The following is a 115,343-nucleotide window of genomic DNA, read 5'->3' as shown; positions in this document are numbered from 1 at the left end:
CGGTTTTAAGATGTGATGACTGCGTAAAATACCACTTAGAATCTAGTCATAAAGAGGGAATCACCCGTGAAGAGATCATGGAAACCTTAAGTATTGGGACTCTTATTGGAGGTACGATCGTTATACCTCACTTGAGAAGAGCATTTGAATATTGGGAAGCATTAGAGGAAAGCAACCAATAAATTCGGTATAATTTCTGCTGAACCAGAAATACAAAAATAGATTATGAAATTACGTGCTGAAAAACTTATAAAAACATACAAAGGCAGAGATGTTGTTAAAGGCATTTCAGTAGAAGTAAATCAAGGAGAGATCGTGGGATTGCTAGGGCCAAATGGAGCTGGTAAAACCACGTCTTTCTATATGATCGTAGGTTTAATAAAACCTAACAGCGGTGATATTATTCTTGATAAACAGAATATCACCAAATTCCCAATGTATAAGAGAGCCCAATACGGAATTGGATATCTAGCGCAGGAGGCTTCTGTTTTCAGAAAATTAAGTATTGAGGATAATATCATGAGCGTTCTCGAGCTTACAGATCTTTCTAAAAAAGAAAGAGTAATGAAAATGGAATCCCTCATCGAAGAATTTGGTTTGGGTCATATTCGAAAAAACCGTGGAGATCTACTTAGTGGTGGAGAACGACGAAGAACGGAGATTGCCAGAGCTTTGGCTACAGATCCCAATTTTATTCTTTTAGACGAACCTTTTGCCGGTGTTGACCCAGTGGCTGTGGAAGATATACAACGAATTGTAGCGCAATTAAAAGATAAAAACATCGGAATCCTTATCACCGATCACAACGTACAGGAAACACTTGCTATTACTGATAGAACTTACCTTATGTTTGAAGGTAGTATTTTAAAGCACGGAATCCCTGAAGAGCTAGCCGAAGATGAAATGGTTAGAAAAGTGTATTTGGGTCAGAACTTTGAGCTAAGAAAGAAAAAGCTTTTTAGTTAAACCGCTTCACTCCGATTCGAAATTACAGATAGTAGTACGTATAATAGCAATATCACTGGTATTGCGATAAATTTTAGAAAGATTATCAATACGATACAGCTGATAATAAAGAAATAACGAAGCTTATTTTCTTTGAATCCCCAGTCTGAAAATTTCAATGCGAATAAAGGCAATTCCGCATTCAGCAAATAGCAGCTAACTAACGTAAGCCCTACGAGAAACCATTCATTCAATAAAAGTTCGGAAATAAAAGGACCTGGCTGATATGTTAGAATTAATGGCAAGCTAAGAATCAGCAAAGCATTTGCCGGTGTAGGTAAACCAATAAAAGAATCGGTCTGACGTTCGTCCACATTGAATTTTGCCAATCTATAAGCTGATGCCAGAATTATTAAAATTCCTATGAGAGCAAAAGGTTTTAACTGAATATCGAATACAGAAGAATTCCAATCTGAACCTAAACCTCCACTCGCTGGAAGTGCCTTCGTAAGTAATTGATACATCACTATACCAGGAACAACTCCGCTGGTTACAACATCTGCCAGAGAGTCTAATTGAAGGCCGACTTCACTTTTAACATCCAGAACTCGTGCTGCCAGTCCATCAAAAAAATCGAAAAATATTCCGGCGGCTACAAAAATTGCAGCTAATACTAGATTTCCCTTTACCGCAAAAATCACGGCAACACTTCCACTGAATAGATTCAGAAGAGTAATTAAATTAGGGATATGTCGTTTAATTCCCATTGATTGGTTTTAGTTAGAGAACACTAAACTACTATTTTGTATTCAAAATCATCCAAAAATAATGTTATTGTAAGCCTTTATACATACTGAAATTGTATTCCTGGCTGAGTTAACAGTTAAGTTTCCTATTTTTGAACAGACTTAATTTTAATGAAGAACTTTATTTACGCTACTTTAAGTGGATTATTATTAGGCATCTCTTGGCCTACTTACGGCTTCCCGATATTTATCTTTTTCGCTTTCATACCATTACTGCTCGCCGAATTTCGAATAAGGAATTATTCAAAGAGCTGGATGAAATTGAAAGTTTTCGGACATGCATATTTAAGTTTCTTTATATGGAATCTCATTACCACTTATTGGGTTTCGTATTCTACACTCTTTGGAGGAGTATTTGCTGTGTTAGCCAATTCCCTCCTGATGTCGATCGTATTTTTATTATATCATATTGTTGCTAAACGGACAGGTTTTAGCGCGGCTTCTGCATTTTTAGTTAGCATCTGGATGGTATTTGAAAAAATTCACCTTAACTGGGATTTCTCCTGGCCCTGGTTAAACCTGGGGAATGTTTTTTCTGAATATATAAGCTGGGTTCAATGGTATGAATTTACGGGTACCTTCGGTGGAACATTATGGATTTGGTTAGCGAACATTGCGTTTTTTAAAGGCATACTTCAGTATCTACAATTCAAGGAAAAAGGAATTATTTACAGAACCATTTTAAAAACCAGTTTGCTAATTATTCTTCCTATTGGTCTATCTCTGGGACTTTATTATACATACGAAGAACCTGAAAAAAACCTGGAAGTACTGATCCTTCAGCCAAATATCAATCCGTATACAGAGAAATACAATACCAATGATACAAAGATCGGCAAGCTTTTATTAGGGCTTAGTAGAGAAGCGATTTCAGATTCAACCGATTTGATAATTGCTCCGGAAACTGTATTTGCTGATGGCACGAGGCTTTCTAATTTTGAAAATTCAGAAGCAGTTTATTTTTCCAGGCAAATTAGTCGGTTAAAGCCTGAAGTAAGCTTTCTTGGTGGCGTAAGTATGTTTGAAAGATTTAATGATCCAGATAAAGTTAGGAAACAAACGAATCAAATCGGGCCCATGGATTGGTATGATGATTATAATTCAGCCTTTCTTGCTAATTCTCGGTCTGACAGCACGCAACTTTATCATAAATCTAAGCTAGTAGTGGGAGTTGAAAATTTCCCTTATCAAAATATCCTTAAACCGATTTTAGGTGATGTCATGATAGATCTTGGTGGAACAGTTGCCATGAAAACCACTCAGGAAGATCGTGAAGTTTTTAATTTGAAAGATAGTGTGAACACTGCACCAATTATTTGTTATGAATCGGTTTACGGAGATTATGTAACGGGTTATATAGAAAACGGGGCAAATTTTTTAAGCATTATTACAAATGATGCCTGGTGGGGAGACACGCAGGGACATAAACAACATCTTAGTTATGCAAAGTTGAGAGCTGTTGAAAATCGCAGGTATGTAGCAAGAAGTGCAAACACTGGCATTTCAGCGATTATTAATGCTCGTGGCGATATTGTTAAAGAATTAAGATATAATGAAAGAGGAGTTATTTCAGGAAAAATTGGAATAAATACTGAAAAAACCTTCTATGTTAGATATGGCGATTTCTTACCAAGAATAGCACAATTTCTAGCACTATTTATCTTCCTTTTCTCAGTCGTGAAATATAGAAAAAACAGACCCTGATTTATAGTTGAACACATCACTGCCCTCTAAAAAAGATAACTGTGCTCAAGGTTTTCAAAAGAATACTAAGATCAAGAAAAATTCCGCGGTGTTTAATATAATAAAGATCGTACTGTAATTTTTCCAGGCTGTCGTCGTAACAATCACCATAATTGGCCATAACTTGAGCCCAGCCAGTTAAACCAGGTTTTATAATATGTCTGGTTTCGTAAAACGGAATTAAACTAGACAAATCCTTAACAAAAATAGGCCTTTCAGGTCTTGGCCCTATAAGACTCATTTCACCCTTCAATACATTATAAAATTGAGGAATCTCATCTATCCTAGCTCTACGCAAAAATCTGCCAAATTTAGTGATCCTATAATCATTCTTCTGAGCATATTGAGGTCCAGCAGCTTCAGCATCTTTATTCATTGTTCTCAACTTCACAATCTTGAATACTTTCCCATTTTTTCCTACCCTTTCCTGTTGATAAAATAATTTACCACGATTGGCTATAAGATTTCCAATAAGAATAAACGGACTAATTAAAACTCCAAAAATGATCCCGATAACTGAAACCAAAACATCGAAAACTCTGAAAATAAGAATATAAAATTTATTCTGATTACTTCGACTAAAAGGGAAATACTTATAGAAATCTTTATCTACATTCTGAACAGGGATTCTTCTTGTTACCTCTTCATAGACCTGTGTATAATCTCTTATAGGAAAACCCTTTTTTAGCAACTCACTTAGTTGATGATACAAAGTAAACATTAAACCTTTTTGGTAAGCACTGGCAACTACAATTTCATTAATATGATTTTGCTTGATCGCTTGCTGTAACTCATCAACTTCAAATTGAATTAGATCATCACGGTCCAGTTCCGTTTTAATTTTCAAATCTGTATTGATATAACCAACCACAAAATAATTTGGATCTGACTTTTGTAAAGACTCAGCGATCAGTTTTATATCAAAGGAATCCCCTACTACTAACACACGTTTATAAAATCTTGGAGATGAAATCAAGCTTATGTATAAAAAACGCCATATTAATAAAGACACGGCAACTGAAAGAAAGAAAAAGAGAATTTGTAGACGATTTTCCGGTAAACTTGGTGTTAGAAAAGGTGTTAGCATGTAAAATAACACCGTTAAACTGGTTGTTAAAAGGACATTCTTCAGGACACTATCAAACTGATCTGCTTTCTGAAGATCATATAGCTCAAAAATATTACCGAAAAGATTTAGGTAAATTATAAATACAATGGTCCAGCTCCAATTATCAGCATTTATACGGAAATAATCAAATTTAAAGATGATTCCAACCACCGATAAAGTGAGAAGAACAGCAATAATGTCAAAAATCCTCAAAAGGATTTTGCGTTCAGAAATCTCGAAATGAAAAAGGGGTTTCTGAGACATTATAGTAGGTTTTCTGTCGGGTTAAATATATAGAATTTTTAGCGTAGCAATTCCATCCAGAGAGCTTTAACCTTTTTCCAGTCAAATTTCTCTACATATTTACGACCATTATAGCTTAAATTTTCAGCCAATCGTCTGTCCTCAATTAATCTTTCGATCCCAGAAGCCATAGCCAAAATATTAGCCGGCTCTACCAGAATTCCGGTTATATTATTTTTAATAAGATAAGGTAAGCCACCAACATTTGTAGAAACCACGGGAAGCCCCAGGGCCAGGGCTTCCATGACGGTAACAGGCGTATTGTCTATATTGGTTGTATTTACAAAAATATCATATTCCTTAGATAATTTTATCCAGTCCTTCTTATCTAGTTTTCCCGTAAAGCTTACCGGCAATCCCTTTTCTTGTGCCAGTTTCTTAGCGGCTTTCAGGCTTCCATCTTTTTCCGGCCCCACCATACATAGTTCTGCCTCTGGATAATTTTTTAGCACTCTCTCTAATACCAGGATTGCCATTTTAGGATTATAGATTTCGGCGAAAGCCCGTACCCAAAGAAGTTTGGGAGTTGGACTTAATCTTTTTAGAAATGGATACTTATTTATATCAATATTATTAGGAATATATTCCAAATTCGGGATGCCATGGGTATGAAACTGTTCATACAAGAATTTAGAAGGAATGATATTTTTATAACTATTTGAGAAAAGGAATTTTGATGTGTTCTTATTATTTCTTAATCGATAACTTAAATTTCCTCCCCTTAGGATAGTTACATAATTTAATCTTAATAGAAAGCATAAAAATCCAGACCAGACCGCTATCCAAAAATTTAAAGTACTATAAGTATCAATTAGCACAAATTTAGATGAAGGCGCATGTTTTAAAATATGACTTGTAATATCCAGGAATCGTAAAACCTTATTTTTCTTTGCTGAAAAAACTAATACATCTAATCCCTCTATTCTAAATAACTCTGGCAATATATCTGCAGAAGTTGGTGACTGTCCGTGCTTTTCAAGCTTATTTCCTATATAGAGAATTTTTTCCATTAGTTAAGAACTCCATTCCATTTTTCCTTCACTATATCCCAGTCAAATTTTTCAACTTTATTTCTGGCATTTAAACATATTTTTTCACCCCTCTCAGGATTTTCAATGATTTCGATTAACTCCTCAGCCATCATTTTATCATCCTCTTCCCGAACCAGAATCCCGTCCTGGCCATCTTCTATAAGAACAGGCATGCCTCCAACATCGGTACTAACTATAGCCAGCCCCAGACTCATCGCTTCTATGACACTTATAGGCGTATTATCAACAGTAGTAGTATTGATAAAAAAATCATAATTCCTGGATAGTTCTGCCCAGTGCTTTTTTCTTAGCTTACCAGTAAAACGCACATCCAGATCATATTTTTTTGCAAACTTTTTGCAACTAGCCATACTACCGTCCTTCTCCGGCCCAACCATACATAAACTGGCAGAAGGATATTTTTCCTTTAGCAAACGTAAGACCTTAATTGCCATAAAAGGATTATACCTTTTTTGAAAACGCCTTACCCATAGGAGCTTTGGGCGAAACTCCTTCCTAAGTTTAAAGGGATAGTTCTCAGATTTAATGGCGTTAGGTATGATCTGGGTATTTTTAAAACCATGATCCTGAAAAATGTCATGAAGAAATTTCGAGGGAGCAATATTTACCTTTGAATTCCCGAAAAGACTCTGACTCAGCTTTTTTGAATTTTCAAGCCTCTCTGGTAAATTTCCTCCATGCAGAATTGGTATATATTCAAGATTGAAAAGTTCGCAAGTCTTTCCGACTAGATAGGCATAATAAAAGTTCATTGCCCCGTAGGTATCGATTAAGACAATATCTGTGGTATCCTTATGCTTCGCTATAAGTCCCAGCATCTCTGCCAGACGCAAAGCCTTATTACTCCTCGTAGAGGCAGTTTTAACTTTATAACCCTCTTTCCTTAGCATCTTGCTAAAAAAGGAAATATAAGTAACCGTAAAACTATTGACCTGCAAGTCGTTTCCTATGTACAGGATTCTTTTTTTCATCTACTATATATAATAATGCAAGTCCATAAATAAATGCAGGTAAGGCGATGCGCATTGCAGAATGATTAATAGTCAAAAACCAGAAGGCCACAAACGCCAGAAAAAAATAATTATTCTGAAATTTAAACCAGAAAACTATGGGAACAAATATAAGAATACATAATGCAAATATTCCCAATAATCCATGCTCGGACAACAAACGGCTTATTTCATTATGGGAAGCAATTTCAATCCCCAAATTTTCCTCTCTATACTCATACCCTTTTCCAACCCCAATACCTATTACCGGATGCTTATAAAACGCATGTAATTCAGTTACGATCAACTCTACCCTTCCGGTAGTAATATCATCTTTTAATTGTCCGGCTGCATCCCTGTTAGTATAACGGTTTCCGATCAAACCAAATGTTTGAATAGAAGAGACCAGCCATATAATAATAAATGAAGATATTACGATAAAGATTTTCTTGTTAATATTTGCCTGCGACTTTAGGTCTTGTTTATAGTAGAAGAAAATAATAAATAGAACAACACATAATATTCCGGTAAAAACTCCTCCTCTTGAGAATGTAATTATAGCACGGTATCCTATTAAACCTAGTAATACTAAGTCTATAATATTGATCAGTTTATCTTTCACCGTGAATAATCGGGTTACTAAAAGAAAAGCTCCCAGACCAAAAACTGTAGAAATCTGGTTAGGGCCATATCCACCAGTAGCTGCATAATTTCCAGAAAGGCTTATAATACCTTCCCTAAGGCTGGGTGTATATAGAAATAGATAAAGCATCTGTGATAACAGGGGTAGCAATAGCATCACTATGACTTTTTCAAAATCTGTTTTTTTTATTTTCTTATAATAGCAGTATAGGGCTGAAATTCCAAGGCATACTGGACCGCTTAGATTAAATGCTACAGCCTTTCTGAAATTTGTATCGTAGCCAATAGTCATAGATCCTATTATGATTCCTGGCACAAGGATCAAAAGATATGTCCAGAAGGGCACAGCTTTAGAAGAAGTTCCTTTAAAAAATAGACCAATTAAAAGGAATAAAATAACCGCATACTTTCCCGTTTCATAAAAAATTAAAGCATCTGTCATCCGCCAGAACACCTCTGCCCCGGCTATATAGGCTGCAGCCATCAGAGCTTCATTATTTCTATTTTGATTTTGAATAACTATGAAAAGAAAATAACCAATAACGGCAAGGGAATAAAAAGTAGCTGCCGGCCTGAATAGGAATATCGCAAAAGCGATCGCTGCGTGCAGTAACAGCAAATTTATATAAGACTTTTTATTTAACGCTTTATTCAATTTATCAGGCTATTATAGAATTGAAGAAGGTCATTACGTATATGTTCAGGATTATATTCTTTTTCAATTTTAAACTTTAGATTATTTGCATCCCGAATCCTTTTTTCCTCGGCTAAATAATAATCTTGGATAGCCTCTACTAAAGCATCTGAATTATTAGGTAATACAAGTTTACCAAAATCCCCAACAACTTCCTCATTCTGCCCCACTTTAGTACAGATCACCGGTATTCCAGAAAGTGCATACTCGAGTATTACAAGTGGCAATCCTTCCGATCGGGAAGCTAAAATGCCTATTTGAGCTTTGGGCATTATCGAACTTATATCTTTCCGGGCTCCGTAATAAAAAATATGTTTTGTGGCTTTCGAGTTTTTTATCCTCTCTAAAACCTGGCTTGAATAGCTAGATTTTGGATTCTCACCAAAAAGATGAAGACTGATATTCGGATTATCAAGCTTCTCTAGGGCCTCTATTAAAACCAGATGATTTTTTTGAAGTCTTAAATTGGCTACACAGATTATTTTAAAACTCTTTTTCTCTCCCTTAAATTCAAAATTATTCTCATTCCCATATCTTGACTGAAAAACAACAAAATTCTTAAGTTGTTTTATATTATTACCTCCGAGATTTTTGTGAACCCATTTTTCAAGACTATGATTAACAACCAGAATTCCAGAAAAATATCTTGAAAAAACTTTTAATACCGGATTATGACGTTTATGAAGATTTTCGCTTTCCCCAAAATGATCATGCCAAACCAGCTTGACCTTGGGATGTATGAATTTCACTAAAGTTGCAAAAAAGAAAGAAGTACTATGCGCATGCACTATATCAATCTGATTTTTTCTAACAAAAGCACTTAAATGCTTTAATGCCTTAAGATCTAAACTGTGTCGTTTTCCTAAACATAGAAAGCCAACATTCGGTTTCAATCGCTCCTGCAGGACACCAGAAGTTCTGGTGCAACACAGATGTGAAGCCTCTATCTGACCTACCAGTAAATTAGCTATATTCACAGCCATATTTTCTGCCCCGCCAGGTCTAAGCGTATCAATTACCTGCAGTACTCTCATAGAAAACTCTTAATATCCTGATCAAATCCTTCCAAAGAAAATTCCTGCGCCCATAAAATAGATTGTCTGGACATTTCTTCAAGTATTTCTGGTCGATCTAGAAGATACTTCATTTTTTTGATTCCTAAATCAGTATTACTTTCTTCATTATCAACTAATAATCCTCTTTCTCCATCTCCTAACATCCAAGGCACACAACTTACTCTTGTTGATATAGAAATAGCTCCATACCACATTCCTTCAGCAAGCGCTTTAGGCCAACCTTCGCTCTTTGACAGTAGAATGATAAAATGAGCTTTCTTATATGCTTCTTGAAGTTCATCGAGAGTTTTCCGCCCCATGACTACTACGGTTTCAGATAAGTTATTCTTTAATATATACTCCTTTACACTTTCTTCCAATATTCCACCTCCATATATCTTCAAAGTACAATTGTAACCTAGCTTTTTGAGTTTCACAACAAAATCTATTGCCTTTAATACTCCTTTTCCTTTAACCAGATTACCAACGTAAATAAATCGGTAAGGAGCAGTGAATTCTTTCTCAATTTGTGTTTTCTCTTTTTCAGAAAAGCTAGCTGTATAAAAGGATTGAATATTCCTGCTTTCATTTTCCCATTTTCCATAAACAAGAACATTCATATTCTTGCTAAGATGTTCATTCTTCAATATCCATTTTTGTAAATTATAACTCCAGGGCTGTTTAGAATTCCGATCCCAGTTACCAGCATACTTAGCAGTTTTATTTTTTTGTGGAAAAAAGATCTGGGCTATACAGGCTATTAATCCAATATTTCCGGGACATCTGATATGCAAATGATCTGCACGTGACATAGCTGATAAGATCTTAAAAAAAACGACAGGTAAAAAAATAAGAGTTTGCAAAGCAGACAGGAAACTTAATAAACTCAGAACAGGTAATGCATTAAATTTAAGATCAGGATGAATATATCTTAAACTTTTATGAGGAGTTTGATTCTTAATTAAAGGAGCAAGCACCTCAACAATTTCAGCGTTATTAATCCACAAATTCATTTCTCTTATATACGGACTATATGCGTAGTAAGAATTATTATATTTAGTATGAATTACATGGGTAAAGATCGCAAACCGCATTTTAAACCTTTTTCCTTTTTTGCATTAATAAACTTACGTGCATACAATTGAATATATAATTATCTGAAATTGCCGATCGCTTCCAATCGTACTCATGCCAGGCTTTTGCCTTAGTAAGTTTTCTTTCAGAAGATATAGGTAAAAGCCCAAAAATTGCGCTCCATTTCGCTTTACCTAAAACAGCCCTTTTGTCAAGGATATTAAATGCTTGCTTGAGTTTATAAAAAGATTTTTTAGAAAAGGGCCATTCCCAGGCTTTATCACTCTGAAATGGACGATAAATCCCTCTTATTATCTTAATAGGCCAGCTCGTTTTAAGCGGATCATGACTAACTATAATTCCTCCATCTGAAAGTTTCTCATCCAGTTTCGTTATTAATTCATCAAGATCCTGAAAATGATGCAATACCCCATATGCATATATAAGATCAAAATCCCTATCCTGGAAATCATCAGAAAGAAAGTCTACAGCTACGGCTCGAGCCGTGGAGAATTTCTCTATACGCTTTTGTAATCTCTCTATACCCTTATCACTAAGGTCAATTCCAATATATTCGCCAGAGTTTTCAGCCAGGTAAATGCTTAGGGAGTTACCAGCATAACAACCAAGATCTAAAACTTTTTTAATCCTTAAATCTCCAAACCAATCTTTATGTAAATTATAGATATCCTGTTCTACACCGGTTTCCTTTTTTATACGATTGAGAGAACCATTTCTGAAATAAGACCAGATTCGAGTAGGTAGATTTTTATTTTTAGTATTATAAAACTCCCGTTGTTTTTCATTTATTTCTTTTCGCTTCTCCTCTTCCATTTTCATTCAGGAGTTTTAAAGAAAAGACTTATCCAGCCTGTTATTCGACCAAGACTTTCAAAAAATGCCTCTTCACTTTGTGAGGTATTTAAAACATTACTCACTCTCACTAAAAGTAACAAAAAAGCTACACTATGCCACTTAAATCTGGCTTGCATGGAAGGCTTAGGGAATTTCACTCTCCACACATACCATCCATTTCTTATAACCATTTTTCCATAGTGATATTTATTGGGTCGGGCGTTCTCGTCATGAAGATGCTGTAATTTAGCATTAGTATTTACATAAAGCTGTCCCAATTCTGAAACACGCAGACAGAAGTCCATATCTTCATAAAGCCCATAACCCTCGAAATATTCTGAAAATTTCAACTTCTCAAATACCTCTCTTTTATAGGAAGCAACGCCCCCCATGAAAAATTCTACGGGATAAGTTCTCCCTGAAGGAGGTAAAAAACTTATTGGATATCCATTCGAAAAACTAGGCATAAACCCAGGTGGACGATCACTTAATAAACCAAATATTTTTCTGAAAGAATATCTACTACCCATGTCTCTTATCCATCCATCAAATTTAAATTCTCTGAATGTGGGCTTTCTTTTTGTTTCCTTCCAATTTACCTGATTTGTAATATAACCTCCTACTCCAATTGTATTTCTGAATTCCTCGTAACTTTCTATTAAATTTTTAAAGTATTCAAGTTCCAGGACTACATCATCGTCAAGAAAACATATAATATCCTTTTTTGCTTTTGAAATGCCAAAGTTTCTCTGTTTGGTGAGACCTCTATCCTTAGGTTCAACATGAAAATATTTTAGATTAAGAAATGACTCAGATTGAAATAAAATCTTAGTGTCATCATCTTTCGATCCATCTACCACTAAAATCTCATCTGGATAAAGACTTTGACCTGTTATCGATCTCATCAATCGATCCATGGCAGCGGGTCTCTGAAATGTGCATATAATAACACTAAAGTTCATTGGCACTTCTCATTTTATTAATGAAAAAAAGATCGGTATTCAAAGCTGCGGCATTCATAATATTCATATTAGCAAAAGGCCAGAACTCCAAAGATTTCCTCTTCTGAGCCTGCGTCTTAATTGCATTAACATAATTCTTACCTAAATAACTAAATTCAAAATAGTCATTCAAAACTTTATTTAGGTCATCTCGCTGGTATGCTTCTACCCAGTTATTCGAATTAAACAATCGGTACCTTGCATTTGCATTCTTTTCTTTCACTAGTTTTTTTATGAAATAATCATCCATAATTTTCCTAAATCCCCAAACCGGGATCCTAAGTAAATGAGGAGCATTCAATGGAATAAGTGGTACCTGACTCGTAGGCACTCTGCTTAGTTTTTTCAGGTCTTCTATGTTTTTAAACAGATTATTAACAAATCCCAGATTCAATCTTTCCTGAGGCGGAATATTACTTGTAAATCGCATAACCTGGACAGATAGAGAGGGACAGTATGAAGAGAATTTCGATCTGTTCAACAATACTTGTTTCCCCATAGGAAACCTTGTATGGGTATACCATGTAAAAAGTTCGTCTACTAATTCTATATATGGAAGTTTATGGGATTCGATTCGCTTAAATAAGAGTGATAAATCTTTAGATAATTTCTCTCGTAATTCATCAACATTTATTTTCAGCTCTAAATTATCAATATTCTTCTGATTATAGTAGCGAATGAACTTCCATGTAATCTTGTCTTTCCATTCTTTAAAAGAATCAGGAGTATTTATTTCAAATTCGTATTCTTTATTAAGCAGGGTATGATTTATGAAATTCTTTTTCTGGTAAGCTTTTGAATTGAATTTTTTTATAGTTCTTCCTGTCGCTGCGGTCGATATATCTCCGATAAGCAGAACCTCGTTATTTCCAGATACATTTTCAAGAATCTCCAGCCAGGAACATAGATGAACACCCTCTGTTTTTAAAGTATATTCTTTTAATGTCTCGACTGATGGAAAGTTAAGATCAGGTTGATGATAATTGTTAAATTCTGCACCTTTGATCCTTGCCAGCTTTTCAGCTATTTTTATCTCGTAATTCTCATTAGCACCATAACTTAAACAATTCAATTCTTTGTCTGCACTTATGGCACCCAGAAGAATTCTACTATCCATACCTCCACTCAGGGCTAAATTAACCTTATTCTTATCTTTAAGGCAATATTCCAGCTCCTGTGTGAGGGTGTTCCAATATCTGCTAATAAGTTCTGGACTAGATTCTTTTTGCGGAATATCCTGATAAAGTGTATCATCAAATTTTCTTTCTAAGACCTTTCCAGAGGAATTGAATTTTATCCATTCTCCTGGTAAAAGTCTGTTACAACCTTCGAGAATAGTTCTACGTCCTAAATTACAGAATTCAGGTCCAAAACTTCTCTGAAATATCCCCGTTTCATCCGTATCTACACTCGTAATAGCTCCTAACCAAATAATACTGTTTGAAATGAAAAAACGACCTTTTCTTTCTAAATAATACAAGGGATAAATCCCAACAGGATCTGTACAGGTAATAACCTTATTCGTATCAAGATTTATAGTGACCAAAGAAAAGGAGCCACTAACATTAGAGGGAACCGGCCAGGATTTTTCAATAATTTGGACACTACTATTCAGGTTGCTTTCCATATCATCGTCCTGTAATGATAGATCTCTCAGATATCCTTCTACGATAGAAAATATAGATCGACCTTTGATACCTTGTATTTGTGATGAATAAAAGCTCCAACCACCCAAATGCATATTGTTAATCACCTCCCCTGATTCCTTTTCAAGAGGATCTAAATTAAGATCTGGAGCACTGGATATAAGAAAATTCATAATTCTTTTTCGGAATTTAAAAATTTCACTTCATCGCTGTTCAATTTGTCTGCCCAGAATTCACTATTCTTCCATTTTTTTTTCATCCCTTTGTAATAAACTACAGGATTTTTTATTTTTTGTCGAAAGTAATATCTAAGAAAAAGCTCAGTTTTAAAACCTCTTAGTTGTTCCAGCGTATAATGTTTTATAGCATAAACCATTATAGTAGGGGAAGGTTTAGGTTTGTCTTTCTCCCAAGGTAATAAATTCGACTCCCTGAATCCGCCTCGGGGAGCTTTTAAGTGTAAAATTTCAATACTTGGATGATAAATAATATCACAGCCAGCATTGCGTAACTTCATTCCGTAGTCTTTATCTTCTCCAAATCCATATTCAAAAACCTCATCGAAGTTTATATTTTTAGCAAACTCACTAGATACTATACTGGTTCCCGATCCAAAACTACCCCATTGCTTAATTTTATGGAAAACGCTATTTTCACCTTTTTGCTTACAATTAATATTAAGACAATCTGCACCAAGTCTTTTCAATTCATCAAGGCTATTACTTAGCAGATCAGTATCAAATCTAATATCATCATCAGCAAAAAAAACCCAATCTGCATTAACCTCATTTAAAGCAATATTCCGGGAATTACAGGCTCCAGTTTCATTAATGAAAAAGTGAAATATATAGAAAGGCCACGTATTAGAATTTAATTCAGGTAAATCGCTTGTTGAAACTGGATCAGGATTCTGCTCTACAATTATTACTTTCCTTGGCTTCAGACTCTGTGCTTTAAGATCTTCCAAAACCTTCAATAAATATTCTTTTCTCCCAAGAGTTGGGATAATCACATCCACGGTAGGACGTCGATTTCCATTTTTTCTAGAGTATAGATCTATATCACTCAAATCAAAATTCTTATTAAAATATTTCTTTTGAAAAAGTGATAGTATTAGAGCTGCTAATGGAAATCTTCCTTCATATCTTATTAAACAAAAGAAAAGTAATAGAATTCGGATGTTCTTATAATGTGAAAAAGTGAATGAAAATAATTCCTTGCTAGATGCTTTTGCTTCTATCCTAATCTTTGGCTGAGCAAATGCCACTGGTGAAGAAATAAATTTATCACCACTATTGGTATTCATTAATTTTGAGTCGACAGAAGATTTTCTTTTTTTGACGAGTTTTGGTGCAGAATAACAAAATAGTCCATTTTGCTGACCTAATTTTGCAATGGAATTTAATAGGAAACCAAAATTTTTAGCTCGTTCAAATAATTCTCGAAAATGAAGTAAAACCTTGCCTTTAATCCCCCCTACATCAGTACTCATTTGCCATGTAGGATATAGTACTTTGTGATTAACATTCACAAAAGGTAGATTGTCAATATAGCCTATAGTTTCTGGTAAATAGGTTGATTTTATTGCATAAGAAGCCATGATAAGATCATGATGAAAAATTTCAGAAAAAACATCAGTGTTCAAATGCTCTTCAAATTCTTTTTCACACCAAATAATTACTTCATTAGGAAACTTCTCCGCCAATTCAAAAAGAGTTTCAGAAATTCCTTTTGTTAAAAGCCCTATTACTTTATTTCCATTGAAAATGCGAGTAATGCTCTTTGCATTGTTATGGATTAGTTTTATCATTAAGCTTTAATAAAAGTATATCTGTTTTCTCCTAATCCAAACTTTTCCTTAGCATAAGGTATTTTATTATGGATATATTCTATACGGTCAAAATCAGCGCCTCTTTTTAATCTTTTAATTGATTTTGCACCATTCTTCTTAAGCTCTTCTTCAATCCGTTCCGGCTCAATTCTTGTATTAATTGGTACCATTACATGATCAAGCATATAAAAAATTCTATTAGTAGGGATGTTCATGGATTTTAAGACCCTTCTGGCAAAGTCTTTATCAACATTTTTCATTAGAGCTCTAAGAATCTCAATTTTATCCCAGAATAGACCGCCAGGTTGCTCAATTAAGTAAAGCCATCCAAATCCACCAGGCTTTAATACTCGCAATTGCTCCTCCACTCCTTTCTGCCAGTTATCTGTATGATGTAATACGCCATTTGAAAACACGATGTCGAAGGAATTATCCTTATATGGTAATTTAAGAACAGATCCCTCATCATAGTTGACATCAGGAATTCCGGCAATCTCCACTCTGGCCCTGGCGTCCTCCAGGCTGATTTCGGAAATATCTATACCCGTACACTCCTTTGCTCCCAAAAATTTCCACGCAACTGTATACCTTCCGCCCCCACAACCCTGATCTAAAACTCTGCAGTTTCCCAGATCTGGGATTTTTAAATCATTTTTGTTTAATCTGGTCTCAAGAAGCGATTTGGCTTCTTCAAAATATGAATAATGGTCAAAGTCTTTGAAAAGATTTCCATAATGTTTTCCAGTACGCAGCTTTACTTCTTCTGAAGGATCTGCAGTAATATTATCCTGACTTTTCAGAAAAAATTTCTCCCAGGTGTTACCTGAAACCAATCGATTACAAAATTCATTTAATTGATCAATTTCTTGAGAAAACCAATCTAGCGGATCTTTTGAACTCAATAAATTCTCTTCAAATACATTGAATAGGTACGGTACAGTTATAGTTCTTATATAGTTATATCTGGAATTATCTGGGAGACTTTCAAAAAACTGGATCAATTTTAATGGAGATTCGCCGTAGACCCCAGTTTTGATACAATTTACAATCTGTGTTATACTATTCAGTTCCTTTATATCACGATTCTCGGTTTCAAGCATTTCTTCTATTTTTCAAATAAAATTAAACCTATTCTTCCAGAATATCTTGCCAATTTAAAAATTCCCATTTACTGATATCTCGATTTAAAATTTTACCGGTAACCTTTTCAAACAATGATGCTGAAATACCATATCCGCTTGGTTTCTTGGACTCCAGATCTTCAAAGGTTAGCTGGTGGCCCGCTGGAAGGTCCTTATTAACAGCAAGAGATTTCTCAAAGATCTTTTTTAGATCTGAAAAATTACTGTTATTCGATTTATCTACCGGACTATTCCTGGATGATTCAATATTTTTAATGGAATCTATCAGATCTTTCACTTCTCTTATTTCAATAGAAGAAGAAGCATCAGGACCAAAGCTCTTTCGATCGAAAACTACATGAAATTCAAGGATCTCAGCTCCAAGTGCAGTTGCCGCAACTAAAGTTTCAAGTTTGGCCGAATGGTCAGAAAAGCCAACCTGAACTTTGTATCTTTCTTTTATTTCCCTAATAACGTTTAATCCATACAATTCAGGATTCGTAGGATATGCCGTGGTACACTGTAAAATGGAAAATTCCATATCTCTTTCCTTTAAAAAATTTACGGTTTCATCCAATTCCTCAAACGAACTCATACCTGATGAAAGAATAATAGGTTTTCCAGTTTTAAATATTCTTTCGAGTAAAAGAAAATTAGAAACTTCACCGGAACCAATTTTGTATCTTTTTACTCCCAGCTTTTCCAGAAGATCCACTGCAGCATTACTGAATGGAGATGCCATGAATTCCACTCCCACCTCATCACATCTATCTTTCAATAACTTCCATTGTTCCGGACTAAATTCCATTCTTTTCCAGTAATCAAAACGAGATTTATCCTGTTTACTGAATTTAACCCTGAATGGTTCAAACTGGCTGCTTTCTGCCTCAGGAATATGAACTTGAAATTTCACAGCATTGACTCCAGTCTCAGCTAAGGCAGCCACATAAGAAAGTGCTAATCCAAGACTTCCTTCATGGGCTTGCCCGACTTCAGCAACAATGAACATAATTTACAATTTAATTGTTATAAAATTTTACCAAGCACAATGATAAAGAAATTGGATATTTTTAGCATTAATTTTAATATGAAATGCTTTCTATGATTTATTCCTTAATTATTATTGCACAAATATCCTACTAGCTTATTCAATGTCACTATACCATCTTATTGAATTACTTCTTATTCTTTTAACTTTCTTAGATTAAAAATAGACTGATTCCTCCATTCATCGTATCCAACTAATTCATAATTATATTTTTCATAAATTATTTCTAATTCATTTTTAGCATAATCACTAAGCCAGCCACTTCTTAAACGGTCATTCTTGCATATATCACTGCAGGCATAGGATAGCACTACATGGTCAATTGACTTGGATATTTGCCTGAAAACCTTGTCCACATCATAGACATATTCTAGAACACCACTAAATATTGCTGTATTATATGGCTCTAAATTAAATTCAATTTGGTGGTTTAAATCACAAATCAACATATCTTCAGATCTTTTACAGATATCTGAAGGGGTATAGGTGCAATTCTCTGGAAGAGAATTTTTTATATCCATATTCCCAGCCCCAAATTCTATTATATTTGATCCTGGATTAATCATTGAAGCTAAAATAGCAGTTCGATTATTCCATTCTATATATAACTCTTCAGGCTGTTTCCATCGATCTAAATCGGATAGTTTAGCTTTTCTAAGCTCAAACGTTTTCTTTGCCTGACGTCTATATTTTTTTGACTCGCGAAACTTTTTTATCTGGTTCAAAAATATATGGTAAATTTTTCTCATCTAACTTTATAACTGGATTTTAAAGATTATAGTCTTCAAATCTTCTGTTATTTCAAAGGAATAATTCGAACTTCTATAATCAAAGATTATTTTCTTTAAAATAACGTTGCTTATTTCTTTTAATGAGATATAGGTTTGTGACTGCATTCCTAAAAGCTTTTTACTTTTAAATTTCACAGAGTTATAATAGGGATCTTCTTTTATCGTCACTTCCAAAATTTGATTTTTTATATCGTAAAGTTCTTCATTGAAAAAGTGGTCTACCTGGGCAAATGTGTTCTCTAAAAGTATTTTTTTAGAAGGAGTTTTTAATAAATTACTTAAAGATTTATCTATTACTTCACCCCAGGAATCCTGTTTTTCAGGAATTGTAATTTTCTCTCTTTGATGGTAAAAGTAGTGTTGTTGATTTATTCTTAAGGCGTTTGTCAATCTTGGAACGACACTCAGCACATTGTCATCTGTTTTTTGATAAGATTCATGCCAAATATGATAAAAATAGGCATCGGTCAACATATTAGACTTATACCCGGCATTTTCCAGTCGAGAAATTAAATCTACATCTTCTGCCCCATAAAAATGAAAAAATTCATCATAGCCCTTTACCTCCCAAAAAGATTTTTTTGAAGTCAGGATCATTCCATTTACTTTACCGTAGCGCTCTGGATTCAAATTTTTGAAATCCAATTTAGAAGAAATCTGGATAGAATCTTTTTTTCCTAGATATCCCATCGTAAAAAGAGTAAAATGATCTAAGGAGGCTTGTTTATGAAAAATATCAATTGAATCTGGGCTAAAGATTATATCTACATCGGCAATAAAAATATAAGGACTATCTGTCTTTTTTATTCCGAAGTTCAAGGCTCTGCTTTTATTCCATAACTGTTGAGCCACTTCCAAATAGTAGTATTTTATAAAACTGTAGCCAGCGAGTAATTTTTCTAAATCCCTGGATATCTCAGGCTTACTGCCATAATTAACAAAGATCACCTCAAAACCCATATTATTCTGATCTTTAAGGGAATCCATAGCGGCTTTAATCCGGCTAATTTCACGATTGCGATAGGCGAAAATTATACTTAATAGCTCCATACTTTCAAATTGCTAGTAGTTTTCTATAAAACTATACTTTTTAAGTACCTCCTGTCTCACAAATTTTCTTTCCAGTTTTGGCTTTACTTCTTTAAAATTAAATTCCACGGCAGCTTCAATAAATGATTTATTATTAATCGCTTTTAGAATAAGCTTTGATATTTCATCAACATTTAAAGGATCTTGTATCAAAAATCCATTTTTTTGATCTTCAATTATTTCTTCGGTAACCCCACCCGGATTAGATTGAATTGGAAATGCTCCCATAATTATTGCCTCCAGTAACGTATTGGGCATTCCATCAGAAATACTATTACCTATAAAAATCAAAGACTTACCCATCAATGTCATTACCTCATTCCTACCAATTTTCTGGTATAATTTAAAGTTTGAGTAATTAACAAGCTCGGAGTTTTCAAAATACTTGATAGCTTCTTTCTCAGCCCCGAAAACAACAATTTCAAAATTATCCAATTGAGATTTTACAGATTGTATCGCCTTAAGAACAGGTATACATTCCCCAAATAGATCTTGGTAACCCTTTATTAATATAACCTGTCTTTCTTCGACCGATTTGATTTCATTTTCAAGCTGAAAATCATAACCGCCACCCCCTGGATATACTCCTAAAAACTTTCCAGTAAATCCATATTTTTTTGCTATTTCATAATCCCTCAAGCAATCTGCAAACATATAATTCACTCTAGGAAGAACTAACCTAATATCTTTTAAATAATCAGGATCATTTTGGAAAAAGTAAAGATCATTTCCCCAGGCCGAATAGACCCATTTCAAATCTGGATATTTATTCATCACCTTTAAAATTGGAGCACAGGCAGAAAAAAGCACAAAACTTTGGACTATATCAGGTTCAATTTCCCTAATTTTTTTTTCAACAATATCTGAGAGTTTTCTTTCATTAAATACCTGTATTCCTTTATAAAGTTTTGGAAACTTCAATTTTAATGTCTGTCTTCCAGGAAAATCTACTCTCCGCTTCCAATTAACACTCTGATGAACCCATCCAATTTTATTTACTTCGGCACCATTATCGAAGACATCGATCCAATATACTTCATGCCCGGAATCCTTTAATTGGTTAGTCCAATTAAAAAAATGATTTGCAAACATAGAAACCATTAATATCTTCATTATGGTTGTGAGCTTTGAATTTTACCCAGGACCTCCCGTAGGTAAGGCGTGGATAAATAATTAATCAGATCAGTGCGGTTTAGACCTTCGGTTCCCTGATAGTTTTTCCAATTAAGATATAGACTCTCAATAATATCTGCGATTTTATCCTCATCATCAATTTCTGACCAATAGCGGTAGTCCTCACCCAATAATCTTTTTGATTCACTTAATTTAGGACCTAACAAAAGGATGGGTTTATCTGCCTGAACACAGTGCGGAAATTTACCTGGAAGAAAGGGACTTATTTCAGATTTGGCCTCAAGAATTATATTTACAGCTGCATTTTGCTGCATCTTACGAACCTTATCAAAAGAAATATAGCTTTCACTTACCTTTAATTCTTTCAAATGCTTTTCATAATCTTCTAACCAGGAAGAAAACACGTTTTTTCCTCCTAAAAAGATCAATTTTGAATGACCTCTAGCATTTGAATTTCTTTTTAAGAATTTTTCAAAAGCTCGAACCAGACTTTTAGGATTTCGAGGATCTAATAGGGTGCCAGCGTGTAATAAATTAAAATTATCGGGATTGAAAAATTCAGGCAATTCAATTCCCTCGGTTTTACTATCAAATAATTGATGTGGAATTATATAACCTGTTTTTAAAAAGTTCGGGAAATAACTTCCCATCCATTCCATTAGAAGTTTACTTGGAAAAGCACTGTAAGCTGCATTTTTAGAAATATCATGGATAAATTTCCATTTTTGGAAATAGCCTGCCTCCACCCAGGCAAAAGGCCTGGGATAAAGATGGGCGGGATAAGGATCGTGAATGTAAGCCAGCCATTTATGATGTAACTCCGGCATTTTTAAAAGTGCGTGATGAGGCCGGAAACTACCTCCTTTACTAAGGGTGATAATCAGGTCTGAATCTAGTTCTTCCGATCCTTTTAATTCATCTATTATACTATTACGATCATTATACAGGGTAAAACTAAATCCGAATAATTTTTCAAGTGGTATGTGAAAGTCTAGTTTTAATTTAAGCCGAAGGAGTCTTTCAAACCTACTTAAATAAAAAAGAAAACTATTACGATTCTCCTTTATTGCTTTACATGGAATTTCTTCTAATTGAATATCTTTTCTGGTATAGTGGAACACTTTAACATTGAACCCAATTTGTTTAAGGTTCTTAATAAGAGCTACACGACCTTTTGTTCCGCTGCTATCTTCAACATCTATTGATTCTGCAACGATTAATATTTTTTTATCCAATGGCGAATCTAATATTTATATCCTTTTCGTAAAACTATCATTTCTCAATTCCCTGTGCAAGACTTAATTTTCTACTTTTCTTAGAAATAAAGGTAATAGGCAAAGAATTATTAATAGTTTTAGCCTTATTGAATTTGTTTCAAAACCAATCTTAAAAAATTCCTTGAAAATATTTAAAATGTATTTAGACCTTATTGCTGGAACAAGACCAAATTTCGTTAAGATAGCTTCTATTATACATGCAATTGATGAATCTGAACTAAATTTCACTTACAGATTAATTCATACTGGTCAGCATTATGATAAAAAGTTAAGTACTAATTTTTTTAAAGACCTGAAATTACCTGAACCAGATCATAATTTAGGGGTAGGAAGCGGAAGTCAGGCTAAACAAACTGCCGAAATAATGACTGCCTATGAAAAATTACTGGAAGATAAGACCCCGGATATTTGTATTGTGGTGGGCGACGTTACATCCAGCATGGCTTGTGCCATAACAGCTAAAAAGATGTTAGTTAAAGTCGCCCATATCGAAGCTGGTCTTCGCTCCTATGATTGGGAGATGCCTGAGGAAATAAACCGGGTTTTAATAGATAGCATTGCCGACTACTTTTTTACAACTACAATCGAAGCCAAGACTTACCTATTAAGTACGGGAAAAGATGCGAACAGTGTTTACCATGTTGGTAATACTATGATTGATACTTTAGTAAGATTCAAACAGCATTTTAGAAAACCCGATATTTGGAATAGACTTGATCTAAAAAAAGATCAATATTTAGTTCTTACCATGCATCGCCCTTCGAATGTGGATGGCTTAAATCACTTAGAGAAGATTCTAAAATCGATCACTTCTTATAGGAAAGATATTCCGATTATTTTCCCAGTTCACCCAAGAACGGAAAACGCAATGAAAAGACTTAAATTTGATTGTTCTAATTTATTTTTGAGCTCAGCATTGGATTATCTTGAATTTAATTTTCTGGTTCAAAATTCGAAAGCTGTGATCACCGATTCGGGAGGCATTACGGAAGAAACAACTGTTCTTGGAATCCCCTGTCTAACCATAAGAGAGAATACGGAGAGACCAGAGACCACAGAAATAGGAACTAACGAAATTGTTGGTACAGATCCAAAAAAAATTGAAGATGCTTTTTCCAGGCTCTTTAATAATAATTGGAGGAAAGGTAGCATTCCAAATCTGTGGGACGGTAATACAGGTTTAAGAATTCTTAGAGTATTAAACCAACTTAATTCATGATCTTCCCTTTCAATTTTAAAATTGGCCTGAGAACTGGATAAAACTCAAATCCAAACTTATACTTAAAAATTTTTGTCCTGTTAAATCTGGAATATTCCAAAATCAGATAAAGAATTTCTTTAGATTTTAGCATAAAGGCCAGTTTAATAAAGTAATCTGTTAGAACTCCATCAATCAATTTCTTTTCACCTAAATTTTTAATGACCAGTTTAGTAGCTTTTATTTTGGATTTTACTCTATTTTGGTTCGAGGAATGGAATTCATAGGTTGTAGAAGAATTATGTTTTCGACCAAAAAATAAATTTACATCAATTGAAATTCCTTTTACCCCTTCAGAAAAAAGTCGGGAATAATATTCCCATTCATCAGCATACACGATCTCTTCATTGAATCTCTCATCTAGAAGATCTCGCTTCCGCCATAAAACATTGCATGTATTAAACTCAAGTTCATTCTTAAGAATTTGTGATAAATTGGATTGCGTAATGACTTTTCTATCATATTTATCAACAGGCTGAATCAAATTATTATTGAAATCCCCAAAAAATAGTTTTCTGCCAAAGCGACAAAAGGATAACCCTGATTTCAAAACCTCTTCCAGACTAATTCTCAGGCACTCTGGGTGAGCTACATCGTCACTATCGAACCAGTGTATAAATTCTCCATTAGATTTTTCAAGACCGAAATTGCGGCAAGAATTAGCTCCTTTATTTTTACTAGAAGGTCTTTTAAAAAGTTTGAATCTATGGTCCTTTTTTATAAAATTTTTAATAACTGCTTCAGTTCTGTCTGTGGAGTGATCATCTACTATTAAACACTCCCAATTCATATAGGTTTGTTTCAAAATTGATTCAAGAGACTCTATAACCAAATTCTCCCGGTTGTATACTGGCATTATGACACTTATCAAATCGCTCACTCTAAAATTTTTCTTCTGATTCTTTTTAAGGGATTTAAAATAAACCTGGCTGGATAAAATTTTATTAACCTTGCGTGCATCCATGCCGCAGGCTTACTAGGTTCCATTACAATTTGCCGTTTAAAAAAAGATTTGTTCTGTTTTAGTATTTCAGGAAATTGTTTACAGTTAAGATACAGCCTTTCTTTAGTCTTCTCAATAAAGTAATTTGAATCCTCACCATAGCGAATATTTAAAATTACCTCTATTAATTTCCAACTTTTTATTAGGTCTGCAATATTATCGTTTCTGGTTCCACTAATGTTATTAGCGGTCTTTTTTCTGTAATAAGCAACGGGCTCATTAGAAAACTCAATTTTTTTGGAGTTTGAAATAACCCTAGCCATAAACTCACCATCTTGATTAACCTTTAGATATTCAAACCAAGGACCGGCCCTCAGCACCAATTCTCGTTTCATCAAATATGAATGGATGGGCATATAGCCTACTGAATCTGCCAAATGGTTTAGATATTCTAAAGACGAATTGAAACTTCGGTAGACCGGCAGGCCATTAAAAACCTCTTTCCTTATATTCTGCCCAAATCGTCCCCATTTGCAAAATCCTAAATCAGCATTACTTTCTACCAGCTTATTGTATTGAATTTCTAGTTTATTTTCGCTTATCACGTCATCTGAATCAAGCCACTGGACATAATTACCAGTACTGTTTTGAAATCCAAAATTTCGACAGGAATTAGCACCTTTTGGATAAGTTGAGGGTCTTTTATAAAGTTTAATTCTATGATCTTTTTTCCTATAATCGTTTACAACCTCTTCTGTATTGTCTTCAGAGCCATCATCCACAACGATGCACTCCCAATCACTAAAGGTTTGACTCAAAACAGATTCAATGGTTTGACCTATTATGGAAGCACGGTTATATGATGGAATTATTACGGAAACCAAAATTTTTAGCCTTTGTATTTTTAAAAAATGAATTTAAATTTTCTATTTATCCGATTAAGTATTTTCTCAATTTTATAAAGGCGAGAAGACTTTAAACGTTTTATCTCATCATCTTTAGATTTTATTTCAAGCAACAGTTGTTCTAAGGTAAAATCTATATCAGTTGCTAAAAGATCTTTATGTTTTTTATAAACATATTTACGAATTTCTGAATAGTGACTCCTGGCGTTCTTATTTCTCGAATTAGGTAAATTTCTATAATGTAGGAGTATTTCAGGAATGACCTTCATTTTCCAGCCTTGTTTACCAATAGCAATCCCAAATTCCCAGTCTTCAAAACCTTTAGCTAATTCTCTATCATACCCTCCAACCTCTTCCCAACATATTTTCCTAAAAAGCATACTTGCAGTTCCATTATTCTTAAAAAGTCCAGATATCGCATTAGCACCTGTAGGCTTAGAAACTCTAGTTAATTTACCAGAACTATCTTCAATAGAGGTCCAGCAAGTTACCATTCCTACGTCCGAATTATTATCCAGGATTCCAACGGCTTTTTTTAAAAATCCGGGTTCAAAATAATCATCGGCATCTAAAGTTAATATATATTCCCCACTTGCCTTTTCTATTCCATTATTACGAGCAATTACAACCCCTTGATTTTCCTGCGTTATCAAGATATTAATTTGATCGCTAAGCTTTGCTAAAACCTTTTTGGTATCGTTATTAGAGCCATCATCTACTACAATAATCTCCTTATCTTTATAAGTTTGATATATAGCAGATTCAATAGCTCCTAATACATATTTTTCGTGATTGTAACAAGGTATTACTACGGAAACCAATTTCATCTATAGATTTCTTTTCTTCAATAATAACAAGTATAATTCAATTCTTATCCCTATAACGAGAGATATTCCTATAGATTTTTAAAATTTACTTTTAGATCCTGTATTACTGCCTGGGTAAATTCCTGAACTCCTATCTGGTTTAAATGTCGTGAATCATAAAAATGAAGACTGTCTGTTAACTTGAGGCTTAAGTTATAATCTTTGAAATCACCCAAATCTGAGATCTTTTCAGCAAAATCATCATTATTTTTAATCGAATTATATGAATGACTCGTAACTGGCGGCCTTACAATCAAAACTTCTATATTATTTTTTCTTAATATCTGCATGATTTCCTGAAATTCTTCAATTTGCTTTTCCTGAACATTGATGGTTCGGAAATTTATTTTATTGACCGGTTCAAAGTAAGTGACAGTTCTTTCAACAAACCCTCCATTTCTTACGTATTCGTCCAAACCTTTTCTGGTTGGTTCGTCATAAAGAGAGAAGTTTGTTTTACTCTGTAACCATGAAAATAATAACGTATTAAAAAGCTTTATTTGAGGGTTATCTGCAAGTAAACTAAATGTTGAGAAATTAATTTCTGGTAGATTGGCAACTATATCTAACGAAGCTTCTAATCCATTTCCTGTAAAGTCATTTGGAGCAACTACATAAATTACCTTATCTGGCTGAATTATATCCAGGTAAATATTTAAAAGTAATTTTGTCTGCATCGGGGTTTGAGCACTGGAACCTAAATTGAATGCTTTTAAGCCATTTCCCGCAAATATCCTGGTATCTAATCCCCTATATGCCAGAGATGATCCTAATATAAGCACATCGTTTTTTTTCTGTTTAGATGCATCCTGAAGACGAGAAAAAGTATGCCCATAGCCTCCTTTTAAATATATTAGGTTTCTTTTGAAATCCTGAGGAGCAAAATTACCAACAATGAAGATTAATCCTGCGTATATTAAACCACAGAACAGAAAAAAATATATCAGTTTTATAAATGATTTTTTCATTAAAATTGAAAATAAATAAAAGCTGTTTCCTCCGTGTACATATACATCCCTATAATAAATATAAGAATCGAATAAAATGACCATCGAGGAAATTGTGGTAATGAATTTTCCAATCCTTCCAATGCATATAATTTTGTTCTTCCCCTCCATTCTATCAATGACATTAGCCCAATAAGGGAAATAAGCATCTTGGTACTAATTAGGGTATCCAGTTGAGGTATGTCATAAATTCCTCTATCAAAGATATATCCTATATATTCAAAAGCGGCAGCTATATTGCGGGCTCTGAAAAATATCCAGGTAAAACAGATAAATATAAATGTTATAATAATTTTGCCTAACTCATTATAACTAGGAAAGATTCTACCTTTTGCTACCACATCGAGATGCAGCCGGTTTCTTTTTCGCAATAATACAGGCAAAAAGAAAATTGCATTCAATCCTCCCCAAAAAAGGAACGTCCAATTGGCGCCATGCCAAAAACCACTTACCAGAAAAATAACAAAAACGTTGCGTATTTGATTTATAAGTGATCCCCTGCTCCCTCCTATAGGTACATAAAGATAATCCCGAAACCAGGAGGAAAGAGAAATATGCCAACGTCGCCAGAATTCGGCAATATCCCTGGAAAAATAAGGAAATGCAAAATTTTGCATTAATCTAAAACCAAATAATCTGGCCGTACCAATGGCAATATCTGAATATCCTGAAAAATCCCCATAAATTTGAAAAGCAAATAAAATAACTGCTAAAACCAGAACACTCCCGCTCTGACCTCCCGGATCATTAAAAACTATATTTACATATTCGGCACAATTATCTGCAATTACCATTTTTTTGAATAAACCCCATAAGATCTGTCTAAGCCCTTCGGAAACATCTGAATGATTGATACTTCTATTCCTTTTGAATTGTGGTAGTAGGCTTGAGGCTCTTTCAATCGGTCCTGCCACCAATTGAGGAAAAAAACTCACATATACTGCAAAATCAATAAAACTTTTGCTAGGCTTCAATTGATTTCTATAGATATCTATAGTATAACTTAATGTTTGAAATGTATAAAAACTGATGCCTACCGGAAGAAGTATGTTTAAGGTATAATCGGGGAAGTGAGCTCCCATTAAGCTAAAAGCATCTTTAAAATTATCTATGAAAAAATTGAAATATTTAAAGAATCCGAGAATTCCGAGATTCAATATAAGGCTACCCCATAATAGAATTTTCCTCTTCAATTGCCTGCTTTCACTTCCCAGTTGTAAGCCAATCAAATAATCTACAAGGGTACTTAAAATTATAATACCTAAAAATCTCCAGTCCCACCAGGCATAGAAAAAATAGCTGGCTAGTAAGAGAATAACATTCTGAATCTTAATGCTTCTCTTAAAAAGCCAGTAGACTATAAAGACTACTGGAAGGAAAAGTGCAAAATCGAAAGTATTAAATAGCAACTAGATATAGCTTTTATTAATAATCTTCTGGGCAATTTCTTAAGATTTTTTGAATGAAATTTATTGGCCAGGCTAAAAATCATTTAATAATCTAAAGAAGGTTTTAGAACCTAAACTTATATTAGGAATATATTTCCTTATTGATTTGACTAATTTTTAAAAAAATCACGGTTAGTAAAACAATCATAGAAAAAATTCACTTATATGATTTACACTAAATTTCAAACGTAATCTCGATTAGGAGGCTTAAAATAAAGACACCATTAGTGTTTAGCTGAACAAACCTCCGTTAAAATCATTTCAAGATCATGTATATATTTTTTACCATCAAACTGCTTTATTTTACTTTGATTGTTTCTGGACATTGATAACCTTAAGCTTTTATTTTCTATTAGTTTCATTAGAGCTAAAAATAAATCTTCTTCATCATTATTAACTAAAAAACCATTGATATCATCTTCTACTAACTGTCTACATCCAGGGTGGTTTGATGCGACTACAGGTAAACCATATAACATATATTCCATAACTGCATTTGGCATTCCTTCAATTTTTGACACGAGAACTCCTATATCTAGGATATTTAATACATCTTGAACCTTTTTATTCGTCAACAATGAAACCCTATTATTACAACTAGATTTTTTTATTATCTTATTTAATTCTTCAAATTTCTTCCTGCTTGTAGCACTTATATCCTTATTACCCAAAAATATAAGATGAACATCATATTGATTAAAATTAATTCTTTCAAAAGCTTTCAATAAAAGTTCATGATATTTATCGTAGCGATATTGAGCTATCATTCCGATTAATATCTTTTTTTCTGAAATTTGGAAGTTGCTTAAGATTCTTTCCCGATTTCCTCGCTCATAATTCAAGCTAACATATTGAGGCAACACATATTTCTTATTTATTCTGTATTGCTGAGAAAAAAGTTCCAAACCAGTAGGAGAGTTTGCAATAACACAAGGTATATGTTTAGCCGCTATTTCCTCGAATATATCTCTACTCCATTTATCCAGGCCTAGTTGATGCCAAAAGGTGATTTTAACAGAAGGCAGAATTTTGTATAAGTAAAAACTAATTTTAGAAGGTGTGTTTAAGAATGGAATTATTATATCATATTGATATTTATTTAGTTCCTTTCGTAATTTCCAGAGATACCCTAGAGACCATTTTAAACGCTTAAAATTACGTAATTCAAACTTCTTTGGTAAATTTAAATAAGCCGGACCAAAATAATGGACTTTTCTTATTTGGCATTCTTTGCTATAAGTCTCAAAATCCTTGTCTAATTTATCAGAAAAAGTCAGCAATAAATCGACCTCACAATTATAATCCTCTACTAGAATTTTTGATAAGCCTAAGCCTTGCCTTTCAGCACCACCTAGTGCTCCATGATGAATAATTAATAAAATATTTTTGTTCTTGAAATTCATCAAATAAATTGATATATCTTAAATTATTCTAAGCTATTGGCCAAAATATTACGATGTCTCCTTAATAATTTATTGTACACAAGAATTAAATTAAGTATTGCATTTAGCTTCCAATATTCTTTTCCTGTAATAACGCCCGAATTTCTACTTACTTTTAAAAGTTTCAACAAATCTACTCGTGTTACTTCAGCATAATGTAAACTAAAAAAATGCTTTAGATAATTTCTCAACAAGGGAATACATTCATGCATATTGTTGTCTTCGAGTTCCTCTGCTATGTCTGGAATAAAAAGCAAGAGAGATTTGATATAATTATCTGCTATTAAAAATCTATCTCTAAAGTTAGGATTATTTACCCTGTAAATACTATCTGGCATTTGATCGTGGGCAAGCGTATAATTGTCGTATTTCAATAATGCTCGAATATGAAGTTCAGGATCATTTAACCTGGGATAATCCACTTTAAATCCATTTAATTTTCTAATAAAATTTACGTCCCACAAAACGCACATAATTCCCCAGGATATATTATTAGTCAGAAATTTTTTTAAATATTCACCTTTATAATCTTCCGGTTTAATCGACATTCTCCGCATAAGATTATTATTTTTCATATACATCGGGAAAATATAAAAATCGCTTCCGGGTGATTTTCTTAAAATATCTAATCTGTTAGAAAGAGCGTACGAAAATAATTGATCATCGGAATCTAAAAACATCAAATACTTACCATTAGCCTTTTCCAAGCCAACATTCCGACAATGAGAAGCTCCTTTTGGATTAGTCCTCCTCACCAGATATTTAATCCTTGAATCCTTTTGAATGTAAAAATCCACTAATTCTTCAGTGTAATCTGTGGAACCATCATCGACTATTAAGCATTCCCAATTCTCATAACTTTGTAATAGCAAAGAATCTACTGCTCCCCCCAATACTTGAGATCTATTATAGGTTGGGATAATAATCGATATTAATGGTTGCATTAAAGAAGACAATTATCTGCAATATAAAAAAACTTGGTAGTAGATATCTATTTGGTAGGAGAATAAAAAAAAGTAAATACGACTTTTTATCCTAAACTTTCAATTATAAAACAAATTGATCAATCTCACTAAAATATCGTATCAGCTACAAGCTGCCAGGAGTATATTGTTTATGCTATTTATATGATCATCTAGGCGGAAGTTTGAGCTGATATTCTTTTTCCCATTTTCACCCATTTCTTTTGCTAAACCAGGATTTGATAAAAGTTCTATCATCCTATCTGACATGAGATCTACCGAATGTTCTTTTACGAGAAAACCATGTTCATTATCAGTAATTACATCTGGAATTCCTCCATGGACAGTTGAGATTACCGGTAAGCCTGCAGCAGAAGCTTCAAGTATAGATAATGGCGTACCCTCCATATCTCCATCCCCTGCAGTAATAGAATGTTGTACAAGAGCAAGAGACTCTGAAAGTAATACCATAAAATTATTTCTCGATATAACTCCTGGAAAGCTTACGTTATTTTCCAGATGGTAGTATTTCACAAGGTTTTTACAGCTATCCCATAATTCACCGTCCCCAGCCATAACCAGTTTTGCTTCCGGAAACTTTTCCAATACTTTTCGAAATGAAAGTATGAGATAATAAGGAGCTTTTTTATCCACAAATCTGCCAATAGAGACAAACTGCATTTTACTGAAGTTTGGAACAATCTTCAGAAATTCTACTCTTGGACCATATACGTTATATACTAATTTTTCTTTAGGGCATCCTAAATCAAGTAAATCCCCGTACATTTTCTTTGAAACAGCAATTACTTTAAAAGCATAATTAAAAAGTTCTCTATAATTTTCATTTAGTTTAATGACTTCATATCTACTGGCATCATATCCATGAAAATGCACGATTAATGGTATAGCAAGTTCTTTACAAATTGAGACCAAACGTGTGCCAACGGGCCCATATTCTGCAAGTACCACATCTATTTTATTGATTTCAAAAGATTTCATCAAGGCCTGTTCGGCTAAGGAAAATTGATTTAATCTGAAGTGTCCTTTAAAAATATCAATAATTCGTCTACGCCGGGAGTTAATAACCACCCCGCCTTCTACCCTTGTAGGCAGCTCCCCATCATAATAGTAAAATATAGTTCCGGTAAGAAATTCTTTGTGGGCCTGTATGAAAGTCTCAGAATAGGCATTCTTATTCGGGGAACATATGGCTATATTCATGATAGTTTTCTATAAATCTTATTAAGGAAAGATTTTGAAGTATCTACTACTCCCTTTTTTTTATTTTTTTTCTTAAAATCATTTTCACTCCTCGATTTTTTAAACCGGCCTTTTTCATAATAATCCTCAATAATATCAATATCTGAATACTTTAAAAGCTGGTCGCGATACTTTTCCAGGTAAGGTTTTAAAAGCTTATCATTCTCATAGAAAATTCCGGTAAGCATGGTATTTGTGAAATGAATAAAAACTATAGGAAACTGATGATTGATTAAAACTTCTCCATCTTTACCGGGAGTTCGTTCACAAATAACCTGGTTCCAGTTCGCTACATTGCAGCCTTTATGCTTAAGCACCTCAACATCTTCAAAAATAACAGGCATAAGATCCAGGTATCGCTGGTCTACATAATAACCATCTTTCCTGTTAACTTCACATTTAAACAAGACCATTTTTGCCCACCACTCCAAAGCCTTTTCAGCACCTCTGGAAGCACCAATAAAACCTGCATTATATAAACCATCTCGAAAATTATGTACAAAATTAGAATACTCCTTATCAGGATTTGCACTACGCCAATGCGGTGTTAAAAGAACATTAGCTTTTTCAAGATTGTCAAATAAAAACTCATAGTCATTAAAAAAATAAAGATCTGAATCCAGATAAATAACCTTGTCGTAAGTTTTCAATAAAAACTCGAGAAACAAAGGCTTCATGCCCCACCGGTATGCATCATGATATTCATGATAATATTTTCCCTTAAGATCCTTAACCAAAGAATTTACAGCGAGATCATCAAAATAATAGGTTTTTATATTTGGCCTCTTTACTAATTCAGACTCTATAGTCTCTGATAAATTTCCCTGACTTATAAAAACTGAAAACTCTATATCTCTATTAAACTGAATCAAAGAGTCATGTAATGCTAATGCATAATGAGCATAATTAGCGGTGATAATTGTGCAAAACATAAATTAAATTAATTACCCTTTAAATTCATTTTTCAGCTTTTGAAAAATTGAACGTTGATCACAGAATTTAAAACCAAAAAATTCTATATCATCAAAATAGATGTTTGCGACCATTTTCTTTTTTTTAGAATTATAAAAGTGAGAGTAATGAACCTTGTTGTTGTAATCTCCAATATTTAGATTATAACTGAAGAATCTAGATTCCAGGGATAAATCCTCACATAATTCTTTGAAGCCCGAATCTAGATTTTCAAAATTTATTTCTTTATCATAATCAATTCTTCGATCATCTAAAAAAAAATAAGGTTTTTGAGAAAAAAGGTGTTCTCCAACATACTGCCTATTTCCCCTTTTGTCTAACATTCCAAAAAAATCACCTTTTTTATTTAGATAATTGAAAAAACTGTCATCTATCCCAAAATGACTTTTTAAATAATGATAATCAGAGAAGGATCGCGACCAAGAGTTTCTATATATTATAAACTTATAGTAATTATTCCAATGGTTTTCGGATATTAAATTATTATCCAATAGTTGTTGAGGGGTAGCATGTTGCAACCACATGCTAAGCTTTTCACTCCAGCCGAATAATTTTTCATAATCTGGTTCATTATATTTTTTTGTATCTATTCCAAATGCATTTTCTACGGTAGTGCCAGCACATTTAGAAATATGAATAAATATACATTTATGCTTATGGGAAATCATCTATTATCTACCTATTTATTTGCTGATATTCTGATTTGAGAAGGAAGGACTGAAAGTGATCTTCCGGATGTATCAACTGAAAGACGGCTATATTATTGATCCTTAGGTGAGGATTATTACTATTTGCCTTAAATACAGTTAAATTAATGCTATAAAAACCTTTTGATAATTGTAAATTTTTATGATTCACTAAAAAATCTAGTCTACCATTTATAATCTCTAATTTACTATCCTTATTATTTGGATTCAGTATGGCTACAGGTCTTTGTTCCTTGTCATAAATTAAAATTCTAAATAAAGGAACCTCTACTTCCTCTTTAAATTTCATTGAGAACTGAATACTTAAATTATCATTCCAGTAAAACCGTGTCGTTTCAATTGAATTTGAAAGTAATCTTACGTTATTAAGTTCCAAAGTCCCATCATCAAAAACAATACTTTCGTTATTATTAATAAATGAGGAATAATATTTATCTATACCCTCTCCTACATCGTTACTATAAAATTTTGACCTTCCATGATCTAACAGTAAAATTTCACTGCAAATTCTGGATACCATAGGCATATTATGTGAAACAAATATAATAGCTGTATTAGGTAGAATATTATCAATAGTTTTAAAGCATTTCAAAATAAATCCCAGGTCCCCTACTGCTAATACTTCATCAATGATCAAGACATCTGGTTTCATCTGTGCGGCAATAGCAAAACCTAACCTCACATTCATCCCACTACTGTAATTCTTAACCGGCATATCTATAAATTCGCGTAACTCAGCAAAATCTATAATTTCTTCGATTTTTTCCTTGATCTCTGCCCTGGTAAATCCCAATACAGCACCATTATTATAAATATTTTCTCTTCCGGTAAGAATAGGGTTAAAACCTGCCCCCAGTTCTATTAGAGCACCTACACGGCCTTTCATTGTGACCTTGCCGGCATCGGGTTTCATGAGTCCGTTTAATATCTTTAAAAGCGTAGATTTCCCGGCCCCGTTATGACCAATAAGGCCAAGGCATTCCCCACGTCGCAGCTCGAAATTTATATCTTTAAGGGCCCAGAATTCCTTTTCCCTTAAATGGCGCTCTTTCCTGTTCCCTCTAAGATTTGAAAAGAGGTCTTTTACACCGTACCAGAGGCTGGTCTTTAGATCTTTACAGAATTTCTTAGAAAGACCTTCAACTTTTACAAGTACTTCGTTATCTGCCATATACCCATTTTATCTTTCTACAATAATTGGAATTGAAATACGGTAAAATACCATTGCGAGTACAAATGCCGGTATGCATATCAATATAATACCTATAAAATAATAAAGATGATTTGGACTCATACCCGTGACCAGATCTCTCGCAGTTAAGATTATTGGGGTTAAAGGATTTAACTCCATTACTGTCTTCATTAAACCACTTGAGGGAACAGGATACACAACTGGAGTGATATACATAAGGAAACTGATACCGAAACTAACAATTTTACCTACATCGCGATATAGCATGCTAACCGGTGTTAAAAACAGCCCTACGGTGGTTCCAAATAGTACAGCTCCTAATATTGAAACCGGCAGTAATAATAAAGTCCAGTGAAAACCCAATCCAAAAAGAAAAACCATTGCTACCAGCAAAAATATCTTTATGAATGAGTTAAACAACAATTTATAGATCCCTGATATAATAAGGGCCTCCTTTGGAAAATTGATCTTAGTTAAAAGTCCTTTAGCGCTATTTGTTGCTTGCGTCGGTGAATTAATAGACTCTGTAAGAATAGACCAGATTAAGGTCCCAGTAAAAGCAAAAACGGGATATGGTACACCCGTATCAGTAACATTTACCGTTCCTGTTAAATTTAAAATTATCCAGACCGCTGCCGTAGCCAAGGGAGTTATAAAAGCCCAAATAATTCCCAGGTAAGACTGGCGGTACTGTGCTTTAATATCTCTTTCAGCCAGTTGCCGCGATAGAAATCTCGAATTCCAAATATCTTTTAGACTTTCTCCAAAGTGTTTGCCTATTCGTTTATTACTTTCCTTTTGATATATTCTGGTTTCCAGGGGCACGAAAATTTGATTGCTTTCTTTCAATCCGAAAAATAAGAATTATAACTTGTATAAAGGCCAGACCATCGAATTATTTACTTTTAAAACACCTAAAACTTCCTGGGAATATTAAGCCTGTAATGAACCCTTCTGGTGCCTATTAAATAAGCCTTTTATAATAAAAGAGCCTTTTCATAAATCTAAAAGTCTCAAAAAACATTCTTTCCTGAAGTAATTTATTAATTACAAGTAAGTAAAAGCTACTTTCGTTAACCTTATTAGCTTTTTTCGCTCCATGCTCAAAATATAAAAGAATTCTACGCTTCTGGTTTCTGTTATAATGGGAAAAGTGATCTTTAATTACGATTTCGAATCCTTGATATCTCGCCATGATCTTTAATTCATCAAGATCTGAATTACCAGAAATACTCTGTTCAGAGATTTGAATATAGGCAATAGATTCGTTAATAGTAAAAATATGTTTACCCTCAGTAAACTCAATCCAGGCAAGAGTATCTACTCCCCAGGCTAAGGGAAGATCTCTAAATCCTTTTTTATCATAAACATCTTTGCTAAAAATATACTCAGACAGTGAGCTTCTTGAAGACTTAAAATACCTGTTATAAAAATGATCAATACTGGATTCTATTTCTGGAAAAGAGTGAATTTTGGATATACCATCCTGAGAAACTATTTTAGAAGCACTCCTCACGACTTTAATGTTCAAGCTTTCAATTTTAGCAAGGTGATTATAAAAGTTTTGAACAAAATTGGGACTCAGGTAATCATCGTCCCCAAGAATAAGAATCCAGTTTTCCGAACCCATTAATTCTATACATCTGTCCCATTGCCTGGTAAGTGAATAACCACCTAAATTATCGGGAAAATATTTATAGGTGATATCCAGAGTATCGCAAAAATTTTCGATGCATTCTGAAGGATCTTCGGGAGAGCCATCGTTTCCAATATAAACCTTAAAATTTTTATTTGTCTGCTCAGCTAATGAAGCTATAGTCCTTTCAAAAAAAAGCATTTTATAATAAGGAATTACTATAGCTAATTCTACCATCTACCAGTTAAAATTTTAAAAGTTGAATAAACTTTCTTCTTAGAACCTGCATTTTATGCGAAATTGAAAGTTCCCAGAAATATTCTTTAATGAGTATATTTATATAAAGATCGAATTCTTTCTTATGTACATTCACTCCTTTTTTGGAAGCCTGCTCTTCATGCAACCTAAAACCAACAAGAGTCTTATTGACAATTATTATCCTGGATTTAATTAGTACCCGATAATAGAATTCAATATCCAAAACAATCTTCAATTCTGTATTAAAAAGTCCAACCTCATTAAAAATGGATTTTTTCAACATAACCGCAGTTGGCTCTCCAATTTTATTAAATGGATCTTTAAAAAACTCTTTCTTTTTAAGAATTGATCTATCTAAAATTTTTTTATCCCAATCATTCTGAAACATTTTTTCCTGAAGATCTCCATATCTGACTATCCATTTTCGTTGCCAGGCACTTTCAGGATTATCTGTTAAAATCTCTCTTTTACATGCGACCAGACCAATATCTTCATATTGATTAAATATCCAAATAAGGTCCTCAACACAATTTGGATACAGAACATCATCTTGAAACAGAAATTTTAAATACTCTCCATTCGATTTAGTCACACAGTTATTCCAGTTTTCTCCTATTCCCATTGTATGGTGATCATAGATTCTAACAGGGTATTTCGAAGTCGTTTTATACTCTAGGCATATATCCATACTTGAATCTTTAGAGCCATTATCGCTTATAATTACTTCGATATTCTGGTAGGATTGGAGCTCTATAGATGACAAAGCTTCATTTAAATATTTCTCACCATTTAGAACAGGAATACATATAGAAACTAGTGGAGTATTCATACGGTTTATTGGTAATTATGATTTATTAAAAACCTAAGAGCATACTTAATAGATTCCATGCCAACACCCATCCGGGCTAAATATTTAAGCTTCAAAATGAATGAAATATCCTCGTTTTTCAAACGCTTGTACCAGAATATTCGAACTTGCTCTTTTTCTTCTTTAGTTGGAATATCGAATTCGTAAGCTCGATTATGAAAATCGAGATTACTTTTAATCCATTCGTCTCCAAAATTACCTAAAGAATGATGAAGCAGTTTAATAGAAGAAATTACATAATTTTGATAATGCCTATCTACCCTTAAGCTGAAGTCAAGGTCATAAAAATGGAAGCCCGCAATATTTTCATTGAATTTAATACTTTTCCATATCTCTTTTCTTGTTGCTAGAAACACACCGTCTAATGTTCGAACTTCTGTTGGTTCTTTATGACCTGCTGCCAATACTTCCGAGGGTAGGTGGGTAACAAAAACTTTTCGATACTTATTAATTCCTGTTTCGCAACCAGTGGGTAAATTGAATTTTTTCTTATTACCAGCAAGTCCAATTATCCCGACAGATTGGTCTTTTAGGTAAGAGATTAAAACTTCTCCCCAGTTCTCAGATAAAATAGTAACATCTTCATGTAAAAAAACGAGATAGGGGAATTTGGCTTTTTCAGCTCCAAGGTTGTAAGCCTTGTTTAAGCTCATTTTTGCAGGATTATAAATTCTAACAACTTCAAAATCTACAGCTCCAATAGATTTATGAATATTGTATTTTAAATTTTCAAAATAGGACTCTCTGTATGAAGAGATTATTATAGAAATCATGATCTCTAATTAGTCAATAAATAATAGTTACTTTTTGTAAAAACTAAATCTCTTTATAAAGTTTCTTATTTGTAATGCTTTAGAGAAAAGGAATGAATTTTTTTTCTCTTTTGGTAAATTTGGAGGTGGAAAATTATCTATTGGAATAATAATATTACCGCGAATTTCAGATTTAGGCGGGGTAATCTTTTTCTTTTCAATTACCAATATACTGTCATAATAATGGAGGCCATAGGCTGAGCTCGTAATAGAGTCCACTTTTAAATCAGGATCCTTTGAATGCCAAGCATGAAGAGAATCAATTAACCCCTTACTAAACTCGATAAATGTGCCCGGCTTTTGATAGCCCCCACCATAAATCTTCCAGTAAGAAGTATGAAGATCTTCACATAAATATATTCCTCCAAATTTTAAATGTGGATATAATTCTTCGAAAGTAATAATCTGTTGTTGCATGGTATGTCCCCCATCATCTACAAGAATATCAATTTCGGGGATCTGCGCCCTAACCTCTCTTAAAAAATCACGATCTTCCTGAGATCCGATAAAAATCTTAGTATTTGGAGATTCAAATTGCTTACAATCAGGATTGATGTCTATAGCATAGATTTTGGCATTTTCTCCAAAATATTCCCTCCACATTTTTAGAGATCCTCCTTGATAAACCCCAATTTCCAGAATTATTATCTGTTTATTTTTATATTTCTTAAACCATAAGTCATAAATATCAAAATAGTGAAGCCATTTGTGAATTGCGTTGTCTTGATTATTTAAAAAATATGTTTGGAGTGAATTCATTTCTTAAAAAAATACTTAATAATAAATACTATTAACTATATATTTCAAAAATAGCTACGTTTTAAAATATAATAACTAGACTTTAAAACTTGAACAGTAATAATAAAGATAAGCTTTAATATCATTTTGAAATACTTTAAAACTTCCTATAGTAGAATTGATAAAGCAAGAGATAATTTGAGACCATTTAAACTTTAGATTATTTATTTTCTGAACTTTTCAATTTTAAGACCTGAATTTACAGTTCGCAGGATTAATTTTAAATAGTTTCGCGGCTTTAATATAATTCTAGCCTACTATTATTTCAATCTATACCTTTTTACCTTATTTTTCATTCAAAAAGAACTTTTTTCTTCCATGCTACCAGCACCAAGACATAAAGGATACGATAATTATTTTCGTTTAATTAAATATAAATAGGTTCGAATAACTTTAAAAGGCGAAACTAATGCTAATTCAGATGCCAACCGAAGAGATTTAAAAAACTTGTTCTCTCGGAAGTAACCTGCCATTAAAGAGAATTGATGCCTCCGGAGGCTTTTCTTAATCAATGTTCTCTGGCAAATAAAATCTGGATCTCTATATAAACAATCTACAATTCCCAGATTAACTTTTATAATTTCACTAGGAATTAATTTTAGCTTTTCTGAAACTCCAATTTCCTTTCGATATACCGCGGTTACATCGCTTAAATATTTTATTTTCTCCCCCGTTCTCGTAACCCATAAATAAATTGGCCAATCTCCATATGGAAACCTGTTGATCCAATTAGGGAAATTTTCTTTATCCTGTGTATTTCTAAAAAGCACTGTAACTGAGGGAATAAAGTTAGAAAAAATCAGGTCATTAAAATTTGAAGTTTCTTTAAGGTCCGGCCAGTTCACATTATGTAAATCACCATTAGGATATAAAAACTTTATGCCGGTAAAAATGATGGAATAATCTCTATTACTTTCTAAAAAATCAACTTGCTTCTGCAATTTTAGAGGGTCTATCCAATAATCATCACCATCACAGATCGCTACATATTTACCATCACATTCTTTAAAAGTTCTTATAAAGTTATTTATAAGGCCCAGGTTTCTTTGTGATGGCAATAATTTTATTTTATCAGGATTTTCACGGGCATATTTCTCGCATATCAATCTTGTATCGTCAGTACTACAATCTTCACCAATAACTAGTTGGTATATAAAACTTGTTTTTTGAGCGAGAATACTCTCTACAGTCTGACTTATAAACTCCTCCTGGTTATAAGTTAGCATAAAAATGCTCACACAAATTTTATTCATTTGTTGGATTTCGCTTTTAAAATTAAGGCTAGATTATTTCCTTTTTAATAAATTATTACATGATATATTTAAAAGTCACAGATAAAATAAAATACTCTTCTTAACTTTTCTTTAAGTAAAAATATATATTTGTTGTAACCCAATCGATGCTAAGTTGAAAAAACTTTCAATTCTTATACCTGCTTTTAACGAAGAAAATACCATTACCTCTATTCTAGAAGTTCTAAAAGACCTTAGCTTGGATTTTTCTTTACAAAAAGAAATTATTGTCGTTAATGATCATTCGACGGATAATACGAAAAAATTAATTGAAAAATTCCAACAGTCTAATCCAGAATTATCCTTAACTCTTTACAATCAAAAGTTAAATAAAGGTAAAGGCGCTGCACTACATAAAGCGATTGAAATTGCCACCGGAGATTTTATTATTATCCAGGATGCCGATTTGGAATATGATCCAAACGAATATAATATTTTACTTAGACCAATGATTTCAGGTATAGCAGACGTAGTTTATGGTTCAAGATTTATGGGTGGAAATCCTCATAGGATTTTATTTTTCTGGCATTCCATCGGCAATAAATTCCTTACATTTCTAAGCAATGCCTTTACCAACCTCAACCTTACAGATATGGAAACCTGTTATAAGCTTTTTAAGGCTGAAGTATTAAAAAGTCTGGACTTAAAAGAGGAGAGATTTGGTTTTGAACCCGAAGTAACTGCAAAAATTTGCAGGATCCCGAAGATTAGAATATATGAAGTGGGAATTTCATATTACGGAAGAACTTATGCGGAAGGTAAAAAGATTAAGTGGACAGATGGAGTAAGAGCATTATGGGTTATTTTAAAATACAACATCATTCATCGATAAAATTCTCAATTATAAATCCATCCTTAAATTCCAGTAAATAATCCTCACCAACCAGCTCTTTTAATTTATGCCCCGAGACCAAATAATTTCTCCAGTTCACTTGCTCAAAGAATACCACCTTCGCTTCAGCTTTTTTGATTTTTTTAATTAGCTTATCTATGGCAATAGGTTCATTTTGACGTGGAAGCATATTAAAATCTTTATTCAGATGTAGTTTCCCTAATTCAATTCCATTCGAAAACACAGGTTTTTTATTAGTGTTTTTCTTCAGATATGATAAAGTTTGTGATTCTACCCATGCTTTATTAGAATATCCACTACCCTCAACGTAATGCCTTTTTAAACTCGGAAAGATTGAAATGCTAAAACTTAATAAAAGAAATAAAGCACTCGTCATAAATAAAAGTTTCTCTTTGTTCTCATTTAATAAATTAAGAAATAAGAAAAAGAGAATTAAAATAAAACTTAGCAAAGGTGAAAGTATCCTATTATTTATTGGGGTATACGAATCAAAAAAAGAAATAGATATCACTAACAGAAGGGGATAAAAAAATAAAAAGAGAAAGATCTGCTGAACCAAATTTTTATTCATTTTATATATTGTTAAAACCTGTGCCATAACAATTTTTCTTTTTAAAAAGCAAAGGATTAATGTAATCGCAAATAATATTATTGCCACTTTACTTCCTAAAAACCAACGAACAATAGTGATTCCAAAATCCTGGATTTTAGAAATTGGGATAATATGCGCAGCTATTTCCCTACCAATCTTAGGCTTTTCAAAATTAGTCTGATATATAAACCAAGGCATAACTCCAAGCACAAATATGCTCACAAATGATAGAGTTGTTTTTGACCTATGTACTAATTTTTCTTTGTTAAAAAAAAAGAGGTATAAACAATAACAACCTATAAATGCAATCCCGGCATACCGCGTGAGAAAAAACAAACTACAAGAGAGAGCACATATTAGTAAATTTTTTGTTCTATGATTGTGCATCCATTTAAGGAAAAAATAAAATGAAATACTTAACAATACTAAAAACAGACCCTCTGATAGAAAATTAATGAAATTAAGGCTTACCGGAGAGAAAATAAGACAAAAGCCAAATATCAGGACTACAAGATTATTCACCTTGAGGAGCCGTAAAATATTCATATTCACTGTCAGGAATAAATAAAATAGAATACTCATTAATATGGTTCCTGATTGAACCTCATCAATATTCAGAATCAAAGAGACAAAACTGATAGACAATGCAAATAATGGCGGCCAGTGATTTACCAAGCCTCCTTCATTGTTCACCACACCGTCCCCCGCTGTAAGGTTCCTGGCCACTTCAAGATAAGAAATCGAATCTGGTGTAAAACCTAAATCATATGGCCAATTAATAATTAGAAGTAAACTAGCACCGAATAAAGCTAGCAAGTGAATTTTTAGAAAGCTTTTTTCCAAATCCCTTTTTTTAGAACTGAAAAATAAATAAAAAAAACAACTAACCAGATTCCTTATATTTGAAAAATAAATCCTCTTATTATCACCTCAAAAAAAGTACTTATCCTGCTACCCGATGGGGTTGGCCTGCGAAATTTCGCCTTCACCTCTTTTGTAGAGATTGGTGAAAAAATGGGTTGGGAGGTGATCTTCTGGAACCACACCCCTTTTGATCTTAATCAATTAGGCTATAAAGAGATAAAACTGCAGGGTAAACCCAGAGCATTTACTGACTTATTGAAACGTGCAAAAATAACTTCAGAACTAGACTACTGGACTCATAAATTTACCGACCCTGTTTATAAGCATTATAAATTTCCTTCTTCCAAAAAGAACCTCAAGGGAAGGGTAAAAAACATTATTGTCAATCAATTTATAAGTTGGACCAATGGAGAAGCAGGCCTGGAGCGACTAAGAAATAAAATGAGAGAATCGGAGAGAAACGGGGCGTTTTATAAGCACTGTAAAACAATCCTTGAAAATGAAAAACCCGCACTTTTATTCTGTACCAACCAACGACCTGTTAATGCGATAGCGCCTATTACGGCAGCACAGGACATGGGAATCCCTACAGCAAGTTTTATTTTCTCTTGGGATAACATCCCAAAAGCTACGATGGTAGTTCAAGCAGATTACTATCTCGTATGGAGTGAGTATATGAAGAAGGAATTACAGAAATATTATCCTTTCATTGCGGAATCACAGATACAGATCACAGGGACTCCTCAGTTTGAACCCCATTTTGAAGAAAGTTTAAAAATCTCAAAACAGGAATTTTACAATAACTACGGTTTGGACAACGAAAAAATATACTTATGCTATTCTGGTGATGATATTACCACTTCTCCTCATGATGAGCTTTACCTGGAACATGTAGCAGAAGCCGTAAGTGAATTAAACAAACATGGAGAAAATATTGGGGTTATTTTCAGAAGAAATCCTGCTGACTTTTCAAAAAGGTATGATCCTATTATAAATAAATATAAAAAATTGATTACTCCCCTGGATCCTTTATGGGAAAGACAGGGAAATGAGTGGAACCAGTTGTTACCCACAAAAGATGATTTAAAACTACAATCTCAGATAATTCAGCATACATTTATGGTTATAAACTTAGGTTCCTCAATGGTATTTGATTACCAGATATACCAAAAGCCTTGTGCTTATTTAAATTATAATCCGAGTGGGGTTAAGATTAAAAAAAATGTTCGGGAAATATACAATTACGTGCATTTTAGATCCATGCTTTCTGAAAAACCAGTATTGTGGATAAACAGTAAAAAAGAAATTAAAGAAAAAATCCAAGAAGTAATTAATGGAGAAACCGCGCAATTATTAAAGGATGCGAACACTTGGTTCAAACGTATAAATTGTCATCCATCTCAAAATGCTTCTAAAAGGATTTGGACTTTTTTAGATAAATTGTCTAGATAAATATAACTTTAAAATGCTTTAAAGCTCATAGAGCCTGGGGAAATAAAATCTTAATTCCCATTCAAGCAACTAAAAATGATAGAATGAGTTATTCGGGTCTAATACCTCTAATGAAAAGAAAAGGATGTACCTTGACTCCTGAAGAATTCCATGAAAAAGTCAATATTGTTTTTCACGATAAGGAATCTTTAATTTATGATGAAATTCATTCCGATCTCAAAAATAGTCTTCAGGAACAAGTTAACCTTTTAATATCCGATCTTTTTAATTACGGGTATTCTATTTCAGAAAAAATCAATATGCTAGATATTGGCTGTGGCACCGGTTTAAGCACAGAATATATACTAAACTCTGACTTAAAACCCTTTATTGAAAATATAACTATGCTGGATAGTTCAGAAAAAATGCTGGATAAGGCCAAAGCCAGAGCTAAAAACTGGAATACCTCTACTAAATTTCAAAAGGGTTATATAACGGAGGTAAATGAAAAATTTGATTTAGTGATAATCTGTTCGGTTCTTCACCATATTCCTGATCTAAAAGATTTTTTAGACCAGTTGGATCAATTAATCAATCCTAATGGAATACTGATACATCTCCAGGATCCCAACGCCGATTATTTAGATGATGAAATTTATAGGCAACGGCTTGCAGTTATTGAAAAAATGCATATCTCAAGAAATCGCAAAAAGAAGCATATTAAGGATTTTATTCCGAAATCTATCAGAAATTCTTTAAGCCGATTAAGAGGCAGAAAAAATTATATAGATTTGATAAATGATCAGTTATTAAAAGAAAAGATAATCACTAAAAGGATGAGCGCAGATGAAATCTGGAGTGTAACAGATATTCATGTTAGAACCAAAGAAAATCCCTTCACAAATGGAATTTCATTGAATTTTCTAAAACACCAATTAAAAAATTTCAAGCTTGTTAAACAGAGGTCTTATGGATTTTATGGTAGTTTGAAAAGTGATCTGGATGATGATTTAAAAAAAGAAGAAGAAAAACTGATTGAATCAAATGAATTTAACGGTAGAAATCTTTCCTGTATCTGGATGAAAAAGATGTAAAAATTTTTAGTTCCTCCCAATACCTAAGAATGTTTCGAAAAGTTTATGGTAACTAATTTCCTAATATGAAAACTGAAGATCAAAAGATCATTTTTTTAAATTCTTATCTCCCAAGAACCGGGCATAATTTTTCTTCTCAGGCTATTAAAGTTTTTTCAGATCATCAGGTTTTATCTCATCCCCATAGTGAGACCCGATTATCAAACATCCTCGCTTCCTATTATAAAATCTTTGATAATACTATAAATCATAAAGTTGATAAAGATTTCATGGATCTCTTGTTTATCAATAAGCTTAGAAATAATATTCTTAAAGAGTCTAAAAAGGAATATGTAATGATCAAGGACACGAGTGTCATCGGTGTAAAAGATTTAAAAAGGACTTTCCCCGATGATATTCACCTAATTTTGATTAGAGATCCTAAAAATGTTTTTAATTCCTTAATTAAAGGAATGAGTCTAAAAAAAAAATCAATAAAAAGTTATTTAAAGAAAGTAGGGAATAAGACAGGACTATATCCCTGGTTTTACAGCAATAAATTAAGCACAAAAGTTTTAAAAGAGATACCAGATTTAAGCCAATATCTTACCATTCGCTATGAGGACCTTGTTCAAAAAGATGAAAAACTTTTATGGAAACTAAAACAGTTGTTCCATTCTAAAAAGAGTTTAGAACAAATAAAAAAGGAAATTGATGAAATAAAAGTTCTCAACTCCAGTTTTTTTGAAGAGGTTGGAGGGGAAAAGATTTGGGACCATAAACTTAAAACAAAAAACTTTGATCCAATAAATCGTAAATCTAACACATGGCTAATTAGAAAAGGTATTGAAATAGGTAGTAGGAAACTAAGAAAAAAGCTTAACTATATTTAATTTCACATGTAAAAAGAAAAAACTTTAAGCTCCACTGTAAATCACTAATCACTGTTCAAAATCTTATGCATCTCGCGTTTCTTACTCCCGAATACCCGCACTCTCAATCTACCCCTTCGGGCGGTTTGGGTACCAGTATAAAAAACCTGGCAGAGCAGTTGGCCAAGAGTAACATTCAGGTTACTATTTTTATATTTGGGCAGGAAAAAGACTTTATCGTAAAGGAGAATAGTATAAACTTATATTTTATTAGAAAAATAAAATATAAGTTTTTTGGCTGGTACCGCTATCGCAAGTATCTGGAATCTTATCTAAACCGAGTTATAAAAAAAGAAAAGATCTCTGCCCTTGAAGCACCAGATTGGACAGGTATAACAGCTTTTATAAGATTAAAGTGTCCATTGATTATAAGAATGCATGGTAGCGATTCCTACTTTTGTCAATTGGAAGGGAGGCCTCAGAAGAAAAAGAACTTTTGGTTTGAAAAAATGGCCTTAAAGCATGCAGATCATCTGATCTCTGTAAGCAATTTCACTGCTCTTAAAACTCGTGAAATTTTTAGATTAAAAAAAGAAATCATGGTGATTCCAAATTTGATAGATATAGATGCATTCAAACCATTTGAGGATGAGCCAACACCTCATACTATCTTATACTTTGGTAGTATAGTTAGAAAAAAAGGGTTGCTAGAGCTAGCTCATACATTTAACATTGTACATAAGTGCAACCCGAAGATACGCCTCATCATGGTAGGCAGGGACGTTATAGATATTAAAACCCAAAGATCCACCAGAATTCTATTTGAAGAAATTTTAACTGAAAAAGCCAGGAATAATGTATTATGGACTGGTAATCTCCCTTATAATGAGGTGAAACAGCAAATCTCTAAAGCCGCAGTGATTGGGCTGCCTAGCTTCGCTGAAGCTCTCCCAATGACCTGGCTAGAAGCTATGGCTATGGAAAAGGCACTTGTGACTTCCAATATCGGTTGGGCAAAAGAGGTAATGCAAAATGGAGAAACAGGATTCATGGTCTATCCAAAAAACCACAGCTTATTTGGAAAGAAAATTTTAGATCTTATGGAGAACAAAGATATGGCATTACGAATGGGAAAAGCTGCCAGAGACCTGGTGATCAAAAAATTTTCTAAAGAAATTGTTTTGGATCAAAATATTCGTTTTTATAAGAAAATTATTGATACAAAATCCAATGAACCAATTTAGAGCTTTTTTTTACATATTATTAATTGACTACGGGTTAATGCTTTATTAATGAATCCAGGAATATATATCTCCGATTTTAAAGCCCATTTTTTAAAAGAGTTTCTATTTTTTCCCCATTTATAAAATCTACTGAAACGCTCTAGTGTACCAACTGGAACTATTGTTACTTCCTCAAAGTATTTACTTCCTGCTTTTTCAAAATGCCTGGAACTAAAACTACGGTCTGGATGAGGATCGTTTTCCCTCCATTCCCGGAATGCTTTTCGGTCTAATTTTGAAGGTCTGCCCTTAACTGGGATAAGCCAGCGAATCTCATCAAGTAATCTAGAGTTAACTGCAGGTTCAAAAAATCGTGCCTCACCCCCTGTTTTTAAAAGCCGATAGGTCTCCTTTAAAAACTTATCCTCAACGGGAATCTCTAGGTGATGCAAAAAAGCTTTTCCTATCACAAAATCAAAACTTTCTGCAGGGAGTTCATTCTTCAAAAAATCTCCTTTTACAAACTTAATTGGATTCTGAAACTCATAGTTTTCATTCAACTTTTTTATAATTTCTCCACTGGAAGTTGCAATATCATTCGCATAAACCTCGGCACCAAGACCAGCCATGATGGCTGCATTTACACAATCACCACAACCCATTTCGAGTACTTTTTTACCTCTTAATCTATTTCGAAAATCATTCAGATACAAAGCAAACCAGCTGGTTTCAGTTGTTGTGGCAGTATTCAGGAAAGAATCTAGGTTTTTCAACCAATAGAGAGTATTATGAATATTATAACGAGAGTAAATTTTGTTATAATGAGCTTTATTTTTTTTCTGGTTTTGATCCCTCATAATTTTACAGAAAAACTTTATTTAAAAGGCCAGACTCTTATCAAATTATCCTGAAGTATTCTCATTTTTTCTATTTCTGGCAGGCAGGAGTTATTTTCAAATAAAAATTGCATTTCTTCAACCTGCAATTTCCGGAAAATTTTTTCGGGCTTATAAAGAGGCAAATCAATTGATTCTAAATAATCTAGGTACTTTACCCCGTTTCCAAAAATTTTATCTGAAAATTCCACCCAAAGACTCGGTATTTGGTAAGCGTGCGAAACAATAAGCCCATGCAAAGAGGAAGATAATGTTTTTTTACAAGTTAGAATTTTATTTGTTACTTCCTCTATATCTAAAGTAAGCAGATCGATTACTAAGATCTCGGGGATATCTTTAAAAAGCTCCATAGCCATAGCGTAATCATGGTAATGTGGAATTATACCTATTTCATATTTTTTTTCGATCTCTGGCATATAATACTTCGGTAAGAGAATAGCGGGATCACCATATACTTCGGGACATTGGTAGCCAAGACTTAAAAGATGTTTCCGAGTTCTTGGGCCGCGTACTGCTTCAAATTTAGCTTTAGCTACAGGCTGCTTGTGATCTATTATACCGCTACCCCATACTATGCTGTTCCTATCTGCATGGTGAATAATACTACCTATAGCCAGTAAACTTTTCTTATCATTTCGGTACCATGGTTGCTTTTTAGGTTGTACAAATTTCACTTTTCTACCACTAATCTGTTCAACGATGTATTTAGAGAGTAGATCACCATAATTCTCCTTTTCTCTATAAATAAACTTTATTTCACTCCAATAAAATAAGGGAATTCTTTTTTTGTCCATTCCTAAGGCTTTAGAACCAAAAATAGACATTTTTAGATGCTGGCGATATATTTTTCATATTTTAGTCTGACAAAATTAAATGATGAGTCGAAGAAAGATCTGCGTTGTCATAACTGCACGCCCCTCCTATAGCAGAATCAAGACTGCATTAAGTGCAATACAGGCCCATCCAGCTTTAGAATTACAATTAGTTATCGCGGGTTCTGCCCTATTGGACAGATACGGAAATGCAGTCGACTTTATTAAAAAAGATGGTTTTGAAATCGCTGCTAAGGTTTTTATGGTTCTGGAAGGTGAGAATCCTACTACCATGGCCAAGACTACCGGTATTGGAGTGATGGAGCTAACCAATGTGTTCTACAACCTTAATCCGGATGCCGTAGTTACCATTGCAGATCGTTTTGAAACTATTGCGACCTCTATTGCCGCGGCCTATCAAAATATACCTTTAGTTCACATTCAAGGAGGTGAGGTTACCGGCAATATCGATGAAAAAGTAAGACATGCAAACTCTAAACTTGCCGATATTCATTTGGTTAGCACTGAAGATGCAAAGCAAAGAGTAATTAAACTGGGAGAGGAACCCGGCAAGGTAATCAATACAGGATGTCCTTCGATCGACCTGGCAAAAGGAGTTCTGGAAAATCCTGAACTTGATTTTGATCCTATTCAGAAATATGGTGGAGTAGGAATGCAAATCGGTTGGAAAGAAGGTTATATAGTGGTGATGCAACATCCGGTTACGACCGAATACCGTCTGGCTAAAGAACAAATAACTGAAACATTAAAAGCTGTAGACTCCATCGGTTATCCCGCTTTCTGGTTCTGGCCCAACGTAGACGCCGGTTCCGATGGCACTTCTAACGGAATCAGAACCTATAGGGAATTACAAAAGCCAAAAAATATCCACTTTTTCAAGAATATGGAACCTTTGGATTTTTTAAAGCTATTAAAAAATTCAAAAGCCTTAGTGGGCAACTCAAGCGCAGGAATAAGAGAATGTAGCTACTTGGGTGTGCCAGTGATAAATATTGGTGATCGCCAGTATCGTAGGTCCAGGGCAGATAATGTAAAGGATGTATCTTATTCTAAAGAAGATATTAAAGAGGGGCTGAAAAAGGCGATTTCTCAGGAGCATTTTCCTTCTTCTGATCTCTATGGCAACGGAGATTCCGGAAAAAAAATAGCGAATATCCTCGCCGAAATTGAATTGACTTACAATAAAACTATTGCTTATTAACCTGAGGGTTATAAGTGTTAAAAAGAAGCTTAATGAACATTTTAGGTATCATCCCTGCAAGAGGGGGAAGCAAAGGGATTCCTGGCAAGAACATCAAGACTCTGGGCACTAAACCCTTAATTCAATACACTTTCGAGTCTGCAAAAAAATCAGAATTATTATCCAGGATCATTCTGAGCTCCGAAAACCAAGAGATCATATCTGTTGCAAAAAAAATAAAGCTCGATGTACCTTTTGTACGCCCTGAGCAATTGGCACTTGATGAGACCCCGAGTATTGATGTAATTTTGCACGCCCTGAAATATTTCAAGGACGATAATATTGTTTTTGATGCCGTTTGTTTATTGCAACCCACAACCCCATTCCGAAAAGAAAATTTTATAGATGAGGCCATTGAAAAATTTATAAATGGAAATTTTGATTCATTGATCACAGTAAGAAAGCTCCCAGACGAATTTAACCCGCACTGGATATTTGAAGAAAAAGAAGGAAGGCTTCAATTAGCAACAGGTGAAAGAGAAATAATTACCAGAAGACAGGGCCTTCCAGCTGCTTATTTTAGAGATGGAGCAGTTTATCTTACTAAAACTGAAGTACTTTTAAAGCAGCGATCTTTATACGGAACAAATATTGGATTTATTGAAAATGAAGACGAAAATTATGTAAATCTTGATACCCTGAAAGACTGGAAAAAAGCGGAAGATATTTTAAAAAATAAAATTTAATGTGTGGGATCGCTGGAATAGTTTCACCTTTTGATCGTGAAGAAGATCTAAAAAAGATGCTGCAGGTTCAGAAGCATCGCGGTCCCGATCATACCGGCTTTTATAAAGACCCGGGATATGCATTTCTTGGCCATAATCGTCTCTCTATCATTGACCTTAGCCCTTATGCTAATCAGCCTTTTAATGATCCTTCAGGTAGGTATTCCATGATCTTTAATGGAGAGATTTATAACTATAAAGAACTTCGAGAGGAGTTAAAGCATTTTTACCAGTTCAGAACTCAATCGGACACCGAGGTTCTTCTGGCGGCGTTTATAAAACATGGTGAGAAATGTCTTTATAAACTTAATGGAATGTTTTCGTTTGCTATATGGGATCACCACGATAAAACTCTTTTTGCTGCCAGGGACAGATTTGGCGTCAAACCTTTTTATTACCGGAAAAGATCGAAGGAATTTTTATTTGCAAGCGAAATAAAAACATTGAAAGCTGTTTCAGGTACAAATGAACCTTCCCTTAAAGTCTGGGCAAACTATTTTGCTTATGGCTCCTATGGCCTCCCTGATGAAACATTTTTTCAGGATATCTATCAATTACCCGCAGGTCACTTTCTAACATTTAAAAATGGGGAGCTACAGATAGATCAATGGTACGATTTTATGAGTAACGTCAGTCAAATTAAAACTACCGATGATTTTGAGGATACTAAACTCAGATATCTCAGTTTATTAAAAGATAGTATTAGACTAAGATTTAGATCTGATGTTGAAGTAGGCTTCAATATTAGTGGAGGTGTAGACAGCTCTTTATTACTTGCTTTAGTAAACTTTTATGATGAGAGCGATCAGATTAAGGCCTATACATTCTATACTGGAAATTCAGATTATGATGAGTTGCCATGGGTAAAAAAGATGATAGATATTACGGGAAATCCATTAAACGAGGTACTTCTCAAAGCTTCTGAAGTAGAAAAATATTCAGAGGTAATAAGTGATTTTCAGGATGAACCATACGGAGGTATACCAACGATAGCCTATGCTAAGATCTTTGAGAAAGCCCGGGAAGAAAATGTGCTGGTTCTTCTAGATGGCCAGGGAATGGATGAGCAATGGGCAGGTTATGACTATTATTCGGGAGAGTCTTCCTCGATAATTCAAGGCCAGAATAGAATTAGCTCTACATTTAAAATGAACTGTCTTTCAGAGGATCTTTTGAGGTTTTCTGATAAACCTATATACCCTGAGCCTTTTAAGAACAAACTGCAAAATCTTCAATTTCGAGATCTCTTTTACACTAAAATTCCCAGGGCATTAAGATTCAACGACCGAATTTCAATGCGTTGTGGCACGGAACTAAGAGAGCCATTTATGGATCACAAACTGGTGGAATTTGCTTTCGCACAGCCTGATCATTTTAAAATAAAAGGAAATATTCAAAAGCATCTTTTGCGTGAGTTGATAAAAGATATTGTACCTCCTGAAATTACAAATACACCGAAAAGGCCTCTGCAAACACCTCAAAGAGAATGGCTTGGAAATGAGCTCAGGGATTTTGTTTCCGAACAATTAAATACTTTAAGAAACTCTGACTTCTCTCACTGGTTCAATCATAAAACAATAGAAAAAGAATGGAATAACTACCTAAAAGGAGATCAGGATTCAAGCTTCCACATATGGCAGTGGATCAATGCAGCCCAATTACTCTCTATATAAAATTTTTCTATTCGAAATTTCTCATAAATTTCTTCCAGGATGCTTTAAGCTGTGAAATTCTAGTAGGAGCAGCACCATAGTAACCCTTTGCATAGCGGTTGTACCCATAGCCATACCCATAGCCGTAGCCATAACCATACCCATAGCCGTATTTGGCACTATGTACGAAATGGTTTAAAACGAAACTTATATTCTTCACTTCTCCTTTGGCGTATTTCTGATTTATTGTTTCCAGCATTCCACGCTTGGTATAATCCTGCCTTACCAGATATAAAGTTGCATCAGCATGTTTAACCAAATTCAGTGCATCTGCAACCATTCCAATAGGCGGGGTATCAAGAATGATATAATCATATTCCTTTTTTAACTCCTCAATCAAATCATCCATCTTTTTGGTTAATAAAAGTTCAGATGGGTTCGGAGGCACAGGTCCTGAAGTAATAACATCCAAATAAGGAATTTTACTTTCTTGGATGATCTCTTCTGAAGTTGCCTGATCTATTAAGTAATTGACGATACCTAGATCATTATTTAATTCAAAATCATCAAATATCTTAGGTTTTCGAAGGTCCACCCCTACGAGCACTGTCTTCTTTTCGCTAAGTGCAAAAACTGTGGCCAGGTTCATTGCACAAAAAGTTTTCCCTTCCCCGGAAACCGATGAGGTGATCATAACGGTCTTAGAACCCACCACGCCTTGTCTTTTATACATAAATTGCAGACTGGACCTTAGGCCTCTAAAACTTTCTGAGATAGATGATTTTGGAGAATTAAAAACGGCCAGATTTGAATCCCCTTTATTTCTTCCAATTAAACCTAATATTGGAATCGGAGAAAGCCTGGTTATTTCCTGGGCGTTATGGATATTGGTATTTAGAAAGACCAGTAAAAAAACAAAAGTAAGCGGAATAAGGCCTCCTACCATCGTAGCCATTACGTAATTTAATTGGGTATCGGGGCCTATTCTACCTCCACCCGTATCTTTCGCTTCATCAATAACCAGAACATCGCTTACATTCGCCGCCTTGATCAATCCGGCCTCACTTCGTTTTTCCAGGAACATATTATAGGTTCTCTCATTGATCGCATATTTACGCTGTATCTTTAAAAGATCCTGCTCCTCTTGTGGTAATTTACGTATCTCTTTCTCCAGTCTCACAATCCTTGAATTGACATCCTGAAGCTCAGTACGTATTAAACTTTTTGAACTGGCTATATTTTCTATTAAAATAGACTTTACAGAATTGATCTGTCTGTCTATATCATCAAATACCGGTGAGTTTTCCTTTAAAGTATACTGGTAATTTTGTCGCTCTTCTGCCAGCTGAATAATTTTGTTAACCCCTGAAGATATACTTCCCTCATCAATTCCCGCCACCGATGGTGCAGGTACATTAGAATAATCAGTCCTTGTTTGCAAATAGGTTTCAAGGTTGTCATAGTACGAAAGCCTTCTCCTTATCTGTTCCTTCTTAAGATCAAGTTCAGCAAGTCTACCGGAGATTTCGCCACTCTCAGCTGAAATGTCCATTATAGAGTTTTCATTTCGGAAATCGTTCAGTTCGTTCTCAACCTCCTTTAATTGCGCTGCTTGCACCGCCAGGCTACTGTCTATAAAACGAATGGTCTTTGTCGCAAAAAGGTTTTTTCGTTCCAACATATTCTCACTCAGAACCCTTACCGAACCATTAAGGTAGTCAACGATCCTGGCTTTATTTAGACCGGTCTGACTTAGATTTAAAACAGACGACCCTTGGGTTTGAGGAGCAATATTCACACCTCTATATCTACCTACAGCAGAGTTAAAAGGTATAAAATTTATATAATATGTCTTTCCAGCATTTAAGGAATTGGAGGTTCTTTGTAAATAGCCTGAGAAAAAGGGTAAATTAACATGATCTCCCATTTTATAATTCCTATTGAAATCTCTGGCTTCTACAGTCCTATTATCAGTTTCCTTAGTGGTATAGTTTGTACGATTTAAATTCGCCGGTATCTTCGCACTAATATTATAGGTGATTTCGTCGACCATTCTAATTTCCATGGTGACATTATTAGCCTGGAATGTATTTGTATCTGCAATTACTTTAAAAGGAGTAAAGCCATAAGCATCTACTCGTTGATATTCTCCCTGTTCCAGATAATTAATATAAAACTGAAGCTTTTCTACTACCTCTTCATTATGTGATCTTGAATGAAGAATAGTCATAGCAGTGCTTACCTTATCAGAGGTACCTCCCCAATTAAAAGTTAAACTGGTATTGGAAGTAAAGAATGGATTTTGATCATCTTTTATTGAAATGGTATTTCCTAGTCGATAGACGGGGAGTTTGCGTACATTATTGTAATAGGCTACTGCAAGGCTTATTCCTACTGAAAGCAGAATTAATTTCCAATAACTTATAACCTTAAGAATAAAACCCTTAAAGTCGAAAGTTGAACCTACATCTGATATATGATCATCTTCATTTGCCATTATCTAGTAGTTAAAAAGTAGATCGATGTTGCCAAAGTTACAAGACTTACGACAGTTCTAAATACCTCAAGCCCGGTTGTACCAAGACCTAAAGCTTTTCTAGGCAAAGGATTCACCACGATCATATCATTGGGCTGTATATAGTAATAAGGACTCTTCAGAGCATTAATGCTTGTTACATCTATTTTATGCACCTCCTCTCCTTGTGGATATTGCCGAATAATTTGTACGTTTTCTCTATCCCCATATTCTGTGATTCCTCCGGCATTGGCTATAGCTTCCATAATGGTAACCTGTTCTTTATAGATTACCCGACTACCCTCTCCTATCTCTCCAAGAGTAGTATAACGAATACCGGCCAGTTTTACGGTAACGAATATATTGGCCTCTGCTTTGAAATATTCTTCCAGTAATTTTTTTTCTATTTTCTCCCGAACTTCCTTTTCAGTGAAGCCAAGTACATTGATCTCCCCCATGGTGGGAACTCTAATATTCCCGTGGTCGTCTACGGTAAATCCGTCAAAATACACTGCCTCTTCTGTGGTGGCATTTGGATTTTCGCTTCCAATTGGATTGAACATACCCACAATATCCTGATCAAGAGCTTTCACTCTTATACTTAAAAGATCACCGGTTTGAATACGGTAAGGTTTGCGCAGTCTCTGCACCTGAATAACGCTGTCTACATCTTTCTCATTTTCCTGAAGATAGGACATTTGTTTTGTAGATACGCATGAGGTTAAGGCTAGTACTGCAGCGAATAAAAACAAAAAGGATTTAAATCGCATAGAGGGCTTCACATTGTTTTAACAAATATAGTTTTTACAGGCTAATAATAAAATAAACCAAAGAATTTCTCTTTATTTTGCACTCAAATTACTTTAAGTGAATTACCTCTCAGTAGAAAATATAGCCAAATCTTATGGCGAACGCCGACTATTTGAAAATATAAGCTTCGGAATAAATAAGGATCAAAAGATTGGTTTCGTTGCGAAGAACGGTACCGGAAAAACAAGCTTGTTGAATATCCTCGCAGGAACCGATTCTCCCGATGAAGGTCAGGTGATCTATAGAAATGATATTCGTGTAGCTTTTTTATCTCAAGAGCCAGATCTAGATCCTGAACTTACTATCGAGCAAAGTATCTTTTCCAGCGAGAATCCAACGCTTAAGATTGTAGAACAATACGAAAAAGCCTTATTAAATCCTGATGATGTCGATACTCTTCAAAAAGCTATGGATGCCATGGAGGCGAATAATGCCTGGGATTTTGAAACTGAATTCAAACAAATCCTTTACAAACTAAACCTTGAAGATCTGCAGGCCGTTGTTAAAAACCTTTCCGGCGGACAGAAGAAAAGACTTGCCCTAGCCAGAATGCTTCTTAAAAAGCCTGATTTTATAATTCTTGATGAGCCCACAAACCATCTTGACCTGGATATGATCGAGTGGCTGGAAGAATATTTTAGGAAACAGGATTTTACCATTTTTATGGTCACTCACGACCGTTACTTTTTAGAGAGAGTTTGTAACGAGATCATCGAACTTGAAGACGGTAAACTTTACACTTACAAGGGAAACTACTCTTATTATCTCGATAAGAAAGGGGAAAGACATCAGCTTGAAGCTACCAATACCGATAAAGCCCAGCAACTCTACAAAAAAGAGCTGGAATGGATGCGACGTCAGCCTAAGGCAAGAACCACCAAATCTAAATCCCGGATTGAGGATTTTCACGAGATTAAGCATCGTGCTAGTCAGCGTCGTCAAGATCATAAAGTTCAGTTGGAGCTCAATATGGAACGCCTGGGCAGTAAGATCGTCGAGATCCATAATATCTCAAAAGAACTAGGTGGAAAGCAATTGATGAAAGGTTTTAGCTATACTTTTCAAAAAGGTGAACGGCTAGGAATCATTGGAAAGAACGGGACAGGAAAATCCACTTTCCTGAATATGCTTACAGGAAATCTAAAACCTGATACTGGAAAAATCGTGATTGGGGAAACCGTTAAGTTTGGGTATTACACTCAGAAGGGAATCAAGATAAAACCAGGACAAAAAGTCGTAGAGGTCATCAAGGAATTTGGAGATTATATTCCGCTTAAAAAAGGCAGACAAATCTCAGCGGAGCAACTTCTAGAGCGTTTTCTTTTCAGTAGGAAAAAGCAATACGATTTCGTTGAGAAGCTTAGTGGTGGTGAAAAGAAAAGATTATACCTCTGTACCGTGCTGATTCAGAATCCAAACTTTCTTATTCTCGATGAGCCTACGAACGACCTAGATGTTTTGACTCTGAACGTTTTGGAAAACTTTCTAATGGATTTTCCTGGATGTATTATAGTTGTTTCTCATGATCGTTATTTTATGGATAAGATCACCGACCACCTATTCGTTTTCGAAGGAAAAGGAGAAGTGACAGATTTCCCTGGAAACTATACCGATTATAGGGAATATGAATCTTCCAAACCAAAGGCTGAAAAATCAATTTCAGATAATTCAGACTCGAAAAAAGAGAAAAAAGACTATAAATCCAGTGGTTCCGGGCCTTCTTTAAGTTATAATGAAAAGAAAGAATTCAGCAAACTGGAGAAGGAGATCGCGAAACTGGAAAAGAAAAAAGAAGAGGTTCAGCAGCGATTTCTTCAAGACTTGGATGGTGATGAGATCGCTGAAAATTCTGTCAAGCTAAAAGAGATTGAAAATAATATTGAGTCCAAAACCGAAAGATGGTTTGAACTGATGGAAAAACTAGAATCCTAAAACGTGTACTTCCAGGCTAAGGCATATTTCAATTTCTTATTAAAATCTCAGAACCAGCATGGGCTTCATTCCCCTTTTGTTTATGACCTGGTTACTAAATGTTTTTATGATAAAACTGATCACAAAGCCTATGATCTCATAAAAAATTACAGAAATGATCTTCTGGGAAATAAGAAAGAAATAAAAGTCAAAGATTTTGGGGCCGGCAGTAGAGTTTTTAAATCAGACCAACGTCCCATATTCTCAATCGCCAGAAATGCAGGCATCACATTACACAGAGCGAAGTTACTTTACAGACTCACCAAATATCTGAAGATTGAAAATTCCTTAGAATTGGGTACTTCTTTAGGAATCGCATCTGCCGCAATTGCTGCCAGTAAAAAAACCAGGCTTAGAACAATTGAAGGCTGTCCTGAGACTGCAAAAATCGCGAAACATCAATTCCACAAATATGAGCTTGAAAATATTAATCTTAAAAGTGGAAGGTTTGATCCTGAAATTGATCAGATCTCAAAAAATGATGAAAAATTTGATCTGATCTATTTCGACGGAAATCACCAAAAACAGCCGACTCTGGAATATTTTCAAAAATTGCTTCCAAGCGCTCATAATAACTCCGTATTCATTTTTGATGACATCCATTGGTCTAAAGGCATGGAGAAAGCCTGGGAAGAAATTAAATCTCATCCGGATGTCAAAGTAAGCATTGACACTTTTCAATGGGGCTTGATCTTTTTCAGAAAAGAACAGGTAAAACAGCATTTTAGGATTCGGGTGTAACAAAAAAACTAAATTCACGTCATACAGTTGAAAATTTATTCTGAATGAGCAAAGTAATCGAGATTCGCAATATCACCAGGGATTTTCCTTTGGGACAGGAAATTGTAAAGGTTTTAAAAGGAATTAATCTGGATATTGAACGTGGTGAATATGTTGCTTTTATGGGACCATCAGGTTCTGGAAAGTCAACTTTAATGAATCTTCTTGGTTGCCTGGATACTCCTACTTCAGGTTCTTATATTTTGAATGGAAAAGATGTAAGCCAGATGAGTGACGATGAGCTTGCTGAAATCAGAAATAAGGAAATTGGCTTCGTTTTCCAGACTTTCAACCTTTTACCGAGAACTACGGCATTAGATAATGTTGCTCTTCCAATGATCTACGCAGGTGCATCAAAAACCGAACGTAAAGATAGAGCTGAAGATGTTTTGAGAAGCGTTGGTCTTGGTGACCGAATGGATCATAAACCAAACCAGCTTTCAGGGGGACAAAGACAACGTGTTGCAGTTGGCCGAGCTTTGGTAAATAAACCTTCTATCATCCTTGCCGATGAGCCTACAGGAAACCTTGACTCCAAAACTTCAGTAGAGATCATGAATCTTTTTGATGAAATCCACGCTGCCGGCAATACAGTTATCCTGGTAACTCACGAAGAAGATATCGCTGAACATGCCCACAGGATCATTCGTCTTAAAGATGGAATGGTAGAAAGGGATGAAAGAAAAACTGTAGTTAGTCAGTCATAATTGAATTATTATTTCAATTTTCTTATCTTAGATTTTATAAAACACTAATAATGATCGATCTGGACCAGGAGACCTGGATTTATCTTAGTATCATCGCAGTTTTCTTAGCTTATTTCCTTTGGAATTCACGCCGAACCAAAAGGTTGAAAAAGGAAAGAAAGAATAAAAACTTCCGTAGAAGATATATGGAAAGAAAACAGGAGCGAGAATCAGATTCCATATAGATTTTAATCGGCCATAATTGGCTGAATACTTTCCTCTCCCCGCTAATCTTTGTAACTTTAGGCTTCTAAAATCTATAGATGAAAATTTACACCAAAACCGGTGATAAAGGAACTACCTCATTATTTGGAGGAACAAGAGTTCCAAAGCACCATATACGCATTGAGAGTTACGGAACCGTTGATGAATTAAATTCTCATATCGGCCTTTTACGAGATCAGAATACAGATAAACATACCAAAGACTTTCTTACTGAAATTCAGGACCGGCTTTTTACCATCGGCTCCATTTTAGCTACCGATCCTGAAAAAGCTACTTTGAAAAATGGAAAAGAGCGATTGAATATTCCGAAGATTTCTGAAGAAGACATTGAAAAGCTGGAACAGGAAATTGATAAAATGAATGAAGAGCTACCGGAAATGACACACTTCATCCTTCCCGGAGGTCACCAGAGCGTGTCATTCTGTCACATAGCCCGTTGCGTTTGCCGTAGAGCCGAAAGACTTTCCAGCGCTTTATATGACATGGAAGAGTTTGAAGAGAAGGTTCTCATCTACCTCAACCGACTTTCAGACTACCTATTTGTGCTGGCACGGAAGTTGACTAAACAACTACAAGCTGAAGAAATTCAATGGATCCCAAAAAAATCCTGATTACTTCTAAATTTTAAAAAAACCTTTGCGAAAATTGCAAAGAATAGTAGAAATTATTATGTTCTTATCATTATTGTATAAATAATAGATTTTTTTCTTGGCTATTAAGGCAAAAAAATTATTTTTGCCAAAATTTAAAACCCGATTAATCAATGTATTGGACTTTAGAATTAGCATCCTATTTAAGTGATGCCCCTTGGCCGGCAACAAAAGATGAGTTAATTGACTACGCCATTAGAACCGGAGCTCCGTTAGAAGTAGTTGAAAATTTGCAGGCTATTGAGGATGAGGGCGACTCTTATGATTCTATTGAGGAGATCTGGCCGGATTATCCAACCGATGAAGATTACCTCTGGAATGAGGATGAATATTAAATTGACAACACGCAAAAAATAGGGAAAAGTCTCATTCATGAGGCTTTTTTTTTGCTTAAATTTGAACCCGTTTAAATAAAAAAACCAGCATGAGTTTTTTAGATTCTGTATTAAAAGCTTTCGTAGGCGATAAGTCTAAGAAAGATGTAAAAGAAATACAACCAATAGTAAATAAAGTAAAGGCTCTTGAGTCTGAATTTGAGGCCCTCAGCCTTGATGAATTAAGAGCAAAAACTTCTGAATTCAAAGCGAAGATCGCTGAAGCAACCAAAGAAGTAAAAGATAAAATTGTAGCGCTTAATAAAGAAGCAGATGAAACTGACGATATCACCCGAAAGGAAGATATCTATGCAGAAGTAGATGCTTTAAAAGACAAATCTTACGAGATATCTGAAGGCGTTCTTAACGATATTCTTCCTGAAGCTTTTGCCACCGTAAAGGAAACTGCAAAACGCTTTGTAAATAACACTCAGCTTAAAGTAAAAGCATCATCTTTTGACAGAGAGATCTCTGCAGAGAAGGATTATGTAAATCTTGAAGATGATTATGCGATATGGAACAATTCCTGGGATGCAGCCGGTAAGCCGGTAACCTGGGATATGATTCATTATGATGTTCAGTTAATTGGTGGTGTTGCCATGCACCAGGGTAAGATCGCTGAAATGCAAACGGGTGAAGGTAAAACATTAGTTGCAACCCTTCCAATGTACCTGAACGCGCTTAGTGGAAATGGTGTTCACCTGGTAACGGTTAACGATTACCTGGCAAAGCGTGATAGCGCATGGATGGCTCCAATCTTTCAGTTTCACGGTTTAAGCGTAGATTGTATAGACTATCACCGCCCAAATTCTGCTGCACGAAGAAAAGCTTACAATGCAGATATAACCTATGGAACCAATAACGAATTTGGTTTCGATTATCTAAGAGATAATATGTCTCATGCGCCAGATGACCTGGTACAGAGACCACATAATTACGCGATCGTGGATGAGGTGGATTCGGTTCTTGTAGATGACGCCCGTACACCTCTTATTATTTCAGGACCTGTTCCAAAAGGTGATACGCACGAATTTATGGAGTTGAAACCTGCAATTGCAAATATTGTAGAGGTTCAGCGTAAATATTTAGTAAAAGTTCTGGCTGAAGCCAAAAGACTTATAAAAGAAGGTGACACCAAAGAAGGTGGATTCCAATTATTGAGAGTTTATCGTGGATTGCCAAAAAATAAGGCGCTTATTAAGTTTCTTAGTGAGGAAGGTGTAAAGCAATTACTGCAGAAGACCGAGAATCACTATATGCAGGACAATAATCGTGAAATGCCAAAGGTTGATGCCGAGCTATATTTCACTATTGAAGAAAAGAGCAACCAGATAGATCTTACAGACAAAGGAATTGAATTTCTTTCTGGAAAGGATGATCCGGATTTCTTCGTAATGCCGGAAATTGGGATGGAGATCGCGAAGATCGAAAAAGAAGATCTTTCACCTGAAGATGAAGCTGAAAAGAAAGAAGAGCTATTCAGAGATTATAGCGTAAAGAGTGAACGTATTCATACGCTTCGCCAGTTGCTAAAATCTTATACTTTATTCGAAAAAGACACTGAATATGTGGTGATAGACAATAAAGTAAAAATCGTTGATGAGCAAACAGGTCGTATCATGGAAGGTCGTAGATATAGTGATGGTTTACACCAGGCTATTGAAGCGAAAGAAAATGTAAAGATCGAAGATGCTACTCAAACCTTTGCAACCGTAACCCTTCAGAATTACTTTAGAATGTATCGCAAACTATCTGGTATGACGGGTACTGCGGTAACAGAAGCTGGGGAATTCTGGGAGATCTATGAATTGGATGTTGTTGAAATTCCAACCAACAGGCCAATCGCCAGAAATGATAAAGAAGATTTAGTTTATAAAACCAAGAGAGAAAAATACAACGCGGTAATTGACCATGTTACAGATCTTTCTAATGCTGGTAGACCAGTCCTAATCGGTACAACTTCAGTTGAGATCTCAGAATTACTGAGCCGAATGCTGAAACTAAGAAATGTACCGCATAACGTGCTGAACGCGAAACTGCACAAAAAAGAGGCAGATATTGTTGCGGAAGCTGGTAAATCTGGTATTGTAACGATCGCAACCAACATGGCGGGTCGTGGTACCGATATTAAATTAAGTAAGGAAGTTAAGGATGCCGGTGGTCTTGCGATCATTGGTACAGAAAGACATGATTCAAGACGTGTAGATAGACAGTTAAGAGGTCGTGCGGGTCGTCAGGGTGATCCTGGAAGTTCTCAGTTCTATGTTTCTCTTGAAGATAACCTGATGCGTTTATTCGGTTCTGAAAGAATCGCCAAACTAATGGACCGTATGGGTCTTGAAGAAGGTGAAGTTATTCAGCACTCTATGATTTCAAAGTCAATTGAAAGAGCTCAGAAGAAAGTTGAGGAGAACAACTTTGGAGTGCGTAAGCGACTTCTTGAATATGATGACGTTATGAATGCTCAGCGTGAAGTAATTTATAAGAGACGTTATCATGCATTATTCGGAGAAAGACTAAGAGTTGACCTTGCGAATATGATCTTTGATATTTCAGAATCTATAACTGAAACAAATAAAGCGGCAGAGGATTTCAAGAATTTTGAATTCGAATTGATCAGGAATTTCGCAATGAGTTCTCCTGTAACTGAAGAAGAATTCAAAAAGATGAATTCTCAAAAGCTTGCAGGTGAAGTATATAAAGCTGCTTATAAGCATTATGACGAGAAAATGTCTCATAATGCAGAGCGTGCCTTCCCTGTAATTAAGCAGGTGCATGAAGATGAGCGTAATAATTTCGAAAGAATTTCTGTTCCATTTACAGATGGTACCAAAACGCTAAGCGTGGTTACTAACCTGGAAAAAGCTTACGAAACTGAAGGTAAACAGCTGATCAAGGATTTCGAGAAGAATATCACTCTAGCGATCATTGATGACGCCTGGAAGACACACTTAAGAAAAATGGATGAGTTGAAGCAGAGTGTTCAGTTAGCTGTTCACGAGCAGAAAGATCCATTACTTATTTATAAGTTTGAGGCCTTTGAATTATTTAAAGTGATGTTAGAAAATGTGAACCGAGATGTGATGTCTTTCCTTTTCAAGGGAGAGATTCCTTCAAGTGGAGCTCCTAACATTCACGAAGCCCGTCAAACAAAATCAAAAGAAAAGGTTGAGACTAAGAAGGAAGAAATTCCTAATATGGATGAGAGAGCCGCTCAAAGCAGAGCTGCAGGAAACACCCAGCGTCAACAACCAGAGATCACCGAAACTATCACTAGAGACCGTCCAAAAATTGGAAGGAACGATAAGGTCACTATTAAAAACGTGATGAGTGGTGAGAACAAGACAATGAAATTCAAACAAGCCATTCCGCTTTTAGACAAAGGAGATTGGGTGCTTGTAGATGAATAGACATTAATATGTCTTATAAAATTAAGAATCCTGAAGTTTATAGCTTCAGGATTTTTTTATTCTGATTTTTTAGAATCCAATGTTTACCGTTTTGCTGACCTTGATTCAGCATTTCTCCTGAGACCCTGAATTAAGTTCAGGTGATGTTTAAAGATTACCAATCTAAACTTGAAATAATCACTACAACCGATATTCCCTGTCCATAAACCTTTTTAAAAAAGGTATCTGTAAAAAGAAAAGCGCTACGAAAGCAATCGCATATTGCATGTTTCTCGACATTTCAATTTTTGGAAAATTAAGTTTCTTCATAAAATTGAAATTGATATGATTACTTAACGAGATATCCGAATGCAGATAAAATAAGATACTCATGGTAATGCTTACAAAAACAGCAATTAATATCCATCCAGTTTTAGAGATCAATGGTTCGTAAGGTCTAATCACCAAATTCCTCGCCTCTAGCTTTGCCATTATATTATTCTTGAAAGCTGCTGAAGGTTTTTCTGTTCCTGCTTCATTCAGCAACTTCTTCATAAGCCTGTCTTCTCTGCTAAATTGCTTTTCCATTTTTACTTGATATTTCAGGTTTAATGTATCCCTCCAATAACGAAAATAATTTTTTCCGGCTACGATACAATTTGATTTTAATATTATCCTCCGTTAGATCTGTAACTTTTGAAATCTCCTTTACAGATTGTTCTTCAAAATAATATAAACTTATTATTGCCGCATCATCTTCGGGAAGAAGAGCTATGCATTTTTTAATGATACCAGTTCGTTCTTCACTAAGCATGAATTCCAGCCCATTCTCGATATGATCCAAACTATCATCTGTGATCTCATCTATTATTTCATAGGTTCTGTGACGTTTATTCATCTTAATCCTGTCCAGACTTTTATGATAAACGATCCTATACAACCAGGTTGAGAATTTTGAATCTCCTCTAAAAGTAGATAAAGAATCATAGGCCTTTATAAAACTATCCTGGGCAACTTCCTCGGCCTCTTCGGTAACTTTCAATACTCTTATCGCCACTGTAAACACAAAATTCTGATAACGATCTACCAGTTCTCCAAAGGCATTGGTATCACCTTGAAGGACCTTATCGATCAAAAACTGGTCAGTATTCGTGTTCATTATTACTTATGACGACCTATTGAAAGGATTGGTTACAAATAATTTCTAAAATAAATTTACACTTTTTTGTAACCGCTTAAGAGATCGTGGCGTCCTAATAGCAAACGAACATTATTTTCACATTAAAAACTAAGAAATCATGGGATCAGAAGTAATTATTATGCCAATCATTTTCGGGGTTATCTTCGGAATATTTTATTTGTACATCACTGCAAGAAATCGAGAAAGACTTGCTCTTATAGATAAAGGAGCAGATGCAAGTATTTTCTATAGTAGAAAGAAAAGCGTAACACCAATCTGGAAAGTTATTGTTATCAATCTTGCGTTGCTTTTAGTTGGTATTGGTGTTGGGATATTTCTGGCTGAAATTCTACGCTCAAGCCTTGGAGTAAATGAAGATATCGTGTATCCGGGAACAATTTTCCTAATGGCAGGTCTAGGATTATTTGCAGGATTCTTCGCCACCAAAAAACTGAATGAAGACGCTTAATTGTTCATCAAGAAATTTCATCACATCCCGAATATTTTATTCGGGATTTTTTGTTTGTAGTTGCCGCTAATAGAATTTTAGTAATTTTAACATCGCAAACTAATCAAACCTATCAATGAAAAAATTTGCCATAGAAATCAAATGGGGAATCATCTTCAGCATTGTATCTCTAATCTGGATGTTTCTTGAAAAAGGTCTTGGCTGGCATGATGAAAATATTGCTCAACATGCGATCTATACAAACCTTTTCGCCATCGTGGCCATTATAATTTATGTTCTTGCCCTTTTAGATAAACGCAAGAATTTCTTCCACGGAAAAATGACCTGGAGCCAGGGATTTATTTCAGGAATTATTATAAGTATCGTTGTGGCTATCTTATCACCGCTGGCACAATACATTACTCACGAATTTATCACGCCAGATTATTTTGAAAATGTAATAGCTTTTACTGTCGAAAAAGGCGCAATGTCTAAAGAAGCTGCTGAAGAATATTTTAACCTCACCTCTTATATCATACAATCTTTCTTTTTTGCATTAGTAGTAGGTGTTGTAACCTCAGCAATAGTTGCGTATTTCGTGAAGAAAAAATAAGATCATTAGAAAATAGATCTTTTAGATCTTGAGAAGTAAATTAGGATCTGGGCAGTTTTTTAAATACATGTCCAGATCTTCTTTTTTTACCACACCTGGATAATCTCCTGTCTTGCCTTGCAAATCCTCCATTATCTGAAAATGTAAGTGCGGTGCGTAATCACCATTCTCATTAAAATCCCCCAATTCGGCAATTTTTTCACCTGCTTTCACCTCTTTACCTGCTATAAGGCCGTCCAGTGATTTCCGGGAAAGATGCCCGTAAAGCGTGTAAAATTTTCTGTTATGAAGATTATGTTCCAGGATTATTGTTGGGCCATAATCTCCAAAATTGTCATTATCCTGAAAACTATGGATCTTACCATCAAGCGGACTAATGATCTCTGAGAATTCCGGCACCCAGACATCCAATCCTATATGAATATTCCTATTTGCTTCGGAATTATTAAAAAGCTGACTTCTATTATATAAAGTTCTCAACTCATTATATCCACCATAGGCAGCTGTAGCTTCTCTGTTTCTTAAGAATTCAGAAATGAAAATAGAAAATGCTTCCGAAGAAGCAACCTCAAGTTTTAAGAGATCCCGGTTATTCTCCGAAAGATCTATATAAGTATAATCTTTGTGACTGTAATCCCCTCCTATTACCGGAGTGAAACCTGTGGTCAATTCAGATAAAAACTCAGAAAAACTCTGCATAACTTTCAACTTAAGAAAGTCAAATGTAATGGCTAAGTTTTAATTTATCAATACATCACTAAAATTAGCCTTTATAGTGATATTGGAGTTTCCTTCCCTGGATTTATTATAGCCGTTAAGGATCTCATTATCATAAGATTTTGTTGATTTCAGTTTTAGATTAGATGGGTGCTTAATTGAACTTTGCATCCCATTAAAGCTGAAATTAAACGCTGTATCTGGCACATTTAGCTCAAGTTCACTGTTTTCCAGGCTGATATTTAAATTCTCAAATCCAGCACCAAGATTATTAATGTCCAGTTTCCCGAAAGAACCAGTTAAAACTCCAGTTTTCTGAAGTTCATTGATCACCACATCACTGGAATTTGAATTCAATTTAATACTTACTGCCTTATCAATATTACAATTTTTTACGAATTCAGTAGAAAGAACACCGTAGTCCCAGAATGCCACTTTAACCGGCGTATATGAAGCTTTTACATTCGTATTTTTACCTATGATTCGGTTTGCTGAAAGCCGACTATGAGATAAGTCGGCTTTCAGGTTTTTTATGGTACTTCCAAGCTTAAGTTCACCGTGACGAACATTCAGCTCTAATTTTGCATCTTTTGGAAGCTTGATCTTAATGGTCTTTTTAGATTTCACACCCTTCCCGTCTTCCATAATGAGTACACGATTACCATTCTTTTCCATCTGGGCTTCGAAGTTTTCCCCGAATTGTTCACCCCAGGCTTCCATTTTCTTTCCAAATTCTTCTCCCCAGGCTTCCATATCCTTTTCAAAATCCTTGCCCCAGGCTTCCATTTTCACTTCATATTCCTTTTCCCATTTGGCAGAATTTTTTTCCATTTTTTCAGCCCATTTTTCCATTTTGGCCTCGTATTCCTTACCAAACTTCTTCTCAAAATCTGCCTCCCACTTTTCCAGGTATTTATCGCCATCTTTCTTGTAAGCTTCATAGTCGAATTTCATACCCTGCATATCTTCAGCAAAACCTGGCGGAAGTGGATTTTCAGCAATATTGTTAAGAATAGGACCAACTAGATTTTCCATTAACGGTCCCAGCATTTCCGGTAATTCTGATAGCGATCCCTGTAATTGAGCCATATTTAGATCCATGTCCATATTCATATCCATGTTCCAGTTCGTATTTCCTCCAGATTCTATTCTCACTTTTCCATTCGACGATGAAGTCTCAAGTTCCCAGGAATCAAGAAGCTTTTTTGTCATTTCCTTGTCACCGGTATCTCCTTCAAGATAGGCTTCAATTTGCACCTCGTTCTTATCCCAGTTCTCAATGATGATATTTGTGTGTCGGGAATCGAGTTCTACATTCACATCTGAAGAAGTCTTATAGTTTTTGCTTAATTTTTTAGTTTGAGCAAAACTTCCAGCTGTGATAAAAAGCAGTGACAGTATCACATATTTAAGCTTGATAGTTCTCATATCTGTTGTCTTTTGATTGTTTAATCTCGTTTAACTTTGTTTTCAATTTCTTAAGGAGATCCAGTCTTAGCTGTAAGTTCGCGATCATCGCCTCAACTGTTTCCTCGTTAACACCGGTTTCCTGAATTTCAGCATTCAATGCTATGTATTCTTCGTTCAGGGTTTCCAGCTTCTTCATAAATGCATCTATAAGTTCTTTGTTCTCTGGCGTCATATCCAGTTTCGCAAGCTGAATATTCACACTTGCCATATAGTAATCTTCAATTTTTTTAAATTCAGGGGAAACGTCGCTAAACCTGTATTCTGTACCAGGAGTATTTTCTTCCTTCGCTTTCTCTTCAACAGGTGCATCAACTATTTGATTGCCATCCTGTACCGACAAATCAGAATTATTGAACAAGAAGAAAGCTCCTATTCCCAAGGCAACCACAAGGATCGCGGCTATCTGAAGAAAACTGGAATAATTTCTCTTCTTCTTTGCCGGAAGTTCTTCCTCTAGTCTGGCCTCAAATCTTTTCTGATGACCTTTTCTAAGCTTTTCTCTATCTAAATGCTCGTTATTTCGAAACATTTCTCTAATATCCTGTCCCATTGCTCAATGTTTTTAATTCGTCCTGTAATTTCTTTTTCCCTCTGTGTACTAATGTTCTTGAAGCTACCTGAGTTATATTCAGGATCTCGCTTATCTCTTCATGATCATAGCCTTCTACCAGATATAGCATCAAAGGATATTTATATTTTTCAGGAAGGTTTTCCATTTTCTTTTTCACTTCCTCTAGACTTACACCATCTTCTACCTGCCAGTTCTCTTCATCTTCCACCGTTCCCAGTGTTTGCTCGTTAATCGCAACCAGCTCCAGTTTTTTTGCTTTCAGCTTGTCTAAACATTTATTGATGACGATCCTTTTAAGCCAGGCACCAAAGGTGACCTCTCCGTTAAATTGATGTAATTTGGCGAATGCTTTTATAAAAGCTTCCTGCATCGCATCCTCAGCTTCCATCGTGTCTTTCATAAATCGTAATGCCACATAATACATCCCGTCACAATATTTGTTGTACAGCTGCAACTGAGCCCGCCGGCTGTTCTCTTTACAAGCTTCTATTAGCTTATGCTGTATCAATGTAATTGGTTTTTGATGGGTTAGTTCACTTTAAAGACGAGACTAAAAGTCGCGCGTTGCAAAAATTCTGAAAAAAATTTCAAATTCATTTCATATTCATACATTTAAAGATAATAATCGCATATTTAAAGCGTTATGGCCAAATTTTTGAAATATTTCCAGATAATGAAATAATGCTATGAAAAGAAGTTTGAAAATAGGTTTGACAATTGGAGGTCTAATACTCTTCTTAGGTCTTGTGCTTATGCTTATTATGAGATATACCACTAAAGCCCACAGTCCTGAGGATACCATAACTTTTGAAGATGATGATCTAAAACTGGAGGTGTTCTATAACAGACCATATAAAAAAGACAGGGTGATTTTCGGAAATTTGGTTCCTTATAACGAAGTCTGGCGAACAGGTGCGAATGAGGCAACAACTTTTGAAACTAATGAAGACATTATGGTTGACGGAAGCATACTTCAGGCCGGTAAATATACTTTATGGACCATTCCTATGGAAAAAAGCTGGAAGGTCATCTTTAACTCTCAAATGTATCCCTGGGGCATCAACCTGGATAAGGAAGCCTATAGAGATCCACAATTTGATTCTTTAGTTCTGGAAAGACCGGTAGAGGAAATAAATACAAGCTTGGAACAATTCACTATCCTTTTTGAAAAGAACGGTGAATTTGTAAATATGACCTTAGCCTGGGACGACATTAGTGTGAATGTACCTATAAAACAAGAAGAGGCGCCCATGGGCACCTCTTCAATAAATTAAATTCGATCAATATTATTCGTCTAATAATAGATTAAGAGTAACATCGATATTGTCTCTTGTCGCTCTTGAGTAAGGACAAACTTCGTGAGCTTCATTTACCAGTTTTTCTCCTGTCTCCACATCAACTCCAGGAATGTAGGCATCCAGAATAGCTGAAAGTTGAAGATTTCCAGAATCTGTCTGACCAAGCTTTACCGTTGCAGTAACGCTATAATCACCCAGATCTACTTTGTGCTTTTTAGCCACATGTTCCAATGCGCTACCGTAGCAAGCAGAATATCCCGCAGCAAATAATTGCTCAGGGTTAGAATAATCTCCACCCGGGCCGCCAAGACCTTCAGGCTTTTTTAGTTCCATATCTAGAATACCGTCTTCACTGCGTGTGTGACCATTACGTCCACCCTGCGTAGTTACTTTAGTTTTATACAAGTTTTTCATTGCGTGAAATAATTTAAGTAATTTAGTTTGCTTCAATATACCAAGCATTTGATGATGCCTGAAACACAATTTCATAAACTTGTCATAAATATTCAATCTTATTTTGAGTAAACAACAGCAAAAATCAGCCCTGAGCGAATCTGAAAGCAAACCTGCATCTGGAAATGTAAGTGCAGAATCTGCTAAAAAGATCAGGAATTTCAGGAAAAACAGGTCTTCAGAAAAAGAATTGCTGAAGGGGTTGCTGGAAGGAAATAAAACAGCTTTAGGCAGAGGAATAACTTTGATTGAAAGTAATCAGAAATCACATCAGAAACAAGCTGAATTCCTTATTGAAGGTGCCTTACCTCATGCTCAAAAGTCTATTAGAATTGGTATTACCGGTGTTCCGGGAGTTGGAAAAAGTACTTTTATAGAAAGTTTTGGTTCTTATCTAATTGAAAAAGGTAAAAAAGTAGCCGTGCTTGCAGTAGATCCTAGTAGCTCTGTTTCCCACGGAAGCATTCTTGGTGACAAAACCCGAATGGAGAAACTGGTCACCGAAAAGAATGCTTTTATAAGACCTTCTCCTAGTGGTGATTCTCTTGGAGGTGTGGCGAGAAAAACCCGGGAAAGCATTATTCTATGTGAGGCTGCGGGATTTGATGTGATCTTAATTGAAACTGTTGGCGTTGGTCAAAGTGAAACGACGGTTCACAGTATGACAGATTTCTTCCTATTATTAAAACTTGCCGGCGCTGGTGATGAACTCCAGGGAATAAAACGAGGTATTGTTGAAATGGCTGACGCGATCGTGATCAATAAAGCAGATGGGGATAATCAAAAAGCTGCGCGGGATGCAAAACTTGAATTTAACCGGGCGCTTCAATTATATCCTCTTAAAGAAAGTGCATGGAAGCCTGAGGTAAAACTTTGTAGTGCTTTATACCATGAGGGCATTTCTGATGTTTGGGAAATGATCAGTGATTTTAAAGAAAAAGTTGATGAAAATGGTTTTTTTCAACACAACAGATTAGAACAGAATAAATTCTGGTTGTATCAAACTATCAACGATTATTTAAAGAGTCGATTCTATGAAGATTCGAAAGTAAAGGAGGAATTAAAGAGACAATTGCAACTTATAGAAAATAATGAAACTACTGCTTTTGCTGCGGCAAAACATCTATTAAGCCTTGCTTAGATCTGTCTTCAGAATTTTCCTGGTCGCGAATTTTCTTAGCAAATGAAATAAATATCCAAAGATTGAACCTATAAACATTCCTGTAATAACGTCTCCAGGATAATGGACTCCAAGGTAGATCCTGCTATAGGAAACTACGACCGCCCAAACGATCAAGAATACAAATAGTTTTGGATAGTGCTTTTTAAATAATAAACTAAGAAAAACCGCAACTCCAGTAGAATTGGCTGCATGCGCAGAAAAATAACCAAACCTTCCACATCTTTCCGCAACATAGCGGGCGTATTCCATCACCCCTTCCTGCCTGCATGGTCTTGGTCTTTCAAATCCATGCTTGAATAGATTTGCCAGCTGATCTGTAGCTGTGATCAACAAAGCCACTACCACCATTGTAATTAATGTAGGTTTCCAGCCAAATTTTCTAAAGATCAGGTATAATAGCAATGCATAAAGAGGAATGGCCATCCACTTATCGCTTATGGCGATCCACATCCAATCCCATTGTTCTGATCCCAGATTATTCAGAAATAAAAAAAGTTCTCTGTCTAATTCGGCTAATCTTTCCATCTAACTGTCTTCGTATCTGTTCACTTCACGATCGTAAAACTCATTTGCCTGCGTGATCAAGGATTCAGCTTCACTGGAAAGTTCTTTTTCATCATCCTTATCAAAATCTTCCAGCCATTCTACCTCATCATCCTTCAGGTCAATGATGAATCTTGGGAATTCAGTATGAATCACGAAGATAGACTCCGGAAGATCTGTATTATCACCTAATATAAATTTTGGAAGTTCCATATGTGTCTCGTTATGCGTTTATTGTTTCTTTAGTTTGAATTAATTTTCGGCTTAAATAATTAAAACGGAAATATAATAATATTGCAGAGGATGTCAAGCCTGCTAATAATCCCAGCCAAATTCCCATACTCCCCATATGGTCTTGCTGACCGAAATAATAACTTACCGGAAAACCAATTATCCAGTAAGCGATAAAACAGATCACCGTAGGAATTTTCACATCCTGCAGTCCTCTTAAGGCTCCGAGAATTACTACCTGCATCCCATCACTTAACTGAAATATGGCAGCGATAATGAGCAATTGCGCAGCAAGGCTTACAACCTCAAAATTATCTATATAAAATACAGGAAGGATATCTTTAAGCAAAATAAAGAGCAATGCGAAAACTGCCATAATAAGAAATACTAGCAGGAATATCGAAAAACTAATCCTTCTTAATTCTCTGTATGCCTTTAGCCCAACCTGATTCCCGACCCGGATTGTAGCTGTTACCCCTAGACCAACCGCGATCATAAAAGTCATCGAGGCAAGGTTTAAAGCGATCTGGTTCGCAGCTTGTGGATTGGTTCCTAAGTTTCCTGCCAGGAAAACGGTAGCAGTGAAAATTGCGACTTCAAAAAGCATCTGCAAGGCAGTAGGAAAACCAAGGGATAATATTCTTTTGAAAATAGACCATTTCAACATTTCCTTTTTAGACCATTTGAAATATTCTACAAATTTTGATTTTCGCCTTAATATCTCCCAAACAAACCAAAGCATGAAAAATCTTGATATCAATGTTCCCCATGCGGCTCCTTCCAGTTCCAATCTAGGAAAGATCCAGATTCCGTAGATCAATAAGTAATTAAACACCACATTTACAACATTTGCCAGGATTGTAGCATACATGGCATATCTCGTTTGTGAAAGTCCGTCTGCGAATTGCTTAAACGCCTGGAAAGCCATTAAAGGCAACATAGAAAGCGCTACGATATTTAGATATGGTATTGCCAGTTCAACAACTTCAGCAGGTTGATCCAGATAATACAATAATGGCTTTGCAACTAAAAGAAGTAGGAATAAAAATAACCCGTTGATCGTGCTTAAGATAAGCCCGTGATGGAAATAACTCCTTCCACCTTCAAGGTCATCTGCTCCATCTGCCTCGGCGATCAATGGAGTGATCGCAAAGGAAAATCCAATTCCCATAGACATCGCGATAAAGACGAGTGCGTTTCCCAGAGAAACTGCAGCAAGCGGTGCCGCACCGAGTCTACCAATCATGAGGTTATCTACCAGGCCAACCATTACGTGACCCAACTGGCCCAGCATAACGGGATATGCTATATTAAGATTTTTACCAAATTCTTTCGTGTAGGCTGATAGCTGCAAAACTAAATTTTAGGTTTGCAAAGGTAGATGCTTTAAGTTTCTTTTAAAGCGATAAGTATAAAATTATTGTTATCTGATATTGAACTTAATCTGCTATCTCGGTAGTTTCTTTACTGATATTATCAAAACCGTATTTATCTACCAGGTATACCAAAGATGCCATCGTTGCCGCACCAAGTTCCAGCTCTCGTTTATTCACGTGCTCGAAGGTATCATTAGAAGCATGGTGATGATCAAAATAACGTTGAGAATCTGGTCTTAAACCAGCCAGAACAATATCGTCATCTTTGAGCGGATTGATATCGGCTCCTCCTCCACCTTTTTCAAAATAATGAATCAGATACGGTTTAAATAAATGTTTCCAGGAAAGGATCTTTTCAAATTGTGCATCATTAGAAGTAAATCCAAAACCTCTAGGTGTAAATCCACCTGAATCACTTTCCAGCGCAAATATGTGGTCTTCAGATTTAGATTTTGCTACTTCAGCATATTTGTTGCCTCCGCGAAGTCCGTTCTCTTCATTCATAAATAAAACTACACGCAAGGTTTTCTTCGGTTTGTATCCAGTTTCCTTGAATAGCCTTAGAACCTCCATAGATTGAACAACTCCGGCACCATCATCATGCGAACCGTCTCCAAGGTCCCAGGAATCCAAATGACCGCCCACAACCATAATTTCTTTCGGAGTCTCAATCCCGGTAATTTCACCTATAACATTGTAGGACTGAACATCGTCATGAAGTTCACAGTTCATTCTAAAGTAGAGCTCAAGATCTTTCTGAATTTTTAAAATTCCGCTTAAATATTTTGCATCATTGGTAGAGATTGCAGCAGCAGGAATTCTATTTTCTTCAGGAGTATCACCGTAGCTCATAGAACCGGTATGAGGCAGGTCATCCATTCTTAAGTTCATAGAGCGCACGATTACGCCGACAGCTCCATATTTTGCAGCTTCTTCAGCTCCTGAATAACGCTGATCTACACAACCTCCATAAGCTTCGAATGTTTGAATAAGATCTGCACGCATTGGCCTGTTATAAAATACAATTTTGCCCTGTATATTTTCTTTACCGTATTCTTTTAATTGCTCAAGTCCCTGAACTTCTATTACCTGTGCTTTGGTACCACCAGCCGGTGTAGCTACAGATCCTCCCAATGCTGTAATATTTACATTTCGGGTAACTCCGGGTGCCGTTTGAACATAAGCAAACTCTCTTTCCCCTCTAGTCCATTTTGGAACCATTACTGGTTGTAACCATACTTTATCCAGACCAAGTTTCTCCAATTCTGCCTGGGTGTATTCAACCGCTCTCTGGGCATTATAGGATCCTGATAATCTTCCTCCAATCTCATTTGAAAGATAATCTAACCAGTCATAGCTCTTCCCATTGAGAAGTGACATATCATAGATCTTCCTAATATTGAGGGAATCCTGTATAGTTTTAGTCTGTCCCGATACTGTGATTCCTGAAAGAATAAGAATCAGAACTAGATAAAATGATTTCATGGCAATCTAAATTTGCCGATAAATAACGGCATTTTTTTTATTTCTAAGAAGTTGTCATCAGTTCTTTTCCAGATTTAATTGTTCTCTATATTCCTGGATGTTTTGCTTTATTTCGGGATCTAACTGCGGTTCACGAACCTCTTTATATTTTGATAATTCTGAAAATAATATTTTCGCTACAAGGTATCGAGCCGTATCTTTATCATCAGCAGGAATTATATACCATGGAGCTTTTTCGGTAGAAGTCCTGTTTATTGCATCCTGGTAACAATCCTGATATAGATTCCATAATTTTCGCTCTTTCAAATCTCCAGGTGAGAACTTCCAGTTTTTGCTAGGCTTGTCTAACCTTCGTAAAAGTCGCTGCCTTTGCTCTTCTTTGGAAAGATGCAGAAAGAACTTGAAAATGATCGTTCCGTTTTCAGCGATATGTTTTTCAAAATTGCGGATCTGTTCAAAACGCTTATCCCAGAATTCTTCCGTGATATTAGCTTTACTATTGATTCCAGGTGAATTTTCAGCCAGGATATATTCTGGATGAACCCTTGTTACCAGCACATTTTCATAATGAGTTCGATTGAACACGCCAAATTTTCCTCTTTCCGGCAAAGCGATATAATGTCTCCATAAGTAATCATGTTTCAATTCTTTTTCTGAAGGCACTTTAAAACTATGCACAACCACTCCCCGACTGTTAAAATCTTTAAAAACTTCCCTGATAAGACTATCCTTTCCTGCAGTATCCATTCCCTGTAAACAGATCAAAACCGAATATTTCTGATGGGCGTAAAGTACATCCTGCCAGTCACCAAGATCTTTCCGGATGTCTTTCATCTCATCCTTTATCTTGTCTTCGCTAGCCTCAAGATCTAATTTTGTATTTATTCTTTTGAGTTCAATTTTTTCAGAAACTTTAAATGCTGAATGGTCTACTTGCTTCATAATTTGGAATATATCTTCATCTAAATATACAATCTTTAAGAGAGTTAATTTTTTTATCTTCGCAGCAAACATTTTTCAGCTTGGACAAACTCGAAAGAAAAGATATCATTGAGAAGGTTTCTACCTTATTAAAAGAAATTCCATCTTCTATGGATATCGTTAAAAAAGGAGGAAACAGAGATAGAAGATTTGATTATCTGGCTACTCATATGGTAGATAAAGCCATTGAAAAAGATGCTTTGATAATTTCAGAAAATCGCCAGGGAATTGCTATTCTTTTTGAAACAAGCAAAAATGATGATAATATCTGGAAAGATCTTTGGGCTCAATTAAAATTGGTAGCTAATGTAACCGGTGTAAAAAATGCGCTAGAGATCTTGAAAACCCAGAAATACATTAAGAATCAAAGACCACAGGAAGGTAAGTATCTTTACTGCTGGTTTTGGGGAATTCTTAAAGACTACCGTGGCGCAGACACTCAGGTTGGAAAGGAAATGAAGGATGTATTTTTCCGAACTTCACATGACACAGGATTGGAATTATATGCAGAAACCCGCGGAAGAACGAATGCGATCGTTTATCAACGGGTTGGTTTTGAATTATTTCATGAATGGGATCACCCAAGTGGTGATACCATGTATTTTCTGAAATATGATCCTAAGAATTCAAGAAACAAAAGGCCTTAGAATCGGCTACCAAAGAGTTTTACATCCTCATCGGTGATCTCTTTTCCGCCAAGGATAAAAAGCCTTTCCACGACGTTTCTTAGCTCACGCACATTACCTCGCCATTCGCTTTCTTTAAGCACCTTTATGGCGTCATCGGTGAATTCTTTCTTATTGGTCCCCTGCTCCTGCGCGATCTTTTCGCTAAAATAATCTACCAGAAGCGGAATATCATCCTTACGATCTTTTAAAGCTGGAACCTCGATTAATATTACAGCTAACCTGTGATAAAGGTCTTCTCTAAAATTATTCTCTTCGATCTCTTTTTTAAGATCTTTATTGGTTGCAGCAACAACTCTCACGTCAACCTTAATATCCTTATCACTACCAACTCTTGAAATTCTATTCTCCTGAAGTGCTCTTAAAACTTTTGCCTGGGCAGAAAGGCTCATATCACCTATCTCATCCAGAAATATGGTTCCTTTGTTCGCTGCTTCGAATTTCCCCGCTCTGTCTTTATTAGCCGACGTAAACGCACCTTTTACATGCCCGAACAATTCACTTTCTATTAATTCCGAAGGAATCGCTGCACAGTTCACTTCTATCATTGGCCCTTTTGATCGATCACTTTTTTGATGCAACCAATGAGCTACCAATTCTTTCCCTGTACCGTTTGGTCCGGTAATCAGCACGCGGGCATCGGTATGAGCAACTTTTTCTATCATTTCCTTGATATTATGAATCTCTTCAGATTCACCTATCATTTCGTAATTCTTGCTCACCTTTTTCTTGAGCCTTGTATTTTCAACTACAAGCTCTTTTCTATCCAGTGCGTTTCTTACCGTATTCAGTAACCTATTAAGATCTGGTGGTTTAGATATATAGTCAAAGGCGCCAACTTTCATGGTATTTACTGCCGTGTCAAGATCACCATGACCCGAGATCATTACCACAGGTATTTCAGGTTTGATCTTCTTCACAGCTTCCAGAACTTCGACTCCGTCCATTTTAGGCATTTTGATATCGCAAAGAATTAGGTCAAAATCTTCATTTTTGACCACTTCCATTCCTGCCAGACCATCTTCAGCTTCTGTAACTTCATAGTCCTTACTTTCTTCAGTAAGTATTTTATTCAGCACTCTTCTAATAGATGCCTCGTCTTCTATCAATAATATCTTTGCCATTCTTTATTCTAATTTTTTATACGCGATTAAGCGGAAAACTTTAGTCCAATCTATTAAATAGCCTTGAAATCTATTATAAAATGAAGTTAATTAAATTTAGGCTACAGGTCTTCATCAGGTTCATTTGGCACAATATTCTCCATATTTTTCGGATAGAACATATGTACATCTCTCTGTGGGAAAGGAATGGTAATATTGTTCAATCTGAACTTATTATTCACCTTGAACCTTAATTCACTCTTTACTTTTGGATCTACAAAACTATCTGAAACATAAAAGTGCAATGCAAAAAGTAAAGCCGAGTCACCAAAATCTTCAAATAATACAAATGGTTCTGGTTTCTTAAGAATACCCTTTTGTTCTCTCGCACATTCCAGTAGAACCTCTCTCACTTTCTCTACATCACTTCCATAAGAAACGCCGACTTTCACCGCTTCTCGTGTTGTTTTGTGATTCTGAGTATAATTATAGACCGTGTCACTTATAAATTTATGATTCGGAATGATCATTACTTTATCATCCCTGGTCAAAGCTCTTGTAGTTCTCAATTTGATCTCAAAAACACGAGCCACTCTTCCTTCCATTTCAATAACATCCCCTACTAAAAGTGATTTATCAAGAATGATAAAAATACCACCAATCACATCCTGGAAAAGTTCCTGTAAAGCAAGACCAAGACCAACAAACAGTGCTGCTGAAGCCGTCAACAAAATTGTCACATCAACACCGGCAGAACTTAGCGTGATAAGGATCACAGCCAGGTAAACAAAGTATTTTATAAACTTAAAAACACTTATGAATTTGAGTTTATCTTCCTCTAAGAGTTTGGAGGTAATAAAAGATCTTATGATTCGTAATACTACGCTCGTAAGCAGGAAGGCCAAAATAACAAGCACCACCAAACCTACGGTGACCTTAAGATTCTCACCACCTATAGTATAACTAAATCCGGCATTCCAGATATCCAGCATGAGACCCCAGATATCCTGCTCAATAACTTCTGTTACTTTCTCTTTAGTTGACTGATCCTGCATACTTAATATTTAAGCCATTTGTACAGTTCTTTATAACTCGGTTTTTTCCCGTACATCAAGATTCCCACACGATAAATTTTAGCCGAAAGCCATAATACTCCAAAGTTGGTCGCGATCAATACGATGATAGATGCCGTGATCTCCCACCACGGTACTCCAAAAGGTATTCTCATCAACATTACTATTGGTGAGGTTAATGGTATTATCGAAAATATGGTCGAAACTGTACCGTGAGGATTTTCAACCACAGAAAAGAATCCCACATAAATCCCTAAAATCAAAGGAAGAATTATTGGAAACATAAACTGTTGTGTATCTGTTTCGCTATCTACAGCAGCTCCAATTGCCGCATAGATCGCACTATATAGAAAGTATCCTCCTATAAAATATATAACGAAGAATGCCAGTAAACTAGCATATGGTAACTTAAGAATATCTACCACCAATTGATTTATCTCAGGTCTTGCCGCGTTCTCAATCGCTGCGGAAGCAGGAGATTGCGCAGCTGAAGGATCAATCCCTAGAAATGAAGATGCGCCTAAGAGTAAAACAGTTCCTAAAATTACCCAAACCGTAAATTGAGTGATCCCAGCCAATGAAGTCCCTAATACTTTTCCTAGTAATAATTGAAATGGCTTTACTGAAGAAACAATGATTTCAATGATCCTGTTGGTCTTTTCTTCAATGACACTTCGCATCACCATATTACCATAAATAATAATAAACATCATTAGGAGGTAACCTGCCGCTCCACCAAAAAACATCTTGATATAATTAGACATTTTCGAACTACGTTCACCAGAAAAGTTCTGTATCTGTACGCTAATATCTGCCCTTGCCTTATCAATTTCTGAAACATCTATCCCTTTAGCTATCAATTGCTCACGAGTTAATTTATCGGAAATCGTTTTCTCTATATTTTCAACCGTAGCGAAGCCGGGGGTATCCTTTCCAAAGAATTCAACTTCGGATGGCTTTCCGCTAACTTCATTAATATCAGCAATATGAATAAGCCCAAAATATTCCTTATCCAGAACTTCCTGCCTGGCAACTTCCAGTGATTTCTGTGAATAATCAAGGTACTGCACCTGTTCTCCATCTTTAAATTCCTCGGCGAACATTCCGCTTTCATCATGTATACCAATGATCTTTTGCTCCGTACTATTCAACATGCTTAAATAGGCAATAAGCATTATCATACCCACGAATATTAGCGGACTCAAAAAAGTCATTACAATGAATGTCTTATTTCGAACCCTCGCCAGATACTCTCTGTTTATTATTAATCTTAGGTTACGCATTTTGAGTCACAGTTTTAATGAAAATATCGTTTACTGATGGGATGACTTCCACAAAATGGTTGATCCTTGCCCTCGTTAGTAAAAACTGAATTAGATCGTTGGATGATTCTTCGTCCTTAAGCTTAATACTCAATTTCAGATCATTCTGAATACTTTTAAACTTAGCAGGACCTACTTTAAAGCGATCTTCCAGTTCACGCTTTAATGTTGGTTCATCTACCGCGTCTAATCCCACTTCAAAAGTATTCGATTTATAAGCTTTTTTGATATCTGAAACTTTACCGTCCAGTAACTTATTCGATTTATGAATCAGTGCGATATAATCACAAAGTTCCTCCACACTTTCCATACGATGTGTAGAAAATAATATGGTTGCTCCTTCTTCTTTTAGTTGAAGTATCTCATCTTTGATCAGATTCGCATTTACGGGATCAAATCCGCTGAAAGGCTCATCAAAGATCAACAATTTAGGGCTGTGCAATACGGTGATGACAAATTGTACTTTTTGAGCCATCCCTTTTGATAACTCCTGAATCTTCTTATCCCACCAGCCTTCTATTTCCAGCCTTTTAAACCAGTATTGTAAACGTTCCTTGGCTTCGGCTTTAGACAATCCTTTTAACCGTGCCAGGTATAATGCCTGTTCACCGACTTTCATCGATTTATATAATCCGCGCTCTTCCGGCAAATAACCAATATGCGCTATATCATTAGGATGCAGAGGTTTTCCATCCAGATAAACCTTGCCTTCATCTGGCATGGTAATTTGATTTATAATACGCAGTAAAGTAGTTTTCCCGGCACCGTTAGGGCCTAAAAGACCAAATATGCTTTCCTTGGGAATATTGATTGAAACGTTGTTGAGAGCAGTAAAATTTCCGAAGCGTTTATAGATATTTTCCGCAACCAAAAGATTTTCCATATAGACTATTGTAGAAGTTTTAAAGATATAGAAATAGAAAGAGAGTTGAAGGCTATTTAATGGATTTTATAAATGCAAAAATGGCCTAAAAAACAAAACCCACCCTTAATAAATTAAGGATGGGAAAAAAATTGCTATGAAAAAGAAAAATTATCACTAAAAGACTTAGTGATTCTCAAATATATAAATTTTTTCTTAAAATTGACTTTTTAAGAAAACATATCTTTAACTTTTTCAAAGAAGGATTTGTCACTTTTCTCCGGATTTGGCTGGAAATTCTCGTCATCAGCCATTCTTTCGAAAAACTCCTTTTGTTCTCTGGAAAGGCTTTTTGGTGTCCAAACATTTACGTGAACTAATAGATCACCTTTTCCGTATCCATTTATACTACTAATACCTTTTCCTCTAAGTCTTAAAATTTTACCAGATTGAACTCCTTCTTCGATCTTAATACGAACTTTTCCTGTTACAGTATCAATTTCTTTTGAAGTTCCCAGTGCAGCTTCAGAATAACTAATATAAAGATCATAGTGAAGGTTATCTCCCTCACGCTGTAAGGTTGAGTGCTCTTTCTCCTCGATCGCTACTAAGAGATCTCCTGCAATACCATTCCCTGGAGCATCATTACCTTTACCAGATACTTTCAACTGCATTCCATCTTCAACACCTGCAGGAATTTTGATAGATACAGTCTCTTCCTGCATAACCAGACCCTGAGCATCTGCGCCTTCAGGTTTTTTATCGATCATTTGCCCACTACCTCCACAGGTATTACATGGTGAAGCGGTTTGCATTCTACCAAGAATGGTATTTGTAACTCTCGTTACCTGCCCTGTACCATTACAAGTACTACAGGTCTTATATGTGGTGCCCGCAGCCTGAACTTTACGCTTTACTTTGATCTTTTTCTCGCATCCATTGGCAATTTCTTCAAGGTTAAGACTAACGCGTATTCTAAGATTACTTCCTTTAGCACGACGCTGACCTCCGCCGAAGCCTCCAAACCCGGAGAATCCGCCGCCAAAGCCACCACCAAAGATATCACCGAACTGGCTGAATATGTCGTCCATATTCATACCACCTCCACCGCCGAAGCCACCATCAAATGCCTGGTGCCCAAAACGGTCGTATTTAGCTCTTTTATCCTGGTTTCCTAAAACTTCATATGCTTCAGCAGATTTCTTAAACATTTCTTCAGCTTCAGTATCTCCTGGATTTTTATCTGGGTGATACTTTAAAGCCTTTTTTCTATATGCTTTTTTGATCTCTGCAGCTGAAGCGTCTTTACTTAAGCCTAATATTTCGTAATAATCTTCTTTCATGTTGGGTTTTTACAAATTTTGTAAAAGCGATTCTTATTTTCCGGTTACTACCTTAGGATATCTTATAATTCTTTCTCCAAGTTTATAACCTGGTTCAACTACATCAACAATCTTGCCTTTAAGATCGTCTGATGGCGCCGGGATTTGCGTTATTGCCTCGTGGATCTCAGAATCAAAATCTGATCCCTGCTCTACATCCATACGCTCAAGACCCTTAGCTTTCAAAGTTTCTTTCAATTTGTTATGGATAAGCTCAATTCCTTTTAGAAGGTTTTCATCACCAGATTTTCTCAATTCATTCATCGCTCTGTCAAAATCGTCCATTACGGGCAGCATGGCTGTCATTACTTCCTGATTGGCAGTCTTGAACAAATCCAGTCTTTCCTTTGAGGTTCTTCTCTTATAATTTTCAAATTCAGCGAAAAGCCTTAAAAACTTATCCTTCTCTTTCTGAACATCTTCTTTTAATCGATCTTCCTCAGAAAGCTCACCTTCATTCAGCTCTGGCTGCTCCTCAGAATTTTCATCATTAGCCTCCACCTCATCAATGGCATTATCTATTGCCTCTTCCACCTGGTCTTTAACCTCTTTATTTTCGTCTTTGATTTTATCTTCTTTTCGGCTCATTATTTAAATTTTTCTTTCACGCACAAGAAGTCAAATTCGTTGCCAATTCAGCTAAAATGTCAAAATGTCACAAGATATTTTTAATAAAATTTTATGAATCACGGTATTCAATTCCTTTTACATTTGCGCCGAACTTTTAAAATCATTAAACCTAATGAAAAGATTATTTTTAAATGCATTTGTTATTGCAGGTCTAGGACTAGCTGTAACCGGATGTAAAGACAACAATAAAGAGGCTGATATGGCTGAAGCTAAAGAAGCTGCTACTGCTGAAGCTGAATCAATGAAATTCATAGTAGATACTGCTTCATCTGTAATTGAATGGAAAGGTGAAAAGCCAACTGGAACTCACACAGGTACAATTAAAGTAGCTAATGGTTCTTTTATGGCTAACGACAGTGTTGTGGAAAGCGGAACTTTTGTAATCAATATGAAATCTATCGAAGTTACAGATCTTGAAGGTGACCAGAAATCAAACCTGGAAGCTCACTTAAAAGGAACAGTTGAAGGGAAAGAAGGAGATTTCTTTAATGTAAACGAATTTCCAGAAGCTACTTTTGAAGTAACTGGGATTACAGAAGAAGAAGGTCAGGCAATGTTACAAGGTAACCTTACTCTTAAAGAAGAAACTAAGAACATCTCATTCCCTGTAAACATCTCTAATGATGGTGATAACATGGAAATCACTAGTGAAGAGTTTACAATTGACCGTACAAAATGGAATGTGAACTATGGTTCTAAATCTGTATTTGATGGTCTTGGTGATAAATTCATCAACGATGAAGTTGCTCTTAAGATAAACCTGAAAGCTAAAAAAGCTTAGTTTAAAATTTGAATCTAAAAAAAGGCTGCCAGTTTTGGCAGCCTTTTTTGTTTTAGGTAAGATCTCCCAAGGCCCTCGAGAGATTGGTATATTTAAAATTATAACCAGCACTCTCTATTTTTTTATTGCTGACTAACTGACTTGACAGCACTATTTGTGACATTTCGCCCAGTAAAGCTTTCAAAGCAAAAGATGGTACGTTAGGTAACCAGACAGATTTTCCCATTTGCTTGGCAAGATCTTTCGTAAGGACTTTATTGGTTACCGGGTTTGGTGCAACGGCATTATATATTCCCGTAAGATGATTTTTAATAGCATATAAAAATATTCCTGCCAAATCTTCAATATGTATCCATGATTGCCATTGCTTACCGCTACCTAAAGCGGCTCCCATATTCAAAGAAATCGGCTTTTTGATCTTTTCCAGCATTCCGCCGTTTTCTGCCAGAACCAATCCAACTCTGATTTTCGCGACATCCAGACCTAGACTTTCAAACTCATCGGCGGCAGCTTCCCATTTTCGAACTACTTCACCAACAAAATTATCAGCAACTTCGCTTTCGTCTTCAAAATATAATTTTTCAAGTGAACTTGGATAAACACCAATAGCACTGGCAGAGATAAAATTCTCTACCTGGTTAGAATTTTCTTTTAAGGTTTTATGAAGCAGGGCTGCGGTTCTTGTCCTGCTTTTGATGATCGTATTTTTATACGACTCTGTCCAGGGTTCAGCTATACCTGCACCGGCAAGATGAACGATTGTATGTACATCTTTGATGCAGCCAGCTTCTATAACATCATTCTTCGGATCCCAGAAAAAACCCTGGTAATCTTCTTTATTTTCAATTTTAGATTTACTGGTAGTGAGGTAATTAACTTTTATTCCTTCTTCCCGACATAAACTGCTAAGCTTTGAGCCGATCAAACCTGTTGCTCCTGTAATTAATACCCGCATATTTTTTCCTGTTAAGATACACAAGACTATTGGGGCTTACCTGATTTTATAAGAGGTTTAACTGCCGGAAAGCTAATTTTTAACAGCTCTTAACATCTCTCGCTTTCCCGGTGGACCAGGTAACTTTTGAACTTCAAAACCTGCAGCAATCATAGCTCTCCTTACACTGCCCTTGGCGGCATAAGTAACCAGAACAGCATTATTTTTTAATGCGCGGTACATTATGTTGAAAATTTCCTCCGTCCAGAGTTCAGGTTGAACTCTTGCTCCAAAGGCATCGAAATAAATAATATCATAAAGATTAGAATCTACGATCTTATCAAATTTCTTCTGAAGTTTAGTCAGCGAAAAATTATTTGATATTTCAGATTCGTATTCCCAATCTATATCATGCATCTTCTGAAACAGATCTCTTTTATCTTCAGCCTGAGCAGCTTCCGGGTAGTTTAAATGCTGAACTTCTTCTGAAGGCACTGGATAAGCTTCAACACCGGTATATTTGATATTCAGACCGAATTGTTTCGATTCTAATGCCGTTAAAAAAGCATTAAGACCTGTACCAAAACCAATTTCCAGTATCGAAATTTCTTTGGCATCATAATTTTCCACGAAATAATGCAGACCCATTTTCAGAAATACATGCCGCGCTTCCTGGATTGCTCCGTGCTTGGAATGGTACTGTTCGTTCCATTCAGGCAAATGAATAGTAACCGAACCATCGTCTGTCTTTATGATCTTTCGCTCCAAATTATTCTTTTAACAGAACTCCATGAGCCAGGAAGCCCGGAGATTTTTTCGGCTCTGTGATCATACTGATCTCTTCTTCACTTTTACCACCATCTTTTGCAAAATGCTTCTGATCTTCTACAGAAGTTTCTTCGATAAAAGCCAGTCCTTCCACGATCACTTCTTTTCCTTCAATATCTTTTGGCATAAAAAAACCGTAATCTTTAAATTTCACCATTGGATCTTCTTCACTGTTCGGTAGCTCCAGCGTCATCCAGCATCCTTTCATTTTACAAACACTATTCACCGTAGTAGTAAATTTAGCCTTAAGCGTGTCACCAGGCTGAAGCTCGTTGAACTTCATTTCCATTTGTGCAGCGGTTAAGCTGTTTTCGGAAGTGATCTTTTCACCAAAACTTTTATAGGTCTCCTGAATTTCCTGCACTTCAACAATTTCACCAGATCTATCAGATTCATTATTCTTACAGGAAATCAAACCTGCAAATAAAAATACTATAAGGATGCTTTTTCTCATGATTACACGTTTTAGAAGACGTTCAGCTTCAAATTTACCAAAAGTTTAGATTTTGATTCTGCTTTTAATTAGGTAAATTTGTAGACTTATCACGTAAATATGAAAAATACAACATCAATGATAGATATAGAGAGAGCTCCCCATTCTAAAATAAATGAAACTAATTTTGACAATCTGGTTTTCGGGCAGGTCTTTTCAGATCATATGATGGAGTGCGATTATAAGAATGGCGAATGGCAAACACCTAAAATAAAGCCATACGGACCTCTTACTCTTGAACCTTCTGCCAGAGTTTTCCATTACGGACAGGCAGTTTTCGAAGGAATGAAGGCTTATAAAGATGATAATGATAAGATCTGGCTTTTTAGACCTGATCAAAACTTCGAAAGAATAAACAGGTCAAGTAAACGTCTTGCTATTCCAGAATTTCCGAAGGAGTATTTTTTCGAGGCATTAGAAGAATTACTGAAGATCGACAAAGACTGGATCAAAAAAGGATTTGGAAACAGCCTTTATTTGAGACCATTTGTAATCGCAACTGAAGCAGGAGTTTCAGCCTCACCAGCGAAAGAATATAAATTTATGATCATTTGCTCTCCAGCTCAGGCATATTATAGCGGAGAAGTTAGAGTTAAGTTCTCTGAAAAATTCAGTAGAGCTGCAGATGGTGGAGTTGGTTTTGCAAAAGCAGCCGGAAATTACGGAGCGCAATTTTACCCAACTAACCTTGCCAAGGAAGAAGGTTTCCAGCAAATTATCTGGACAGATGCTAATACTCATGATTATCTTGAAGAAGCGGGTACGATGAATATTTTCTTCAGAATTGGAGATAAATTGTTGACCGCTCCTACCAATGATAGAATCCTTGATGGAGTTACCAGAAAAAGTGTTCTAACATTAGCTGAAGAATTCAATATTGAAACCGAAGTAAGAAGAGTAAGCGTAAAAGAAATTCTGGAGGCCGCTGAAAAAGGAGAGTTAAAAGAAATGTTTGGATCTGGAACTGCAACGGTGATTAACCCTATCGTTGGTTTTGGATATAAAGACCAGAAATTTGAACTACCTAAAATTGAAGATTCTTACGCGAAATTCTTCAAAGACAAATTGATGAAGATACAGTACAACGAAGCTGAAGACAAGTTCGGTTGGAGACATGAAGTAAAATAAGCTTCAATATATAAATTCAAAAATCCCGGTAATAGCCGGGATTTTTCGTTTTATGAACTTTCCTATTTATCAAGGATCTTCCCGATATTAGGTTTGAAATAATTCGGGCCTTTTAAAACTTTCCCGTCTTCCCGATAAATAGGTTTTCCATCAGCACCAAGTTTACTCATATTGCTGGATTGAATCTCATCAAAAACTTCTTCTATTTTATGTTGCATCCCATGTTCAATAATGGTCCCGCAAAGAATATAAAGCATATCTCCCAATGCATCTGCGACTTCAGTTAAGTCATCATTATTTGCCGCTTCAAGGTATTCTTCGTTTTCCTCTTTCATCAGGTTAAACCTTAAAAGGTTTTTTGCATTTCCTAAATCGGCGATAGGCTTCTCCTCTATTCCTAGTCCAAAAGCAGAGTGAAATTCTTTTACGGCGGCAATTCTTTTCTTCATATTGATTCAAGCTTTAAAAAGTTAACTTTGCATAAAAATAACCAAAATGTTTTCTACCGGACAATTAATATTTGCAGGCTTCTTTGTTGTTTCATTTATAGCTGTTATCATTTTCAGCTACAGAAAAGATACACGTCTCCACAAGAAATATTATAAAGGAAGTTTTTATGTTCTTATTGGTTTCATAGTTTTCATCCTGTTGCTATTTTTTATCAAAACCCAGCTTAATCATTAGTTCCATAGGCTTTGATCTACTTCTGATTTCTGAAATTATTTATATTAGCATCACCTAATCACAACCAGACATGAAAATTTTTAAATACCTCTTATTTCTAACACTTATTTTTATCATTGGAGCTTCGATCTATATTGCCACCAAAGACGGTAAATTTCAGGTGGAGCAAAAATTAATGATGGAAGCACCTCAGGAGGTTGTTTTTAAGGAGGTTAATGATTATACAACATGGGCATATTGGGAGCCATGGTCTCAGGAAGCAGAAGACATGATCGTAGAGTATGGTAAAAAAACCAGCGGTGAGGGTGCATCTTATTCATGGCAAAGTGAAGAAATGGGAGATGGAGAGATGACAACCATAAAATCTAACCCACATAGTACGCTGGAACAAAAGATCACTTTTAAAACTCCATTCGGTGAATCTACCAGTGATGTTTACTGGGAATTTGAACCTCAAGGGGACAGCACTTTGGTTACCTGGGGCATGATTGGAGAACAAAGTTTCATGGAAAAGGCTGCTTTTATTTTTCAGGAAGAAAGTCTTTCGGAAATGATGCAACCAATGTTCGAGAAAGGATTGAATAATCTTCAGGAAGAACTTAAAGTAAAAATGGATAGTTATACTATCAATATTGATGGAATAACCAATCATGGAGGCGGATATTATATGTATATCACAACCGCTAGTAAGATCAGGCAGGTTAGCGATAGAATGGAAAAAATGATCAGTGAAGTCGGTAATTTCATGTCCACTAATAATATTGAGCAGGTTGGTAAGCCATTTGTAATTTATAATGAATGGAATGAAGCTCAGGGCACAGCCATCTATTCTGCAGCTTATTTCACACCTAGCGAAGTGATCACGACATCTGAAAGTTCTGTACTAACCGGTTTTATGCCTAATCAGCGCACATTAAAGACTACACTTAAAGGAGATTACGAAAACCTAAAAGAGGCATGGGATTCTTCTTATGCTTATATTCAGAAGAATGGATTGCAGGCAGATGAAGACGCCAAAGCCTTTGAAGTATATGTTACCGGCCCAAAAGACAACGCCAATCCTGCAGAATGGGTTACGAATATCTATATCCCGTTGATCAAGCAAATTTCAGAAACTGATGATTAAGAATCTTCTGTTGGTATTTATTGGCGGTGGCCTTGGAAGCAGTTTCAGGTTTATAATTAGTAAATATCTGAACGCTTCTTCTCTAATACCTTACGGTACCTTTCTGGTAAATATTGTTGGAAGTCTTATCCTTGGTATCATACTGGGATGGGCACTAAAATCGAATACTTTAAACAGCCCTATCAACTTGATGATAGGTGTTGGATTTTGCGGCGGTTTTACGACCTTCTCTACCTTTTCATTTGAAAACTACTCGCTAATTAAATCTGGAGACTATCTAAGTTTCTCTATTTACTTCTTCGGAAGTATTATTCTAGGTATTCTGGCCGTACTTGCCGGGGTAATAATCTCAAAACTCTTATAGTTAGCATATTACAATACTAAATTCTTAAAAAATATCATTTTAAATAAATACCCCTAATTTTTTAGGGGTATTTATTTTATATATGATAAAAATGAGGTCTAACCCCTAATTTTTTAGGGGTATGCTCATCTATTTTTATACATTTAACCAATTCTTAATAATTAATTATGAAAAAAATTGAAGCAATCATTCGAAAATCTGAGTTCGATGAAACCAAAGAAGCCCTTCACGCCATTGGGGTTACTTTTTTTAGTTACTGGGACGTTACCGGTGTAGGTAATGAAAAGGTTGGTCACGTTTATAGAGGTGTTAGCTACAGCACTGCAGATATCCAAAGGAGGTATCTCTCCATAGTAGTAACCGATTCATTCCTCGAAAAAACAGTAGAAACGCTCCTAAAATCAGCATACACAGGTAAAGTTGGTGATGGGAAAATATTTGTTTCATCGATAGATGAAGCCTACCGTATTAGAACCAAGGAAAAAGGCGGAGAATCCTTAAAATAAATTACTAAAGCAAATTAACGATTAAGAAATTATGGAAGGACTATTAACTATAAATAACGTATGGATGATGATCTGTACAGGGCTGGTGTTTTTCATGCACCTCGGTTTCGCATTATTAGAAATAGGTTTAACCAGACAAAAGAATACCATCAATATTTTATTCAAGAATATCTTCATCATTACCATGGGTCTCTTACTGTATTGCCTACTTGGATTCAATTTAATGTACCCGGGAGAATTTAATGGATTTATCGGCTTTGCCGGCTTCGGATTAAGTAGTCCGCTTGCAGACGGAAGCTTAGATCTCGCTTACAATGAAGGCTATACTTACTGGACAGATTTCCTATTCCAGGGAATGTTTGCCGCAACCGCAGCAACCATCGTTTCAGGAGCTGTTGCTGAAAGAATTAAGCTGAACAGTTTCATGATATTCGTGGTGCTCTATGTTGGAATCATTTATCCTATTGCAGGTTCCTGGAAATGGGGCGGCGGATTTCTTGATGAAATGGGATTCTATGACTTTGCAGGATCTACCCTTGTTCACTCTGTTGGTGGATGGGCAGCGCTTGTCGCTATCTGGCTCCTAGGTGCAAGAATTGGCAAATTCAAAGATGGAAAGATTGGAGCATTCCCAGGGCATAATATGCCTTTTGCCACCGCCGGGGTCATTATCCTTTGGTTAGGTTGGTTCGGGTTTAACGGAGGTTCTGTATTATCTGCAGATCCAGAATTAACTTCATTAACTCTTGTAACTACATGTCTTGCTGCTGCAGCCGGTGGAGTGGCATCATTCATCTTCTCCACTATTCTTTATAAGAATTATGATATCACTATGTTTCTGAATGGAATTCTTGGTGGACTTGTAGGTATTACTGCCGGAGCAGACCAAATGTCGCCAACCGATGCTATTTTGATAGGAGCTATCGCCGGGGTAATAATCGTTCTGGGAGTTGCCTTGATTGACAGAATTAGACTGGATGATCCAGTAGGTGCCGTGGCAGTTCATTTAATCTGCGGAATATGGGGAACTCTTGCTGTAGGTATCTTCGGAAATCTTGCAGGGTTCGATCAATTTATAACACAGCTTGTTGGTGTTGCATGTTATGCAGCCATCTGTATTGTTGGATCTTTTCTCATATTCTATGTTATGAAAGTTACAATTGGAATAAGGGTATCGGCCAAAGAAGAAACCGAAGGCCTGGATATTCATGAACACGGAATGGATGCTTATCCTGATTTCGGCCTGAAACAACAATAAAATGAATGTTGGTTAAACTAAAAAGGAGCGTTCCTCCAAACGCTCCTATAGAATAATCACTTCAAATTCATGATCAATATCAGATCAACCGAGTCGCTAAACTATTAGTTAATCAAATTATCAATCCTTTTTATTATGAAAGTAATTACGACTTCAAAATTAGTAAAATTTCTCTTTTTACTGCCTGTAGCATTCACAACTTCTTCGTTATTAGCACAGGAAGAGGAAGAAACCACAAAATTCACCATAAACGGAAGTGTAGATGCCTATTTCAGGACGAATTTCAACGGATTAAATAAATCTCAGGAAATCGTGGGCGGTGATGAAGCTGAACTCACACCTGCAGCTCCGGCTACTTCCTTTGCAAACGACCCAGGATTTGCTATTGGTATGGCTAATGTTATCCTGGGCTACGAAGGAGATAAAGTTGGGTTTGTAGCCGATCTTGTATTTGGACCTCGAGGGGAAGATGCAGTTTTCTTATCGGCTCCGTCTACTAATATTGTCAACCAGCTTTACGCTTATTATAAGGTGAACGATGCATTGAAATTCACCTTAGGTAACTGGAATACCTTTTTAGGTTATGAAGTGATCTCACCGGTTGCCAATTTCAACTATTCCACTTCCTATATGTTTTCCTACGGGCCTTTTTCACACACCGGATTGAAAGCTGACTTTAGTTTTGATGATAACTGGACCGGAATGTTGGCCGTGATGAATCCTACAGATTATACAGAATTCAATCCTATAGGCAAATATTCCTTTGGCGCGCAACTTGGATATTCAAATGCTTCAGGAAGTGCTTACCTTAATCTTATTTATGGTGAACAATCACTTTCCGATGAAGCTCTTTTTCAAATTGATTTAACAACAGGATGGGATCTTACAGAAACCTTCTATCTAGGCTTCAACGGAACTTACCAGGATACTGATGGTGTTGGGTTTTATGGAGCAGCATTATATCCTCAGCTGGCACTTTCAGATAGTTTCGGTTTAGGGCTTAGAGCCGAATATTTTAAGGAGTTGGAAGATGGCGGTCCGGTATATGGCGCAGATATAAGATCACTTGATTTTACATTAACCGGAAGTTACACCGTTGGTGGATTGATCATAAAACCTGAACTAAGACTGGATAGTATTTCTGAAGAAGTATTTTTGGATCAGGATCTCCAAGCAACCGACAATCTTTCCTCATTCGTTCTGGCAGCGATCTATGCCTTTTAATCAATGACCTTTAAAAGCCTTCACGCCGGCAAGTATTTCTATTTCCAGATCGTTCTCTTTGGGCGGAATGGGACAGGAATACCTGCCGCTGTAGGCACAATAAGGATTATAAGCTTTATTGAAATCCAGGATCACTTCTTTTGAATCTGGAATTCTGAAATCTATATATCTACCTCCTCCATACGTACTCTCACCATTAGTCAGATCAGTAAAGGGTAAAAACAGGTAATCGAAATATTCTGGATCCTGGGTTAATTCCTGGTTCTGATATAAATTCAATTTCAATTCCTTCCCTTTCAGACTAAAATAAAGTTCGCCATATTTTACATATACAGGCTCTCTATCTGTACTCGTCTTCATCGTAAATGGAGATTCTGATGGAGTTCTTACAAATTCAGCTTTTACAATGTACTCAGGATCAATTTCAAAAAAATCGAGTCCTTTAAATTCTTTAAGATCTTTAGGTTCCAGAGGAGATTCTTCAGAATTTGCATATTCAAGATCCAATTCCTTCTGAAATTCTCCAGCACTTTCAATCAGCTTGGCCTCCTGAGCGTGAACCAGGTCTAAGCCCAAAATTATTAAAATACTGAAAGCTAAATAAGTAGTTTTAAACATGAATGGAATTTTAAAGCAATCTAAATTAATAATTAATACAGCGAAAATTTAATTTAATTTTGAAGCATATTACCGGGCATGCAAAAATTATTCAGATCGTATTTTGATTCTTTTGGAGGGCTAAGAAAGGAAATCTGGCTTTTATCGCTGATCACCCTGATTAACCGCGCCGGGACGATGGTGATCCCATTCCTATCACTTTACCTTACTAAAAGCAAAGGTTTCAGTCTTGAAGAGGTTGGCTGGATACTAACATTTTTCGGTTTAGGCTCCGTAACAGGCTCATGGCTTGGAGGTAAACTTACAGATAAAATTGGCCATTATAGAACCATGGCCTTAAGCCTCATTTTATCTTCTGTATTATTTGTATTACTTCAATTTCCTTCTACCTTCTGGTCTATTTGCATCGGAATTTACCTGGTAATGACCGTGGCAGATATTTTTAGACCGGCAGTATTTGTTTCGATTAGCGCATATAGTAAACCTGAAAACAGAACCAGATCTGTGACTTTAATTAGGTTGGCGATTAATCTTGGATTTTCAGCAGGACCTGCAATTGGCGGATTAATTATAGCAACCGCTGGTTATAGCGGATTATTCTGGGTAGATGGTTTGACCTGTCTCGCAGCAGGAATACTTCTATTGAAATTGTTACATCCAAAACGGGCGAAAGAGGAGAAAGAAGATATTGTTCTCCAGGCAAAATCAGCCATGAGCGATAAATTATACCTCATTTTCATCTTGGCTATGATGATCTTCGGGTTTATATTCCTGCAATATTTCTCTACAATTCCACTTTTTTATGCAGATCAGCATCACCTCAGCGAACTCGAAATAGGCTTGTTATTAGGACTTAACGGCCTAACAATTTTCCTTTTTGAAATGCCTTTGATCAAGTTCATGGAGAACAGGAGCCATTCCGTGATAAGCTATGTTATTCTTGGAACTATATTAACCGGTCTAAGCTTTCTTGTAATTAATCTTACCAGTTGGGTGGGAATCCTGGTAGTAGGTATGTTATTGGTAACTATTGGAGAAATGATCGCTTTTCCATTTTCAAACAGTTTTGCACTTACCAGATCTGATGGCAAAAAGAGAGGCTCGTATATGGCTCTTTACAGTATTGCATTTTCAGTAAGCCATATATTTGGGCACAATAGCGGAATGCAACTTATTGATAATTTCGGTTTTGAATTTACCTGGAATACCATGTTAGCCTTATCAATCGTTAGTTGTACATTGTTATTGATCCTTAAAGGATTATTAAAAAAAGAAGCTTTCTAATTCTCCTCTTTCTTCGATTCGTTCTCGCTGTAGAATTTAGATTCACCAAGGTATTTTTTGATGATCTCATTATATTCTGAAGAAAACCTCAAATCCAGAGCTCCTTCTATGTCATATAAAGATTCCATATCAGAATAACCTGTTTTTAAAAGATCTTCCAGGTATAATAATGCCGTCTCGTAATCTCCATCACTTCCAGCGAGGGAAATTATTTTAAGATAGGCCTCAGGATCATTCTTGTTGATGGCAGTTCTAAGAACACTAATGAATATCTTATTTTCTATTGGAGCCGTAGATTTTTGAATAGCATCAAATTCCCTTTTCGTTACAAAATCAAGGTAACCCAACAATCTAAAAGCCATATTTGTCTTAGCCTCACTCGACCCGTCTTTCAATTTTTCAAGCTCATCTACCTGATAAGCCCACCAGCCAATATTCTGAAAATTGACGGTCATGATATCATTGGCAAGCAAATATTCGTATTCTTCCTGCTGCATTTTTTCAAAGTCAACCGCCTGACGAAATTCTCTGCGCTGTTGACGAAATCCATCAGTTTTTTTGAGAGATTTTAATTTATCTTCAATATCCTCCTCATATCCAAAATCTTTATATTTCTCCTCCATTCGCTCCAGCTTTTCAAAGGCATCAAAATATTTCCTGGTTCTCCTTAAACTTTCTACAAAATTGATCTCATCATCATATAACTTCTGAATAAAACCTTCATCTTTTGGTCTTAGTCCATTCTTTATCGCTTCCAGCGTAAAGCCTGTCATTGCATTCGATATTACTGCAGGACTCGGCCATTCATTTTCCATTCCATCAAAATAATAGATGTCAGAGGTGAAATCCAGATCCTCATAAAACTTAGTATAGCTTTCCATTTGATAAACCATATAATCTTTATCACCTGCAATACCTACGAACATGTATGGATTATTCTTATCCAGGTAATCTTGATTCACAAATGAATTCCCAACAGCCATCACTCCAGCCATCTTCTTGTAGATTAGCGGCAAGGCTGAACCAACCTGAGCACCTTCACCCATACCAGCAGTATAAACAAGTTCTGATTTAATCGGAAATGAACTTAGAACGCTATTCATCATAGCTGTAGCCGTATTAATGATACTATCTATAGGTTTTGACTTAAGGTTAAAATTTGAAGAGGCCACAATATATTTCTGATTTTCTGCCGCAGTTCGAAACAAGTTTGCCGTGTTAGCACCTCTACCTTTGGTATCAAATACAAAAATAACGGGCCATTCCTTTTCAGTTGTATAATCTGTAGGAACATAAAGCGCATAAGTGTCGTCTCCGGCATATGGAATGGGAAGTGAATCGGTTACCCCTCCTTTTATAATTCGATACTCCTGTGCAAAAATGCTAGATAAAGTGAAAACAGTTAGAACTGTTAATAGCAGTCTTTTCATAATTTAGATTATATCCTTAAATATAGGAATTGCATCATTAACTATTCCATAAAAAAAGCCTGTTGCAGAAACAACAGGCTTTTCATAAGTCTTTTCGATAATTTTATTTATTTACAGGCTGATATTTCAGCTTTGGCTTTTCTGGAAAAAACAGTTTAGCTAATAATGAGATAACCAGTAAATCTGCAAAGATCAGGAACATTACTCGTATAACTTCAATACCATCAAATGCTAATCCGGTAAATCCTACAACTCCTGTAATCAATGCGAGTACTAAAAATAATAATGCTTTGCTTTTCATAACTTGTTCTTGCTTTCTTTTCAACAAATTTAAGTACAGATTAGACGTATTATTCCTAAGAAAATTACAATTAGATTCATTTTAACTAAAAAAAAATTCCGCCATGTCCAATTGTTAAAAATTAGATTTAAAACCACCAGTTTTAACAATTGTTCTTAGAATGAAATTTGAACTGCTTCAGTAAATTTTAAGAAAGAAACCAGGACTGGTTAGAAATTACCAACACGTTGCTTGATAGGAGCATCTTCTACGACATTAGAAAGAATGATATGGGTTCTGGTTTCTCCGTAAGTGATCAATCTGTCTATTAGTTTTTCGAGATGAACCTGATCATGAAGTATGACCTCCATAATTATATTTTCGTTTCCGGTGATACGATAACAATTTACTACTTCCTTGAAAGTTTTGACGGTTTCCAAAAATGCCTTAAGTCTTCCCGTAAATGCTCTTAAGGTAATCACCGCTCTTAATTGATATCCTGTTTTCTGATGTGAAAGGTTCACTTTATAGGAGCTTATCACTCCCGAGTCTTCCATTTTTTTAACTCGTTCAGCAACTGCAGGTGAGGTCAACCCTACTTTTCTACCAATTTCAGAAAAAGACGCCCTTGCATTTTTCTGTAATTCCTCCAATATGGCCCAGTTTAATTTATCCAGATTCATTTAAAGTTATTATATGTAATTTCTTTTAAATTTAAATATAATTATCATATTAACTAATTATTTTAAAGACAAGTATGCATTCTGAATAGTAATTTAGATGAAAATTGCTATAAAATGTCTTACTTTTCCAGAAGCTCTGAAAGCCCGCGTCAAGCCTTATATTTAAAGGCTCGTGAGATCATGCATATGTCTAAATATATTTCAGATTACCTGGTTCCAGATCTTGCTGTTTTAAATGAAAATGGGAATGAAGATAAATATGTCTATTTTACTGGAGACATTGTAAGACATTCTAATTCTTTGATACCTAATATCATTAAGGCAGAGAATGAGTTTTTTCAAGAAGCAAGAACTCAGTATGTCAATGCGATCGGAACTTTAACCGACAGGTTATCCAGAAATTGTGAGAAACTTGAGTTTACTAATAGTAACGGGAAAGAGTTCGTAAATCTTCTAAGAAAAGAAATTCAGAAATTCAGAAAGCTTCAGCGTGTCTGGAAACTTACTTTATAATTCTAGTACTACTCATAAAAAAACCCGGTTTAATTAAACCGGGTTTTTTGTTCTATATAATTAGAATTACATATTTCTTCTATACTGGCCTCCTACTTCAAATAAAGCGTGAGTGATCTGACCCAGTGAACAAACTTTGGTGGCTTCCATAAGCTCTTCAAATAAATTCTCATTATTTACAGCAGCTTTCTGAATTCTCTCCAGAGTTTCATCTGCCTTGGATTCTTTTGCTTTATGCAGTGTATCTAAAGTCTTGATCTGAGCCTCTTTTTCTTCTTCAGTTGCTCTAATTACTTCTCCTGGTGTCACTGTTGGCGACCCGGTTGAACTCAGGAATGTATTTACACCTACAATTGGATAATCGCCATTATGCTTTAAAGTTTCGTAATACAGGCTTTCTTCCTGGATCTTACCACGCTGATACATGGTTTCCATCGCACCAAGAACGCCGCCTCTTTCAGTGATCCTGTCAAATTCGGTTAGCACAGCTTCTTCAACAAGATCTGTAAGCTCTTCAATTATAAATGATCCCTGGATTGGATTTTCATTTTTCGTAAGACCTAATTCTTTGTTTATGATCAGCTGAATCGCCATCGCCCTTCTTACTGAAGCCTCTGTAGGAGTAGTAATCGCTTCATCATAAGCATTTGTATGTAGCGAATTACAGTTATCATAGATCGCGTACAATGCCTGAAGCGTAGTTCTAATATCATTGAAATCGATCTCCTGCGCGTGTAATGATCTACCTGAAGTCTGTATATGATATTTCAGCATTTGAGCTCTGGAATTAGCTCCGTATTTATGTTTAAGCGCTTTAGACCAGATCCTTCTGGCAACACGACCAATTACAGCATATTCCGGATCTACACCATTAGAGAAGAAAAATGATAAGTTTGGTCCAAACTTATTGATATCCATTCCGCGGCTCAAATAGTATTCTACGTAAGTGAATCCATTAGCTAGCGTAAACGCTAACTGCGTAATTGGATTTGCTCCTGCTTCAGCTATATGATATCCAGAAATGGAAACCGAATAAAAATTCCTGACCTTCTCTTCTATAAAGTATTCCTGAACATCACCCATCAATCTTAGAGCGAATTCAGTAGAGAAAATACAGGTGTTTTGTGCCTGATCTTCTTTTAAAATATCAGCTTGCACTGTTCCTCGAACTACGCTGATCGTTTCCGCTTTTATTTTTTCATAAACATCCTTTGGCAGGATCTGATCTCCGGTTAAACCTAATAACATTAAACCAAGACCATTATTTCCTTCCGGAAGGTCACCTTTATAAGATGGTCGATCTATATCATTATCATCATAAAGTTCCTTAAGCTTGGCCTCAACCTTATCTTCCAGGCCATTTTCCTTGATATATTTTTCACAATTCTGATCGATGGCGGCATTCATGAAGAATCCCAGCAACATAGGAGCCGGACCATTGATCGTCATCGAAACAGAAGTCATCGCATCTGCAAGGTCGAACCCTGAATACAATTTCTTCGCATCATCCAGACAGCAAATAGATACTCCTGAATTACCGATCTTACCATAGATATCAGGCCGATGGTCTGGGTCGTTACCATATAGTGTAACCGAATCGAATGCCGTGGAAAGACGTTTTGCAGGAAGACCTGCGCTTACATAATGAAACCTTCTATTAGTTCTTTCCGGTCCACCTTCACCCGCGAACATTCTTGTAGGATCTTCACCTGTTCTTTTAAAAGGATACAACCCTGCAGTATATGGGAATTCTCCCGGTACATTCTCCTGAAGACACCATAAAAGGATATCACCCCAGGCCTTATATTTAGGTAGTGCTACCTTTGGAATTTGTGTATGAGAAAGTGACTCGGTATGTGTATCAATTTTAATTTCCTTGTCCCGAACTTTAAAACTATAAACCGGCTCCTTGTACTTGGTTACCTTATCATTCCACGCCAGGATCATTTCCCAGTTATAAGGATCCAGATCCATTTTGGTCTTATCGAATTCAGCAAATAGCAGCTTTAAAAAGTCTGACTGTGAATCTTCAGCTACTTCATAAATTCCATCCTGATCTATTCCGTTCTTGTCTAAATAATTGTGCTGATCCTGACCAAATTCAGTTTTAATTCCAGCTACGGTCTCAATAGTTTTAAAGATTCCGTAGAGTCTTTGCGCAACTTCAACCTGAGCATTCGCCTTTTCATCATAACTCCTATTATTTTCAGCAATTTCTGAAAGGTAACGCGTACGCTTTGGAGGGATCACAAAGATCTTTTCACTCATTTCTTTCGAAATTTCAAAAGTTGAGGAAAGTCCGGACTTGGTCTTTTCTTCAACCTCATCCATAATACTTTTATAAAGCGTATTCATTCCCGGATCATTGAACTGAGAAGCGATCGTTCCAAAAACAGGAAGCGTTTCAGCATCTGAGTGCCATAACTGGTGATTACGCTGGTATTGTTTTTTTACATCTCTAAGCGCATCCTGGGCTCCTCGTTTATCGAATTTATTGATCGCCACAAAATCTGCGAAATCCAGCATATCAATTTTTTCCAGCTGAGTTGCAGCACCAAATTCAGGCGTCATTACATATAAAGAAACATCTGAATGATCTAAAATTTCTGTATCACTCTGACCAATTCCTGAAGTTTCAAGAATTATAAGATCATACTCTGAAGCCTTTAATACATCTACAGCTTCAGCAACATATTTAGACAGAGCAAGATTTGCCTGTCTTGTTGCCAATGAACGCATGTACACACGTTCATGATTAATAGAATTCATTCTAATTCTATCTCCGAGTAAAGCTCCACCTGTTTTCTTTTTAGACGGATCTACAGAAATAATCCCGATATGTTTTTCCGGGAAATCCATTAAGAATCTGCGTACCAGTTCGTCTACCAAACTTGATTTACCAGAACCACCGGTCCCTGTTATTCCCAAAACAGGTGCTCCATTTTCTTTATATGAATCTTTATTAAAATATTTTTTGAACTCATCATGCCTGTTTTCGGCAAGTGAGATAAGCCTTGAAATAGTATTTACGTCTTTATTCTTAAGATTCTCCTCTACCTTATCTGAGTTCTCAAGATCTGGAACCTCGTTATCAACCTGTTTGATCATATCATTGATCATCCCCTGAAGTCCCATTTCTCTACCATCATCTGGCGAATATATCCTGTCTATCCCATAATCCATCAATTCCTTGATCTCTTCTGGAAGGATCACTCCTCCTCCACCTCCAAAAATCTTAATATGGCCGGCACCTTTTTCATTTAGAAGGTCATACATATATTTAAAATATTCTGTATGTCCACCCTGGTATGAGGTCATAGCAATAGCCTGCGCATCTTCCTGAATCGCGCAATTCACCACTTCTTCCACGCTTCTATCATGGCCTAAATGAATTACCTCCACACCAGTTGCCTGGATGATTCGGCGCATGATATTTATCGCTGCATCATGCCCATCAAAAAGTGAAGCGGCAGTTACAATTCTTATTTTATTTTTAGGTTTATAGGGAGTTTGTTGTTCCATTTTTAATAGAGTCTGAATTTTGGACCTGCAATTTACGAAAATCGCAATGAAAAAGAGATTTTAAAATCTAAGAGAAAAGAAAAAAAGCCACCTTGAGGGAAGTGGCTTTTCTACTGGTAAATGAATTTTAATAATTCCAGGTATCTACACCCAAACCATCTGCAATCCTTTTACCAAGTTCCTCGTCTGCCTTAGACCAATGTCCAAGCTGACGTTTGATAATTTCATCTTTCTTAGGACCATCAATCTGGCTCATGGATCCTACTGTATTACTCACCAAATTGCTTTTTGCCTCCGGCGTCATTATTCTATAAAGGTTTCCCGGCTGAGTAAAATGATCATCATCGCCAGATGCAGGATCATTTCTATCATACCATGCAGCCTCGTCATCATTTATCTGCGGCGCCTTCAACTTATATTCTTCCTCAACACTTATATCATCGAAGCTATTAGGGAAATAATTTTCTGAACGGCCATGATTCCCATCAACTCTCATAGAACCATCCCTCTGGTAGTTATTTACCTGATATGGGCAACGGTTAACCGGTATCTGTTCGTAATTGGCACCTAACCTGTATCTGTGAGCATCAGGGTAAGAAAGCAGTCGACCCTGTAGCATTTTATCTGGAGAATATCCGATACCATCTACAATATGCGCAGGCGCAAAAGCTGACTGCTCTATTTGAGCGAAATAGTTATCAGCATTCTTGTTCAATTCCATCTTACCAACTTCGATCAATGGGTAATCCCCATGCGGCCAAACTTTAGTTAGATCAAAAGGATTCCACTTATAATTCTTAGCTTCTTCCTGAGGCATCACCTGGATCTTTAAAGTCCAGCTAGGAAATTCCCCATTTTCAATATGCTCTAAAAGATCCTGCTGCGAAATATCTGGATTTTTACCGGCCATTTCAGTAGCTTCCTCATCTGTAAAATTCTTAATTCCCTGATCTGTCTTAAAATGGAATTTTACGTAGAAACGTTCATCCTTAGAATTGATCATCGAAAAAGTATGAGATCCATAACCATTCATATGTCTATATCCATATGGAGTACCCCTGTCACTCATCAAAATTAAAACCTGGTGTAGAGACTCAGGATTCAAAGACCAAAAATCCCAACGCATAGTCTGAGATTTCATATTTGTGAATGGATGCCTTTTTTGAGTATGAATAAAATCTCCAAACTTCTTAGGATCTTTTATAAAGAAAACCGGCGTATTGTTACCTACCAGATCCCAGTTCCCATCTTCGGTATAAAATTTCAGAGAAAATCCTCTTGGATCACGGTCTGAATCTGCAGACCCCTTTTCTCCTCCCACCGTTGAAAACCTGGCAAGCATATCTGTCTTTTTCCCAACTTCTGAAAAGATCTTAGCGCGCGTATATTTAGTTATATCGTTTGTTACGGTAAATGTTCCAAAGGCACCAGAACCATTCGCATGAACTACTCTTTCAGGAATTCTTTCTCTATTGAAGTGAGCCATCTTTTCATGCAGCACATAGTCTTCCAGCAACAAAGGTCCGCGTCTTCCAACACTTAATGAATCTTCATTCTCAACGTACGGTCTGCCCGATGCAGTTGTTAATCTCTTTTTTTCGGACATAAAATAAATTTTATTTGATTAATTGATTGGTGAAATTAGCTCATCCTTTTCTATAACCAAAATCGATTGTTTTAATATTTTTATAACTTTTCGCGATGGTTAGTTAAAATTTTAGGGTTTATATTTGATTCAAAATTTTACCATGAAAAAGATCTTTTTACTCGCTAGTTTATTCTTCTTATCCTCTTGTGCTGAACTGCAACAAATTGCCTCACAATTACCTCAGGAATATGGAGTATCAGATTCCGAAATAAATTCAGGTCTTAAGCAGGCATTGCAATTTGGAATAGATAAAGAAGTTACCAACCTGGCGAAAGAAGATGGTTTTTTCAGGAATGAACTGGTTAGAATTAGCCTACCGCCAGAACTGCAAAAAGTAGATAAGACACTCAGAGATGTTGGTTTAGATGCACTAGCAGATGAAGGTTTAAAAGTACTGAACCGCGCTGCCGAAGATGCAGTTAGTGAAGCCATTCCGGTTTTTGCAAACGCCGTTACTCAGATCACTTTTGCAGATGCTCGTAATATTCTACTTGGCCCTGAAGACGCAGCTACTTCTTATTTAAATGGAAAGACGGAACAGGAATTATACAGCCGCTTTAATCCAATTATCAGTAATTCCCTGGACAAGGTTGGAGCAACTCAGGTCTGGAAAAATATCATTCAGAAATACAACTCTTTACCTATAACTTCCAATGTAAATCCTGATCTTCCGGATTATGTAACGAATGAAGCACTTGATGGAGTTTTTCTTATGATCGCAAAGGAAGAAAAGGACATAAGAAATTCGCTAGCCGCCAGAACCACAGACCTTCTAAAACGTGTATTCGCGTTACAGGATAGATAGGCTTTTTCTCACATTCTATAATTTTTTAACAATTTTAGTCTGATTACCAGTCTATTTTAAAAGAAACTTAACTACGCGTTATAATTCTATAAGCAGCTTCCTGTGTAGCTTTGTTGACAGACGAAAGGATTGATGAAGAATGATTAGATTAAAAATTGCTATGTTTAGAATTTTTGAAAATAAAACCAGAGAAGAACGTTTGTGTGACAAATATTCAAGGTTAATGCAGCGTGCTTATAAAATAGCTCTAATAGATAAGGAGAAAAGCGATCAACTTAACGCTCGCGCCAGAAAGATTCTTGCGGAGTTAAGAAGAATGGATTGCAGCCTTGTTGAAACTAGAGGTGAAACTGCTTAAAGTAATCCAGCGCTTTTAAGAGTCGGCTACCATACCAGCTGAAATACTCCCCATCCACAATCAAAACTTCAGAAGAATACTTATTAAATTCTGGTATGTGTTTTTCCTCAAATGGAAAAGGTTCTGAAGACAACATACAAATATCAATATCCTTTTCAATTAATTCCTCAGCATTTGTTTCTGGATATCTTTTCTCTTCAAAAACATTTTCAAAATTATTCAACTCTAGCATTTCATTTATGAATGTGCCTCTACCAACCACCATTAATGGATTGTTCCATATAAAATAAGCAACTTTTCTCTTTTCAGAGCCTTCAGCCATTTCGGCCAAATGATCAATTTTCTTTTTAATGGAATTTACCATGGTTTCAGCCAATTCTGAACAATTGAAAATCTTACCGTATTGCTGCATCAAATCATAGACATCACTAAGATTTGCGACATCGGAAATATGAACAGGTGCAATCTTTTCTAATTCTTCAACCATCTCCTTCGTATTCTCCTCCTTATTACAAAGGATGATATCAGGTTCAAGTTCTCTTACTTTTCTAAAAATTACTTTTTTAGTTCCGCCCAGCGTGGTTTTTGTATCCCTTAAATGAAAAGGGTGAACGCAGAAATGAGTGATTCCAATAATTGATTCTTCAAGCCCGAGATCCACAAGAAGTTCCGTCTGACTTGGAACCAACGATATAATTCTTTTTGGAGCAGTTTCAATTTTTAGATTTCTACCTAACTGATCCTGAATTTCCATAATTGATTTACAATCTTTCTAATTCTACTGCCATCTGGTTTTGCATTGCTTCAGCTTTGGCAGCGGCTATTTCAGCAAAATTTGAAGAATCTGAAGCGTAAATAATTTTTCGGGAAGAGTTTACCAGCAAACCTACATCCTTGTTCAATCCGTATTTACAAACCTCTTCCAGACTTCCACCCTGAGCTCCAACACCAGGAACCAGCAGGAAATTATTTGGAATTATCTTTCTTATATCTGCCAGGTATTCGGCTTTAGTCGCTCCAACAACATACATTAGATTCTCCGAATTCTCCCAGGTTCTAGAAGTTTTGATCACCTTCTTGTATAGATCTTCATCTCCTGTTTTTAAAGTTTGAAAATCGAAAGCACCTTCATTTGAAGTGAGAGCCAAAAGGATCGTGTGTTTGTTCGTGAATTCCAGGAACGGCTCCACCGAATCTTTTCCCATATATGGCGCCACGGTAATCGAATCGAAGCCCAGATCATCAAAAAATGCCTTGGCGTACATTCTTGATGTATTCCCTATATCACCTCTTTTTGCATCTGCTATGGTGTATAGATCTGGATATTCAGAGTGTAAATATTCAATAGTCTTTTTAAGCGATTTCCAACCGGAAACTCCAAGAGCTTCATAGAAAGCGATATTCGGTTTATATGCCACACAATATTCATGCGTGGCATCTATGATCGCTTTATTGAAACTGAACACAGGATCTTTTTCGGAAAGCAAATAGGTTGGGATCTTTTCTAGATCTGTATCCAGGCCTACACATAAAAATGATTTCTTTTTAAAGATCTGCTCCGTCAGTTCCTGTGATGTCATAAAAATTTTCCGTTTTCGGGTTTATAGGATATCAGAATTCTCCTTTAGCTTCTCTGTATTTTCAGCCAACTGAAGTTCATCAATGATCTTTTGAATATCTCCGTTAATGATATTGGAAAGATCATATAGTGTTAGATTAATTCTATGATCGGTCACACGACTTTGCGCGTAGTTGTAGGTTCTAATCTTTGCACTACGGTCACCACTGGAAACCATCGAATTTCTTTTGGCAGCATCGGCTTCCATCTTCTTAGCCAGTTCCATTTCATATAATCTTGATCTAAGTACACGGAAAGCTTTTTCCTTATTCTTATGTTGAGATTTTTGATCCTGACATTGTGCTACCAATCCAGTTGGTTCGTGAGTAAGACGTACCGCAGAATAAGTGGTGTTTACTGACTGACCTCCAGGTCCAGATGAACAGAAATAATCTATTCTTACATCCTTCGGATCTATTTCTACATCAAACTCTTCTGCTTCGGGAAGCACCATAACGGTTGCTGCTGAAGTATGCACTCGCCCCTGTGTTTCTGTTTGAGGAACACGTTGAACACGGTGTACACCAGCTTCAAATTTCATAGTCCCATAAACATCTTCACCAGAAACTTCAAAGATCATCTCTTTAAATCCACCACTGGTACCTTCGCTAAAATCCACGATATTGTGGCTCCAGCCTCTGCTCTCCACATATTTGGTATACATACGATATAGATCTCCTGCAAAGATACTGGCTTCATCACCACCTGTACCCGCACGAATTTCCATCACTACGTTCTTACCATCTTCAGGATCTTTAGGAATAAGCATCATTCTGATCTTTTCCTCTAATTCAGGAAGTTGCCCTTTAGCTTCATCTAATTGAAGTTTGGCCATTTCAGTCATTTCAGGATCGCTCCCGTCTGAAATTATTTCTTCAGCTTCGCTAATATTATCGGTCAAGCTAATGTATTTCTCACGCTCGTCCATCAAAGCCCTAAGGTCTTTGTATTCTTTATTTAATTCAATATATCGCTTCTGGTCTGAAATCACATCCGGCTGGATAATCAAGTCGTTCACCTCGTCAAACCGCTGCTTTACGATATTAAGTCTCTCAATCATATATTACTACTGAATTTAGGATAGCAAATTTACGATAATTTGCCTGAAATTTCAGAGAAAGCTTTAAAGGCTTTCCATTTCAGCTACAGCCTCATGACTGCGGGCAAAAGATGTAAATTTTACAAGTCCTGCAATTCCGAGAATATAGAAAAATCTATCGGGAAAATAAAACTCATAGAATTCGAGGTAGTAAGCGATAAAAGAAGTGATGTCTGAAAAGACAAGACAGAGAGTTGCTGCCGTAAAATAGAAAGAAGTTCTATCTGAATACCTGTTACTATAGGAAATGGCCGCGATCACCATCGCGATCATAGAAACTCCGTAAATATAAAATAAGACATCCAGGCCTGGATAAACGTACTGCCCAGGCACCATACCCACCAGCATGTACAGCATTCCTAAGTTCAGGAAGAACACCACCACAAATAAAATCTTCTGAAATAAGTTAGTTTTAAGTTTTTTTAATTCAGGAACTACGACCAGTACCAGTAAAGTATAAGCTGAAATTCTCATTAAAAAGGTAGCCGTGTTGGCAATGGAATTTTCGTAGTAGAACAATAACAAATCAGAAACTAACAGACAGAAAAATGCGCTTAACATTCTCTTACCATAAGTTTTTTGCCAAAGTAAAATGAGCAGGAAAATTCCTGTACTAATTAAACGCGCCCATCTACTTAGTTCCTGATCATATTCAAATATGATATAGAAATTGGCCAGTAAAAGTATCAGCGTAATTGCTGACATTAGAGATTTCGGTAACATGATAATTTGGTTGATCAGAAATACTTACGTAAAAATCAGAAAGTTGGTTTTAAAAAACTGAAATTAATTTAATTGATAACTGCAGATTTTTTCGAATTCTTTGAGTTTATGGCAAAAGCAAGTAAAAATGCCACTCCAATGATATTGGCTAATCTATCCAAATAGAAAAATTCGGTGAATTGTAAATAATGAGCATTGTAGTAAAATATGTCTGAAAGCACGAAACCTAAAGAGACGATCACAAGGTAAAAACCTTTTCCGTCTGCATACCTATTGAGATAAGAGAGCGACGCTGCAGCGAGAGCTAAGGAAAGAATTCCCAGTAAATAAAATAAACTGATAAATAATGTATTTTGATGGCTTCCGGGAAGTGTTTCTGCCATTACATGTAACACATAAAGATCTATCGCCACGATAAAGCATGCGATAACAATGGTAATTAAATTGAATTTAAGTTTTGAAAGTTTCGGCATTAATAGCAATATCAAATTGAGATACGCCAAAATTCTAACGATATAAACGAAATACTTCACAACAGGCATTTCATAAAAAACAAGAAGCCCATCGCAAATCACCAACAAAGCAAAAACAGCTAGTAACTGGTAGCTTTTAACGCTTTTGAAAAGAAAAATTAAAAGAAAAATTGCTGTAGTCAAAAACCTGAACCACCTGTCTATAAACGGATCTAAATAATAGATTGCCAAAAGATTGACGGCGATAAGTATACCCGTGATTAGGGCTAGCCAGATTTTCATTGATGATTTCGTGTAATCTACTGCGTAGATAATAATTCTCAAAAAAACCTAAATTCTATGTAATAAGGAAGTAAATTTAAAATTATGATTAACGGTATTCATAATTTCCATGTTCACTTTTTATGGTAAGCTTTTTAGATTTTGAAGCCTCTACTCTACCAATGATCTTTGCATCTACATCAAAGGATTTGGAGATCTTGATAATTTCAGGAGCAACACTCTCATCAACATACAGCTCCATACGATGGCCCATGTTAAATACCTGATACATTTCTTTCCAATCGGTTTTGCTTTCTTCCTGTATCAATTTGAAAAGAGGAGGAGTATCAAATAGATCATCCTTAATGATGTGGTTCTTATCGATGAAGTGAAGGATCTTTGTTTGTGCACCACCACTACAGTGAACCATCCCATCTATCTTTTCGTTTCCTATGTCATTAAGGATCTTTTTAATTATAGGCGCGTATGTTCTTGTTGGTGATAATACTAATTTTCCGGCATCGATAGGACTATTCTCAACCTTATCGGTAAGTTTTTTTGTACCGGAATAAACCAATTCTTCCGGAATTGAACTATCGAAACTTTCAGGAAATTTTTCAGCTAATACCTTTGAAAAAACATCATGTCTAGCTGATGTCAATCCATTGCTTCCCATTCCGCCGTTATATTCTTTTTCATAAGAGGCCTGCCCAAAGGAAGAAAGTCCTACGATCACATTACCGGGCTTGATATTAGCGTTATCTATAACCTTATTTTTCTGCATCCTTGCTGTTACCGTAGAGTCTACGATAATAGTTCTCACTAGATCACCAACATCTGCAGTTTCACCTCCGGTAGAATGAATTTCTACTCCAAAATCTTTTAATTCGGCGATCAATTCTTCGGTACCATTAATTATAGCTGAAATAACTTCTCCCGGAATCAGGTTCTTATTCCGACCGATCGTTGAAGAAAGCAAAATATTATCTGTAGCTCCAACGCAAAGAAGGTCATCAATATTCATGATCAAAGCGTCCTGTGCTATTCCTTTCCAAACTGAAATATCTCCGGTCTCCTTCCAGTACATGTAGGCAAGTGAAGATTTTGTTCCCGCACCATCGGCATGCATGATCAAACAATGATCATTACTACCGGTTAAATGATCTGGAACGATCTTACAGAAAGCCTTTGGAAATAGCCCTTTATCTACATTTTTAATAGCATTATGCACATCTTCTTTCCCGGCTGAAACACCTCTTCCAGAATATCGCTTACTTACTTCTTTACTCATGACTTTTTCTTAGAGGTCTCAAAGATAATTAGTTTAAACAGTTCTCGTAAATAATCAGGATATTTTAAAATAAAAAGCCACGCTTTGTGCGTGGCTTTTAAAATTTCAGTTTAAAAGAAACTTATCTTGTGAATAACATTTCTCTATACTTGGTCAATGGCCAAAGTTCATCATCTACCAATAACTCAAGTTTGTCACAATGATATCTTATCTCTTCAAAGAATGGTTTTACATCATCACAGTAAGCAAAAGCTTTCTTTTCAGCATCATCAATCTTGTTCGCAACTTTTCTTGCTTCGATCATCGCATTCACATTAGAATTAATGCTGGCAATGTGTGCAGAAATGCTTTCAATGATTTCTAATTGCTCCTTAGCATGTCTTGCGTATTCATTTCCGTAGATCTCTTTAAGTCCACGAACGTTCTTAATTAAAATATTCTGGTAACGAATAGAAGTTGGAATCACATGATTTCTGGCGATATCTCCAAGAATACGACCTTCGATCTGAATTCTCATCGCATATTCCTCCAATTCGATCTCGTGACGAGCTTCGATCTCAGTCTCATTCATCACTCCTAATTCTTTATATAGAGCGATCGTTTTCTTGCTAACCTGAGCTTTTAAAGCTTCCGGCGTAGTTCTGTTATTACTTAAACCACGCTTTTTAGCTTCTTTTTCCCAGGCTTCTCCGTATCCATCACCCTCAAAACGAATCTTCTTAGACTTCTTGATATATTCTCTAAGTACATTAAAGATCGCATCGTCTTTCTTCATTTTCTTATCCTTGATAAGCTTATCAACCTCAACTTTGAAGTCTTTTAATTGCTTAGCAACGATACTGTTTAATACGGTCATCGCTCCGGCACAATTGGCTAATGATCCTACTGCACGGAATTCGAATTTATTTCCTGTAAACGCGAAAGAAGATGTACGGTTTCTATCTGTATTATCAAGTAGAATTTCCGGTATTTTACCAACTACGTTAAGCTTCAATTCAGTTTTCTCTTGTGGAGAAAGTTTTCCATCAGTTACTTTTTCAAGTTCGTCAAGTACTTTAGTTAACTGTGAACCGATAAATACTGAAATAATTGCTGGTGGTGCCTCGTTTGCTCCCAGACGGTGATCGTTTGAAGCACTTGCGATAGCCGCTCTCAATAATTCCTCATTATCATAAACCGCTTTGATCGTATTTACGAAAAATGTAAGAAACTGTAAGTTTTTCATTGGTGTTGAACCTGGAGATAATAAGTTCACTCCAGTATCTGTTGCCAATGACCAGTTATTATGCTTACCACTACCGTTTATTCCGGCGAATGGTTTTTCATGCATTAATACTGCAAGATTATGTCTTTCTCCTACCTTCTTCATCACATCCATGATCAATGAATTGTGATCTACTGCAAGGTTTGCCTCCTCAAAAATCGGAGCAAGTTCGAACTGGTTCGGTGCAACCTCGTTATGACGAGTTTTTACCGGGATACCTAATTTCATACACTCGATTTCAAGATCCATCATAAAAGCAATCGCTCTTGAAGGAATAGATCCAAAATAGTGATCATCTAATTGCTGCCCTTTTGCAGGAGAGTGACCAAGTAGTGTTCTACCTGTAAGTGTAATATCTGGTCTTGATGCTACAAGAGCTGAGTCTATAAGAAAGTATTCCTGCTCCCATCCAAGAGTAGCATTTACTTTCTTCACATTTTTATCAAAATACTTAGCTACATCTGTAGCAGCCTGATCGGCAGCCTGTAATGCTCTAAGTAATGGTGTTTTATTATCTAATGCCTCTCCTGTGTAAGAAACAAAGATCGTTGGAATACATAAAGTTGTTCCCCAGATAAATGCAGGAGATGTAGGATCCCAAGCTGTATATCCACGAGCTTCAAAAGTATTTCTAATACCTCCGTTCGGGAAACTAGATGCATCTGGTTCCTGCTGAACTAATGATCCGCCTCCAAACTTTTCAACCGCCATACCTTCGCTTAGTGGCTCAAAGAAAGAGTCATGCTTCTCTGCAGTAGCTCCGGTTAATGGTTGAAACCAGTGAGTATAATGAGTAACTCCCTTAGAGATAGCCCATTCCTTCATTCCGGTAGAAATATGATCTGCAACATTACGGTCAATTTTCTTTCCCGTATTCATGGCATCTATCACATTAGTATAAGCCTCTTTAGTAAGAAACTGTCTCATCACAGTTTCATTAAATACATTACTAGAGAAGATCTCTGACCTTCTTGAAGGCTCTTCTACCTTAACAGCCTTTCGGTTTAAAGTTTCTTTTAAAGCTTGAAATCGTAAAGTTGACATATTGAATATTTAAGTTGTGTTTTACCTTAATTAATACATTTTGAAATGTAAAAAGCCGAAAATCATATCGTTAACCGGCTTGAAGGTGCGAATATAGGATTTCTGTGTTGAATTTTTAAAGATTTAAACCTTAAAAAATGCTAAAATTTAAATTTTACCCCTAAAAAAATAGGGTGTAAATAAAAATTAACTTCCTTTTTGTTTTTGACACCCCGACACGAAAGGGGTTTAAGATTAAATTAATATTTTTGAATCTTTAACATCCAATTTAAATATTCATTAATTATGAGCAGTAAGGCAAAACTTGAGTACATCTGGCTGGATGGATATTATCCAACCCAAAATATGCGTAGTAAGACAAAAATCGAAGACAACTTTAGTGGAAAACTAAAGGACTGCCCGATTTGGTCATTTGACGGTTCTTCTACAAAACAGGCTGAAGGTGGATCTTCAGACTGTCTATTAAAACCAGTTGCGATCTATCCAGATCCAGCACGTAAGAATGCATACCTGGTTATGTCTGAAGTTCTTAATCCAGATGGATCTCCTCATGAAACAAATTCAAGAGCGACTATAGATGATGAAGACGAAGATTTCTGGTTTGGTTTTGAGCAGGAATATTTTATTATGGATGCAAAAACTCAGCTTCCATTAGGTTTCCCAATGGGAGGTTACCCTGGACCACAAGGAATGTACTATTGTTCTGTAGGCGGAAGAAATACTCATGGAAGAGACCTGGTTGAAGAACATGCAGATCTTTGCCTCGAAGCAGGTATCAATTTTGAAGGTATCAATCAAGAGGTTGCCAGCGGACAGTGGGAATTCCAGGTATTTGCCAAAGGAGGTAAAAAAGCTGGTGACGAAGTTTGGGTAGCACGCTATCTTTTAGACAGGCTAACTGAAAAGTATGGCTATTATATTGAATACCATCCAAAACCAGTGAAAGGTGACTGGAATGGATCTGGTATGCATTGTAATTTCTCCAATACCTTATTGAGAACGGCTGGATCTAAGGAGATTTACGATCAGGTGTGCGAAGCTTTCAGACCGGTTACCAAAGAACATATCGAAGTTTATGGTGAATACAATGATGAAAGACTTACCGGAAAACATGAAACAGCTTCCATAAACGATTTCAGTTATGGAGTATCAGACCGTGGAGCTTCAATAAGAATTCCAATTATTACTGTTGAAAAAGGCTATAAAGGATGGCTGGAAGATCGAAGACCAGCTTCTAATGCCGATCCATACAAGGTTGCTGCAAGAATTATAAAAACAGTAGAATCTGTAGATGTTGCAGTAAGCGTTTAACTTAAATTGAAAAAGAAAAATTAAAGCCATCCCTCTGGATGGCTTTAATACTATATAATAGTAAGTATTATAAATACTGAATATCCTACGATAAGGGCGAAACCTTCTTTCCTACCCATTTCAGACATTTTAGGGATCATTAATAATGGTAATAAAATAAAGGCGATTCCAAGCATCCAGACCATATCATTGGTAAGAACTTCCGAAGACTGAACTACGATAGGTTTTATCAAAGCAGTTAAACCAAGTACCGAGGCGATATTGAAAATATTAGAACCTATAAGATTCCCGAGAGACATTGCCTTCTCCTTTTTCATAGCAGCGATAAGTGAAGCTGCAAGTTCGGGAACACTGGTACCTACGGCAATAACGGTTACTGACACGATACGCTCACTAACTCCCAATTGAGTAGCAAGATCTACAGCTCCCTTCACCAGAAGTTCCGATCCGCCCCAAAGTGCTACCATTCCTATTATCAACCAGATGGTCATTTTAAATCCGCGTACATCGCGCAAAGATTCATCAACTTCCTCAATAATTACTTTATCTTTTCTTCTGGAACGTTTTATAAGAATAATTAAATAACCTACAAGACCTAAAAGTAAAGCTCCACCTTCAATACGTGACAATTCATTATTGCTCATCAGGAAGAAATAGAGAACTATGGAAAATACCATCATAACAGGCCAGTTGATCCTGTAAAAATCTCTATCTACCAGCAAGGGCGAAACCAATGCGGTGAGCCCGAGCACCAAACCGATATTAGCAATATTAGATCCTATTACATTCCCTAAAGATATATCTGAAAAACCTTCAATAGCAGCCTGGAGACTCACCAGTAATTCCGGAGCTGAAGTTGCAAAAGAAACTACCGTTAGACCTATCACCATTCTTGAAATATTTAATTTCAAGGAAAGCGCTACTGAAGATCGAACTAAAAATTCTCCTCCTATCACCAGTAAAACAAAGCCAATTAGTAGAAATACAATGCTCATAAAACTTTTTTTGCGAAGATAGCAGAAATGCATTTAAAAAGACCTGAAACAAAAAACAACTACTTTTTTAGTTTTAAAACTATTTTTTTCGTTATATTTAAAATCTACAATTGAAATCTGAACATATAATGGAGAAATTAACCAATAAAGAAGAAGAGATCATGAGAGTTCTCTGGGACCTGGAAAAAGCTTTTGTAAAAGAAGTCTTGCCGGAACTGAACGATCAGAAATTACACTACAACACTGTTTCAACCATTATTAGAAACCTGGAAGAAAAAGGATATGTTTCTCACAAAGCATTCGGAAAAACTCATCAGTATTTTCCAGTGATCACTAAGGAAAAGTATCGCAAGCAATTCATGAATATGGCAACAAAGCGTTATTTCGATAATTCCTTCAAGAACGTAGTTTCATATTTCGCTAAAGAGGAAAAGATAAGCGCAGATGAGTTGAGAGAGATTCTCGATATCATTGAAAATGAGAAGAAATAATGGAAAGCCTTTTAATTTATCTTATTAAAGCTTCTGCCCTGCTCGGTATCTTTTACCTGAGCTATATCTTCTTGCTAAGAAAGGAAACTTCTTTTCAGTTGAACAGAAAATATCTTCTGGCAGGCATACTAACTTCTGGTATACTTCCGGCCATT

At 35.7% G+C, this 115,343-nt stretch carries 113 protein-coding genes (2 of these 113 only partly in view); 38 read left to right on the top strand and 75 right to left on the bottom strand.

The features are described from left to right. Together RE431_RS03695 and lptB are read left to right on the top strand one after the other, a co-directional pair. Window positions 1–182: the 3' portion of a carboxymuconolactone decarboxylase family protein gene (locus tag RE431_RS03695; RefSeq protein ID WP_309560602.1), read on the top strand. The gene continues 169 nt to the left of window position 1, outside the view; only the last 182 of its 351 coding nucleotides appear in the window; the start codon falls outside the window, past its left edge; the stop codon is at window positions 180–182. 43 nt (window positions 183–225) lie between these two features. Next, entirely contained in the window at window positions 226–966 is a 741-nt protein-coding gene (lptB, locus tag RE431_RS03690; protein ID WP_309560601.1) for an LPS export ABC transporter ATP-binding protein, read from the top strand. Here lptB and RE431_RS03685 read toward each other — a convergent pair. Beyond that, window positions 963–1,712 carry a CDP-alcohol phosphatidyltransferase family protein gene (locus RE431_RS03685; RefSeq protein WP_309560600.1) on the bottom strand — a complete coding sequence of 250 codons (750 nt, stop codon included), beginning with the start codon at window positions 1,710–1,712 and terminating at the stop codon, window positions 963–965. The genes lptB and RE431_RS03685 overlap by 4 nt on opposite strands. Window positions 1,713–1,862: 150 nt before the next feature. On the opposite strand from RE431_RS03685, the gene lnt reads away from it, so the two are divergent. Then, window positions 1,863–3,455 carry an apolipoprotein N-acyltransferase gene (lnt, locus tag RE431_RS03680; RefSeq protein ID WP_309560599.1) on the top strand — a complete coding sequence of 531 codons (1,593 nt, stop codon included), beginning with the start codon at window positions 1,863–1,865 and terminating at the stop codon, window positions 3,453–3,455. Between the two features lie 16 nt (window positions 3,456–3,471). On the opposite strand, the gene RE431_RS03675 is transcribed toward lnt, so the two are convergent. The 16 genes from RE431_RS03675 to RE431_RS03600 all read right to left on the bottom strand — a co-directional run bounded on the left by RE431_RS03675 (window position 3,472) and on the right by RE431_RS03600 (window position 22,162). Beyond that, entirely contained in the window at window positions 3,472–4,866 is a 1,395-nt protein-coding gene (locus RE431_RS03675; protein ID WP_309560598.1) for a sugar transferase, read from the bottom strand. Between the two features lie 38 nt (window positions 4,867–4,904). Continuing rightward, window positions 4,905–5,915, bottom strand: a complete 1,011-nt coding sequence (locus tag RE431_RS03670; protein ID WP_309560597.1) for a glycosyltransferase family 4 protein — start codon at window positions 5,913–5,915, stop codon at window positions 4,905–4,907. Then, complete coding sequence (locus RE431_RS03665) at window positions 5,915–6,928, bottom strand: glycosyltransferase family 4 protein (RefSeq protein ID WP_309560596.1); 1,014 nt, start codon at window positions 6,926–6,928, stop codon at window positions 5,915–5,917. The genes RE431_RS03670 and RE431_RS03665 overlap by 1 nt, the downstream gene beginning before the upstream one ends. After that, a complete protein-coding gene (locus RE431_RS03660) occupies window positions 6,882–8,207 on the bottom strand; it encodes an O-antigen ligase family protein (protein WP_309560595.1) in 1,326 nt (441 codons plus the stop codon). Before RE431_RS03660 ends, RE431_RS03665 begins: the two co-directional genes overlap by 47 nt. A 32-nt stretch (window positions 8,208–8,239) precedes the next feature. Beyond that, window positions 8,240–9,316, bottom strand: coding sequence for a glycosyltransferase (locus RE431_RS03655; RefSeq protein WP_309560594.1), 1,077 nt, complete (start codon window positions 9,314–9,316; stop codon window positions 8,240–8,242). Continuing rightward, complete coding sequence (locus tag RE431_RS03650; RefSeq protein WP_309560593.1) at window positions 9,313–10,350, bottom strand: glycosyltransferase family 4 protein; 1,038 nt, start codon at window positions 10,348–10,350, stop codon at window positions 9,313–9,315. Before RE431_RS03650 ends, RE431_RS03655 begins: the two co-directional genes overlap by 4 nt. Before the next feature lie 82 nt (window positions 10,351–10,432). After that, complete coding sequence (locus RE431_RS03645) at window positions 10,433–11,251, bottom strand: class I SAM-dependent methyltransferase (protein WP_309560592.1); 819 nt, start codon at window positions 11,249–11,251, stop codon at window positions 10,433–10,435. Further along, a complete protein-coding gene (locus RE431_RS03640) occupies window positions 11,248–12,228 on the bottom strand; it encodes a glycosyltransferase family 2 protein (RefSeq protein ID WP_309560591.1) in 981 nt (326 codons plus the stop codon). The genes RE431_RS03645 and RE431_RS03640 overlap by 4 nt, the downstream gene beginning before the upstream one ends. Then, on the bottom strand, window positions 12,218–14,086 hold the full coding sequence (locus RE431_RS03635; RefSeq protein WP_309560590.1) for an asparagine synthetase B family protein: 1,869 nt from the start codon (window positions 14,084–14,086) through the stop codon (window positions 12,218–12,220). Before RE431_RS03635 ends, RE431_RS03640 begins: the two co-directional genes overlap by 11 nt. Then, window positions 14,083–15,723, bottom strand: a complete 1,641-nt coding sequence (locus tag RE431_RS03630; protein WP_309560589.1) for a glycosyltransferase family 2 protein — start codon at window positions 15,721–15,723, stop codon at window positions 14,083–14,085. Before RE431_RS03630 ends, RE431_RS03635 begins: the two co-directional genes overlap by 4 nt. Next, window positions 15,723–16,844, bottom strand: a complete 1,122-nt coding sequence (locus tag RE431_RS03625; RefSeq protein ID WP_309560588.1) for a class I SAM-dependent methyltransferase — start codon at window positions 16,842–16,844, stop codon at window positions 15,723–15,725. Before RE431_RS03625 ends, RE431_RS03630 begins: the two co-directional genes overlap by 1 nt. A 28-nt stretch (window positions 16,845–16,872) precedes the next feature. After that, window positions 16,873–17,874, bottom strand: a complete 1,002-nt coding sequence (locus RE431_RS03620; RefSeq protein ID WP_309560587.1) for an N-acetylneuraminate synthase family protein — start codon at window positions 17,872–17,874, stop codon at window positions 16,873–16,875. 173 nt (window positions 17,875–18,047) lie between these two features. Continuing rightward, entirely contained in the window at window positions 18,048–18,662 is a 615-nt protein-coding gene (locus tag RE431_RS03615; protein WP_309560586.1) for a class I SAM-dependent methyltransferase, read from the bottom strand. Window positions 18,663–18,668: 6 nt separating this feature from the next. Next, window positions 18,669–19,754 carry a glycosyltransferase family 2 protein gene (locus tag RE431_RS03610; protein WP_309560585.1) on the bottom strand — a complete coding sequence of 362 codons (1,086 nt, stop codon included), beginning with the start codon at window positions 19,752–19,754 and terminating at the stop codon, window positions 18,669–18,671. 12 nt (window positions 19,755–19,766) lie between these two features. Continuing rightward, window positions 19,767–20,906, bottom strand: a complete 1,140-nt coding sequence (locus RE431_RS03605; RefSeq protein WP_309560584.1) for a glycosyltransferase — start codon at window positions 20,904–20,906, stop codon at window positions 19,767–19,769. Next, window positions 20,906–22,162: a glycosyltransferase family protein gene (locus RE431_RS03600; protein WP_309560583.1), complete on the bottom strand. Its 1,257-nt coding sequence runs from the start codon at window positions 22,160–22,162 to the stop codon at window positions 20,906–20,908. The genes RE431_RS03605 and RE431_RS03600 overlap by 1 nt, the downstream gene beginning before the upstream one ends. A gap of 178 nt (window positions 22,163–22,340) precedes the next feature. Between RE431_RS03600 and wecB the strand changes: the two genes are divergently transcribed. Beyond that, window positions 22,341–23,423, top strand: coding sequence for a non-hydrolyzing UDP-N-acetylglucosamine 2-epimerase (gene wecB / locus RE431_RS03595; RefSeq protein WP_309560582.1), 1,083 nt, complete (start codon window positions 22,341–22,343; stop codon window positions 23,421–23,423). On the opposite strand, the gene RE431_RS03590 is transcribed toward wecB, so the two are convergent. The 17 genes from RE431_RS03590 to RE431_RS03510 form a co-directional block, all read right to left on the bottom strand. Further along, window positions 23,413–24,318 carry a glycosyltransferase family 2 protein gene (locus RE431_RS03590; protein WP_309560634.1) on the bottom strand — a complete coding sequence of 302 codons (906 nt, stop codon included), beginning with the start codon at window positions 24,316–24,318 and terminating at the stop codon, window positions 23,413–23,415. The two genes, wecB and RE431_RS03590, sit on opposite strands and share 11 nt — an antisense overlap. Window positions 24,319–24,338: 20 nt before the next feature. After that, complete coding sequence (locus RE431_RS03585; RefSeq protein ID WP_309560581.1) at window positions 24,339–25,289, bottom strand: glycosyltransferase family 2 protein; 951 nt, start codon at window positions 25,287–25,289, stop codon at window positions 24,339–24,341. A gap of 20 nt (window positions 25,290–25,309) precedes the next feature. Beyond that, window positions 25,310–26,137, bottom strand: a complete 828-nt coding sequence (locus RE431_RS03580; RefSeq protein WP_309560580.1) for a glycosyltransferase family 2 protein — start codon at window positions 26,135–26,137, stop codon at window positions 25,310–25,312. Between the two features lie 68 nt (window positions 26,138–26,205). Further along, a complete protein-coding gene (locus RE431_RS03575) occupies window positions 26,206–27,144 on the bottom strand; it encodes a hypothetical protein (protein WP_309560579.1) in 939 nt (312 codons plus the stop codon). Then, window positions 27,144–28,592: an MBOAT family O-acyltransferase gene (locus RE431_RS03570; RefSeq protein ID WP_309560578.1), complete on the bottom strand. Its 1,449-nt coding sequence runs from the start codon at window positions 28,590–28,592 to the stop codon at window positions 27,144–27,146. The genes RE431_RS03575 and RE431_RS03570 overlap by 1 nt, the downstream gene beginning before the upstream one ends. 263 nt (window positions 28,593–28,855) lie before the next feature. Continuing rightward, window positions 28,856–30,034, bottom strand: a complete 1,179-nt coding sequence (locus RE431_RS03565) for a glycosyltransferase (protein ID WP_309560577.1) — start codon at window positions 30,032–30,034, stop codon at window positions 28,856–28,858. A gap of 23 nt (window positions 30,035–30,057) precedes the next feature. Next, on the bottom strand, window positions 30,058–31,017 hold the full coding sequence (locus tag RE431_RS03560; protein ID WP_309560576.1) for a glycosyltransferase family 2 protein: 960 nt from the start codon (window positions 31,015–31,017) through the stop codon (window positions 30,058–30,060). A 141-nt stretch (window positions 31,018–31,158) separates the two neighbouring features. Continuing rightward, window positions 31,159–32,256: a glycosyltransferase gene (locus tag RE431_RS03555; protein ID WP_309560575.1), complete on the bottom strand. Its 1,098-nt coding sequence runs from the start codon at window positions 32,254–32,256 to the stop codon at window positions 31,159–31,161. Further along, window positions 32,253–33,227, bottom strand: a complete 975-nt coding sequence (locus tag RE431_RS03550) for a hypothetical protein (RefSeq protein WP_309560574.1) — start codon at window positions 33,225–33,227, stop codon at window positions 32,253–32,255. The genes RE431_RS03555 and RE431_RS03550 overlap by 4 nt, the downstream gene beginning before the upstream one ends. A 12-nt stretch (window positions 33,228–33,239) precedes the next feature. Continuing rightward, complete coding sequence (locus RE431_RS03545; RefSeq protein WP_309560573.1) at window positions 33,240–33,935, bottom strand: sulfotransferase family 2 domain-containing protein; 696 nt, start codon at window positions 33,933–33,935, stop codon at window positions 33,240–33,242. 7 nt (window positions 33,936–33,942) lie between these two features. Further along, window positions 33,943–35,145: an ABC transporter ATP-binding protein gene (locus RE431_RS03540; RefSeq protein ID WP_309560572.1), complete on the bottom strand. Its 1,203-nt coding sequence runs from the start codon at window positions 35,143–35,145 to the stop codon at window positions 33,943–33,945. 9 nt (window positions 35,146–35,154) lie between these two features. Continuing rightward, window positions 35,155–35,991, bottom strand: a complete 837-nt coding sequence (locus RE431_RS03535; protein WP_309560571.1) for an ABC transporter permease — start codon at window positions 35,989–35,991, stop codon at window positions 35,155–35,157. Window positions 35,992–36,130: 139 nt separating this feature from the next. Next, a complete protein-coding gene (locus RE431_RS03530; protein ID WP_309560570.1) occupies window positions 36,131–37,039 on the bottom strand; it encodes a glycosyltransferase family 2 protein in 909 nt (302 codons plus the stop codon). Window positions 37,040–37,046: 7 nt separating this feature from the next. After that, window positions 37,047–37,889: a glycosyltransferase family 2 protein gene (locus RE431_RS03525; RefSeq protein ID WP_309560569.1), complete on the bottom strand. Its 843-nt coding sequence runs from the start codon at window positions 37,887–37,889 to the stop codon at window positions 37,047–37,049. A 5-nt stretch (window positions 37,890–37,894) separates the two neighbouring features. Further along, window positions 37,895–38,701 (bottom strand): glycosyltransferase, encoded by an 807-nt coding sequence (locus RE431_RS03520; protein WP_309560568.1) that lies wholly within the window; start codon window positions 38,699–38,701, stop codon window positions 37,895–37,897. A gap of 27 nt (window positions 38,702–38,728) precedes the next feature. Next, a complete protein-coding gene (locus tag RE431_RS03515; protein ID WP_309560567.1) occupies window positions 38,729–39,499 on the bottom strand; it encodes a class I SAM-dependent methyltransferase in 771 nt (256 codons plus the stop codon). Between the two features lie 392 nt (window positions 39,500–39,891). Further along, the gene (locus RE431_RS03510) at window positions 39,892–40,791 is read right to left on the bottom strand and encodes a glycosyltransferase (RefSeq protein ID WP_309560566.1); all 900 of its coding nucleotides are present in this window, start codon (window positions 40,789–40,791) and stop codon (window positions 39,892–39,894) included. A gap of 154 nt (window positions 40,792–40,945) precedes the next feature. Between RE431_RS03510 and RE431_RS03505 the strand changes: the two genes are divergently transcribed. After that, window positions 40,946–41,662 (top strand): glycosyltransferase family 2 protein, encoded by a 717-nt coding sequence (locus RE431_RS03505; protein ID WP_309560565.1) that lies wholly within the window; start codon window positions 40,946–40,948, stop codon window positions 41,660–41,662. Here RE431_RS03505 and RE431_RS03500 read toward each other — a convergent pair. Continuing rightward, window positions 41,649–43,118, bottom strand: coding sequence for an ArnT family glycosyltransferase (locus tag RE431_RS03500; protein ID WP_309560564.1), 1,470 nt, complete (start codon window positions 43,116–43,118; stop codon window positions 41,649–41,651). The two genes, RE431_RS03505 and RE431_RS03500, sit on opposite strands and share 14 nt — an antisense overlap. Before the next feature lie 171 nt (window positions 43,119–43,289). On the opposite strand from RE431_RS03500, the gene RE431_RS03495 reads away from it, so the two are divergent. From RE431_RS03495 to RE431_RS03480, 4 genes are all read left to right on the top strand, one after another. Further along, window positions 43,290–44,591: a glycosyltransferase family protein gene (locus RE431_RS03495; RefSeq protein WP_309560563.1), complete on the top strand. Its 1,302-nt coding sequence runs from the start codon at window positions 43,290–43,292 to the stop codon at window positions 44,589–44,591. 110 nt (window positions 44,592–44,701) lie between these two features. Next, the gene (locus RE431_RS03490; RefSeq protein WP_309560562.1) at window positions 44,702–45,664 is read left to right on the top strand and encodes a class I SAM-dependent DNA methyltransferase; all 963 of its coding nucleotides are present in this window, start codon (window positions 44,702–44,704) and stop codon (window positions 45,662–45,664) included. A gap of 65 nt (window positions 45,665–45,729) precedes the next feature. After that, window positions 45,730–46,536 carry a sulfotransferase gene (locus RE431_RS03485; protein ID WP_309560561.1) on the top strand — a complete coding sequence of 269 codons (807 nt, stop codon included), beginning with the start codon at window positions 45,730–45,732 and terminating at the stop codon, window positions 46,534–46,536. 65 nt (window positions 46,537–46,601) lie between these two features. Further along, window positions 46,602–47,759: a glycosyltransferase family 4 protein gene (locus RE431_RS03480; RefSeq protein ID WP_309560560.1), complete on the top strand. Its 1,158-nt coding sequence runs from the start codon at window positions 46,602–46,604 to the stop codon at window positions 47,757–47,759. Here the strand turns inward: RE431_RS03480 and RE431_RS03475 are convergent. After that, complete coding sequence (locus RE431_RS03475) at window positions 47,756–48,595, bottom strand: class I SAM-dependent methyltransferase (protein WP_309560559.1); 840 nt, start codon at window positions 48,593–48,595, stop codon at window positions 47,756–47,758. The two genes, RE431_RS03480 and RE431_RS03475, sit on opposite strands and share 4 nt — an antisense overlap. A 17-nt stretch (window positions 48,596–48,612) precedes the next feature. Then, window positions 48,613–49,428 (bottom strand): polysaccharide pyruvyl transferase family protein, encoded by an 816-nt coding sequence (locus RE431_RS03470; protein WP_309560558.1) that lies wholly within the window; start codon window positions 49,426–49,428, stop codon window positions 48,613–48,615. Window positions 49,429–49,510: 82 nt separating this feature from the next. Here RE431_RS03470 and neuC point away from each other — a divergent pair, with 82 nt between their 5' ends. From neuC to asnB, 3 genes are read left to right on the top strand one after another with little or no spacing between them, the layout of a single operon-like run. Further along, the gene (neuC, locus tag RE431_RS03465) at window positions 49,511–50,668 is read left to right on the top strand and encodes a UDP-N-acetylglucosamine 2-epimerase (RefSeq protein ID WP_309560633.1); all 1,158 of its coding nucleotides are present in this window, start codon (window positions 49,511–49,513) and stop codon (window positions 50,666–50,668) included. Window positions 50,669–50,700: 32 nt separating this feature from the next. Further along, window positions 50,701–51,393 (top strand): acylneuraminate cytidylyltransferase family protein, encoded by a 693-nt coding sequence (locus RE431_RS03460; RefSeq protein WP_309560557.1) that lies wholly within the window; start codon window positions 50,701–50,703, stop codon window positions 51,391–51,393. Then, window positions 51,393–53,105, top strand: coding sequence for an asparagine synthase (glutamine-hydrolyzing) (gene asnB / locus RE431_RS03455; protein ID WP_309560556.1), 1,713 nt, complete (start codon window positions 51,393–51,395; stop codon window positions 53,103–53,105). The genes RE431_RS03460 and asnB overlap by 1 nt, the downstream gene beginning before the upstream one ends. Before the next feature lie 7 nt (window positions 53,106–53,112). On the opposite strand, the gene RE431_RS03450 is transcribed toward asnB, so the two are convergent. Next, on the bottom strand, window positions 53,113–55,581 hold the full coding sequence (locus RE431_RS03450; protein WP_309560555.1) for a polysaccharide biosynthesis tyrosine autokinase: 2,469 nt from the start codon (window positions 55,579–55,581) through the stop codon (window positions 53,113–53,115). After that, window positions 55,581–56,369, bottom strand: coding sequence for a polysaccharide biosynthesis/export family protein (locus RE431_RS03445; protein WP_309560554.1), 789 nt, complete (start codon window positions 56,367–56,369; stop codon window positions 55,581–55,583). The genes RE431_RS03450 and RE431_RS03445 overlap by 1 nt, the downstream gene beginning before the upstream one ends. Window positions 56,370–56,466: 97 nt before the next feature. Between RE431_RS03445 and RE431_RS03440 the strand changes: the two genes are divergently transcribed. The 7 genes from RE431_RS03440 to secA all read left to right on the top strand — a co-directional run bounded on the left by RE431_RS03440 (window position 56,467) and on the right by secA (window position 64,565). After that, window positions 56,467–58,341 (top strand): ABC-F family ATP-binding cassette domain-containing protein, encoded by a 1,875-nt coding sequence (locus tag RE431_RS03440; RefSeq protein WP_309560553.1) that lies wholly within the window; start codon window positions 56,467–56,469, stop codon window positions 58,339–58,341. Window positions 58,342–58,344: 3 nt separating this feature from the next. Next, window positions 58,345–59,121 (top strand): O-methyltransferase, encoded by a 777-nt coding sequence (locus RE431_RS03435; protein ID WP_309560552.1) that lies wholly within the window; start codon window positions 58,345–58,347, stop codon window positions 59,119–59,121. A 44-nt stretch (window positions 59,122–59,165) separates the two neighbouring features. Further along, complete coding sequence (locus RE431_RS03430) at window positions 59,166–59,867, top strand: ABC transporter ATP-binding protein (protein WP_309560551.1); 702 nt, start codon at window positions 59,166–59,168, stop codon at window positions 59,865–59,867. 50 nt (window positions 59,868–59,917) lie between these two features. Next, window positions 59,918–60,091: a hypothetical protein gene (locus RE431_RS03425; protein ID WP_309560550.1), complete on the top strand. Its 174-nt coding sequence runs from the start codon at window positions 59,918–59,920 to the stop codon at window positions 60,089–60,091. Window positions 60,092–60,169: 78 nt separating this feature from the next. Continuing rightward, on the top strand, window positions 60,170–60,742 hold the full coding sequence (locus tag RE431_RS03420) for a cob(I)yrinic acid a,c-diamide adenosyltransferase (RefSeq protein ID WP_309560549.1): 573 nt from the start codon (window positions 60,170–60,172) through the stop codon (window positions 60,740–60,742). Between the two features lie 152 nt (window positions 60,743–60,894). Then, window positions 60,895–61,116, top strand: coding sequence for a DUF2795 domain-containing protein (locus tag RE431_RS03415; protein ID WP_008272287.1), 222 nt, complete (start codon window positions 60,895–60,897; stop codon window positions 61,114–61,116). A gap of 89 nt (window positions 61,117–61,205) precedes the next feature. Next, window positions 61,206–64,565 carry a preprotein translocase subunit SecA gene (gene secA, locus RE431_RS03410; RefSeq protein WP_309560548.1) on the top strand — a complete coding sequence of 1,120 codons (3,360 nt, stop codon included), beginning with the start codon at window positions 61,206–61,208 and terminating at the stop codon, window positions 64,563–64,565. Window positions 64,566–64,745: 180 nt separating this feature from the next. Here the strand turns inward: secA and RE431_RS03405 are convergent, their stop codons facing one another. After that, complete coding sequence (locus RE431_RS03405) at window positions 64,746–65,132, bottom strand: hypothetical protein (protein WP_309560547.1); 387 nt, start codon at window positions 65,130–65,132, stop codon at window positions 64,746–64,748. After that, complete coding sequence (locus RE431_RS03400) at window positions 65,116–65,703, bottom strand: RNA polymerase sigma factor (protein WP_309560546.1); 588 nt, start codon at window positions 65,701–65,703, stop codon at window positions 65,116–65,118. Before RE431_RS03400 ends, RE431_RS03405 begins: the two co-directional genes overlap by 17 nt. A gap of 139 nt (window positions 65,704–65,842) precedes the next feature. Between RE431_RS03400 and RE431_RS03395 the strand changes: the two genes are divergently transcribed. Next, window positions 65,843–66,193: a DUF6249 domain-containing protein gene (locus tag RE431_RS03395; protein WP_309560545.1), complete on the top strand. Its 351-nt coding sequence runs from the start codon at window positions 65,843–65,845 to the stop codon at window positions 66,191–66,193. A gap of 115 nt (window positions 66,194–66,308) precedes the next feature. Beyond that, window positions 66,309–66,785 carry a DUF4199 domain-containing protein gene (locus tag RE431_RS03390; protein WP_309560544.1) on the top strand — a complete coding sequence of 159 codons (477 nt, stop codon included), beginning with the start codon at window positions 66,309–66,311 and terminating at the stop codon, window positions 66,783–66,785. Window positions 66,786–66,806: 21 nt separating this feature from the next. Here the strand turns inward: RE431_RS03390 and RE431_RS03385 are convergent, their stop codons facing one another. The 4 genes from RE431_RS03385 to RE431_RS03370 are packed head-to-tail and all read right to left on the bottom strand — an operon-like array spanning window position 66,807 to window position 70,051. Beyond that, window positions 66,807–67,484, bottom strand: a complete 678-nt coding sequence (locus tag RE431_RS03385; RefSeq protein ID WP_309560543.1) for a peptidoglycan DD-metalloendopeptidase family protein — start codon at window positions 67,482–67,484, stop codon at window positions 66,807–66,809. Between the two features lie 39 nt (window positions 67,485–67,523). Continuing rightward, window positions 67,524–68,930, bottom strand: a complete 1,407-nt coding sequence (locus RE431_RS03380) for a hypothetical protein (RefSeq protein WP_309560542.1) — start codon at window positions 68,928–68,930, stop codon at window positions 67,524–67,526. Continuing rightward, window positions 68,911–69,522 (bottom strand): hypothetical protein, encoded by a 612-nt coding sequence (locus tag RE431_RS03375; RefSeq protein WP_309560541.1) that lies wholly within the window; start codon window positions 69,520–69,522, stop codon window positions 68,911–68,913. The genes RE431_RS03380 and RE431_RS03375 overlap by 20 nt, the downstream gene beginning before the upstream one ends. Then, window positions 69,506–70,051, bottom strand: a complete 546-nt coding sequence (locus tag RE431_RS03370; protein WP_309560540.1) for an RNA polymerase sigma factor — start codon at window positions 70,049–70,051, stop codon at window positions 69,506–69,508. The genes RE431_RS03375 and RE431_RS03370 overlap by 17 nt, the downstream gene beginning before the upstream one ends. Window positions 70,052–70,229: 178 nt before the next feature. Here RE431_RS03370 and RE431_RS03365 point away from each other — a divergent pair, with 178 nt between their 5' ends. Continuing rightward, a complete protein-coding gene (locus RE431_RS03365) occupies window positions 70,230–70,817 on the top strand; it encodes a DUF2911 domain-containing protein (protein ID WP_309560539.1) in 588 nt (195 codons plus the stop codon). A gap of 12 nt (window positions 70,818–70,829) precedes the next feature. On the opposite strand, the gene RE431_RS03360 is transcribed toward RE431_RS03365, so the two are convergent. Next, on the bottom strand, window positions 70,830–71,255 hold the full coding sequence (locus RE431_RS03360; RefSeq protein ID WP_309560538.1) for an organic hydroperoxide resistance protein: 426 nt from the start codon (window positions 71,253–71,255) through the stop codon (window positions 70,830–70,832). Window positions 71,256–71,358: 103 nt separating this feature from the next. Here RE431_RS03360 and meaB point away from each other — a divergent pair, with 103 nt between their 5' ends. Further along, window positions 71,359–72,435, top strand: a complete 1,077-nt coding sequence (gene meaB, locus RE431_RS03355; RefSeq protein ID WP_309560537.1) for a methylmalonyl Co-A mutase-associated GTPase MeaB — start codon at window positions 71,359–71,361, stop codon at window positions 72,433–72,435. On the opposite strand, the gene RE431_RS03350 is transcribed toward meaB, so the two are convergent. The 5 genes from RE431_RS03350 to RE431_RS03330 form a co-directional block, all read right to left on the bottom strand. Beyond that, the gene (locus RE431_RS03350) at window positions 72,421–73,002 is read right to left on the bottom strand and encodes a phosphatase PAP2 family protein (protein WP_309560536.1); all 582 of its coding nucleotides are present in this window, start codon (window positions 73,000–73,002) and stop codon (window positions 72,421–72,423) included. The genes meaB and RE431_RS03350 overlap by 15 nt on opposite strands. Continuing rightward, on the bottom strand, window positions 73,003–73,233 hold the full coding sequence (locus tag RE431_RS03345; RefSeq protein ID WP_229340234.1) for a hypothetical protein: 231 nt from the start codon (window positions 73,231–73,233) through the stop codon (window positions 73,003–73,005). Between the two features lie 10 nt (window positions 73,234–73,243). Beyond that, entirely contained in the window at window positions 73,244–74,605 is a 1,362-nt protein-coding gene (locus RE431_RS03340) for an MATE family efflux transporter (protein ID WP_309560535.1), read from the bottom strand. A gap of 85 nt (window positions 74,606–74,690) precedes the next feature. Next, window positions 74,691–76,112, bottom strand: a complete 1,422-nt coding sequence (locus RE431_RS03335) for a M20/M25/M40 family metallo-hydrolase (protein ID WP_309560534.1) — start codon at window positions 76,110–76,112, stop codon at window positions 74,691–74,693. Window positions 76,113–76,169: 57 nt separating this feature from the next. Next, window positions 76,170–77,054 carry a PPK2 family polyphosphate kinase gene (locus tag RE431_RS03330; RefSeq protein WP_309560533.1) on the bottom strand — a complete coding sequence of 295 codons (885 nt, stop codon included), beginning with the start codon at window positions 77,052–77,054 and terminating at the stop codon, window positions 76,170–76,172. An 80-nt stretch (window positions 77,055–77,134) separates the two neighbouring features. Here RE431_RS03330 and RE431_RS03325 point away from each other — a divergent pair, with 80 nt between their 5' ends. Beyond that, window positions 77,135–77,740 carry a hypothetical protein gene (locus RE431_RS03325; RefSeq protein WP_309560532.1) on the top strand — a complete coding sequence of 202 codons (606 nt, stop codon included), beginning with the start codon at window positions 77,135–77,137 and terminating at the stop codon, window positions 77,738–77,740. On the opposite strand, the gene RE431_RS03320 is transcribed toward RE431_RS03325, so the two are convergent. From RE431_RS03320 to RE431_RS03295, 6 genes are all read right to left on the bottom strand, one after another. After that, complete coding sequence (locus RE431_RS03320; protein ID WP_309560531.1) at window positions 77,737–78,903, bottom strand: sigma-54-dependent transcriptional regulator; 1,167 nt, start codon at window positions 78,901–78,903, stop codon at window positions 77,737–77,739. The genes RE431_RS03325 and RE431_RS03320 overlap by 4 nt on opposite strands. Window positions 78,904–79,004: 101 nt before the next feature. After that, window positions 79,005–79,937: a mechanosensitive ion channel family protein gene (locus tag RE431_RS03315; protein WP_309560530.1), complete on the bottom strand. Its 933-nt coding sequence runs from the start codon at window positions 79,935–79,937 to the stop codon at window positions 79,005–79,007. Between the two features lie 2 nt (window positions 79,938–79,939). After that, window positions 79,940–81,238, bottom strand: a complete 1,299-nt coding sequence (locus tag RE431_RS03310; protein ID WP_309560529.1) for an ABC transporter permease — start codon at window positions 81,236–81,238, stop codon at window positions 79,940–79,942. Beyond that, entirely contained in the window at window positions 81,231–82,160 is a 930-nt protein-coding gene (locus tag RE431_RS03305) for an ABC transporter ATP-binding protein (RefSeq protein WP_309560528.1), read from the bottom strand. Before RE431_RS03305 ends, RE431_RS03310 begins: the two co-directional genes overlap by 8 nt. A gap of 209 nt (window positions 82,161–82,369) precedes the next feature. Beyond that, a complete protein-coding gene (gene dnaJ / locus RE431_RS03300; RefSeq protein WP_309560527.1) occupies window positions 82,370–83,482 on the bottom strand; it encodes a molecular chaperone DnaJ in 1,113 nt (370 codons plus the stop codon). A gap of 33 nt (window positions 83,483–83,515) precedes the next feature. Further along, window positions 83,516–84,109 (bottom strand): nucleotide exchange factor GrpE, encoded by a 594-nt coding sequence (locus tag RE431_RS03295; RefSeq protein WP_309560526.1) that lies wholly within the window; start codon window positions 84,107–84,109, stop codon window positions 83,516–83,518. Window positions 84,110–84,263: 154 nt separating this feature from the next. Here RE431_RS03295 and RE431_RS03290 point away from each other — a divergent pair, with 154 nt between their 5' ends. After that, complete coding sequence (locus tag RE431_RS03290; RefSeq protein WP_309560525.1) at window positions 84,264–84,932, top strand: YceI family protein; 669 nt, start codon at window positions 84,264–84,266, stop codon at window positions 84,930–84,932. Between the two features lie 52 nt (window positions 84,933–84,984). Here the strand turns inward: RE431_RS03290 and RE431_RS03285 are convergent, their stop codons facing one another. The 3 genes from RE431_RS03285 to RE431_RS03275 all read right to left on the bottom strand — a co-directional run bounded on the left by RE431_RS03285 (window position 84,985) and on the right by RE431_RS03275 (window position 87,148). Continuing rightward, complete coding sequence (locus RE431_RS03285) at window positions 84,985–85,887, bottom strand: TIGR01777 family oxidoreductase (protein ID WP_309560524.1); 903 nt, start codon at window positions 85,885–85,887, stop codon at window positions 84,985–84,987. A 72-nt stretch (window positions 85,888–85,959) separates the two neighbouring features. Next, window positions 85,960–86,634 carry a tRNA (5-methylaminomethyl-2-thiouridine)(34)-methyltransferase MnmC2 gene (gene mnmC2 / locus RE431_RS03280; RefSeq protein WP_309560523.1) on the bottom strand — a complete coding sequence of 225 codons (675 nt, stop codon included), beginning with the start codon at window positions 86,632–86,634 and terminating at the stop codon, window positions 85,960–85,962. A 1-nt stretch (window position 86,635) separates the two neighbouring features. Then, entirely contained in the window at window positions 86,636–87,148 is a 513-nt protein-coding gene (locus tag RE431_RS03275) for a DUF4920 domain-containing protein (protein ID WP_309560522.1), read from the bottom strand. Between the two features lie 99 nt (window positions 87,149–87,247). Between RE431_RS03275 and RE431_RS03270 the strand changes: the two genes are divergently transcribed. After that, entirely contained in the window at window positions 87,248–88,315 is a 1,068-nt protein-coding gene (locus tag RE431_RS03270; RefSeq protein WP_309560521.1) for a branched-chain amino acid aminotransferase, read from the top strand. Window positions 88,316–88,377: 62 nt separating this feature from the next. Here the strand turns inward: RE431_RS03270 and RE431_RS03265 are convergent, their stop codons facing one another. Continuing rightward, entirely contained in the window at window positions 88,378–88,764 is a 387-nt protein-coding gene (locus tag RE431_RS03265; RefSeq protein WP_309560520.1) for a pyrophosphohydrolase domain-containing protein, read from the bottom strand. 305 nt (window positions 88,765–89,069) lie between these two features. Between RE431_RS03265 and RE431_RS03255 the strand changes: the two genes are divergently transcribed. The 5 genes from RE431_RS03255 (at window position 89,070) to RE431_RS03235 (ending at window position 93,477) form a co-directional block, all read left to right on the top strand. Further along, window positions 89,070–90,125: an SRPBCC family protein gene (locus RE431_RS03255; protein ID WP_309560518.1), complete on the top strand. Its 1,056-nt coding sequence runs from the start codon at window positions 89,070–89,072 to the stop codon at window positions 90,123–90,125. Then, window positions 90,121–90,489, top strand: coding sequence for a fluoride efflux transporter CrcB (crcB, locus tag RE431_RS03250; RefSeq protein WP_309560632.1), 369 nt, complete (start codon window positions 90,121–90,123; stop codon window positions 90,487–90,489). The genes RE431_RS03255 and crcB overlap by 5 nt, the downstream gene beginning before the upstream one ends. Before the next feature lie 167 nt (window positions 90,490–90,656). Continuing rightward, window positions 90,657–90,995 (top strand): P-II family nitrogen regulator, encoded by a 339-nt coding sequence (locus tag RE431_RS03245; RefSeq protein WP_309560517.1) that lies wholly within the window; start codon window positions 90,657–90,659, stop codon window positions 90,993–90,995. A gap of 31 nt (window positions 90,996–91,026) precedes the next feature. After that, complete coding sequence (locus RE431_RS03240; protein ID WP_309560516.1) at window positions 91,027–92,253, top strand: ammonium transporter; 1,227 nt, start codon at window positions 91,027–91,029, stop codon at window positions 92,251–92,253. Between the two features lie 135 nt (window positions 92,254–92,388). Further along, window positions 92,389–93,477: a porin gene (locus RE431_RS03235; protein ID WP_309560515.1), complete on the top strand. Its 1,089-nt coding sequence runs from the start codon at window positions 92,389–92,391 to the stop codon at window positions 93,475–93,477. Here the strand turns inward: RE431_RS03235 and RE431_RS03230 are convergent, their stop codons facing one another. Then, window positions 93,478–94,095 (bottom strand): DUF1684 domain-containing protein, encoded by a 618-nt coding sequence (locus RE431_RS03230; protein ID WP_309560514.1) that lies wholly within the window; start codon window positions 94,093–94,095, stop codon window positions 93,478–93,480. Between the two features lie 78 nt (window positions 94,096–94,173). Here RE431_RS03230 and RE431_RS03225 point away from each other — a divergent pair, with 78 nt between their 5' ends. Further along, a complete protein-coding gene (locus RE431_RS03225) occupies window positions 94,174–95,379 on the top strand; it encodes an MDR family MFS transporter (protein WP_309560513.1) in 1,206 nt (401 codons plus the stop codon). On the opposite strand, the gene RE431_RS03220 is transcribed toward RE431_RS03225, so the two are convergent. The 3 genes from RE431_RS03220 to RE431_RS03210 form a co-directional block, all read right to left on the bottom strand. Further along, the gene (locus tag RE431_RS03220) at window positions 95,376–96,809 is read right to left on the bottom strand and encodes a hypothetical protein (protein ID WP_309560512.1); all 1,434 of its coding nucleotides are present in this window, start codon (window positions 96,807–96,809) and stop codon (window positions 95,376–95,378) included. The genes RE431_RS03225 and RE431_RS03220 overlap by 4 nt on opposite strands. 103 nt (window positions 96,810–96,912) lie before the next feature. Then, window positions 96,913–97,110, bottom strand: coding sequence for a DUF1328 domain-containing protein (locus RE431_RS03215; RefSeq protein ID WP_309560511.1), 198 nt, complete (start codon window positions 97,108–97,110; stop codon window positions 96,913–96,915). A gap of 209 nt (window positions 97,111–97,319) precedes the next feature. Continuing rightward, on the bottom strand, window positions 97,320–97,772 hold the full coding sequence (locus RE431_RS03210) for an Lrp/AsnC family transcriptional regulator (RefSeq protein WP_309560510.1): 453 nt from the start codon (window positions 97,770–97,772) through the stop codon (window positions 97,320–97,322). A gap of 114 nt (window positions 97,773–97,886) precedes the next feature. On the opposite strand from RE431_RS03210, the gene RE431_RS03205 reads away from it, so the two are divergent. Then, the gene (locus RE431_RS03205; protein WP_309560509.1) at window positions 97,887–98,285 is read left to right on the top strand and encodes a hypothetical protein; all 399 of its coding nucleotides are present in this window, start codon (window positions 97,887–97,889) and stop codon (window positions 98,283–98,285) included. 66 nt (window positions 98,286–98,351) lie between these two features. On the opposite strand, the gene RE431_RS03200 is transcribed toward RE431_RS03205, so the two are convergent. Both RE431_RS03200 and RE431_RS03195 read right to left on the bottom strand, forming a co-directional pair. Continuing rightward, window positions 98,352–101,807, bottom strand: a complete 3,456-nt coding sequence (locus RE431_RS03200; RefSeq protein WP_309560508.1) for a methylmalonyl-CoA mutase family protein — start codon at window positions 101,805–101,807, stop codon at window positions 98,352–98,354. A 127-nt stretch (window positions 101,808–101,934) separates the two neighbouring features. Further along, window positions 101,935–103,413, bottom strand: a complete 1,479-nt coding sequence (locus RE431_RS03195; RefSeq protein WP_309560507.1) for a catalase — start codon at window positions 103,411–103,413, stop codon at window positions 101,935–101,937. Window positions 103,414–103,555: 142 nt separating this feature from the next. On the opposite strand from RE431_RS03195, the gene RE431_RS03190 reads away from it, so the two are divergent. Both RE431_RS03190 and RE431_RS03185 read left to right on the top strand, forming a co-directional pair. Beyond that, the gene (locus RE431_RS03190) at window positions 103,556–104,260 is read left to right on the top strand and encodes a DUF4197 domain-containing protein (RefSeq protein WP_309560506.1); all 705 of its coding nucleotides are present in this window, start codon (window positions 103,556–103,558) and stop codon (window positions 104,258–104,260) included. A 160-nt stretch (window positions 104,261–104,420) separates the two neighbouring features. Then, window positions 104,421–104,618 (top strand): Lacal_2735 family protein, encoded by a 198-nt coding sequence (locus RE431_RS03185; RefSeq protein ID WP_309560505.1) that lies wholly within the window; start codon window positions 104,421–104,423, stop codon window positions 104,616–104,618. Here RE431_RS03185 and RE431_RS03180 read toward each other — a convergent pair. The 7 genes from RE431_RS03180 to RE431_RS03150 form a co-directional block, all read right to left on the bottom strand. After that, complete coding sequence (locus RE431_RS03180) at window positions 104,599–105,372, bottom strand: ABC transporter substrate-binding protein (RefSeq protein WP_309560504.1); 774 nt, start codon at window positions 105,370–105,372, stop codon at window positions 104,599–104,601. The two genes, RE431_RS03185 and RE431_RS03180, sit on opposite strands and share 20 nt — an antisense overlap. Window positions 105,373–105,379: 7 nt before the next feature. Next, complete coding sequence (pyrF, locus tag RE431_RS03175; protein ID WP_309560503.1) at window positions 105,380–106,198, bottom strand: orotidine-5'-phosphate decarboxylase; 819 nt, start codon at window positions 106,196–106,198, stop codon at window positions 105,380–105,382. Between the two features lie 21 nt (window positions 106,199–106,219). Then, window positions 106,220–107,296 (bottom strand): peptide chain release factor 1, encoded by a 1,077-nt coding sequence (prfA, locus tag RE431_RS03170; RefSeq protein ID WP_309560502.1) that lies wholly within the window; start codon window positions 107,294–107,296, stop codon window positions 106,220–106,222. A 63-nt stretch (window positions 107,297–107,359) separates the two neighbouring features. Next, window positions 107,360–108,040, bottom strand: coding sequence for a lysoplasmalogenase family protein (locus RE431_RS03165; RefSeq protein ID WP_309560501.1), 681 nt, complete (start codon window positions 108,038–108,040; stop codon window positions 107,360–107,362). Window positions 108,041–108,126: 86 nt separating this feature from the next. Continuing rightward, complete coding sequence (locus RE431_RS03160; RefSeq protein WP_309560500.1) at window positions 108,127–108,813, bottom strand: hypothetical protein; 687 nt, start codon at window positions 108,811–108,813, stop codon at window positions 108,127–108,129. A gap of 88 nt (window positions 108,814–108,901) precedes the next feature. Continuing rightward, window positions 108,902–110,083 (bottom strand): AIR synthase related protein, encoded by a 1,182-nt coding sequence (locus RE431_RS03155; protein ID WP_309560499.1) that lies wholly within the window; start codon window positions 110,081–110,083, stop codon window positions 108,902–108,904. Window positions 110,084–110,204: 121 nt separating this feature from the next. Beyond that, window positions 110,205–112,391 (bottom strand): glutamine synthetase III family protein, encoded by a 2,187-nt coding sequence (locus RE431_RS03150; protein WP_309560498.1) that lies wholly within the window; start codon window positions 112,389–112,391, stop codon window positions 110,205–110,207. 285 nt (window positions 112,392–112,676) lie between these two features. On the opposite strand from RE431_RS03150, the gene RE431_RS03145 reads away from it, so the two are divergent. Beyond that, entirely contained in the window at window positions 112,677–113,702 is a 1,026-nt protein-coding gene (locus RE431_RS03145; RefSeq protein ID WP_309560497.1) for a glutamine synthetase beta-grasp domain-containing protein, read from the top strand. A 50-nt stretch (window positions 113,703–113,752) separates the two neighbouring features. Here the strand turns inward: RE431_RS03145 and RE431_RS03140 are convergent, their stop codons facing one another. Beyond that, window positions 113,753–114,697 carry a calcium/sodium antiporter gene (locus tag RE431_RS03140; RefSeq protein WP_309560496.1) on the bottom strand — a complete coding sequence of 315 codons (945 nt, stop codon included), beginning with the start codon at window positions 114,695–114,697 and terminating at the stop codon, window positions 113,753–113,755. 128 nt (window positions 114,698–114,825) lie between these two features. Between RE431_RS03140 and RE431_RS03135 the strand changes: the two genes are divergently transcribed. After that, window positions 114,826–115,188 (top strand): BlaI/MecI/CopY family transcriptional regulator, encoded by a 363-nt coding sequence (locus RE431_RS03135; protein ID WP_309560495.1) that lies wholly within the window; start codon window positions 114,826–114,828, stop codon window positions 115,186–115,188. Next, on the top strand, window positions 115,188–115,343 hold the 5' end (the start) of the coding sequence (locus RE431_RS03130) for a M56 family metallopeptidase (protein WP_309560494.1). It continues 1,962 nt past the right edge of the window; the window shows 156 of its 2,118 coding nt (coding positions 1–156); the start codon lies at window positions 115,188–115,190; its stop codon lies off the right edge, out of view. The genes RE431_RS03135 and RE431_RS03130 overlap by 1 nt, the downstream gene beginning before the upstream one ends.

Source organism: Christiangramia sediminicola, from assembly GCF_031344135.1.
Lineage (GTDB): Bacteria > Bacteroidota > Bacteroidia > Flavobacteriales > Flavobacteriaceae > Christiangramia > Christiangramia sediminicola.
This window is presented reverse-complemented; position numbering and strand designations above follow the sequence as displayed.

What these genes read in the sequence shown, in the direction of transcription:
- RE431_RS03270 (WP_309560521.1), top strand. Translation starts at nt 87,248, where the DNA reads ATGAAAAATACAACATCAATGATAGATATAGAGAGAGCTCCCCATTCT.
- RE431_RS03245 (WP_309560517.1), top strand. Translation starts at nt 90,657, where the DNA reads ATGAAAAAAATTGAAGCAATCATTCGAAAATCTGAGTTCGATGAAACC.
- RE431_RS03445 (WP_309560554.1), bottom strand. Translation starts at nt 56,369, where the DNA reads ATGCGATTTAAATCCTTTTTGTTTTTATTCGCTGCAGTACTAGCCTTA.
- RE431_RS03650 (WP_309560593.1), bottom strand. Translation starts at nt 10,350, where the DNA reads ATGAATTTGTGGATTAATAACGCTGAAATTGTTGAGGTGCTTGCTCCT.
- RE431_RS03685 (WP_309560600.1), bottom strand. Translation starts at nt 1,712, where the DNA reads ATGGGAATTAAACGACATATCCCTAATTTAATTACTCTTCTGAATCTA.
- RE431_RS03635 (WP_309560590.1), bottom strand. Translation starts at nt 14,086, where the DNA reads ATGAATTTTCTTATATCCAGTGCTCCAGATCTTAATTTAGATCCTCTT.
- RE431_RS03550 (WP_309560574.1), bottom strand. Translation starts at nt 33,227, where the DNA reads ATGTTTTGCACAATTATCACCGCTAATTATGCTCATTATGCATTAGCA.
- wecB (WP_309560582.1), top strand. Translation starts at nt 22,341, where the DNA reads ATGTATTTAGACCTTATTGCTGGAACAAGACCAAATTTCGTTAAGATA.
- RE431_RS03645 (WP_309560592.1), bottom strand. Translation starts at nt 11,251, where the DNA reads ATGAAAATGGAAGAGGAGAAGCGAAAAGAAATAAATGAAAAACAACGG.
- RE431_RS03525 (WP_309560569.1), bottom strand. Translation starts at nt 37,889, where the DNA reads ATGAATACTCCACTAGTTTCTATATGTATTCCTGTTCTAAATGGTGAG.
- RE431_RS03515 (WP_309560567.1), bottom strand. Translation starts at nt 39,499, where the DNA reads ATGAATTCACTCCAAACATATTTTTTAAATAATCAAGACAACGCAATT.
- RE431_RS03275 (WP_309560522.1), bottom strand. Translation starts at nt 87,148, where the DNA reads ATGAGAAAAAGCATCCTTATAGTATTTTTATTTGCAGGTTTGATTTCC.
- RE431_RS03220 (WP_309560512.1), bottom strand. Translation starts at nt 96,809, where the DNA reads ATGAAAAGACTGCTATTAACAGTTCTAACTGTTTTCACTTTATCTAGC.
- RE431_RS03160 (WP_309560500.1), bottom strand. Translation starts at nt 108,813, where the DNA reads ATGAAAATCTGGCTAGCCCTAATCACGGGTATACTTATCGCCGTCAAT.
- RE431_RS03640 (WP_309560591.1), bottom strand. Translation starts at nt 12,228, where the DNA reads ATGAACTTTAGTGTTATTATATGCACATTTCAGAGACCCGCTGCCATG.
- RE431_RS03215 (WP_309560511.1), bottom strand. Translation starts at nt 97,110, where the DNA reads ATGAAAAGCAAAGCATTATTATTTTTAGTACTCGCATTGATTACAGGA.
- RE431_RS03235 (WP_309560515.1), top strand. Translation starts at nt 92,389, where the DNA reads ATGAAAGTAATTACGACTTCAAAATTAGTAAAATTTCTCTTTTTACTG.
- RE431_RS03415 (WP_008272287.1), top strand. Translation starts at nt 60,895, where the DNA reads ATGTATTGGACTTTAGAATTAGCATCCTATTTAAGTGATGCCCCTTGG.
- RE431_RS03255 (WP_309560518.1), top strand. Translation starts at nt 89,070, where the DNA reads ATGAAAATTTTTAAATACCTCTTATTTCTAACACTTATTTTTATCATT.
- RE431_RS03405 (WP_309560547.1), bottom strand. Translation starts at nt 65,132, where the DNA reads ATGGAAAAGCAATTTAGCAGAGAAGACAGGCTTATGAAGAAGTTGCTG.
- RE431_RS03285 (WP_309560524.1), bottom strand. Translation starts at nt 85,887, where the DNA reads ATGCGGGTATTAATTACAGGAGCAACAGGTTTGATCGGCTCAAAGCTT.
- RE431_RS03190 (WP_309560506.1), top strand. Translation starts at nt 103,556, where the DNA reads ATGAAAAAGATCTTTTTACTCGCTAGTTTATTCTTCTTATCCTCTTGT.
- RE431_RS03480 (WP_309560560.1), top strand. Translation starts at nt 46,602, where the DNA reads ATGCATCTCGCGTTTCTTACTCCCGAATACCCGCACTCTCAATCTACC.
- RE431_RS03265 (WP_309560520.1), bottom strand. Translation starts at nt 88,764, where the DNA reads ATGAAGAAAAGAATTGCCGCCGTAAAAGAATTTCACTCTGCTTTTGGA.
- RE431_RS03155 (WP_309560499.1), bottom strand. Translation starts at nt 110,083, where the DNA reads ATGAGTAAAGAAGTAAGTAAGCGATATTCTGGAAGAGGTGTTTCAGCC.
- RE431_RS03655 (WP_309560594.1), bottom strand. Translation starts at nt 9,316, where the DNA reads ATGAGAGTACTGCAGGTAATTGATACGCTTAGACCTGGCGGGGCAGAA.
- RE431_RS03420 (WP_309560549.1), top strand. Translation starts at nt 60,170, where the DNA reads ATGAAAATTTACACCAAAACCGGTGATAAAGGAACTACCTCATTATTT.
- RE431_RS03365 (WP_309560539.1), top strand. Translation starts at nt 70,230, where the DNA reads ATGAAAAGAAGTTTGAAAATAGGTTTGACAATTGGAGGTCTAATACTC.
- RE431_RS03135 (WP_309560495.1), top strand. Translation starts at nt 114,826, where the DNA reads ATGGAGAAATTAACCAATAAAGAAGAAGAGATCATGAGAGTTCTCTGG.
- RE431_RS03200 (WP_309560508.1), bottom strand. Translation starts at nt 101,807, where the DNA reads ATGGAACAACAAACTCCCTATAAACCTAAAAATAAAATAAGAATTGTA.
- RE431_RS03385 (WP_309560543.1), bottom strand. Translation starts at nt 67,484, where the DNA reads ATGCAGAGTTTTTCTGAGTTTTTATCTGAATTGACCACAGGTTTCACT.
- RE431_RS03520 (WP_309560568.1), bottom strand. Translation starts at nt 38,701, where the DNA reads ATGATTTCTATAATAATCTCTTCATACAGAGAGTCCTATTTTGAAAAT.
- RE431_RS03560 (WP_309560576.1), bottom strand. Translation starts at nt 31,017, where the DNA reads ATGCAACCATTAATATCGATTATTATCCCAACCTATAATAGATCTCAA.
- neuC (WP_309560633.1), top strand. Translation starts at nt 49,511, where the DNA reads ATGAGTCGAAGAAAGATCTGCGTTGTCATAACTGCACGCCCCTCCTAT.
- RE431_RS03395 (WP_309560545.1), top strand. Translation starts at nt 65,843, where the DNA reads ATGGGATCAGAAGTAATTATTATGCCAATCATTTTCGGGGTTATCTTC.
- RE431_RS03495 (WP_309560563.1), top strand. Translation starts at nt 43,290, where the DNA reads ATGGGTTGGGAGGTGATCTTCTGGAACCACACCCCTTTTGATCTTAAT.
- RE431_RS03360 (WP_309560538.1), bottom strand. Translation starts at nt 71,255, where the DNA reads ATGAAAAACTTGTATAAAACTAAAGTAACTACGCAGGGTGGACGTAAT.
- RE431_RS03670 (WP_309560597.1), bottom strand. Translation starts at nt 5,915, where the DNA reads ATGGAAAAAATTCTCTATATAGGAAATAAGCTTGAAAAGCACGGACAG.
- RE431_RS03490 (WP_309560562.1), top strand. Translation starts at nt 44,702, where the DNA reads ATGAAAAGAAAAGGATGTACCTTGACTCCTGAAGAATTCCATGAAAAA.
- RE431_RS03390 (WP_309560544.1), top strand. Translation starts at nt 66,309, where the DNA reads ATGAAAAAATTTGCCATAGAAATCAAATGGGGAATCATCTTCAGCATT.
- RE431_RS03330 (WP_309560533.1), bottom strand. Translation starts at nt 77,054, where the DNA reads ATGAAGCAAGTAGACCATTCAGCATTTAAAGTTTCTGAAAAAATTGAA.
- RE431_RS03565 (WP_309560577.1), bottom strand. Translation starts at nt 30,034, where the DNA reads ATGAATTTCAAGAACAAAAATATTTTATTAATTATTCATCATGGAGCA.
- RE431_RS03225 (WP_309560513.1), top strand. Translation starts at nt 94,174, where the DNA reads ATGCAAAAATTATTCAGATCGTATTTTGATTCTTTTGGAGGGCTAAGA.
- RE431_RS03320 (WP_309560531.1), bottom strand. Translation starts at nt 78,903, where the DNA reads ATGGCAAAGATATTATTGATAGAAGACGAGGCATCTATTAGAAGAGTG.
- lnt (WP_309560599.1), top strand. Translation starts at nt 1,863, where the DNA reads ATGAAGAACTTTATTTACGCTACTTTAAGTGGATTATTATTAGGCATC.
- RE431_RS03590 (WP_309560634.1), bottom strand. Translation starts at nt 24,318, where the DNA reads ATGCCAGTATACAACCGGGAGAATTTGGTTATAGAGTCTCTTGAATCA.
- lptB (WP_309560601.1), top strand. Translation starts at nt 226, where the DNA reads ATGAAATTACGTGCTGAAAAACTTATAAAAACATACAAAGGCAGAGAT.
- RE431_RS03150 (WP_309560498.1), bottom strand. Translation starts at nt 112,391, where the DNA reads ATGTCAACTTTACGATTTCAAGCTTTAAAAGAAACTTTAAACCGAAAG.
- RE431_RS03295 (WP_309560526.1), bottom strand. Translation starts at nt 84,109, where the DNA reads ATGAGCCGAAAAGAAGATAAAATCAAAGACGAAAATAAAGAGGTTAAA.
- RE431_RS03145 (WP_309560497.1), top strand. Translation starts at nt 112,677, where the DNA reads ATGAGCAGTAAGGCAAAACTTGAGTACATCTGGCTGGATGGATATTAT.
- RE431_RS03475 (WP_309560559.1), bottom strand. Translation starts at nt 48,595, where the DNA reads ATGAGGGATCAAAACCAGAAAAAAAATAAAGCTCATTATAACAAAATT.
- RE431_RS03510 (WP_309560566.1), bottom strand. Translation starts at nt 40,791, where the DNA reads ATGAATAAAATTTGTGTGAGCATTTTTATGCTAACTTATAACCAGGAG.
- RE431_RS03185 (WP_309560505.1), top strand. Translation starts at nt 104,421, where the DNA reads ATGTTTAGAATTTTTGAAAATAAAACCAGAGAAGAACGTTTGTGTGAC.
- RE431_RS03665 (WP_309560596.1), bottom strand. Translation starts at nt 6,928, where the DNA reads ATGAAAAAAAGAATCCTGTACATAGGAAACGACTTGCAGGTCAATAGT.
- RE431_RS03315 (WP_309560530.1), bottom strand. Translation starts at nt 79,937, where the DNA reads ATGCAGGATCAGTCAACTAAAGAGAAAGTAACAGAAGTTATTGAGCAG.
- RE431_RS03460 (WP_309560557.1), top strand. Translation starts at nt 50,701, where the DNA reads ATGAACATTTTAGGTATCATCCCTGCAAGAGGGGGAAGCAAAGGGATT.
- RE431_RS03165 (WP_309560501.1), bottom strand. Translation starts at nt 108,040, where the DNA reads ATGTCAGCAATTACGCTGATACTTTTACTGGCCAATTTCTATATCATA.
- RE431_RS03615 (WP_309560586.1), bottom strand. Translation starts at nt 18,662, where the DNA reads ATGAGAAAAATTTACCATATATTTTTGAACCAGATAAAAAAGTTTCGC.
- RE431_RS03580 (WP_309560580.1), bottom strand. Translation starts at nt 26,137, where the DNA reads ATGAAATTGGTTTCCGTAGTAATACCTTGTTACAATCACGAAAAATAT.
- RE431_RS03620 (WP_309560587.1), bottom strand. Translation starts at nt 17,874, where the DNA reads ATGTTCATTGTTGCTGAAGTCGGGCAAGCCCATGAAGGAAGTCTTGGA.
- RE431_RS03195 (WP_309560507.1), bottom strand. Translation starts at nt 103,413, where the DNA reads ATGTCCGAAAAAAAGAGATTAACAACTGCATCGGGCAGACCGTACGTT.
- RE431_RS03540 (WP_309560572.1), bottom strand. Translation starts at nt 35,145, where the DNA reads ATGGCAGATAACGAAGTACTTGTAAAAGTTGAAGGTCTTTCTAAGAAA.
- RE431_RS03205 (WP_309560509.1), top strand. Translation starts at nt 97,887, where the DNA reads ATGTCTTACTTTTCCAGAAGCTCTGAAAGCCCGCGTCAAGCCTTATAT.
- prfA (WP_309560502.1), bottom strand. Translation starts at nt 107,296, where the DNA reads ATGATTGAGAGACTTAATATCGTAAAGCAGCGGTTTGACGAGGTGAAC.
- RE431_RS03625 (WP_309560588.1), bottom strand. Translation starts at nt 16,844, where the DNA reads ATGCTTGAAACCGAGAATCGTGATATAAAGGAACTGAATAGTATAACA.
- RE431_RS03375 (WP_309560541.1), bottom strand. Translation starts at nt 69,522, where the DNA reads ATGGGACAGGATATTAGAGAAATGTTTCGAAATAACGAGCATTTAGAT.
- RE431_RS03545 (WP_309560573.1), bottom strand. Translation starts at nt 33,935, where the DNA reads ATGATTTCCCATAAGCATAAATGTATATTTATTCATATTTCTAAATGT.
- RE431_RS03305 (WP_309560528.1), bottom strand. Translation starts at nt 82,160, where the DNA reads ATGGAAAATCTTTTGGTTGCGGAAAATATCTATAAACGCTTCGGAAAT.
- RE431_RS03425 (WP_309560550.1), top strand. Translation starts at nt 59,918, where the DNA reads ATGATCGATCTGGACCAGGAGACCTGGATTTATCTTAGTATCATCGCA.
- RE431_RS03530 (WP_309560570.1), bottom strand. Translation starts at nt 37,039, where the DNA reads ATGGTAGAATTAGCTATAGTAATTCCTTATTATAAAATGCTTTTTTTT.
- RE431_RS03210 (WP_309560510.1), bottom strand. Translation starts at nt 97,772, where the DNA reads ATGAATCTGGATAAATTAAACTGGGCCATATTGGAGGAATTACAGAAA.
- RE431_RS03230 (WP_309560514.1), bottom strand. Translation starts at nt 94,095, where the DNA reads ATGTTTAAAACTACTTATTTAGCTTTCAGTATTTTAATAATTTTGGGC.
- RE431_RS03400 (WP_309560546.1), bottom strand. Translation starts at nt 65,703, where the DNA reads ATGAACACGAATACTGACCAGTTTTTGATCGATAAGGTCCTTCAAGGT.
- RE431_RS03345 (WP_229340234.1), bottom strand. Translation starts at nt 73,233, where the DNA reads ATGGAACTTCCAAAATTTATATTAGGTGATAATACAGATCTTCCGGAG.
- RE431_RS03485 (WP_309560561.1), top strand. Translation starts at nt 45,730, where the DNA reads ATGAAAACTGAAGATCAAAAGATCATTTTTTTAAATTCTTATCTCCCA.
- RE431_RS03140 (WP_309560496.1), bottom strand. Translation starts at nt 114,697, where the DNA reads ATGAGCATTGTATTTCTACTAATTGGCTTTGTTTTACTGGTGATAGGA.
- RE431_RS03240 (WP_309560516.1), top strand. Translation starts at nt 91,027, where the DNA reads ATGGAAGGACTATTAACTATAAATAACGTATGGATGATGATCTGTACA.
- RE431_RS03575 (WP_309560579.1), bottom strand. Translation starts at nt 27,144, where the DNA reads ATGAAAAAATCATTTATAAAACTGATATATTTTTTTCTGTTCTGTGGT.
- RE431_RS03450 (WP_309560555.1), bottom strand. Translation starts at nt 55,581, where the DNA reads ATGGCAAATGAAGATGATCATATATCAGATGTAGGTTCAACTTTCGAC.
- pyrF (WP_309560503.1), bottom strand. Translation starts at nt 106,198, where the DNA reads ATGACATCACAGGAACTGACGGAGCAGATCTTTAAAAAGAAATCATTT.
- RE431_RS03555 (WP_309560575.1), bottom strand. Translation starts at nt 32,256, where the DNA reads ATGAATATAGCCATATGTTCCCCGAATAAGAATGCCTATTCTGAGACT.
- RE431_RS03675 (WP_309560598.1), bottom strand. Translation starts at nt 4,866, where the DNA reads ATGTCTCAGAAACCCCTTTTTCATTTCGAGATTTCTGAACGCAAAATC.
- RE431_RS03290 (WP_309560525.1), top strand. Translation starts at nt 84,264, where the DNA reads ATGAAAAGATTATTTTTAAATGCATTTGTTATTGCAGGTCTAGGACTA.
- asnB (WP_309560556.1), top strand. Translation starts at nt 51,393, where the DNA reads ATGTGTGGGATCGCTGGAATAGTTTCACCTTTTGATCGTGAAGAAGAT.
- RE431_RS03630 (WP_309560589.1), bottom strand. Translation starts at nt 15,723, where the DNA reads ATGATAAAACTAATCCATAACAATGCAAAGAGCATTACTCGCATTTTC.
- RE431_RS03610 (WP_309560585.1), bottom strand. Translation starts at nt 19,754, where the DNA reads ATGGAGCTATTAAGTATAATTTTCGCCTATCGCAATCGTGAAATTAGC.
- RE431_RS03605 (WP_309560584.1), bottom strand. Translation starts at nt 20,906, where the DNA reads ATGAAGATATTAATGGTTTCTATGTTTGCAAATCATTTTTTTAATTGG.
- RE431_RS03335 (WP_309560534.1), bottom strand. Translation starts at nt 76,112, where the DNA reads ATGAAATCATTTTATCTAGTTCTGATTCTTATTCTTTCAGGAATCACA.
- RE431_RS03350 (WP_309560536.1), bottom strand. Translation starts at nt 73,002, where the DNA reads ATGGAAAGATTAGCCGAATTAGACAGAGAACTTTTTTTATTTCTGAAT.
- secA (WP_309560548.1), top strand. Translation starts at nt 61,206, where the DNA reads ATGAGTTTTTTAGATTCTGTATTAAAAGCTTTCGTAGGCGATAAGTCT.
- RE431_RS03180 (WP_309560504.1), bottom strand. Translation starts at nt 105,372, where the DNA reads ATGGAAATTCAGGATCAGTTAGGTAGAAATCTAAAAATTGAAACTGCT.
- RE431_RS03310 (WP_309560529.1), bottom strand. Translation starts at nt 81,238, where the DNA reads ATGCGTAACCTAAGATTAATAATAAACAGAGAGTATCTGGCGAGGGTT.
- RE431_RS03430 (WP_309560551.1), top strand. Translation starts at nt 59,166, where the DNA reads ATGAGCAAAGTAATCGAGATTCGCAATATCACCAGGGATTTTCCTTTG.
- RE431_RS03380 (WP_309560542.1), bottom strand. Translation starts at nt 68,930, where the DNA reads ATGAGAACTATCAAGCTTAAATATGTGATACTGTCACTGCTTTTTATC.
- dnaJ (WP_309560527.1), bottom strand. Translation starts at nt 83,482, where the DNA reads ATGAAAGAAGATTATTACGAAATATTAGGCTTAAGTAAAGACGCTTCA.
- RE431_RS03470 (WP_309560558.1), bottom strand. Translation starts at nt 49,428, where the DNA reads ATGGACAAAAAAAGAATTCCCTTATTTTATTGGAGTGAAATAAAGTTT.